General features: G+C 61.8%; 94 protein-coding genes and 3 tRNA genes (1 of these 97 running past the window's edge). 54 read left to right on the top strand and 43 right to left on the bottom strand.

The genetic code is table 11. The annotated features are described in order from the left end of the window. The 5 genes from dnaJ to B5G28_RS02395 form a co-directional block, all read right to left on the bottom strand. Window positions 1-944 carry the 5' portion of a molecular chaperone DnaJ gene (gene dnaJ / locus B5G28_RS02415; protein WP_087246089.1) on the bottom strand. 220 nt of this gene lie to the left of the window's left edge, so only the first 944 of its 1164 coding nucleotides appear in the window; the start codon lies at window positions 942-944; its stop codon lies beyond the left edge, outside the window. Between the two features lie 169 nt (window positions 945-1113). Next, window positions 1114-2946: a molecular chaperone DnaK gene (gene dnaK / locus B5G28_RS02410; RefSeq protein WP_087246087.1), complete on the bottom strand. Its 1833-nt coding sequence runs from the start codon at window positions 2944-2946 to the stop codon at window positions 1114-1116. Between the two features lie 123 nt (window positions 2947-3069). Then, the gene (locus tag B5G28_RS02405; RefSeq protein ID WP_087246085.1) at window positions 3070-3726 is read right to left on the bottom strand and encodes a nucleotide exchange factor GrpE; all 657 of its coding nucleotides are present in this window, start codon (window positions 3724-3726) and stop codon (window positions 3070-3072) included. 12 nt (window positions 3727-3738) lie between these two features. Beyond that, window positions 3739-4794, bottom strand: a complete 1056-nt coding sequence (gene hrcA / locus B5G28_RS02400) for a heat-inducible transcriptional repressor HrcA (RefSeq protein WP_087246083.1) — start codon at window positions 4792-4794, stop codon at window positions 3739-3741. A 191-nt stretch (window positions 4795-4985) separates the two neighbouring features. Next, window positions 4986-5528, bottom strand: coding sequence for a stage V sporulation T C-terminal domain-containing protein (locus tag B5G28_RS02395; protein ID WP_087246081.1), 543 nt, complete (start codon window positions 5526-5528; stop codon window positions 4986-4988). 370 nt (window positions 5529-5898) lie between these two features. On the opposite strand from B5G28_RS02395, the gene B5G28_RS02390 reads away from it, so the two are divergent. After that, complete coding sequence (locus tag B5G28_RS02390) at window positions 5899-6522, top strand: helix-turn-helix transcriptional regulator (RefSeq protein WP_087246079.1); 624 nt, start codon at window positions 5899-5901, stop codon at window positions 6520-6522. Window positions 6523-7024: 502 nt separating this feature from the next. Here B5G28_RS02390 and B5G28_RS02385 read toward each other — a convergent pair. The 4 genes from B5G28_RS02385 to B5G28_RS02370 form a co-directional block, all read right to left on the bottom strand. Beyond that, window positions 7025-8122 (bottom strand): dipeptide epimerase, encoded by a 1098-nt coding sequence (locus B5G28_RS02385; RefSeq protein WP_087246077.1) that lies wholly within the window; start codon window positions 8120-8122, stop codon window positions 7025-7027. Between the two features lie 78 nt (window positions 8123-8200). Further along, on the bottom strand, window positions 8201-8704 hold the full coding sequence (locus tag B5G28_RS02380) for a GNAT family protein (protein ID WP_087246075.1): 504 nt from the start codon (window positions 8702-8704) through the stop codon (window positions 8201-8203). A 228-nt stretch (window positions 8705-8932) separates the two neighbouring features. Next, window positions 8933-9853 carry a SufD family Fe-S cluster assembly protein gene (locus tag B5G28_RS02375; RefSeq protein WP_087246074.1) on the bottom strand — a complete coding sequence of 307 codons (921 nt, stop codon included), beginning with the start codon at window positions 9851-9853 and terminating at the stop codon, window positions 8933-8935. Beyond that, on the bottom strand, window positions 9853-10605 hold the full coding sequence (locus B5G28_RS02370) for an ATP-binding cassette domain-containing protein (RefSeq protein ID WP_087246072.1): 753 nt from the start codon (window positions 10603-10605) through the stop codon (window positions 9853-9855). The genes B5G28_RS02375 and B5G28_RS02370 overlap by 1 nt, the downstream gene beginning before the upstream one ends. Window positions 10606-11237: 632 nt before the next feature. On the opposite strand from B5G28_RS02370, the gene B5G28_RS02365 reads away from it, so the two are divergent. Together B5G28_RS02365 and B5G28_RS02360 are read left to right on the top strand one after the other, a co-directional pair. Then, complete coding sequence (locus tag B5G28_RS02365; RefSeq protein WP_087246070.1) at window positions 11238-11876, top strand: rhomboid family intramembrane serine protease; 639 nt, start codon at window positions 11238-11240, stop codon at window positions 11874-11876. Window positions 11877-11930: 54 nt separating this feature from the next. Next, window positions 11931-12884, top strand: coding sequence for a hypothetical protein (locus B5G28_RS02360; protein WP_087246068.1), 954 nt, complete (start codon window positions 11931-11933; stop codon window positions 12882-12884). A 248-nt stretch (window positions 12885-13132) separates the two neighbouring features. Here the strand turns inward: B5G28_RS02360 and B5G28_RS02355 are convergent, their stop codons facing one another. Continuing rightward, on the bottom strand, window positions 13133-13669 hold the full coding sequence (locus tag B5G28_RS02355; protein WP_087246066.1) for a gamma carbonic anhydrase family protein: 537 nt from the start codon (window positions 13667-13669) through the stop codon (window positions 13133-13135). A 96-nt stretch (window positions 13670-13765) separates the two neighbouring features. On the opposite strand from B5G28_RS02355, the gene B5G28_RS02350 reads away from it, so the two are divergent. After that, a complete protein-coding gene (locus tag B5G28_RS02350; RefSeq protein WP_087246064.1) occupies window positions 13766-15064 on the top strand; it encodes a D-alanyl-D-alanine carboxypeptidase family protein in 1299 nt (432 codons plus the stop codon). A 109-nt stretch (window positions 15065-15173) separates the two neighbouring features. On the opposite strand, the gene B5G28_RS02345 is transcribed toward B5G28_RS02350, so the two are convergent. The 6 genes from B5G28_RS02345 to ricT all read right to left on the bottom strand — a co-directional run bounded on the left by B5G28_RS02345 (window position 15174) and on the right by ricT (window position 19664). Beyond that, complete coding sequence (locus tag B5G28_RS02345; RefSeq protein WP_087246062.1) at window positions 15174-15938, bottom strand: biotin--[acetyl-CoA-carboxylase] ligase; 765 nt, start codon at window positions 15936-15938, stop codon at window positions 15174-15176. Beyond that, the gene (locus tag B5G28_RS02340; RefSeq protein ID WP_087246060.1) at window positions 15935-16423 is read right to left on the bottom strand and encodes a YfcE family phosphodiesterase; all 489 of its coding nucleotides are present in this window, start codon (window positions 16421-16423) and stop codon (window positions 15935-15937) included. The genes B5G28_RS02345 and B5G28_RS02340 overlap by 4 nt, the downstream gene beginning before the upstream one ends. Window positions 16424-16438: 15 nt before the next feature. Further along, the gene (gene rsmI, locus B5G28_RS02335; protein ID WP_087246058.1) at window positions 16439-17296 is read right to left on the bottom strand and encodes a 16S rRNA (cytidine(1402)-2'-O)-methyltransferase; all 858 of its coding nucleotides are present in this window, start codon (window positions 17294-17296) and stop codon (window positions 16439-16441) included. Between the two features lie 131 nt (window positions 17297-17427). After that, window positions 17428-18123: a methyltransferase gene (locus B5G28_RS15170; RefSeq protein ID WP_087246056.1), complete on the bottom strand. Its 696-nt coding sequence runs from the start codon at window positions 18121-18123 to the stop codon at window positions 17428-17430. A gap of 137 nt (window positions 18124-18260) precedes the next feature. Beyond that, complete coding sequence (locus tag B5G28_RS02325) at window positions 18261-18431, bottom strand: 4Fe-4S binding protein (RefSeq protein WP_087246054.1); 171 nt, start codon at window positions 18429-18431, stop codon at window positions 18261-18263. Between the two features lie 312 nt (window positions 18432-18743). Next, window positions 18744-19664, bottom strand: coding sequence for a regulatory iron-sulfur-containing complex subunit RicT (gene ricT / locus B5G28_RS02320; protein WP_087246052.1), 921 nt, complete (start codon window positions 19662-19664; stop codon window positions 18744-18746). 579 nt (window positions 19665-20243) lie between these two features. On the opposite strand from ricT, the gene B5G28_RS02315 reads away from it, so the two are divergent. The 14 genes from B5G28_RS02315 to B5G28_RS02250 all read left to right on the top strand — a co-directional run bounded on the left by B5G28_RS02315 (window position 20244) and on the right by B5G28_RS02250 (window position 39692). Beyond that, on the top strand, window positions 20244-24221 hold the full coding sequence (locus B5G28_RS02315; RefSeq protein WP_087246050.1) for an efflux RND transporter permease subunit: 3978 nt from the start codon (window positions 20244-20246) through the stop codon (window positions 24219-24221). Between the two features lie 308 nt (window positions 24222-24529). After that, window positions 24530-26335 carry a 5'-nucleotidase C-terminal domain-containing protein gene (locus B5G28_RS02310; RefSeq protein WP_242967440.1) on the top strand — a complete coding sequence of 602 codons (1806 nt, stop codon included), beginning with the start codon at window positions 24530-24532 and terminating at the stop codon, window positions 26333-26335. Window positions 26336-27199: 864 nt separating this feature from the next. Beyond that, window positions 27200-28027: an MYG1 family protein gene (locus B5G28_RS02305; protein ID WP_087246048.1), complete on the top strand. Its 828-nt coding sequence runs from the start codon at window positions 27200-27202 to the stop codon at window positions 28025-28027. After that, a complete protein-coding gene (locus B5G28_RS02300; RefSeq protein ID WP_087246046.1) occupies window positions 28014-28889 on the top strand; it encodes a GNAT family N-acetyltransferase in 876 nt (291 codons plus the stop codon). Before B5G28_RS02305 ends, B5G28_RS02300 begins: the two co-directional genes overlap by 14 nt. A gap of 454 nt (window positions 28890-29343) precedes the next feature. Next, window positions 29344-29982, top strand: a complete 639-nt coding sequence (locus B5G28_RS02295; RefSeq protein ID WP_087246044.1) for a hypothetical protein — start codon at window positions 29344-29346, stop codon at window positions 29980-29982. A 79-nt stretch (window positions 29983-30061) separates the two neighbouring features. Continuing rightward, on the top strand, window positions 30062-30667 hold the full coding sequence (locus B5G28_RS02290) for a hypothetical protein (protein WP_087246042.1): 606 nt from the start codon (window positions 30062-30064) through the stop codon (window positions 30665-30667). A 635-nt stretch (window positions 30668-31302) separates the two neighbouring features. Further along, on the top strand, window positions 31303-32535 hold the full coding sequence (locus tag B5G28_RS02285; RefSeq protein ID WP_087246040.1) for an argininosuccinate synthase: 1233 nt from the start codon (window positions 31303-31305) through the stop codon (window positions 32533-32535). Between the two features lie 196 nt (window positions 32536-32731). Further along, window positions 32732-34132: an argininosuccinate lyase gene (argH, locus tag B5G28_RS02280; protein ID WP_087246038.1), complete on the top strand. Its 1401-nt coding sequence runs from the start codon at window positions 32732-32734 to the stop codon at window positions 34130-34132. Then, window positions 34129-35067, top strand: coding sequence for an N-acetyl-gamma-glutamyl-phosphate reductase (argC, locus tag B5G28_RS02275; RefSeq protein WP_087246036.1), 939 nt, complete (start codon window positions 34129-34131; stop codon window positions 35065-35067). The genes argH and argC overlap by 4 nt, the downstream gene beginning before the upstream one ends. A 111-nt stretch (window positions 35068-35178) precedes the next feature. After that, window positions 35179-36405, top strand: coding sequence for a bifunctional glutamate N-acetyltransferase/amino-acid acetyltransferase ArgJ (argJ, locus tag B5G28_RS02270; RefSeq protein WP_087246034.1), 1227 nt, complete (start codon window positions 35179-35181; stop codon window positions 36403-36405). A gap of 18 nt (window positions 36406-36423) precedes the next feature. Then, window positions 36424-37278, top strand: a complete 855-nt coding sequence (argB, locus tag B5G28_RS02265; RefSeq protein ID WP_087246032.1) for an acetylglutamate kinase — start codon at window positions 36424-36426, stop codon at window positions 37276-37278. A 105-nt stretch (window positions 37279-37383) separates the two neighbouring features. Further along, on the top strand, window positions 37384-38577 hold the full coding sequence (locus B5G28_RS02260) for an aspartate aminotransferase family protein (RefSeq protein WP_087246030.1): 1194 nt from the start codon (window positions 37384-37386) through the stop codon (window positions 38575-38577). A 15-nt stretch (window positions 38578-38592) separates the two neighbouring features. Further along, complete coding sequence (gene argF, locus B5G28_RS02255; RefSeq protein WP_087246029.1) at window positions 38593-39507, top strand: ornithine carbamoyltransferase; 915 nt, start codon at window positions 38593-38595, stop codon at window positions 39505-39507. 96 nt (window positions 39508-39603) lie between these two features. Further along, window positions 39604-39692 (top strand) — tRNA-Ser (locus tag B5G28_RS02250). 114 nt (window positions 39693-39806) lie between these two features. Here the strand turns inward: B5G28_RS02250 and B5G28_RS02245 are convergent. The 4 genes from B5G28_RS02245 to B5G28_RS02230 form a co-directional block, all read right to left on the bottom strand. Further along, on the bottom strand, window positions 39807-40502 hold the full coding sequence (locus B5G28_RS02245; RefSeq protein WP_087246027.1) for a VanZ family protein: 696 nt from the start codon (window positions 40500-40502) through the stop codon (window positions 39807-39809). Window positions 40503-40604: 102 nt separating this feature from the next. Then, window positions 40605-42056, bottom strand: a complete 1452-nt coding sequence (locus B5G28_RS02240) for a polysaccharide biosynthesis tyrosine autokinase (protein WP_087246025.1) — start codon at window positions 42054-42056, stop codon at window positions 40605-40607. A gap of 15 nt (window positions 42057-42071) precedes the next feature. Next, the gene (locus tag B5G28_RS02235; protein WP_087246023.1) at window positions 42072-44300 is read right to left on the bottom strand and encodes a SpaA isopeptide-forming pilin-related protein; all 2229 of its coding nucleotides are present in this window, start codon (window positions 44298-44300) and stop codon (window positions 42072-42074) included. Beyond that, a complete protein-coding gene (locus tag B5G28_RS02230) occupies window positions 44297-45856 on the bottom strand; it encodes an EAL domain-containing protein (protein WP_087246021.1) in 1560 nt (519 codons plus the stop codon). Before B5G28_RS02230 ends, B5G28_RS02235 begins: the two co-directional genes overlap by 4 nt. A 499-nt stretch (window positions 45857-46355) precedes the next feature. Between B5G28_RS02230 and B5G28_RS02225 the strand changes: the two genes are divergently transcribed. Next, window positions 46356-48056, top strand: a complete 1701-nt coding sequence (locus B5G28_RS02225) for an ABC transporter ATP-binding protein (RefSeq protein ID WP_087246019.1) — start codon at window positions 46356-46358, stop codon at window positions 48054-48056. 74 nt (window positions 48057-48130) lie between these two features. Here the strand turns inward: B5G28_RS02225 and B5G28_RS02220 are convergent, their stop codons facing one another. From B5G28_RS02220 to B5G28_RS02205, 4 genes are all read right to left on the bottom strand, one after another. Continuing rightward, window positions 48131-48538: an arsenate reductase ArsC gene (locus tag B5G28_RS02220; RefSeq protein WP_087246139.1), complete on the bottom strand. Its 408-nt coding sequence runs from the start codon at window positions 48536-48538 to the stop codon at window positions 48131-48133. Window positions 48539-48543: 5 nt separating this feature from the next. Beyond that, on the bottom strand, window positions 48544-48867 hold the full coding sequence (locus tag B5G28_RS02215) for a thioredoxin family protein (RefSeq protein WP_087246017.1): 324 nt from the start codon (window positions 48865-48867) through the stop codon (window positions 48544-48546). An 18-nt stretch (window positions 48868-48885) separates the two neighbouring features. Continuing rightward, window positions 48886-49887: a permease gene (locus tag B5G28_RS02210; protein ID WP_087246015.1), complete on the bottom strand. Its 1002-nt coding sequence runs from the start codon at window positions 49885-49887 to the stop codon at window positions 48886-48888. Window positions 49888-50010: 123 nt separating this feature from the next. Further along, on the bottom strand, window positions 50011-50337 hold the full coding sequence (locus B5G28_RS02205) for a metalloregulator ArsR/SmtB family transcription factor (protein ID WP_087246013.1): 327 nt from the start codon (window positions 50335-50337) through the stop codon (window positions 50011-50013). A gap of 354 nt (window positions 50338-50691) precedes the next feature. Between B5G28_RS02205 and B5G28_RS02200 the strand changes: the two genes are divergently transcribed. Then, window positions 50692-51168 carry a peptidylprolyl isomerase gene (locus tag B5G28_RS02200; RefSeq protein ID WP_087246011.1) on the top strand — a complete coding sequence of 159 codons (477 nt, stop codon included), beginning with the start codon at window positions 50692-50694 and terminating at the stop codon, window positions 51166-51168. Window positions 51169-51377: 209 nt separating this feature from the next. On the opposite strand, the gene B5G28_RS02195 is transcribed toward B5G28_RS02200, so the two are convergent. From B5G28_RS02195 to B5G28_RS02175, 5 genes are all read right to left on the bottom strand, one after another. Further along, window positions 51378-52802 carry an FAD-dependent protein gene (locus B5G28_RS02195; protein ID WP_087246009.1) on the bottom strand — a complete coding sequence of 475 codons (1425 nt, stop codon included), beginning with the start codon at window positions 52800-52802 and terminating at the stop codon, window positions 51378-51380. A 52-nt stretch (window positions 52803-52854) separates the two neighbouring features. Next, complete coding sequence (locus tag B5G28_RS02190; RefSeq protein WP_087246007.1) at window positions 52855-53547, bottom strand: DUF308 domain-containing protein; 693 nt, start codon at window positions 53545-53547, stop codon at window positions 52855-52857. Window positions 53548-53682: 135 nt separating this feature from the next. Beyond that, a complete protein-coding gene (locus B5G28_RS02185) occupies window positions 53683-54288 on the bottom strand; it encodes a cytidylate kinase-like family protein (protein WP_087246006.1) in 606 nt (201 codons plus the stop codon). A 217-nt stretch (window positions 54289-54505) separates the two neighbouring features. Continuing rightward, window positions 54506-55831, bottom strand: coding sequence for a hypothetical protein (locus B5G28_RS02180; protein ID WP_087246004.1), 1326 nt, complete (start codon window positions 55829-55831; stop codon window positions 54506-54508). Window positions 55832-55856: 25 nt separating this feature from the next. Next, on the bottom strand, window positions 55857-56717 hold the full coding sequence (locus B5G28_RS02175) for a DUF624 domain-containing protein (RefSeq protein WP_087246002.1): 861 nt from the start codon (window positions 56715-56717) through the stop codon (window positions 55857-55859). Between the two features lie 221 nt (window positions 56718-56938). Here B5G28_RS02175 and B5G28_RS02170 point away from each other — a divergent pair, with 221 nt between their 5' ends. The 12 genes from B5G28_RS02170 to B5G28_RS14775 all read left to right on the top strand — a co-directional run bounded on the left by B5G28_RS02170 (window position 56939) and on the right by B5G28_RS14775 (window position 68741). Further along, window positions 56939-57697 carry a lysophospholipid acyltransferase family protein gene (locus tag B5G28_RS02170; RefSeq protein WP_242967439.1) on the top strand — a complete coding sequence of 253 codons (759 nt, stop codon included), beginning with the start codon at window positions 56939-56941 and terminating at the stop codon, window positions 57695-57697. A gap of 31 nt (window positions 57698-57728) precedes the next feature. Further along, the gene (locus B5G28_RS02165) at window positions 57729-58478 is read left to right on the top strand and encodes a hypothetical protein (RefSeq protein ID WP_087245999.1); all 750 of its coding nucleotides are present in this window, start codon (window positions 57729-57731) and stop codon (window positions 58476-58478) included. Further along, window positions 58475-58648 carry a hypothetical protein gene (locus tag B5G28_RS14635; RefSeq protein ID WP_158099573.1) on the top strand — a complete coding sequence of 58 codons (174 nt, stop codon included), beginning with the start codon at window positions 58475-58477 and terminating at the stop codon, window positions 58646-58648. Before B5G28_RS02165 ends, B5G28_RS14635 begins: the two co-directional genes overlap by 4 nt. A gap of 189 nt (window positions 58649-58837) precedes the next feature. Beyond that, on the top strand, window positions 58838-59908 hold the full coding sequence (locus B5G28_RS02160; RefSeq protein ID WP_087245997.1) for a bifunctional chorismate mutase/prephenate dehydratase: 1071 nt from the start codon (window positions 58838-58840) through the stop codon (window positions 59906-59908). After that, entirely contained in the window at window positions 59905-60951 is a 1047-nt protein-coding gene (locus B5G28_RS02155) for a 3-dehydroquinate synthase family protein (RefSeq protein WP_087245995.1), read from the top strand. The genes B5G28_RS02160 and B5G28_RS02155 overlap by 4 nt, the downstream gene beginning before the upstream one ends. A gap of 3 nt (window positions 60952-60954) precedes the next feature. After that, window positions 60955-62100, top strand: coding sequence for a chorismate synthase (aroC, locus tag B5G28_RS02150; protein ID WP_087245993.1), 1146 nt, complete (start codon window positions 60955-60957; stop codon window positions 62098-62100). A 1-nt stretch (window position 62101) separates the two neighbouring features. Continuing rightward, window positions 62102-63361, top strand: coding sequence for a shikimate kinase (locus B5G28_RS02145; protein ID WP_087245991.1), 1260 nt, complete (start codon window positions 62102-62104; stop codon window positions 63359-63361). A 124-nt stretch (window positions 63362-63485) separates the two neighbouring features. Further along, on the top strand, window positions 63486-64502 hold the full coding sequence (gene aroF, locus B5G28_RS02140; protein WP_087245989.1) for a 3-deoxy-7-phosphoheptulonate synthase: 1017 nt from the start codon (window positions 63486-63488) through the stop codon (window positions 64500-64502). A gap of 3 nt (window positions 64503-64505) precedes the next feature. After that, window positions 64506-65774 (top strand): 3-phosphoshikimate 1-carboxyvinyltransferase, encoded by a 1269-nt coding sequence (gene aroA / locus B5G28_RS02135; protein WP_242967438.1) that lies wholly within the window; start codon window positions 64506-64508, stop codon window positions 65772-65774. After that, on the top strand, window positions 65767-66630 hold the full coding sequence (locus tag B5G28_RS02130) for a prephenate dehydrogenase (RefSeq protein ID WP_087245987.1): 864 nt from the start codon (window positions 65767-65769) through the stop codon (window positions 66628-66630). The genes aroA and B5G28_RS02130 overlap by 8 nt, the downstream gene beginning before the upstream one ends. A 22-nt stretch (window positions 66631-66652) precedes the next feature. Next, window positions 66653-67624, top strand: coding sequence for a transcriptional regulator (locus B5G28_RS02125; protein WP_087245986.1), 972 nt, complete (start codon window positions 66653-66655; stop codon window positions 67622-67624). A gap of 544 nt (window positions 67625-68168) precedes the next feature. Beyond that, entirely contained in the window at window positions 68169-68741 is a 573-nt protein-coding gene (locus B5G28_RS14775; RefSeq protein WP_087245984.1) for a hypothetical protein, read from the top strand. A gap of 612 nt (window positions 68742-69353) precedes the next feature. Here B5G28_RS14775 and B5G28_RS02115 read toward each other — a convergent pair. Further along, window positions 69354-70610, bottom strand: a complete 1257-nt coding sequence (locus B5G28_RS02115; RefSeq protein WP_087245982.1) for a DUF6273 domain-containing protein — start codon at window positions 70608-70610, stop codon at window positions 69354-69356. A gap of 17 nt (window positions 70611-70627) precedes the next feature. After that, on the bottom strand, window positions 70628-71863 hold the full coding sequence (locus tag B5G28_RS02110) for a hypothetical protein (protein WP_087245980.1): 1236 nt from the start codon (window positions 71861-71863) through the stop codon (window positions 70628-70630). Window positions 71864-72487: 624 nt separating this feature from the next. Here B5G28_RS02110 and B5G28_RS02105 point away from each other — a divergent pair. From B5G28_RS02105 to B5G28_RS02085, 5 genes are all read left to right on the top strand, one after another. Continuing rightward, on the top strand, window positions 72488-73534 hold the full coding sequence (locus B5G28_RS02105) for a 3D domain-containing protein (protein WP_242967437.1): 1047 nt from the start codon (window positions 72488-72490) through the stop codon (window positions 73532-73534). 358 nt (window positions 73535-73892) lie between these two features. Beyond that, entirely contained in the window at window positions 73893-76112 is a 2220-nt protein-coding gene (gene glgB / locus B5G28_RS02100; protein WP_087246135.1) for a 1,4-alpha-glucan branching protein GlgB, read from the top strand. A 106-nt stretch (window positions 76113-76218) separates the two neighbouring features. After that, entirely contained in the window at window positions 76219-77412 is a 1194-nt protein-coding gene (locus tag B5G28_RS02095; RefSeq protein WP_087245976.1) for a glucose-1-phosphate adenylyltransferase, read from the top strand. Then, entirely contained in the window at window positions 77406-78533 is a 1128-nt protein-coding gene (gene glgD, locus B5G28_RS02090; protein ID WP_087245974.1) for a glucose-1-phosphate adenylyltransferase subunit GlgD, read from the top strand. Before B5G28_RS02095 ends, glgD begins: the two co-directional genes overlap by 7 nt. Before the next feature lie 36 nt (window positions 78534-78569). Beyond that, on the top strand, window positions 78570-79988 hold the full coding sequence (locus tag B5G28_RS02085) for a glycogen synthase (protein WP_087245972.1): 1419 nt from the start codon (window positions 78570-78572) through the stop codon (window positions 79986-79988). 174 nt (window positions 79989-80162) lie between these two features. Here the strand turns inward: B5G28_RS02085 and B5G28_RS02080 are convergent, their stop codons facing one another. Next, on the bottom strand, window positions 80163-80780 hold the full coding sequence (locus tag B5G28_RS02080) for a C39 family peptidase (protein ID WP_087245970.1): 618 nt from the start codon (window positions 80778-80780) through the stop codon (window positions 80163-80165). Between the two features lie 161 nt (window positions 80781-80941). Here B5G28_RS02080 and udk point away from each other — a divergent pair, with 161 nt between their 5' ends. Continuing rightward, window positions 80942-81571 carry a uridine kinase gene (udk, locus tag B5G28_RS02075; RefSeq protein WP_087245968.1) on the top strand — a complete coding sequence of 210 codons (630 nt, stop codon included), beginning with the start codon at window positions 80942-80944 and terminating at the stop codon, window positions 81569-81571. 988 nt (window positions 81572-82559) lie between these two features. Next, a complete protein-coding gene (locus B5G28_RS02065) occupies window positions 82560-86726 on the top strand; it encodes a right-handed parallel beta-helix repeat-containing protein (RefSeq protein ID WP_144265465.1) in 4167 nt (1388 codons plus the stop codon). Window positions 86727-86820: 94 nt separating this feature from the next. Here B5G28_RS02065 and B5G28_RS02060 read toward each other — a convergent pair whose 3' ends face one another. Beyond that, window positions 86821-87090, bottom strand: a complete 270-nt coding sequence (locus tag B5G28_RS02060; RefSeq protein WP_087245962.1) for a hypothetical protein — start codon at window positions 87088-87090, stop codon at window positions 86821-86823. A gap of 215 nt (window positions 87091-87305) precedes the next feature. On the opposite strand from B5G28_RS02060, the gene B5G28_RS02055 reads away from it, so the two are divergent. From B5G28_RS02055 to B5G28_RS02040, 4 genes are all read left to right on the top strand, one after another. After that, window positions 87306-87938, top strand: a complete 633-nt coding sequence (locus B5G28_RS02055; RefSeq protein WP_087245960.1) for an XRE family transcriptional regulator — start codon at window positions 87306-87308, stop codon at window positions 87936-87938. Between the two features lie 26 nt (window positions 87939-87964). Further along, on the top strand, window positions 87965-89323 hold the full coding sequence (locus tag B5G28_RS02050) for a putative DNA modification/repair radical SAM protein (protein WP_087245958.1): 1359 nt from the start codon (window positions 87965-87967) through the stop codon (window positions 89321-89323). Then, window positions 89302-90075 carry a TIGR03915 family putative DNA repair protein gene (locus B5G28_RS02045; RefSeq protein ID WP_087245956.1) on the top strand — a complete coding sequence of 258 codons (774 nt, stop codon included), beginning with the start codon at window positions 89302-89304 and terminating at the stop codon, window positions 90073-90075. Before B5G28_RS02050 ends, B5G28_RS02045 begins: the two co-directional genes overlap by 22 nt. A 65-nt stretch (window positions 90076-90140) precedes the next feature. Further along, on the top strand, window positions 90141-91382 hold the full coding sequence (locus B5G28_RS02040) for an aminoacetone oxidase family FAD-binding enzyme (RefSeq protein WP_087245954.1): 1242 nt from the start codon (window positions 90141-90143) through the stop codon (window positions 91380-91382). A gap of 81 nt (window positions 91383-91463) precedes the next feature. Here B5G28_RS02040 and tatC read toward each other — a convergent pair whose 3' ends face one another. The 4 genes from tatC to B5G28_RS02020 form a co-directional block, all read right to left on the bottom strand. Beyond that, window positions 91464-92264 (bottom strand): twin-arginine translocase subunit TatC, encoded by an 801-nt coding sequence (tatC, locus tag B5G28_RS02035; protein WP_087245952.1) that lies wholly within the window; start codon window positions 92262-92264, stop codon window positions 91464-91466. Window positions 92265-92266: 2 nt separating this feature from the next. Continuing rightward, window positions 92267-92461, bottom strand: coding sequence for a twin-arginine translocase TatA/TatE family subunit (gene tatA / locus B5G28_RS02030; protein WP_087245950.1), 195 nt, complete (start codon window positions 92459-92461; stop codon window positions 92267-92269). A 95-nt stretch (window positions 92462-92556) separates the two neighbouring features. Continuing rightward, window positions 92557-93102: a Sec-independent protein translocase protein TatB gene (tatB, locus tag B5G28_RS02025; protein ID WP_087245948.1), complete on the bottom strand. Its 546-nt coding sequence runs from the start codon at window positions 93100-93102 to the stop codon at window positions 92557-92559. 574 nt (window positions 93103-93676) lie between these two features. After that, a complete protein-coding gene (locus tag B5G28_RS02020; protein WP_087245946.1) occupies window positions 93677-94735 on the bottom strand; it encodes a PTS sugar transporter subunit IIC in 1059 nt (352 codons plus the stop codon). 328 nt (window positions 94736-95063) lie between these two features. Here B5G28_RS02020 and B5G28_RS02015 point away from each other — a divergent pair, with 328 nt between their 5' ends. The 3 genes from B5G28_RS02015 to B5G28_RS02005 all read left to right on the top strand — a co-directional run bounded on the left by B5G28_RS02015 (window position 95064) and on the right by B5G28_RS02005 (window position 98683). Continuing rightward, window positions 95064-96584: a GH25 family lysozyme gene (locus B5G28_RS02015; protein ID WP_087245944.1), complete on the top strand. Its 1521-nt coding sequence runs from the start codon at window positions 95064-95066 to the stop codon at window positions 96582-96584. A 55-nt stretch (window positions 96585-96639) separates the two neighbouring features. Beyond that, the gene (locus tag B5G28_RS02010) at window positions 96640-97479 is read left to right on the top strand and encodes an HAD family hydrolase (protein ID WP_087245942.1); all 840 of its coding nucleotides are present in this window, start codon (window positions 96640-96642) and stop codon (window positions 97477-97479) included. A 550-nt stretch (window positions 97480-98029) separates the two neighbouring features. After that, window positions 98030-98683, top strand: a complete 654-nt coding sequence (locus B5G28_RS02005) for a hypothetical protein (protein WP_087245940.1) — start codon at window positions 98030-98032, stop codon at window positions 98681-98683. A 672-nt stretch (window positions 98684-99355) separates the two neighbouring features. Here B5G28_RS02005 and B5G28_RS02000 read toward each other — a convergent pair. Beyond that, entirely contained in the window at window positions 99356-102154 is a 2799-nt protein-coding gene (locus B5G28_RS02000; RefSeq protein WP_087245938.1) for a glycoside hydrolase family 2 TIM barrel-domain containing protein, read from the bottom strand. Window positions 102155-102400: 246 nt separating this feature from the next. On the opposite strand from B5G28_RS02000, the gene B5G28_RS01995 reads away from it, so the two are divergent. Both B5G28_RS01995 and B5G28_RS01990 read left to right on the top strand, forming a co-directional pair. After that, window positions 102401-102488: transfer RNA gene (locus B5G28_RS01995), tRNA-Ser, on the top strand. A gap of 35 nt (window positions 102489-102523) precedes the next feature. Beyond that, window positions 102524-102614 (top strand) — tRNA-Ser (locus B5G28_RS01990). 57 nt (window positions 102615-102671) lie between these two features. Here the strand turns inward: B5G28_RS01990 and B5G28_RS01985 are convergent. Both B5G28_RS01985 and B5G28_RS01975 read right to left on the bottom strand, forming a co-directional pair. Continuing rightward, entirely contained in the window at window positions 102672-102995 is a 324-nt protein-coding gene (locus B5G28_RS01985) for a cyclophilin-like fold protein (protein WP_158099572.1), read from the bottom strand. A 372-nt stretch (window positions 102996-103367) separates the two neighbouring features. Continuing rightward, window positions 103368-104735 carry an MATE family efflux transporter gene (locus B5G28_RS01975; RefSeq protein ID WP_087245934.1) on the bottom strand — a complete coding sequence of 456 codons (1368 nt, stop codon included), beginning with the start codon at window positions 104733-104735 and terminating at the stop codon, window positions 103368-103370. 357 nt (window positions 104736-105092) lie between these two features. Between B5G28_RS01975 and B5G28_RS01970 the strand changes: the two genes are divergently transcribed. The 4 genes from B5G28_RS01970 (at window position 105093) to B5G28_RS01955 (ending at window position 107211) form a co-directional block, all read left to right on the top strand. Continuing rightward, window positions 105093-105716 (top strand): GH25 family lysozyme, encoded by a 624-nt coding sequence (locus tag B5G28_RS01970; RefSeq protein ID WP_087245932.1) that lies wholly within the window; start codon window positions 105093-105095, stop codon window positions 105714-105716. 4 nt (window positions 105717-105720) lie between these two features. Next, on the top strand, window positions 105721-105948 hold the full coding sequence (locus B5G28_RS01965) for a hypothetical protein (RefSeq protein ID WP_087245931.1): 228 nt from the start codon (window positions 105721-105723) through the stop codon (window positions 105946-105948). 16 nt (window positions 105949-105964) lie between these two features. Next, complete coding sequence (locus tag B5G28_RS01960; protein ID WP_087245929.1) at window positions 105965-106204, top strand: phage holin; 240 nt, start codon at window positions 105965-105967, stop codon at window positions 106202-106204. A gap of 122 nt (window positions 106205-106326) precedes the next feature. Then, entirely contained in the window at window positions 106327-107211 is an 885-nt protein-coding gene (locus tag B5G28_RS01955; RefSeq protein WP_087245927.1) for a LysR family transcriptional regulator, read from the top strand. 57 nt (window positions 107212-107268) lie between these two features. Here B5G28_RS01955 and B5G28_RS01950 read toward each other — a convergent pair whose 3' ends face one another. Beyond that, a complete protein-coding gene (locus B5G28_RS01950; RefSeq protein ID WP_087245925.1) occupies window positions 107269-107922 on the bottom strand; it encodes a YitT family protein in 654 nt (217 codons plus the stop codon). 83 nt (window positions 107923-108005) lie between these two features. Between B5G28_RS01950 and B5G28_RS01945 the strand changes: the two genes are divergently transcribed. Further along, a complete protein-coding gene (locus tag B5G28_RS01945; protein WP_087245923.1) occupies window positions 108006-108842 on the top strand; it encodes a MerR family transcriptional regulator in 837 nt (278 codons plus the stop codon). A gap of 54 nt (window positions 108843-108896) precedes the next feature. Here the strand turns inward: B5G28_RS01945 and B5G28_RS01940 are convergent, their stop codons facing one another. Both B5G28_RS01940 and clpB read right to left on the bottom strand, forming a co-directional pair. Next, a complete protein-coding gene (locus B5G28_RS01940) occupies window positions 108897-110204 on the bottom strand; it encodes a hemolysin family protein (protein WP_087245921.1) in 1308 nt (435 codons plus the stop codon). A 263-nt stretch (window positions 110205-110467) separates the two neighbouring features. Continuing rightward, a complete protein-coding gene (clpB, locus tag B5G28_RS01935; protein ID WP_087245919.1) occupies window positions 110468-113080 on the bottom strand; it encodes an ATP-dependent chaperone ClpB in 2613 nt (870 codons plus the stop codon). A 499-nt stretch (window positions 113081-113579) separates the two neighbouring features. Between clpB and pckA the strand changes: the two genes are divergently transcribed. After that, window positions 113580-115169 (top strand): phosphoenolpyruvate carboxykinase (ATP), encoded by a 1590-nt coding sequence (gene pckA, locus B5G28_RS01930; protein WP_087245917.1) that lies wholly within the window; start codon window positions 113580-113582, stop codon window positions 115167-115169. Window positions 115170-115343: the final 174 nt, after the last annotated feature.

Below are 115343 nucleotides of genomic sequence, written 5' to 3'. Positions count from 1 at the left end.
GTGCCTTCGGGCAGGTTGTACTCCACCTTGCCGTCGATGGTGGGGACGGTGATGTTGTCGCCCAGAACCGCCTGGCTGAAGGTGATGGGGATGGTGACCCAGACGTCGTAGCCGTCCCGCTGGAACAGGTCGTCGGGCCGGACGGTGACCATCACGATGACATCACCGGCGGGGCCGCCGTTGGTGCCGGCATCGCCCATGCCCCGCAGCGCAATGCTCTGATCGTCGTCAATACCCATGGGGATATTGACCTCCAGAGTCTTTTTGGTGGCCACACGGCCGCTGCCATGGCAGACCTTGCAGGGGGTCTTGATGAGCTTGCCCTTGCCGCCGCAGCGGGTGCAGGGCTGCTGGCTCTGCATCACGCCGAAGGGGGTCCGCTGCTGCTGGACGGTGTAGCCGCGGCCGTTGCAGTCGGGGCACACCTCGGGGGTGGTGCCGGGGGCTGCGCCGGAACCGTTGCACTCGGTACAGGTCTGCTGCCGGGTGATGGTGATGTTCTTCTTGCAGCCGTGGACCGCCTCGTCAAAGCTCAGGGTAATCCGCACCCGGATGTCCTGGCCCTTGCGGGGGGCGTTGGGGTTGGAGCGGGCGCCGCCGCCGGCGAAACCGCCGAAGCCGCCGCCGAAAATATCCCCGAAGATGTCGCCCAGGTCCACCCCGCCAAAGCCGCCGAAACCGCCTGCGCCGCCCTGGCTGGCCGCGTAGTTGGGATCGACGCCCGCAAAGCCGAACTGGTCATAGCGCTTGCGCTTGTCGGGGTCGGACAAGACCTCGTGGGCCTCGTTGATCTCTTTGAATTTTTCCTCGGCGGTCTTGTCGCCGGGGTTGTAGTCCGGGTGGTACTTCAGGGCCAGCTTCCGGTAGGCCTTTTTGATTTCCTCGTCCGTGGCCGTCTTGGACACACCCAGGACCTCGTAATAGTCACGTTTCTCCTGTGCCATTTCCACTCACCTCTCGCCTGCCAGCCGCGCTGGCTCTAAAACCGGCAAATGCCGCCCCGGGGAAAACCGGAGCGGCTTTGCCATGTCCAGGGGCTGCGGCCAGAGGCCGCGCCCTCCTTTCAGCCTGTGCACCCCGCCGGTTTGGCCGGGGTGTCAGTGCATTTTATTCTCAGACTTCCTTGAAGTCGGCGTCCACGACGCCGTCATCGTTGGCCTGGTTGCTGCTGTTGCTGCTGCCAGCATCGGGGCCGGGGTTGGCGCCGGCGGCCTGCTGGGCGGCTGCGGCGGACTGATACATCCGCTCGAACACCTGGCTCAGAGCCTCCTGCTTGGCCTTGATGTCGTCGATGCTGCCGGACTGCAGGGTGTTCTTCAGGTCGGCCAGCTTGCTCTCGGCCTCGCTCTTGACGTCGGCGGGCAGCTTGTCGCCGTTCTCCTTCAGCATCTTCTCAGTCTGGAAGACCATCTGGTCGGCGCCGTTGCGGATGTCCACTTCCTCGCGCTTCTTCTTGTCCTCAGCGGCATACTGCTCGGCTTCCTTGACAGCCTTGTCGATGTCGTCCTTGGACATGTTGGTGGAAGCGGTGATGGTGATGTTCTGCTCCTTGCCGGTGCCCAGGTCCTTGGCGCTGACCTTCACGATGCCGTTGGCGTCGATATCGAAGGTGACCTCAATCTGAGGCACGCCGCGGGGAGCCGGTGCAATGCCGTCCAGGTGGAACACACCCAGGCTCTTGTTGTCGCGGGCAAACTCACGCTCGCCCTGCAGGACGTTGACCTCAACCGAGGGCTGGTTGTCAGCGGCGGTGGAGAAGACCTGGCTCTTGTGGGTGGGGATGGTGGTGTTGCGCTCGATGATCTTGGTGCAGACGCCGCCCAGGGTCTCAATGCCCAGGCTCAGCGGAGTGACGTCCAGCAGCAGCAGGCCCTTGACGTCGCCCTGCAGAACGCCGCCCTGGATGGCAGCGCCCACGGCCACGCACTCGTCGGGGTTGATACCCTTGAAGGGTTCGCAGTTCAGTTCCTTCTTGACGGCGTCGTAGACGGCGGGGATACGGGTGGAGCCGCCCACCATCAGGACCTTCTTCAGGTCGGAAGCGCGCAGGCCGGCGTCAGCCAGAGCCTTGCGGACGGGGGCCATGGTGCGGTCAACCAGATCTGCGGTCAGTTCGTTGAACTTGGCGCGGGTCAGGGTCATATCCAGGTGCTTGGGGCCGGTGGCGTCGGCGGTGATGAAGGGCAGGTTGATCTGGCTGGTCATGGCGCTGGACAGCTCGATCTTGGCCTTCTCAGCGGCCTCCTTCAGGCGCTGGGCAGCCATCTTGTCCTTGCGCAGGTCGATGCCGTTCTCGGTCTGGAAAGCGTCTGCCATCCAGTCGATGATGCGCTGGTCGAAGTCGTCGCCGCCCAGGTGGGTGTCGCCGTTGGTGGACAGAACCTCGGTGACGCCGTCGCCCATCTCAATGATGGAGACGTCGAAGGTGCCGCCACCCAGGTCGTAGACCATGATCTTCTGGTCCTCTTCCTTGTCGATGCCGTAGGCCAGAGATGCGGCGGTGGGCTCGTTGATGATGCGGCGGACGTTCAGGCCGGCGATGGTGCCTGCGTCCTTGGTGGCCTGACGCTGGCTGTCGTTGAAGTATGCGGGAACGGTGATGACGGCCTCGGTGACGGTCTCGCCCAGGTAAGCCTCGGCGTCAGCCTTCAGCTTCTGCAGGATCATAGCGCTGACCTGCTGGGGAGTGTACTCCTTGCCGTCCAGGGTGACCTTCTCGTTGGTGCCCATCTTACGCTTGATGGACGAGACGGTGTTGTCGGGGTTGGTGATGGCCTGGCGCTTTGCCACCTGGCCCACCAGGCGGTCGCCGGTCTTGGTGAAGCCCACCACAGACGGGGTGGTGCGTGCACCTTCCGCATTGGGGATGACGACGGGCTCGCCGCCTTCCATCACGGCAACGCAGCTATTCGTAGTACCAAGGTCGATACCAATAATCTTGCTCATAAAAATGGCTCCTCTCTCAAAGCTCAGCTTGAAATGTTTTTTTGTTGTTTGTTTATCAGTGATCGCAATGTGTTACGGGATTGATTCTATCGGGACTCCCGCCGGGGCGGGAGCTGCGGCAGACTATTCGGCCACCACCACGGTGGCGTGACGGACGATCTTGTCGCCCAGCTTGTAGCCCTTCTGGTAGACGGTGACCACCGTGCCGCTCTCCTGGCCCTCCTGGGCGGGAACCTGCTGCACTGCGTTCATGAAGTTGGGATCGAAGGGCTTGCCCAGCACCTCGATTTCCTCCACCCGCAGGGTCTGGAAGGCTTTGGCGGCCTTATCCAGGGTCATGATGACGCCCTTCTTGTAGTTCTCATCGGTACAGGGGGCGTTGGCGGCCATGTCCAGGGTGTCCAGAATCGGGATGATCTGGTTGACGGCGTAGGAGATGCCGTCGTTGAACTTCTGGTCGGCCTCCCGGGTGGAACGCTTGCGGTAGTTGTCGTACTCGGCAGCCACCCGCAGCAGCTGATCCTTGGCCTGGGCGGCTGCCTTCTCGGCGGCGTCCAGCTTGGCCTTCAGGGCCTCGGTGTCCCGGTTCTTTTTGCCGAACCAGCCGTCTTTCTTTTTGGGCTCCTCTTTGGAGCTGTCGGTTTCGGCCGCAGGGGCGGTATCCTCTGCGCCGGGAGCGGCGGCTTCCTGGGCCGCTGCCTCCTCGCCCACCGGCTGCTGATCGGTCTGCTGGGATGCAGAAGTCTCAGCCTCGGGGGCCTTCTTGGTTTCTTCGCTCATCTGCGCGCCTCCTTATGCTTTACGGCCTGCCCGGGGTACGGCGGCCTGGGGTGTATCTTTTCGTTTGCCGGCCATGCCTTCGCCCAGTTCGTCGGCAAAGGCTTCCAGCAGCGGGATGACTTTACTAAAGGGCATCCGGGTGGGGCCGATGAGGGCCACCGAGCCGTACAGGCCGCCGCCCACCAGATACCGGCAGCTGACCACCGACAGACCCGGGATGCGGGGCTCCATGTCCTCGCCCAGCAGGACGCTGGTGCTCTCGGCGGGGGCCGCAATGATGCGGGCCGCCGCGGCCTCGTCGTTCAGGAGGGACAGGACCGTCTGGACCTTGCCCTCCAGCTGGGGCCAGTTGAGCAGGAAGGGCTCGCCGCCCAGGTAAACCCGGGGGGTGGCGGATTCCTGCAGGATGGCCGCCGCGGCGCTGATGACCGGCACCAGAGACGGGCTGATCTGGCTGCAAAGTTCCGCCAGCGCCCGGCGGGACAGGTCCACCGCCGCCACAAAGGTCAGATTGTGATTCAGCAGAGCGGCCAGCTCGGCGGCCTTCTCACGGGTGAGGCCGTCCCGGACCCGGGCCACCCGGGTTCGGACATAGCCGGCGGAAGTGACCGCCAGCACCGCCGCAGCGCTGCGGCCCACCTGCACCACCTCGAAGTGTGCTACGCACAAATCCTCGGCGCAGGGGGTGCTGATGGCGGCGGTGTAGCCGCTCATCTGGGCCAGGGCCTTGACGGCGCCCTGGGCCAGCCGGTCGGGTTCGTGGTCCAGGCTGGCAAAGACGCTGTCCACTCTGGAGCGGGTGACCCGATCCAGGGGCTGGGTGTCGTCCAGCAGATGGTCCAGATAGTACCGGTAGCCCTTGGCACTGGGTACCCGGCCTGCGCTGGTGTGGGGCTGCTCCAGCAGTCCCAGCCGCGTCAGGGCCGCCATCTCGTTGCGCAGTGTCGCGCTGGACACCGCCATATCGAAGTAGTTGGCAAGGACGCTGCTGCCGACTGGCTCGCCTTCTACGCTGTAGAGGGATACGATGGCCTGCAGCACACGCTGCTTGCGCTCATCCATTGCCATGCTGTCCTGCCTCCTTGCTTTTGCTGGTTTGTTTAGCACTCTTTTGTTCTGAGTGCTAAGTTTATTATATGCAAATCCGCGGCGGTGTCAAGGGGGTGGGAAAAAAGTTTTCAATTCTGTCATAAACTCCAGCAAAAAAGGCTGTGCACCCGGCGGACGGGCACACAGCCTGGGGAGGATGGGCGCGCAGCTCACTCCTCCATCTGCTTGGCAAGGAAGGCGGCAGCCACCGAGACGGCCTTCTGGTGGGCGGCGTCGGGTTTTTCGGTGCGGTCGTCGGTGAGAAGGCCCACCGAACCGGTGACATCGCCGGCGGCCACAATGGGCCAGGCGCAGAGGATGGCCCGGTCCGAGCCCTCACAGGGGAGGACGGCCTGTTCGGGCACGCCCTCGCTGAGGTAGGGCTTGCGGCTTTCCATCAGCTTTTCCAGAGGCTGGCTGATGCTGCGGTCGGCGATTTCCCGCTTGCCGGCGCCGCTGACGGCGATGATGTGGTCCCGGTCCGAGACAAAAGCGGTCAGGGCGAAACTCTTGTTCAGCACGTCGGTGTACTGGCTGGCGGTGCTGTGGAGCTCGCCGATGGGCGAATACTTTTTAAAGATGACCTCGCCGTCGCCGGTGGTGAAGATTTCCAGAGGATCGCCGCGGCGGATGCGCTGAGTGCGGCGGATCTCCTTGGGGATGACCACGCGGCCCAGCTCATCAATACGGCGCACAATGCCGGTTGCTTTCATGATCTTTTCCTCGCTTTCCTGTTGGTTGGGTTCTGCTGGATAGTATTTGTCATTGGGTGGGAATTATACAGGCTGGGGCAAACACAGGCAGGATGTCCGGCGGATGAAAGAGGACCCGCTGCCCGGGAGGGGCCGCGTCTCCTCTCCGGCTCTGTTCCGGAAAAGAAAAGGCGCGGGCAGGTGGAAACGCCGCTTTCGCGGTGGTACAATGAAATCGGATGGAAAACGACCGATCGGGGCTTGTATTTTGCGCTTTTTTGCCTGTGAAAGGCCGCGTAACGGCCGGTTGACACATTGCCACGCCGGCGTGGTGGCGATGCAACCGCATATTCTGCTAAAATGATTCCAGAAAAAGAAAGGAGAGACGGCCATGAACCTGGCGGACAGAATCCAATCCTTAAGGAAAGCAAAAGGGATATCCCAGGAAGAGCTGGCGGAACACGTCGGCGTTTCCAGGCAGGCGGTTTCCAAATGGGAGAGCGGACAAAGCACGCCCGATTTGGAAAAAATCATCACCATGAGCGACTTTTTTGAAGTGACGACCGACTATCTTCTGAAAGGCATCCAACCGGCGGCCAACGACAAAGACGAAAAAACCAGAGAGCTGGCAAGCAGAATCCTCTATATTGCATCCACCGCGCTGATTGTCATTGGATTGCTGTGCGCCTTTGGCGGATGGTATGAACTACAGACCATGGAAACCGTCTGGGGCTCCATGATGATTCAGGTGGTCGGGCTGGCCGGCTATTTTATAGGGAGGCTGCTGTCGGCGGCAAAAGCGCCGTTTTATGTGCATTGGCTCAACCTGATGGGCATTGCCTTTATGCCGGTTTCGATGATTACGGGAGCCCTTTCCATCCTTGTTTTCCGGCAAGGGTGGGTTGCCCCCTATCCCAGCGGGATCTTTCACGATTTCCTTTTTGGGGTGGTGTCTTTGGGGCTGGCCGCGGGAAGCTATGTCCTCCTGAAAAAGAGGGAGCGGGATTCCCGGTGACAAAGGGGGATGAAAAGGAATAGCAAAGCCCGACGGGCCAGTCAACGGTCAAGATGAACGGCGCATACGCGCCGCCGTTGACAGGCCCGTCTGCCTTTGCTGGCTGACCCATAAGGGGCGACAGCAAAAACTGCTGTCGCCTCGCATGATGATGAAAGGGTACATGAGGCACAGAACGGACTACGTTTCCTCTGCTGGGGATGCGGGCTGCGGACTATATAAGGTATAATAAAAATCCCCGCCCCAAAGGAGGCGAGGATTTTGTTTTTATAGCAGGCTTGTGCAGGCGAAAGACCTGACCGGGGAATGGGATGGTGTGCGCGTACGGTCTCCCCTGTTCAGGCCAATCAATTCATAGAATAAATTATGGAACCCAGGCTTGATAAAGCGTTGCATCGCACCCGGGCACAGCCCGAACGTAACGAGCGAGCCGGGGCGAAACGGCCCCGCGGAACTGTCGGAGACCCGGAAAGTGTATGGTACACATTGAAAAGCTTTTTGCCTACTTTTTCTCGAAAAAGTAGGAGGGGTCGATGCCGTGGATGCCGAGGCCGGGATCGTCCGAGACGGTGATGAGGCGTTCGTCGAAACGTGCGCCGCCCTGAATGGGATCTACGCTGCACAGGACCGGGCCGTCCAGATCCACCCGGGTGATGATGCTCCGGGCACAGGCCAGCTCTACGGCGGCGTTGACGGCGATTTTCGCCTCCAGCATGCAGCCGATCATGCACTCGACTCCGTAGACTTCCGCCGCTGCAGCAATCCGCAGGGCGTTGGTGATGCCGCCGCATTTCATCAGCTTGATGTTGATGTAGTCTGCTGCGCGGTTCTGGAAAATCTTCATGGCGTCTGCCGGGGAGAATACGCTCTCGTCCGCCATCACCGGCACCCAGCTGTTCCGGGTGACGTAGGCCAGACCTTCCAGGTCGGCTGCCGGCACCGGCTGCTCCACCAGCTCCAGGGCCAGGCCCTTGTCCTGCATCTCGTTCAGGATGCGCACCGCCTGCCGCGGCGTCCAGGCCTGGTTGGCGTCAATGCGGATGCAGACGTCGTCCCCTACCGCCTTCCGGACGGCTGCCAGCCGGGCGGTGTCCAGGGCCGGGTCGGCCCCGACTTTTACTTTCAGACAGTCGTAGCCCCGGGCTACCGCGTCCAGGGCGTCCCGGGCCATCTCCTCAGGCGGGTTGACGCTGATGGTGATGTCGGTCACCAGGGTGCGGCGCGCGCCCCCCAGCAGCTTGTGCACCGGAATGTGATGCAGCTGGCCGTACAGGTCCCACAGGGCCATGTCCACCGCCGCTTTGGCACTGGTGTTGTGGACGCCGGCCTTCTGGACCCGGGCGGTCAGGGCCTCGAAATCGTCCACTTCCTGGTTCAGGATCACCGGGGCGATCAGCTCCCGGATGGCGCCCATGATTCCCCCGGCGGTGTCGCCGGTGATGGGGCCGGTGGGGGGCGCTTCGCCGTAGCCGATGGCTCCGGTGTCGGTGTGGAGCTCCACCACAATGTCCTCGACGCTGTTCACCGTCCGCAGCGCGGTCTTGAAGGGCACCCGCAGGGGTACCGACAGCCGGCCCAGACGTACCTGTGTGATCTTCATAAGGATTCCCCCTCTTTTCACCAAAAAGGGGACGGCAGCCCGCCGTCCCCCGTGTACAAATCCTTTGGTTTGACCCGCTCACTCCCGCAGGGACTGGCGGATGCCCAGTTTCTGGTAGGCAATGCGGGGCGACCCGTCCGCCACATGGATGATGCCGCAGCGGGAGAACCCGTTGGTCTCCAGCACGTGCTGCATGATCTTGTTGTCGGCGTGGGTGTCGGCCCGAAGGCTCTCGCAGTGCTCCAGACACCAGTCGATGACCAGACGGGCGATGCCGCTGCGGTGGCCGGCGGATGCCAGCCGGTGCAGGGTGCCGTAGGGCCCGTTGCTGAGCCACTCTCCGTCCTCGATCACTTTATAAGTAGGGTCTTCGCCCAGAACAAAGGCAAAGACTGCTTCCAGCTCTCCGTTGATGACACAGACGAACAACCGGTTGGACAAGATGTCCTCCTCGATCAGTTCACGCGAGGGGTAATGATCCCCCCACTGGGTCGGGTTCCCGTTCTCGGCCATGAACGCCTGGGCCCGGGCGTAAACCTCCATAATCTGATCCAGCTCAAACCGATTTGCTCCACGAAACATGAATCCTCCACCTTCTCTGTCAAACTTGGGGTTGCGTAAGTCGATTCCCTCTCCTGCCTTGCCGGGGGCCAAACGGATGCCGTGCCCGCCGGCGATAGATTCAGTATACTACATTTTTACTGAAAATTCTATATTTTTATGTCAAAAGTTGGACAGAAGCGAAGGAAAGGCCCAGCATCGCCGTTTTTGGGGCGGCGGTCCCCGCAGAGAAAGTTTCCGGCCCGGACCTTACTTCAGGAAGCCCTGGATGATCTGCTCCTCGGCTTCCTCCTCGGTGAGGCCGAGGGTCAGCAGCTTGGTGATCTGGTCGCCGGCGATCTTGCCGATGGCGGCCTCGTGGATCAGGGCAGCGTCCAGGTCGTTGGCGTCCAGCTGGGGCACGGCCAGGACCCGGGCGTGGTCCATGATGATGGCGTCGCACTCGGAATGGCCCGAGCAGGGTGCGTTGCCGGTGATGAGGGCGTCGAACTTCTGATAGGAGCGGTCCCGGGCCACCGAACGGGACACCACATCGGCGCTGGAACCAGCGCCGTTCAGGGTCACCTCGTAGCCGCTGACCGCCACCTGGCGGCCGTGGGTCATCAGGCGCTCACGGACCACCAGACGGGCGCCGGCGGCCAGATCGGCCACCGTCTTGCGGTTGGTGGAGTCCACGCCCTTGATCTGGACCATCTCCATCTCCATGGAGCCGCCCTCGTCCAGATGCACCTCGGTGACAGGGTTGAGAATCCGCATGCCCAGGCCGTCGCCCTGGCCGTAGTGCTTCTCCACATAGCGGATGTGGGCGTTCTTGCCCACAAAGAACCGGTGGATGCCGTCGTGCTCCGAATCCTGGTTGCCGCAGTTGTCAATGCCGCAGCCCGCCACGATCAGCACGTCGCAGTCGTCCCCGATGAAAAAGTCGTTGTAGACCGTCTCCTTCAGGCCGCTCTCGCTGAGCACCACCGGAATGTGGACGCTCTCGTGCTTGGTGCCCGGCTTGATGTGAATGTCAATGCCGGTGCCGTCGTCCTTGGGGGTGATGTCGATGTTGGCCGTGCAGTTGCGGGCCACGGCCTGGCCGTTGGCGCGGATGTTGTAGGCGCCTTCGGGTATGGTGTGCAGATCGGCCACCTCGGCCAGAATCTGCTTCTGAATGTTGTCCAGCATTATGCGTCTCTGCCTCCCTGTTCCAGTGCGCTGCAGGCGGTGACGGCGGAGGTGGTGCCCAGCAGGCCGGGCAGAATCTCTGCCCGGGGGCCGTGCTGGGTGACCTTGCCGGCCGCCAGCACCACGATTTCATCGGCGATGTTCAGGATGCGTTCCTGGTGCGAGATGACCACGATGGAGCCGTCGGTATTCTTCTGCTGCATCCGCTCAAAGACCTGGATCAGGTTCTGGAAGCTCCACAGATCGATGCCGGCCTCCGGCTCGTCAAACACCGACAGCTTCTGGCCCCGGGCCAGGACGGTGGCGATCTCGATCCGCTTCAGCTCGCCGCCCGACAGGCTGGCGTTGACCTCGCGGTTGACATAATCCTTGGCGCACAGGCCCACCTCGGACAGGTAGGCGCAGGCGTCGCCAATGCTCAGGGGCCGGTCCTTGCCTGCGGCAATCCGCAGCAGGTCCAGCACCTGGATGCCCTTAAACCGGACCGGCTGCTGGAAGGCATAGCTGATGCCCCGGGCGGCGCGGTCGGTGATGCTCATATGGGTGATGTCCTCTCCGTCAAAGAGGATGCGGCCGGACGTGGGCTGCTCGATGCCGGCGATCAGCTTGGCCAGGGTGGACTTGCCGCCGCCGTTGGGGCCGGTGATGGCCACAAATGCCCCGTCGGGAATGGTGAGAGAGATATCCCGGATGATCTCTTTTTGACCTGTTTCGCCCGGGACATCAAAAGATATATGCTCGAGTTCCAGCATGGAATGACACCTCGTTGAAGCTGCGCCTTCTGGGTGCAGAAGGCTCGTGTTGAATTTGGTTTGCTTGGAGGGAGTATGGCCCGCTGGACGGGCCTTTCAACCTCGCAAGGGAATTATACCTGAAAAGGCAGATGGTGTCAATCCTATAATTTAACTAGGAAATAAAAAGTCTGTGTTAAAAAAGGGAAAAGTTTTCCACGGCCTCCCAAAGATTCCTGTTCAGGGGCCCATGTTGAAAAGTGTGATTTTTCCTATTCCGAATCGGAAAACCTGGGAAGAAGATAGGATTTGGCGGATTTTGAATGAAATAGAATTTGACGGTCAAACTTACAAAATTTCAGCAAAAGAAGGGTGAATGATGGGCGCAAAGGGGTGAAAAAGGGGGCTGTGGTTTACCTCATGTATAAACGGATGGAAAGTGGAGTTGTTGAAAACTCCGTTGAAAGAGTGGAAAAGAGGCGGAAAATTCCTCCCGCTGCCAGTAAAAACGGTGGAAAACCCGGTGGAAAGAGTGAAAAACTCCCCGCCCGGTTGAATGGCCCGCCCAAACATGATACAATAAAAGCCAACCGTGGCCCCGGGTCCAAAAGGACGCAGGGCCGCATATCCTACAGGTCAATGGGAGGCGTACTATGAACTGGTTGACCAAGCTTGAGCGGAAATTTGGCCGCTACTGCATTCCGAACCTGATTGCGTTCCTGGTGGGCGGTCAGATTGTCGTCTATGCGGTGGAATTGTTTGTGAACCGCTATATCACCTATTATCTGATGCTGAACCGGTCGGCCCTGTTTGCGGGGGAGATCTGGCGGCTGGTGACCTTTTTGTTTGTGCCCTTCTCCTCGGGCAGCATTTTGAACTTTGTGATTGCGGCCTACTTTTTGTGGTTTGTGGGGTCGGCGCTGGAAGCGGCCTGGGGGGACTTCCGGTTCAATCTGTATATATTGGCGGGGATGCTGGGGGCGATCCTGGCCTGCCTGGTCACCGGCAGCGCCGACACCTACTGTCTGGAGCTGTCGCTGCTGCTGGCCTTTGCCATCCTCTACCCCGACATGCAGGTGCTGCTGTTCTTCTTTATTCCTTTGAAGGTAAAGTACCTGGGCATTTTTGCGGGAGCCATCTGGGTGCTCAGCTTTTTGTCGGTGGGCTGGATGGGCAAGCTCAACTATCTGCTGTCCATGGCGGGCTTTGCGCTGTTCTTTGCGCCGGTGGTGTGGTCCAATATCCGGGCCTGGTATCGCCGGGAGCAGTGGCGGAGAATGAACCGGCGGTAAGCTTTTCACAGGAAGTCAACCAAAACGGAACACAACAAGGAGGCTGTGGAACGGATGCTGGAGCGTCTTGCGGGCAATGAGGCCCTGAAACAGGAAGTGGGCCGGATGCTGGAGAACCGGCGTCTGAGCCACAGCCTGCTGCTGATCGGCGAGGAAGGGCTGGGCACCGGGTTTGCGGCCCGGTGCATCGCCGCGGATTATCTCTACCCGGCGGGAGGCCCCGCCGCCGAGGCCCTTCTGCGGGGGGAGTGCTGTAAGGCGGTGGCCAAGGCCGGCGACCGCTCCAGCGGCCATGTGGAGACCGGCGTGGTCCGGGAAGCCATCTCGGTGGAAGGGATGGGCAGCGGCGGCCGGTACCTGGTGGGTCAGGTCACCGCCATGCGGAGCGAGATTTTCAACACCAGCCTGTCGGCCGAGGGCCGGGCGGTGCTGCTGTACCATACCGAGCGGATGAACGGCGAGTCGGCCAACGCTCTGTTGAAGGTGATGGAGGAGCCTCCCGAGGGGGTGCTGTTCATTTTGACGGCCCAGTCCCTGGCGGGGGTGCTGCCCACCATCCGCAGTCGGTGCGTCAGTTTTGCCCTGGCGCCGGTACCGGTGAAGGAGTGCGCCGCCTTCTGCGCCCAGCGGGGCGTGGACAAAAAAACCGCCGCCCGGCTGTCCGACCTCTTTGAGGGGCGGATCGGCGCGGTGCTGGCGGCGGCACAGGACCCGGCCCGGCGCAAACAGCTGGAGGCCGCCGAGGCCCTGGCCAAAGCGGCGGCCGCCTCGGACAACTACGCCGCCTCGGTGCTGCTGGCGGGCTATGAAAAGGATAAGGCGGGGGCAGCGGCCCTCCTGCGGGATTTCTGCGCCTATGGGGCGGCGGGCCTGCGGGGCAGCAGCCTGACCCCCCTGACAGGACAAAAGGCGGCCCGTGCCATCCAGATGGCGGATGAGGCCATCGGACAGCTGGAACGCCAGGTAAATGTGAAAATTGTGCTGCAGGTCCTGGGGGCGGGGTTCTGACCCGCCCGGCCCGGCAGTTTTTCCCTGAAATGCACAGAACCCCCGAACAGGCGCTTGCGGTACACCTGGACGAGGGTTCTGTGTGGGGTATTACTTTGGGTGTGAGGAGGAATCATGTGCAAGTCAGCGGTTGCGGCCCCGCTGGCTTGTGATTGTAGTATACCCAGTTTTTGCGTGAAAATGGTTACAAAGCTGTGAAGAAACTGTAAAAAGGTCCGAGCCCCTTTTGTGAGGCGCAAAAACCCGCATCATTCCTCATTTTTCGCGTTTTGTAAAAGGATGGCTGCGGCGTGCTGGGCCCCCAGCCGGGCATAGGCTTCGGCGTTGGCCCGGGAGGCGGCCAGCTGCTGGGGGCTGATCTCTTTCACCACCCGGGCGGGCACCCCCACCGCCACCGAGTAGTCGGGGATTTCCTTGCCCTCCGGCACCAGGGCCCCCGCCCCGATGATGCAGCCCTTGCCCACCTTGCAGCCGTTCAACAGGGTAGCATGCATCCCGATGAGGGAGCCCTCCCCCACCTCGGCCCCGTGGACGATGGCCCCGTGGCCCACCGTCACATCCCGGTGGAGATAAATCCGGGTGCCGGAGTCGCAGTGCAGGACGGCGTTGTCCTGCACGTTGGCGTTTTCGCCCACATAGATGGAACCCTCGTCCCCCCGCAGTACGGCGCCGTACCAGACGGTGGAGCCGGGGGCCAGGGTCACATCCCCCACCACCGCGGCGCTGTCGGCCACAAAGGCCGCGCCCTCATCCCGGGGCGTTTTTCCACAGACAGAAGCGAACATTGTCAAAAACCACCTTTCTCTTTTGCTGGTTTTGTGGTATCTTTGTAAGGAAATCAAAAAATGGCGCGTTTGTCCCGCTCCAAAGGAGGCCTGTTCATGAATAAACTTCTCCGCCCGGTGCTGCGCCGGGCTGCCGCCCTGACGGCGGTGCTGGTGCTGGCCGTCTGGCTGGCCCTGCCCGGCATGGCGGCCTACCCCATGCCCATCCAGACCACCTACCCCGACGAGTCGGTCTATCTGTTTGATCTGGACACCGGCAAGACCATCCTGGAGCAGAACGCCGACCAGTCCCGCTATGTGGCCAGCCTCACCAAAATGATGACGGCCCTGCTGTATCTGGAGAGCGGCCTGGACCTGCAGGCGGAAATCACCATTCCCACCTCCCTGACCCAGGAGTTCACCGACATCCAGAACGCCAACGGCACCACCATCGGCCTGCGCACCGGCGAGACGGTGCGGCGGATTGACCTGCTGTACGGGCTGCTGGTGGCCAGCGCCAACGACGCGGCCAGCGTCATTGCCAGCGACGTCTGCAACGGGGACCTGACCGCCTTTGTGGCCAAGATGAACGCCCGGGCGGCGGAGCTGGGCTGCACCAACACCAATTTCACCTGCGTACATGGCCTGTACGACTACGGCAACGTCTCCACGGCCCAGGACCTGGCCAAGATTGCGGCCGCCTGCTACGCCAATGAGACCTACATGGAAATCGCCCAGACGGTGACCTATACCCTCCCCGCCACCAACCTCCACGCCAACGAGCGGGAGATCACCACCACCAACCTGATGCTGGACACGGAATACGCCTATTACCGGGACTACATCCGGGGCATGAAAACCGGCTTCACCACCCTGGCCGGGCGGTGCTATGTGACCTTTGCCCAGAAGGACGGCCACACCTACGGCCTGGTGGTGCTGGGGTCGGATATGGACAATATTTATCGGGAGTGCGCCGAAATCCTGGACTGGACCTTTGCCACCTTCCGGGACCGTCAGCTCACCGACACCCAGACCATGCTGACCACCGTTCCCCTGACCCAGTGCCGGACCCAGCCCGAGGTGGAGCTGTACGCCGCCAACGCGGTGAACGGCTACGGCCATCCCGACGATGAGGTCACCTACACCTTCGACCTGCCCGAGAGCATCCGGGCCACCGTGAAAAACGGTCAGGTGGTGGGCACCGCCACCGTCTGGCTGGACGGCTATGAGGTGGGCACGGTGGATCTGGTGACCCATCAGGAATACGTCTCGGACTTCCGCACCGACGGCATCGCCACCCTCAAGCTGTTGCCGGCCCTGCTGGTGATCCTGCTGGTGCTGGCTCTGCTGAGCGTTCTCACCGGCGGCGGGCCCGGCCTGTTCCGCCGCAGAGGACGCCGGAGACGCCGCCGCTGATCCTGCCCCTGCATCAAACGTCTGCAAATATCTCCGGCCCGGAGGTGCAATGCACGCCGGGCCGGTTGTTTTTTGCTCTTTGGTTTACAAATGGGATAAAATACAGCCCTTATACATGGCCATAGATGCCGCTCACCGAGACTTCCCCGGTGAAAATATGTTCCTGGCCGGCGTCGGTGCGGACGATCAGACGGCCGTCGTCGTCGATGGCCACAGCGGTTCCCTCGCCGGCGCCGCCCGGCTGGTCAAAGGTGACCCGGCGGCCCAGATTGACGCAGGCGGCGGCGTATTCCTCCCGGTAGGGGGCAAAGCCGTCGGGACCGAAGGTGTACAGCTCCCGGTCAAAGCCGAAATCGGTGAGGCCTTCGGCCAGCCAGGATGGATCGTTTTCCAGGTCTACCTTGGCCCCCTGCAGCAGCAGAGAGGTGCCGTAGGGCAGCCCGGCGGCATCAAAATAGCTCTGGGGCTGGGCCAGGTTGATGCCGATGCCGCACAGATAGGCCCGGCCCTCCTGGTTGGTGCCGTAGGGCACCGACTCGCAGAGGATGCCCACCAGCTTTTTGCCTCCCAGCAGCAGGTCGTTGGGCCACTTGATGGCGCAGTCCACGCCATAGCGGAGGGACAGCTGTTTGCGGACGGCCAGGCTGGACAGCAGGGGCAGGGTCTCGGGCTGGACCACCGGTACCTTGATGATGACGGTATAGTAGAGGGCCAGGCCGGCGGCGTTGACCCAGGTATGGCCCCGGCGGCCCCGGCCGGCGGTCTGGCTGGTGGAATACACCGCCGCCACCGGGCCGAATTCCTCGATGTGTTCCTTGGCGTAGCTGTTGGTGCTGTCGCACTCAGGGACAAAGCGGACCTCGTTGATGCTCACCGCTTGGGCACCTCCTTGTGTTCGGCCCGGACCACCTGGCCGTCGGCCAGGGTCATGACGCCGTAGGTGTCGGGACCCACATAACACCGCCCGCAGGACCCCGGATTGAACAGCAGGACGGTGCCCCGCTGCTCGGACAGAGGAATGTGGGTGTGGCCAAAGAGGGCTACTTCGGCGCCGCGAGCTGCGGCGGCCTCGGCCAGAGTGTCCAGGTCGTACTTGACGCCGTACATATGCCCGTGGGTATAGAACAGCACCACGCTGTCAAAGGCGGCCAGGCCGTCCAGGGGCTCCAGCGCGCCGAAATCGCAGTTGCCTGCCACCGAGTATACCCGCATCTTGGGAACGGCGGTCAGGGCCTTTTCCAGGTCGTGGAGGCCGTCCCCCAGAAAGATGACGGCGTCGGCATCGCTTTCCGCGGTGAGAATGCGGCGGACGGCTTCGGGGCTGCCGTGGCTGTCGCTCAGGATCAAAAGCTTTGTCATGAAGATGATGCTCCTTTATTCTGCGCCGCCGTCCTGCTCCTGCAGGGCCAACAGCAGCTTGTAGATCTCGCTTTTCCCATAGGGGGTGTCCTGGGCGGCGGCTTTGGCCGCGGCCGAGGGGGACAAGCCCTCCTCCCGCATCAGGGCCAGGGCATGGGCGGCGGCCTCCTCGGGGGTGGGGACGTCGGCAGAACTGGCCTCGGGGGCGCCCGCCATCACCAGGACGTATTCGCCCCGGGGCTCGGCCTGGGCGTAATGGGCGGCGGCCTCCGCCAGGGTGGTTTTCCAGATTTCCTCGTGGAGCTTGGTCAGCTCCCGGCAGAGGGTGATGCTGCGGTCCCCGCCAAAGGCGGCGGACAGCTCGTCCAGCGTGCCCCGCAGCCGGTGGGGCGCCTCATAAAAGATGATGGTGCGCATTTCCCCGTCCAGAGCGGCCAGGCGCTTGCGGCGCAGACGGCGCTCGGCGGGCAGAAAGCCCTCGAACACCCACCGGGAGGTGTCCTGGCCCGAGACCGCCAGGGCGGTGACGCAGGCCGAGGCCCCCGGCACAGGGGTGACGGTGATGCCCCGGGCCAGCGCGTCCCGGACAATGACCTCTCCCGGGTCCGAGATGCAGGGCATGCCGGCATCGGAGCAGAGGGCACAGGTCTCTCCCGCCTCGATCCGGCGGAGAATCCCCTCGCCCCGGTTCAGGGCGTGCTCGTGATAGCTGACCATGGGCTTTTTCAGGCCCAGATGGTTGAGCAGCCGCATGGTGACGCGGGTGTCCTCGGCGGCCACAAAGTCGGCGGCGCCGAAGGCCGCGGCGGCCCGCGGGGTCATGTCGTCCAGGTTGCCGATGGGGGTGGCAACGATATAGAGTGTTCCGGCCATAGGGTCCTCCCACAAAAGAAAAGGTAAAAACCATAGGTTCCCCGGCGGCTTTGGCCTGGGGCCGGGCATTTTCGGGGGCAAAACCCGTGGTTTTCAAGATAAAATGGCTATGAAGATGAATTCGGTCCCGCTCAGCCCGGGTGGCCGCTGCCGTAGAGGGCGGCCCCGGCGCTGATGAGGACGTCGGGTTCCAGGCGCAGCCCGGTGCGGCGGTTTTTCTGGCCTTCCACCAGGAACAGCCAGGGCTCCGCCCCGGGACGGCTGCGGACAAAGGCCAGGCGCTTGGGCTCCAGCCGGTGTTCCCGCAGGGTGGCCAATACCTCGGCCAGACGTTCCGGCCGGTGGCAAAGGGTCAGCTTGCCCCCGTCCCGCAGCAGCCGAAAGGCGCAGTCGCAGACATCCGCCAGGGTGCAGCTGCCCTCGTGGCGGGCGGCGGCCCGGGCGGGGTCGGGGCTGGCGGGCCCGGCGGTGAAATAGGGCGGGTTGCAGGCGGCCAGATCGTACCGGCCGGCCTCCTCGGGGCCCGGCTGCCAGAGCCGCAGATCGGTGCAGACCGGGCGGATGTGGTCCAGGCCCTGGTCGGCGGCCGCCTGGGCCAGCAGGGCGCTGGCCTCGGGCTGGATCTCCAGGGCCAGACAGGGGCCCCGGTGGCCTTTGTCGTGCCACTCCAGCGCCACCACCCCGCAGCCCGAACACAGATCGGCGGCCCGCTGGTTCCGCCCCGGCAGGGCGAAACGGGCCAGCAGCAGCGCGTCGGTGCCGAACCGGTGGACCGGAGTGCAGTAGATGCTGGTCTTATTATACAAAATTTCCGTTGAATGTTCCATAGTCTGGCGTAGTTTCCTTTGGGGCAAAGCGGCGTCGGGACGGTCAAAAGGGCGCCGGGACGGCCCGGCGGATCAAAACGGAAAAACGGCGGACCCTCTCGGGCCCGCCGCTTTGGTCTGCTTTGTGGCGAAACCGCTTATTCAGCGGTGATAGCGCCGGTGGGGCAAGCGCCCTCGCAAGCGCCGCAGTCGATGCAAGCGCCAGCGTCGACGACAGCCACGCCGTCCTCAACCTTCACAGCGCCAACGGGGCAAGCGCCCTCGCAAGCGCCGCAGCCGATGCATGCGTCAGAAACCTTATGTGCCATAATAGAACTCTCCTTTCGACCCGTGCCTCAAGAACTTATGTGGCGGGGAACCACCCCCAGAGGTTTGCTCCTGCACGGCCGCAGCCAGCCTCTCTCAGGAAACGCCGTCAATCAAGGCGTCTATTCCTGTGCCGATTGTAGCAAAGACAAACCGAAAAGGCAAGACTAACCGTGCGCGTGCAGAACACAAAGATGTGTTTTTGTCTGAATGCACAAAAGCATCCGCTAACTTTCGGGGAGTTTACATCGGGTTTTTCGGTAAAAATCACGATGGTTGGTTAATGATAACTAACCGCCTTTTCTCCAAAACCCTCATTCTTCCGCGTCAAAATCCGCGGGGTCGTCGGCGCTGGCCACCACCGGCGCGGGGTCCCGCATGCCGGAGTAGTCGTCGTCGGGATCGGGGCGGCGGGGAGCCCGCTTGCCGCCCGAAATATACTGGCACTGGCTGGCCTTGTAGTACTTGGGGGCCAGGGCCTCCGACACCAGACGCACCCGCAGATAGCCCGAGATGGGGTTGGTCTCCACCACAGTGCCGGTGCCGTCGGGGGTGCGGACGGTGCTGCCCACCATGGGCAGGATGCTGTTCAGGTACTCATAGGCCGACTGCTCGTACCCCAGACAGCACATCAGACGGCCGCAGCAGCCGCTGATCTTGGTGGGGTTGAGGGACAGGCCCTGTTCCTTGGCCATCCGGATGGACACCGGCTGGAAATCCCGCAGAAAACGGCTGCAGCAGAAGGTCTGGCCGCACAGGCCGATGCCTCCCATCATCTTGCTCTCGTCCCGGACGCCGATCTGGCGCAGTTCGATCCGCATATGGAAGGTGCTGGCCAGGTCTTTCACCAGCTCGCGGAAGTCCACCCGCCCGTCGGCGGTGAAGTAGAAGGTTACCTTGGAGTGGTCGGGGGCATACTCCACCTTGACCAGCTTCATTTCCAGGCCGTGGCGGTCGATGCATTCCCGGCAGATCCGCCAGGCCTTTTTGTCCTCGTTCTGGCGCTGGTGCATCCGGCGGATGTCCACACTGTCCGCCATCCGCAGCAAAGGCCGCAGAGGGTTGGGCAGCAGATAGTCGGGGGTGGGCTGGGGGTCCCGGGCCACCTGGCCGCAGGCCGGGCCGTGCTCGGTGTCGGCCATCACATAATCCCCTGCGTGGGCGTCCAGCCCGGCAGGGTCAAAATAGGTCTCTTTTCCGTTTTCTTCAAAACGGACGGCAATCGCCTGTTTCATCGTATATAAACCTCACTGTGTTGCGCAATGGATCGACAGCCCCAACAGGCTGTCATCTTAACAGTATATCATATTTTTTGGGGGTTTTCCATCGGAAAATAAGGACCCAATGGAAAAAGTGGTAAAGCATCCTCAAAAAAATCACATTTTGGCCCTTGCAAGCTCGGTAGTTTCGTGTATAATTAGGGCAGATATCGACAGCCAAAATAACGACGGGAGATAGTGTAAAATAATGGTTTTGGCGCCGTCCGCGGGGCGGCCGCAGGCCGGTTTTGCACTGGCTCCCGGTTTTCTGGCTCTGACGCCATCTTTCGGGTCGATTCCCGGCGCGGACGGGTCCCTTCGGGAACCCGCATTGCAACGCCGGAAATTTTTTGTTCGGGGCAGAACAGGTCTCTTTTTGCAGATTGTAAAATATGACTGCAATAAACCGGACCGGCTGTCCGTTTTTAAATATGCATGGGGCACAGATGCCCCCTCCGGCAGGGCGTTTGGCCGCCCGTGCCGGCATTCCAGCTACGATCGGCCCACGCTGCCGCGGTATTGCGGCGCTGGGCGCAAGTCAAAAAGGGAAGATTCATGGAAAAGTACAGTGTTAAAAAACCATTCACCGTTCTGGTCGCGGTCCTGATCGTGTTCCTGATGGGCTTTGTGTCGGTGACCAACCTGCGCACCGACCTGCTGCCCGATATCAGCACGCCCTACCTGATGGTGGTGACGGTTTATCCCGGCGCCAGCCCCGAAAAGGTGGAGAGCGAAGTGTCCGAGGTGCTGGAGAGCGCCCTGGGCACCGTTGCGGGCGTGTCCAGCATTTCCTCTACTTCGGCGGAGAACTACAGCATTGTGCAGCTGAGCTTCGGCGCAGATACCGATATGAACAGCGCTCTGGTCAAGGTGTCCAACACCCTGGACCAGAACAAGGACAGTCTGCCCGACATGTGCCTGACCCCCTCCATCTTTGAGCTGAGCATGGACATGAGCTCGATGATGACGGTGGCCGTGGGCCGGGAGGGCACCGATATTTACGAGCTGAGCGATTTCCTGCAGGAGAGCGTCATTCCCGAGCTGGAGCGCCAGTCGGGCGTGTCCAGCATTTCCACCACCGGCCTGGTGAACAAGTACATTCAGGTGGAGCTCAACGAGGACAAGATCGAGGAGCTGAACGTCCTGCTTCTGGAGCAGGTGGACACCCAGCTGGCCCTGGCCAAGGAACAGCTGGACGCCGCCGCCGCCCAGCTGGCGGACGGCAAGGCCCAGCTGCAGGAGGCCATTGACACCTTCGGCAACGTCTTTGCCTCGGGCGTGGTGGACCGGGTGGCCGGCATGGTGTCGGACGCCACTGTGGAAATCCGCAACAAGGTCCAGACCCTGATGAACGCCATCGACAACCTGATCGCCTTCGTCAACGAGCCTGAGATCAAGGCGGCTCTGGTCAGCGTCCGGGAGGGCCTGGCCGAAATCATGGACGAAATTTCCACCACCGGCCTGCGGGATATCGACGACCTGATCGATGTGGTGTCCAAAATCCGCGACCTGACCGATGAGCTGACCATCGCCCTCCAGCAGCTGCAGCAGCGGCTGGACCAGGAGACCGGCGGGGACGGCTCCACCGCCGGCGACCTGATGGATACCCTGCAGATTCAGCAGAGCCTGGACGTGGTGTACAGCACCATGCAGGACGTGCTGGATTCTCTGAACCGTGTGCCCGAGCTGATGGATCAGTTCGAGACGGTGTACGCAGAGATGAGCCAGACCCAGCTGGAGGCCTACCTCCAGATTACCGAGGCCCAGCGCCAGGTGGAAGAGGGCCAGAAGCTCTACGACCAGTACAAGGAAGAGTATGAGGCCGCCAAGGCCAGCGCCTTTGCCAACGCCGACGTCAACAATATGCTGACCATCGACGTGCTGTCCCAGCTGATCTACGCCCAGAACTTCTCGATGCCGGCGGGTTATATCGACGACAAGGACGATAACTCCTGGCTGCTGAAGGTGGGCGAGGAGTACGACAGCATCGAGGACCTGGAGGGCGCTTTGCTGCTCCACATCGACGGCGTTGCCGACATTTATCTGCGGGACGTGGCCGACGTGGCGGTGGTGGACAACGCCGAGGAGTCCTTCACCCGCCTGAACAACGACCGGGCAGTGGTTCTGAACATCTACAAGAGCACTTCCGCCAGCGCCAACGCGGTGTCGGACGCCTGCCTGGCCACCTTTGACGAGCTGGAAGCACGGTATGAGGGTCTGAACTTCAACGTCCTGTCCAACCAGGGCAACTACATCACCATCCTGATTTCCAGCATCCTCACCAGTATGGCTGTGGGCGCCGCCCTGGCCATCCTGATCCTGGCCCTGTTCCTCAAGGACATCAAGCCCACCCTGGTGGTCGGCATCAGCATTCCCCTGTCGGTGCTGTTCGCCATCGTTCTGATGTACTTCACCGGCATCAACCTGAACGTCATGAGCCTGGCCGGCCTGTCCCTGGGCATCGGCATGCTGGTGGACAACTCCATCGTTGTCATTGAGAATATCTACCGCCTGCGGGCCCGCGGCGTCCCTGCCCCCCGTGCAGCCGTCCAGGGTACCCGCCAGGTGCTCGGCTCCATCATCTCCTCCACCCTCACCTCGGTCTGCGTGTTCCTGCCGGTGGTCTTTACCGAGCAGATCACCTATGAGCTGATGCTCCCCATGTGCCTGACCATCGGCTACTGCCTGATGGCTTCCCTGCTGGTGGCTGTGACGGTGGTTCCGGCCTCCGCCTCCACCATTCTGCGGCAGGCAACCATCAAACCCATGCCCTGGTTTGAGCGGGTGCAGGAGAAGTACGCCGCCAGCCTGGAGTGGTGCCTGAACCACAAGGCCGCGCCCATGGGCGTGGTGGTGGTCCTGTTCGCCTTCTGCGTCTGGCGGGTGGCCCTGATGGGCATGGTCATGCTGCCCACCGTCTCCAGCACCGAGATCAGCATGAGCGTCACCACCCCCAGCGATATGACCCGCGAGGAGTCCTATGAGATGGCGGGCCAGATTCTGGAGACCGCCATGGGCCTGGACCAGGTGGCGGAGGTAGGCGTCACCACCGATACCACCATCTACGGCATCGACATCGGCATGCTGGGCAGCACCATCAGCAACCTGCTGTCCACCACTTCCACCGGCTACGGCACCTATGCCTATAACATCAAGCTGGAAGCCGGCGCCAGCGCCTCCGACGCAGAGCGGGTGGGCGCGGCTCTGGAAGAAGCCATGACCCAGTTTGATTGCACCAGCACCGTCACCATCGACGGCATCTCGGAACTGTCCAGCATGCTGGGCAGCGGCCTGTCGGTGACCATCTACGGCAACGACTTCGATACCCTCCAGAGCCTGAGCGAGGAGGTCATCGAGATGGTCAACAACACCAAGGGCTTCGCCAACGCCACCACCGGCATGGGCGCAGGCGACCAGACCATCGAGCTGCACATCGACAAGGACAAGGCCCGCGCCGCCGGCCTGACGGTGGCCCAGGCCTACCAGGCCATTGCAGCCCGCCTCACCACCTCCACCGATTCCACCACCATCAGCATCAACGGCGAGAGCATGACCGTCCGCGTTGTGGACGACACCGATCCCCTGACCGTGGAAAACCTGATGGATATGACCTTCAACACCACCAACTATGCCGCCGACGGCACCCAGGTGTCGGAGGTCCACACCCTGCGTGAGTTCGCCGAGATCACCTACGGCACCACCCCCGACTCCATCAGCCGTCAGGATCAGACCCGCTGCATCACCGTCACCGCCGAGACCCTGGACGGCTACAACACCACCGTTCAGGCCCGCAAGCTCCAGAACACCCTGGACCAGTGGAGCGCCGAGGGCGGCCTGCCCGAGGGCTACAGCGTGGCCCTCAGCGGCGAGACCAGCAACGTCAACGACATCATGGGCCAGATGTTCCGCTGGCTGGCCATGGCGCTGCCCTTCGTCTACCTGGTCATGGTGGCCCAGTTCCAGAGCCTGCTGAGCCCCTTCATCGTTCTGTTCACCATTCCCCTGGCCTTCACCGGCGGCATGGTGGGCCTGCTGGCCCTGGGCGAGCAGCTCAGCCTCATGAGCCTGATGGGCTTCATCGTCCTGATGGGTACCGTCGTCAACAACGGTATTCTGTTCGTTGACTACACCAACCAGCTGCGTCTGGGCGGCATGGACCGCCGTTCCGCCCTGATCGCCACCGGCCGCACCCGTATGCGTCCCATCCTGATGACCGCCCTCACCACCATTCTGGGCATGGTGATGGTGCTGTTCAGCGACGATATGGCCAGCCAGCTTATGAGCAGCATGGCGGTGGTCATCATCGGCGGCCTGGCTTACGCCACCTTCATGACCCTGTACATCGTGCCCATGATGTACGATGTCTTCTTCAAGCGTCCGCCCCGCGTGGTGGATGTGGGCGGCGACGACCTGGACGACGTGCCCGATGACGCCGCCGAGTTCCTGGCCCTCCAGAATGCGGCCAAGGCTCTGCCCGGCGCAGCCCCCAAGGCCCTGCCTGCTGACGGCCCGGCCCCTGACGGCAACGAATAATCCGCCGTTTCGGGTGCCCTGAGCACCCCGCAAAAGCACCCCGAAGCCCCCGCCTTCCCTCACCGGAAGGACGGGGGCTTTTTGGTTGAAAAATAAAGGGTGGAAAGATACCGGACGGTTTGAGAAAAACGGCGGTTTTCTTGCTTTGCTTTTGTAAAGTAAAAAGAAGTCTTGGTAAAGATTTACAAAAAATAGCGCCGCTTTTCTGCATAAAAACCGATTGAAAAGCTGGGTTGTAGGCCGTATACTTAGAGCAGTTCGACTTTTTTAAAAAGTCATTGGTCTGTTCTCCAGGAAGTGAGGAAATTATGAAAGAATATAAGATTTCCCGGCGTACCTTCATGCGCGCAGCGGGCGTCACCGCCACCGCTGCAACGATCACCGGCCTTGCGCCGTCGGCGTCCGCCTGCTTCTGGCCCTTCAATATGGATCTGCAGATCCTGGCCTCCAGCGACACCCACGGCAAATTCGATCCCTGGGACTATGCAGCCAACAAAGCGGAATCCAGCGGCAGCGTGGCCCAGCAGGCCACGGCCATCAAGCAGCTGCGCACCGCGGACACCCTGGTGATCGATGCGGGCGACACCATTCAGGGCAACTCGGCCCAGCTGTTCCTGAACGATGACGTTCACCCCATGATTGCTGCCCAGAACGCCATCGGCTACGACGTATGGGTGCCGGGCAACCACGAGTACAACTACGGCATGGACACCCTCAAAAAGGTCATGAGCCAGCAGAAAGCCAAGGTCCTGACCGGCAACGTGTATGGTCCCGACGGCGCAGCCCTGGCCGACGGCTACACCATCATCCAGAAGAAGGATGTCAAGATCGGCCTGATCGGCATGGTCACCCCCAACATCACCCGCTGGGATGCAGTGAACCTGTCGGGCTGGACCGTCACCAACCCGGTGGACGAGTGCCGCAAGATCGTGGACCAGATCAAGGACAAGGTGGACGTGCTGATCGGCGTCATGCACATGGACACCGAGAACGAGTACGGCGTAGCCGGCTCGGGCGTCACCGACCTGGCCAACGCCTGCCCCGAGTTTGACGTCATCATCGCGGCCCACGGCCACAAGGAAATCCCCGGCCAGGAGATCAACGGCGTCCTGGTGATCGAGAACAAGAGCGCCGGCGCCACCCTGTCGGACATTCACCTGAAACTGCAGCGCCAGTGGGACGGCAGCTGGAAGGTGGTGGGCCGCAGTTCCGAGAGCCTGCAGATCAAGAATTATGAGGCAGACCCCGAGCTGGTGGCCCTGCTGGCCCCCTACGATGAGCGGGCCAAGGCAGACGCAGTCATCCCCATCGGCGAGCTGCGGGGCGGCAATATGGCTCCCGACAACGAGATCGAGAACATCCCCTCCCCCATGGTGATGGATACCGCCCTGCTGGACTTCATCAACGAGGTGCAGATGTACTATACCGGCGCCCAGGTTTCGGCCACGGCCCTCACCTCCATGACCAGCCAGATGAAGGAAGGCACCATCCGCAAGTGCGACCTGACCAGCATTTACACCTACGAGAACACCCTGTACAAGCTGCAGATGAACGGCGCCCAGCTGCGGGATTATATGGAGTGGTCGGCGGCCTTCTTCAAGACCTGGCAGCCGGGCGATGTGACCATCGCCTTTGATCCCTCCACCCGGTATTATCTGTACGATGCCTTTGAGGGCGTCAACTATGAGATTGACATTTCCCAGGAGCCCGGCAACCGGATCAAGAATCTGACCTGGCCCGATGGACGTCCGGTGCAGGACAGCGACAGCTTTGTGATTGCGGTGAACAACTACCGCGCCACCACCCAGCTGCTGATGGCGGCGGACATCTTCGCTCCCGGCGACGCCATGCCGCAGCTGCTGGAGATGGACGTCCGCGGCGACGTGGGCGGCATCCGCGAGCTGCTGGGCGAGTACATCCAGACCGTCAAGGGCGGCGTCATTGAGCCCCATGTGAACAACAACTGGAAGATCCTGGGCAACAACTGGAACGCAGCCAGCCACGACAAGGCAGTCACCCTCCTGCGGGAAGGCAAGCTGACCCTCTCGGAGAACCAGGACACCCGCACCCTGCCCGCCACCGCCATCACCGAAACGGACATCGCCCCCTTCTAACCTACTTTTTCGAGAAAAAGTAGGCAAAAAGCTTTTTACTGTGTACCATACACTTTCCGGGTCTCCGACACTTCCACGGGGCCGTTATGCTCCGGCTCATTCCTGACGTTTGTGCCTGCGGCACGATACGATGCAAGGCACGGCGATAACCGTGTCCAGTGGACGAAGCAGGGAGCTGCAGTTGGCTGCGCAGCCGAGGCAGAGCAGGGGCAGCGGTCTGTCTTTTGCAAGGGCGCGACGACGCCCGAAGCAAAAGCAGGGCACCGCAACCCGGAGCCGCACTCCGGTTTTTGCAAGCGCCCGCCGTGGCGCGCCGCAAAAACCGGCTAAGCGCAAGAGGCACGAACGGCGACCGCATCCAGTGGATGAAACAGGGAGCCGTGAGTGGCGCAGCGGTCTGCATTTTCAAGCATCATCCTTGATGCGCTGAAAATGCAGGGCACCGCAAGAGGAAAGTGTTTCAGCCGCTTTAGGCTGCGCCCCGGTGAGTCCAAGGTTTTGTGAGGCCGAATCTGTCTTTTATTTTGGTGTGCTGCTTTCCGGTAGATAGGAAAGCCCTATAAAATACAAAAATCTCCGCTTCTGCTTACCGCAGGGGCGGGGATTTTAATTTTATGGTTTTTCGGCGGATCGAAAAATCAGGTTTTGAGGTGGTTTGCATCGTACCGTGCCGCAGGCACAAACGCCGGGAACGAGCCTGAGCGTAACGGCCCCGCGGAACTGCCGGAGACCCGGAAACTGTATGGTACCCATTAAAGTTTTTTGCCAAGCTTTTTTTCAAAAAAGCGGGAAAAGCGGGTGCGGAAGGCGGGAAAGTGTGGTATACTGATACGAAAACAGCTTCAGAGATCAAGAGGTGCTCCTATGAAAATTCCAGCCCGCGGTTTCACTCATGCCGGCAAATTCCATGCCGATGATGTGTTTGCCACCGCTCTTTTGCAGATTCTGCGCCCCGATATCAAGGTGACACGGGGCTTTGTGGTGCCGGATGGCTTTGACGGCATCGTCTATGATATCGGAGACGGTATGTTTGACCATCACCGCGAACCCCGGGAAACCCGGGCCAACGGCGTGCCCTATGCGGCATTCGGCCTGCTGTGGCGGATGCTGGGCCCCGGCCTGGTGGGTGAGCGTCAGGCCCGCCTCATCGATGAGAATTTCATTCAGCCCCTCGACCTCAACGATAATACCGGCGAACAGAACAGCCTCTGCGACGCCATCGGCTTCTTTAACCCCACCTGGGATTCCCCCGACAGCTCGGATGACCGGTTCTTTGAGGCGGTGGCAGTGGCCAAACAGATTTTGACCCGCCAGATCGAGTCCGCCAACGCCGTCAATCGGGCCGACGAAAAGGTCCGGGCCGCCTATGCCGCCTCCAAGGATGGCATCGTGGTGCTGCCCTGCTACCTGCCCTGGAAGAATGGCCTGTATAAGACCGACGCTCTGTTTGTGGTCTATCCCAGCCAGCGGGGCGGCTGGAGCGCCCAGTGCGTCACAGATCACCGTACCAAAAAGCCCAAACTGCCCTTCCCCGCCTCCTGGGCCGGCCAGACTCAGGATGTGATTGAGGCCCGCAGCGGCCTGGACGGCATCAGCTTCTGCCATGCCAGCCGGTTCCTGATTACCGCCAAAGACAAGCAGACCGCCGTGGCGGCCTGCCGTCTGGTCCTGAAGAACAATGGCCGCGCGTGAGGTGCTGGCCCCCGCATACGTCTATATGGTCCGATGCGAGGGCGGACAGCTGTACACCGGCTGGACCAATGACCCCGCCGCCCGGCTTCATGCCCATAAAACCGGCCAGGGAGCCAGGGCAACCCGTGCCTTTGGGGCAGAGAGCATGGCATATCTGGAGCGGTGCGCCGATAAATCGGAGGCCCTGCGGCGGGAAGCTGCCCTGAAAAAGCTGACCAAGGCGGAAAAAGAGGCTCTCTGCGCCGCCTGGGCCGAAAACGCCCGTCCACGGCTGTCCATGGCGACCCGGGACGACGCAGCGGAGATTCTGGAAATTTACAACTGGTACGTCTGCAACCGGATCGCCACCCTGCAGATCACCCCGTCCACCCTGCCCGAATATGAGGCCTGGGTGGAGGATACCCTGGCCCGGGCGCCCCTGATTTTGGCCCGGGACGGGTCCGGCCATCTGCTGGGCTATGCCTGTGCCCACCGCTATCACCCCCGGGAGGCCTTTGCCTGGGACGTAGAGAGCACCATCTACTGTGCCCCCGACGCCTGTTCGGCGGGGGTGGGAGCGGCTCTGTACGGCGCTCTGCTGGAGCTGCTCAAACTCCAGGGCTACTGGAATGTTTACGCCCTGCTGGCCGACCCCAACCCCGCCAGCGAGCGGTTCCATGAGAAGTTCGGCTTTGTCTGTGTGGGCCGAAACAAGCACACCGCCTATAAGTTTGGCCATTGGGTGGGCCTGTCCACCTGGTGGCTGCCCCTGCGCAAGGGCAACAGCGCCCCGGAACCGGTGCGCCTCCAGCTGGACCCCGCCGAGGTGGAACAGGTCCTGGACAAATACAATCACCCCGCCCCTTCCCGGCGGGGGAAATAAATGAATTTTCCAATAAAAAGCGTCTGCATGTTGTGTGCAGGCGCTTTTTTGTTTCCCTCAGCCCTGCGGGCTCTCATTTTGTGGTGCCCTGAATTTCGAGGATAACACTTGAAAATTCAGACCGCCGGGGCTCTGGATAGAAAGCCGCTTTTCGACCAAAAAGTATAAACACCCGGGAACGGCCGGAGAAAAAACAGTGAAACATCTGAGAAAACTGCAAAGGAAACCCCGGACCAACCCAGTGAAAATTCCTCCACGCCTCCCGCCTCAAAACGGTTTGTATCCAAGATGGACCTTCCCAAACTATAAAAAATAAAGCAAAAAGGAAAAAATTTGAAATCGGGTCTTGACACCGGGGGGGGTATGTTATTATAGGCACACAAAGGAAAGGACCTTCCTTTGAACCTGTTTTGGGTCTCTATCTTTTATACACCATAAGGAGGAAAAATTCATTATGAAACTCAAGAAGATTGCTTCTCTGGCACTGGCTGGCCTGATGGCTGTCAGCATGCTGGCTGGCTGTGGTGACAACAGCAGCAATGGCAACGGCACTGTTGTGGAGCCCGGCACCTCTTCTTCCATTGTCTCTGCTTTCAATGATGAGCAGAACAGCAACAACGATGTCAAGGTTACCGTTACTGCTGATTCCACTCTGAGCGCTGACCTGGCCAAGGCAGTAAAGCAAGTTGGCTATCGGGGCAACGATACGTCTAATGAAGTTGCAGCACAGCTTTACAACCTCAACGGTGTAGAGCAGGGCGCAGCTTGGAATGTGGCAAACGAGTTTACCAGCAATACTACCGATGGCAAGAGTGTCACCAAGCTCTTTGTCGTTTATGTGGGTCACAATGATGCTTGGACTGAAGAAGCTGCCGTGATGAGCTTTGCTAAGGCTTTTGATCAGTACGTGGCTGCTAAGCTGCCCGAGACCAGCTATAAGAAGGGCACCACCCAGGTTGGTGATAAGTACTACGATTACAGCTACACTGGTACTGTTGCCATGACTTCTGTGAAGAACGGCGCAGGCAACACCGAGTACTATGCAGCATTTACCGTCACTCAGACTGCTGCTGAGAAGAAGCTGGAAGCTTAATTTATTCTGTGCTTCACAAAATAGCGCTTGGATTTAGCCTGGTTTTGATACGATATCCATTAAGGAGGATACATTCACTATGAAACTCAAGAAGATTGCTTCTCTGGTTCTGGCTGGCCTGATGGCAGTCAGCATGCTGGCTGGCTGTGGTGACAATAGCAGCAGCAATAACAACGGTACTGTTGTTGAGCCCAGTAACAGCACCATCATTGTTGACGCTGCCAATGATGCACAGGATCCTGCCAACAAGGTTAAGGTTACTTTTACTTCCGATGCTAAGCTGCTGTCTGCTCTGCAGGATGCAATCGAGCTGAAGGCGGTTGATTTTGACGCCATCCAGAAGCTGACTGGTGCAAAGGTTGTCTCTAGCCTCCCCGCTCTGAATGCATCTGCACCTTCGGCTGCTGATGAAGTTGTCGATACTATGCTGGTGGTTAAAGAGGTTCGCGGTGCTCTGAACGAGACTGCTGCTGCCAAGATGGCTGGCAAGGAAGTAAATGAGATCGTTAAAACTCTGCAGAAGAACACCCTGGGTAACAACGCCACGGCTGGCACTAAGTATTATGCTTGCAGCTATGAAGGCACCATCGTGATGGCTTCTTCCACCGATATTGCTGGCCATGTGACCTACTATGTGGCTGGTACTATCACTCGGACTGCAGCCATGAAGACTCTGGAGCGCTAAGAGCTAAGAGAAAAATTACTTATAACACCCCGGCAGCACCATGGCCGGGAGTGATATAAGGGGCGTTGGGTGTGAGACCGCCTGACTGCCCGGGTATACACCCATCCGATGTGACGACAAAGGGGAATGTCTAACCAATATTCCTTCTGTTGTTGATCGCACCAAAACAAAAGAACTTTTGCGTCACGAAAGATAGGGTCCCTCTGCGAGGGCCGGCTCTCACGAGCTGGCCCTCGCATTGTTTGTTGTGGGGCAAACACATCGACTGCGTCCAGCAGGGAGCTGTGTTTGACGCAGCGGTCTGAATTTTCAAGCGTTATCTTTGACGCGCAGAAAATTCAGGGTACCGCAAGAGGAAAGCCCGCAGGGCGGGTGCCTCCCGCCTCAGGCGGGGCGGGAAAGTTTTAATCTATGATTGCATATAACGATAATTATACAGCAAAAACTGCATAAAAATACAAAATGCCTTAAATCCGCCCCGGAAATGCCAAAAGGTTTGTTATTTTTCTGCATTGACGATAAATGCCCGCGGCGTATAATAATGACAGTAGCGCACGAGGCGCTGGCGCCGCACCAAAGGGCGTGCGGCCGAAAGTGTGAAACTTACAAAACTACGCGAAAAGGAGCGAGGAGTCATGAAGAAAAAGGAAGACATCAAGAAGGTTGTGCTGGCCTACTCGGGCGGCCTGGATACCTCCATCATCATCCCCTGGCTGAAGGAAAACTACAACAACTGTGAGGTCATCGCCGTGTCGGGCGACGTGGGCCAGGGCACCGAGCTGGACGGCCTGGAAGAGAAGGCCAAGAAGACCGGCGCTTCCAAGCTGTACGTCCTGGACCTGAAGAAGGACTTCGTGGAGAACTACATCTTCCCCACCCTGAAGTTCGGCGCAAAGTACGAGGACTACCTGCTGGGCACCTCCTTTGCACGTCCCTGCATCGCCAAGGCTCTGGCCGACATCGCCATCGCCGAGGGCGCTGACGCCATCTGCCACGGCTGCACCGGCAAGGGCAACGACCAGGTCCGTTTCGAGCTGACCCTCAAGGCCTTCTGCCCCGAAATGGCCATCATCGCTCCCTGGCGTGAGTGGGACATCAAGAGCCGTGACGAGGAGATCGACTACGCCGAGGCACACAACATCCCCCTGAAGATCAGCCGTGAGACCAACTACTCCAAGGACAAGAACCTGTGGCACCTGTCCCACGAGGGCATGGATCTGGAGAACCCCGCCAACGAGCCCCAGTACAACAAGGAGGGCTTCCTGGAGCTGGGCGTCAGCCCCGAGCAGGCTCCCGACACCCCGACCTATGTGACCATCCACTTTGAGAAGGGCATCCCCACCGCTGTGGACGGCAAGGAAATGGGCGCTGTGGAACTGGTGGAGTACCTGAACAAGCTGGGCGGCGAGAATGGCATCGGCCTGCTGGACATCGTCGAGAACCGGCTGGTGGGCATGAAGAGCCGCGGCGTCTATGAGACCCCGGGCGGCGCCATCCTGTACAAGGCCATCAACGTCCTGGAGACCATCACCCTGGACAAGGAGAGCGCTCACTTCAAGGCTCAGCTGGCCCAGAAGTACGCCGACATCGTCTACAACGGCCAGTGGTTCACCCCGCTGCGCGAGGCTCTGGACGCCTTCGCCGACAGCCTGGAGAAGACCGTCACCGGCGACGTCAAGCTCAAGCTGTACAAGGGCAACATGATCAACGCCGGCGTCACCTCGCCCTACACTCTGTACGATGAGCAGACTGCTTCCTTCGGCGAGGACGAGGACTACAACCAGGCTGATTCCGCCGGCTTCATCAACCTGTTTGGCCTGTCCATCAAGGAGCGGGCAAAGCTGTCCAAGAGCTGGCCCAAGGACTAATCTGCAAAAGAGATTGCGTTGCTTTCTTCCCCTTTGCCCGTCATTTCACACTTTCCGGGCAAAGGTAACACCTCACCGGCCGTGAGGCCGGCGGCACCGCCGCAGGACGTGTACTTCCTGCGGCGGCTTTGCCGTTTTTCGGCAAATGCCGCTGGGGACAGGCCGGTCTGTGATCTTGTTTTGAAAGGAGCCCCACATGGCTGAACAACTCTGGAAAGGCCGCTTTTCCAAAGCGGTGGACTCCCGCGTGAATGATTTCAATTCTTCCATCCGGTTTGACCAGCGGATGATTGCCCAGGACATGAAGGGCAGCGGCGTGCACGCCGCCATGCTGGCCCGCCAGGGGATTATTTCGGAGGCGGACTGCGAGGCGATTCTGGGCGGCCTGGCCTCCATTGCCGACGATCTGGCCTCGGGCCAGCTGGAGATTGATCCCGCTGCCGAGGATGTCCACACCTTTGTGGAGCAGACCCTGACCGCCCGCATCGGCGATGCCGGCAAGCGCCTGCACACCGGCCGCAGCCGCAACGACCAGGTGGCCCTGGATATCCGCCTCACCCTGCGGGATGAGAGCGTCCGGCTGCAGGGCCTGATCGCCGATCTGATCCGGGTGATCTGCAAGAAGGCCGGCGAAAACACCGACGCGGTGATGCCGGGCTACACCCACCTGCAGCGGGCCCAGCCCGTCACCTTTGGCCACGCGCTGATGGCCTATGCCTGGATGCTCCTGCGGGACCTGGGCCGCTTCGCCGACGCCACCCGCCGGATGGACAGCCAGTGTCCCCTGGGCTCGGGCGCCCTGGCCGGCACCACCTATCCCCTGGACCGGGCCTTTACCGCCGAGAAGCTGGGCTTTGCCGGCCCCTGCCCCAACAGCATGGACGGCGTGTCCGACCGGGATTTCTGCATTGAACTGGCCTCGGCCATGGCGGTCTGCATGATGCACCTGTCCCGCCTGTCGGAGGAAATCATCCTGTGGTGCAGCTGGGAATTCAAGTTCATCGAGCTGGACGACGCATTCACCACCGGTTCCTCCATCATGCCCCAGAAGAAGAACCCCGACGTCACCGAGCTGATCCGCGGCAAGACCGGCCGGGTCTACGGCGACCTGAACACCCTGCTGGTGATGATGAAGGGCATTCCCCTGGCCTACAACAAGGACATGCAGGAGGACAAGGAGGCCATCTTTGACGCGGTGGATACCCTGTCCCTCTGCCTCACCACCATCACCCCCATGCTGGATACCATGCGGACCCTGCCCGCCAATATGCGCCGGGCCGCCGCAGCCGGCTTCATCAATGCCACCGACTGCGCCGACTACCTGACCAAGAAGGGAATGCCCTTCCGGGATGCCTACAAGCTCACCGGCCAGATGGTGGCCGACTGCATCGCCAAGGGCAAGGTCCTGGAGGAGCTGACCATGGAGGAATACCAGAGCTACAGCCCCCTGTTTGAGCAGGACGTGTATGCGGCGGTGGATCTGGTCAACTGCTGCGAGGGCCGCACCAGTTACGGCGGCCCCAGCGCGGCCAGCGTCCGCCGTCAGATTCAGCAGGCCGAGGAGGCCCTGGCCGCCTGGGAGGAGGAAAAGGCATGAGCTACAAGGTATTCATCGACGGCTCCTCCGGCACCACCGGCCTGCGGATTGCGGACCGGCTGGCCGGCCGGCCGGAGCTGGAGCTGCTCCACATTGCCGAAGCCGACCGCAAGGACGTGGAAAAGCGGGCCGCCGTCATCAATTCGGCCGACCTAGCCTTCCTCTGCCTGCCCGATGCGGCATCCAAAGAAGTCATCCCCCTGGTGAAGCCGGAGGTGAAGGTGCTGGACACCTCCACCGCCTTCCGCACCGCACCGGGCTGGGTGTACGGCTTCCCCGAGCTGCGGGGTCAGCGGGAAAAAATCCGCACCGCCAACCGGGTGGCCGTGCCGGGATGCCATGCTTCCGGCTTCATCGTGCTGGCCCGGCCCCTGGTGGAGATGGGACTGGTCCCGGCGGATTATCCCTTCAGCTGCCACAGCCTCACCGGCTATTCCGGCGGCGGCAAGAAGATGATCGCCGAGTATGAGGACGCCGACCGTCCGGCCCTCTACAGCACCCCCCGGGCCTATGGCCTGACCCTCCACCACAAGCACCTGCCGGAAATGACGGCGGTTTCGGGTCTGACCGCTGCCCCGGTGTTCTGCCCCATTGTGGACGACTACTATTCGGGCATGGAGGTCACCGTCCCCCTGCGGATGGACCTGCTGCCCGGCGTCACCCCGGAGGCGGTGAGCAAGGCCCTGGCCGACTACTACGCCGGAGAAAAGCTGTTCACCGTCCATCCCCTGGGCCAGCTGCCCGGGGACGGGATGCTGGCCGCCGGCGCCCTGCAGGGCACCGACCGGATCGAACTGTACACCACCGCCAGCCCCGACGGCAGCCAGATGCTGCTGATCTCCTTGTTTGACAACCTGGGCAAGGGTTCGTCGGGCGCAGCGGTGCAGTGCATGAATATTATGCTGGGTCTGGACGAGACGGCCGGGCTGGAATAAACCCCGCCCGCTCTCAGAGAAATCCCCGCGGCCGCGATGTTGGGAAAGACGCGCCGCGGACGGCCCCAAACGCAAAAGAGGAACTGGAAAGGATATCGAAGGAGGAAAAGCATGAAGTATCAGGAGGTTTCGGGCGGCATCTGTGCCCCCAAAGGTTTCGCGGCAGCGGGCGTCCACTGCGGCATCCGCGCCAACCGCACCAAGTACGATCTGGCCCTCATCAAGGCCGAGGTCCGCTGTGCGGCGGCGGGCGTCTATACCACCAATAAGGTCTGCGGCGCGCCCATCAAGGTGGACCGCGCCCACCTGGCCGACGGCTACGCCCAGGCCATCCTGGTAAACAGCGGCAACGCCAACACCTGCGCCGCCAACGGCGTGGAGCTGGCGGAGGAATGCTGCCGCCTGACCGGTGAGGCCCTGGGCATCCCGGCCAAGGACGTGCTGCCCGCCTCCACCGGCGTGATTGGCCAGCCCATGACCATCGATCTCTTTGCAGCCGGCATCCCGGCGGCGGCTGCCAAGCTGGCCGCCACTGCCGAGGGCAGCGCCGACGCCGCCACCGCCATCATGACCACCGACACCCACAAAAAGGAGTATGCCATCCAGTTTGAGCTGGGCGGCAAGACCTGCACCGTGGGCGCCATCGGCAAGGGCAGCGGCATGATCGCCCCCAACATGGCTACCATGCTGGCCTTCTACACCACCGACGCGGCGGTCAGCCCCGCCATGCTCCAGAAGGCCCTGCGGGAAGTGGTGCCCGGCACCTACAACCAGATGAGCGTGGACCTGGACACCTCCACCAACGATACCTTGATCGTCATGGCCTCGGGCCTGGCGGGCAACCCGGTGGTGGACGCCGAGGGCCCCGACTACGACGCTTTTGTGGAGGCTCTGACCGCTATTGCCGAGCATATGTGCGCCGAGCACGCCGGCGACGGCGAGGGCGCCACCCACCTGATTACCTGCGAGGTGTCGGGTGCGCCCGACCTCAAGACCGCCCGGGCGGTGTCCCGCAGCGTGGTCTGCTCCAACCTGTTCAAGGCGGCAGTCTTTGGCCGGGACGCCAACTGGGGCCGTATCCTCTGCGCCATCGGCTATACGCCGGGGGACTTCTCCATCGATAAGGTCTGCGTCTGGCTGTCCAGCGCCGCCGGCGAGGTGTATGTCTGCGAGAACGCAGCCTATCACCCCTACAGCGAGGAGGAGGCCGCCAAGGTGCTGGCCGAGCACGATATCCTTGTCCGGGTGGAAATGGGCCTGGGCAGCGCCTGCGCCAAGGCCTGGGGCTGCGACCTGACCTATGACTACGTGAAAATCAATGGGGATTACAGAACCTGAGAGCGGGAAAGAAAGCATATGAAAAACGAACAAATGGCCCTCCTCTTTTCGGAGGCAACACCTTACATCCAGAAATACCACGGCAAAACCATGGTCATCAAGTACGGCGGCAACGCGATGATCAATGAAGACCTGAAGAACGCCGTCATGAACGACCTGGTCACCCTGACCCTGCTGGGGGTCCGGGTGGTGCTGGTCCACGGCGGCGGCCCGGCCATCAACGACATGCTGAAAAAGGTGGGGGTCGAGAGCCACTTTGTGGGCGGCCTGCGGGTCACCGACCAGGCCACCATGGAGATCGTCCAGCAGGTGCTGGCCGGCAAGGTCAACAAGGACCTGGTGGCCAAGCTCCGGGGCCGCGGCGTGGGCCTGTGCGGCATGGACGGCCAGATGCTCCGCTGCGCCGAAATGGACAGCCGGCTGGGCTATGTGGGCGAGGTGGTCCATGTGGACACCACCCTGATTTCCAGCCTGCTGGATCGGGGCTATATCCCTGTCATCGCCACCGTGGGCATGGATGACCTGGGCCAGCCCTACAACGTCAACGCCGACACCGCCGCAGCCCAGATCGCCATTGCCCTCAAGGCCGAGAAGCTGGTCTCCATGACCGATATCGCCGGCCTGCTGCGGGACAAGGACGACGAGAGCACCCTGATTCCCGAGGTGGAGGTCAGCGAGATCGAGGGCTACAAGGCGGCCGGCATCATTGCCGGCGGCATGATCCCCAAGATCGGCGGCATGGCCGACGCCATCTATCAGGGCGTCCATGAGGCGGTCATCATCGACGGCCGGGTCCCCCACACCGTTCTGCTGGAACTGTTCTCCAACCGTGGCTCGGGCACCCGGTTCTACCGCCGCAGCCACCGGGAATAAGCCGCCCGCGGCCCGCCGTATGGCAGGCCGGACGGGCTCCCATATCTCCGCCCCTGGCGGGGCGGATGTCCCATCCGATTGTTTCAAGATCAGGGAGGCAACACTATGGATTCCGAAAAAGTCATTGCGCGGGACAACGACTATGTCCTGCATACCTATAACCGCAACCCCATCGTCATCGAGAAGGGCCACGGCCTCCACGCCTACGGCCCCGAGGGCCAGAGCTATCTGGACTTCACCAGCGGCATTGGGGTCAACAGCCTGGGCTACTGCGACCTGAACTGGGCCGAGGCCGTCTCCAAGCAGGCCCACAAGCTGCAGCACACCTCCAACCTGTACTACACTTCCCCCTGCTCCAAGCTGGCCAAGCGGCTGTGCCGCCGCACCGGCATGAGCAAGGTGTTCTTCGGCAACTCGGGCGCCGAGGCCAACGAGGGCGCCATCAAGGCCGCCCGGAAGTACAGCTTTGACCACTACGGCGAAGGCCGGGACCAGATCATCACCCTGGTGAACAGCTTCCACGGCCGCACCATCGCCACCCTGACCGCCACCGGTCAGGATACCTTCCATCACTACTTCGGACCCTTCAACGAGGGCTTCCTCTACACCCCCGCGGGGGACATCGAGGCTCTGACCAAGCTGGTGGACAAGCACACCTGTGCCGTCATGCTGGAGCTGGTCCAGGGCGAGGGCGGCGTGGTGCCCCTGGACCAGGAATTTGTCCAGGCTGTGCGGGCCCTGTGCGACGAAAAGGACCTGGTCCTGATTGTGGACGAAGTCCAGACCGGCGTGGGCCGCACCGGCACCTTCCTGGCCTGTGAGCAGTTCAACCTCCGGCCCGACATCGTCACTCTGGCCAAGGGCCTGGGCGGCGGCCTGCCCATCGGCGCCGTGCTGGTCAGCGAGAAGGTGGCCGCCGGCATGGGTCCCGGCAGCCACGGCTCCACCTTCGGCGGCAACCCGGTGGTCTGCGCCGGCGCCAACGTGGTGCTGGAACGGCTGGACGAGAGCTTCCTGGCCGGTGTGCGGGAGCACGCCGCCCAGCTGCGGGCCGGCCTGGAGCGTCTGCCCCATGTGAAGGGCGTCACCGGCCTGGGCTTGATGCTGGGCATCCAGTTTGAGGATGGCGTCAACGCAGCCGATGTGCTGGCAGCCTGCCGGGAGCGGGGCCTGCTGGTCCTGACCGCCAAGACCCGTCTGCGGCTGCTGCCGCCGCTGGTGGTGACCGCCCACGACATCGAGCGGGCCCTGGTAATTCTGGATGAGGTGCTGTGCGGGTTGGACCCGGTCCAGTCCTGAGCAAGGGAGGACGACATGAAGCATCTGCTGAAAATGAACGACCTGACCCGGGAGGAGCTGTACCACATTCTGGACGTGGCCGACGAGCTGAAGGCCGCCCAGAAGGCCAGCGGTACGCCTCACCTGCTGGAGGGCAAGAGCGTGGCTTTGATGTTCTCCAAGACCTCCACCCGGACCCGCACCAGCTTTGAGGTGGGCGTCTACCAGCTGGGCGGTCTGGGCAGCTATATGAATGCCGCCACCGAGCTGCAGGCCGCCCGGGGCGAGCCCCTGCGGGATACCGCCCGGGTGCTGGGCCGCTATTACGACTGCATCGTCTGGCGGACCTACCGCCAGCGGGACCTGGAAGAGCTGGCGGAATACGCCGGTGTCCCGGTCATCAACGGCCTGACCGACTACGCCCATCCCTGCCAGGTGCTGGCCGACCTGATGACCATTCGGGAGCGGCGGGGTGACCTGGCGGGCCAGAAGCTCTGCTTTGTGGGCGACGGCAACAACATGGCCAACAGCCTGATTGTGGGCGGCCTGCTGGCCGGAATGCAGGTCACCTGCGTCTGTCCCCCGGCCTACCGCCCGGCGGCGGATGTGCTGATGTTCGCCCATAAGTACGGCTCGGCCTTTACCCTGCTCCATGACCCCCGGGAGGGCGTCCGGGACGCCGACGTGGTGGTCACCGCCGTCTGGAACAACACCGTCGGCGAGGAGGAAACCGAGCGCCGGATGCGGGACTTCCAGGGCTATCAGCTGACCAATCAGCTGCTGCAGGGAGCCAAACCCGACGCCATGGTCCTTCACTGCCTGCCCGCCCACCGGGGCGAGGAAATCTCCAACGCGGTCTTTGAGGACCACGCCGACGAGATCTTCACCGAGGCGGAAAACCGCCTCCACGTCCAGAAGGCTGTGCTGTCCATTCTGCTGGCCGGCAAGTAAGAAAATTTGCGCAAAACCCGCCGGGAAGGTTGACGTTCCGGCGGGTTTTTGTTATAATAATAGGGCTGCAGCGGATATCCGCCGCAGCCTGAATAGGGAGACGTATCGAAGTGGTCGTAACGAGCTTGACTCGAAATCAAGTTGTCCGCAAGGGCACGTGGGTTCGAATCCCACCGTCTCCGCCAGAAAAAGAAGGGCATGGCAAATGCCCTTCTTTTTTGTTTGTGCCATAAAAAGAGCGGCGGGAGGTTTGGCCTCCCGCCGCTTTGTGCTTGGATGGAAAGATGGTGCCAGGGGTTTCAGTGCCTGCGGGCCGGCCGGCGCGGAATCAGCAGATTGCACAGCAGAACGCCCACCGCCGCGCCCAGGGCGTTGCTGATGATGTCGTCCAGGTCGCAGGTGCCCAGCTTGGCAGTCAGCTGGACGGTCTCAATGGCGACCGACAGCACCAGGCCCAGCAGAAAGCCGATCTCCACCCGGCGCATCCGGCGGGGGCCCAGGAGGGCCAGCAGGATGCCGGTGGGCAGAAACAGCAGCATATTGAGGATGGAGTGGTTCAGGATGGAGAAGTTGCCGGTGCTGACCGCCAGGATCAGATTTTGAAAGGGGACCATCCGGACTTCACGGCTGTACATGTCGCTGAGGCGGGAACCCAGTGTGATATAGAGGACCATCGCCAGATTGGCGAAAAGAAACAGCAGAGGCTGGCGGCTGATCTCGGCCCGGTCCCGCCAGAGCAGCCGCACCAGATACGCCGCCAGGCCCAGGACGTAACAGACCAGGATCCAGTACAGAACCATCACATCGTCGCCGAAATACTGGTACAGCAGGCCGGAAAAAACCATTGCGCACAGGTACAGAAAGAGGAAGGCGGCCGTCAGGGCCGGCAGCATCCGGCGGCTGGACAGATTGTGCCACACGGCGGCAAAGGTGGCCAGATACCCGAGCAAATAGAGGATGGCCCAGAGGAAAAACAGGTTGAAGTCAAATGCCATAGAAAACTCCTGGTCTGAGATGGATGAATCACCAAGCAGGCCTGCCCCGTGAAGACAAGAGGCAGGCCTGTGACGGTAAAGGATGGGATATCCCGGCCGGCGTCAGTGCCGGCTGGAGGATTTGCCGGAGGAGCTGCCCCGGCCGCGGCGGGAGGCAGAACCTTCGCTCTCGTAATTGTAGTTGTTGTTCAGTTTGTCGCCCAGGGTCTTGACCCGGTTGACGATGCAGCCCAGCGGGTTGATGCCGGACTTATCCAGCCGCTCCAGAGAATCCCGGATGGTATTCATATTGGAATAGTCGAACCGGATGACAAACAGGGCCGACTTGGCGATGCGGTTGAGGCTCAGGGTCTCGGCCACACGGCCCACCGGCGCGGAGTCCATCAGGACGTAGTCGTAGTTCTGGGACAGGTCCTTGATGAGGGTCAGCAGCGCATCGCTCAGGGGGATTTCCTTGGGCTCCAGAATGGAGGGCAGCAGGTCCAGATAGCCGGTCAGGTGGGTGATGACGTCCTCCGGCGAAGCGTCTCCGCGGTAGAGGGCGTTCAGGCTGTGGGCATAGTCCACTTTGTCCAGGAACAGCCCGCCCAGGCTGGGATTGCGGACATCCAGGTCGATCAGCAGCACCTTGTGTTCCAGGTCGGACAGCTGAACCGCCAGGTTGGCGGCGACATGGGTCTTGCCCTCATCCTGCTCGGCAGAGGTGATGTAAATGCACTGGTGCTCCCCCACGCCCAGACGGTTGTGCAGGATATGGGCCGCCGAGACAAAGCTCTCCCGGACTTCGGCCCCTATGGGGTCGTCGTCCTCCACCAGCAGGGACTTTTTGCGGCGGAAATACTCCACGTTTTCGGGGATTTCGCCCAGAACCTCCAGCCCCAGCGTGTTTTCGATGTCCTTGGTGTTGACGACGGTGGGCAGGAGCAGGAACTTCAAGAAGCTGAAGCCGATGCCGACGGCCAGACCCAGCAAAGACATGTACAGCCACATGGAGGCGTTGACGTTGCCGCCGATGCGGTAGGTGGCCTTGGGCTCGTTGATGACCGACACGCTGCCGATTTTGAGGGTTTCGATAAGGATTTCGGGGGCCACCTCGTTGATGGCGTTGAGGATCTCCACCCCCTCCTCAGCGCTGCGCCAGGTGAGGTCCATCTCGATGATCTGGGTCTCTTTGTACCGGGTGAGGTACAGGTTCTTGTAGATATCGGTTTCCACAATGCCCACCAGCTTGATGTTCTGAATGGCGGCCTTGAGGGTGCGGTCGCTCTTGAGAACATAGATCACCGCATCCACCATGTCCTCGGCCAACTGGATGTCGGAGGAGTCGGGGTTGCTGGTGTTGGTGGTGAAGTTGCCGCCCGCGTCCTGGGTGGTGACGGCGATGGAGGAGGTAATGCTGTAGCCTTTGGCCATTTCGCCCCGCATATAGGAGGCAATGGACAGCACCACGCCGATGGCCAGACCGGCAATGGTGGTGGCCGCAATCAGCCCGCGATTTTTGATCAGAGCGTGCAGAAAATCGCTCAGCCGTATGGTGATATATTCATCGTTCATGGCATCTCCCCCTTTTTATTTTGAATCCCGCTTCCACCAGGAGCGGCGCGGCTTGGCATGGCTGCCGCCTTTGGGACGGCGGGTTTCGGTCCGGGCTGCGGGTGTGGATTCGGGCGCAGCCACCGGCCCGGCGGCTGCGGTTTCGGACGCCGTTTCCGTTTGGACCGGTGCGGCCTCGGGAGCCGGCTCCGTCTGGGCAGACTCGGCTTCAGGAGCCGTTTCTGCCGGGGCAGGCTCGGCGGCAGGCTCGGTCGCCGGCTCAGAGGACCCGTCCTCGGGCGCGGTGTCCGGCTCAGCCGGTGGGGCCTCGGGTGCGGTTTCCGTCCCGGCGGGCGCTGTCTCTGCCTGGACCGATGCGGTCACGAGCTGGCTTTCCGGCTGGGCAGGTTCATCCTCCGGCTTGTCGGCCGATTCGGGCACAGGTGCAGCCGTTGTCTCAGCCGATGCTGCTTCGGGTGCGGCCTCCGGCTCAGCGGACGGGCTTTCCGGTTCTGCATCGGGAGTGGCGTCGGGCTGAGGTTCGCTGCCGCTGGCCTCCGGGGCGGTTTCGGCGGCCGCCTGGGCGGCGCCGGCCCGGGATACTGCGGCGATCAGCTCCACCGAGGGCGGCGGCAGGTCGCTGGGACCCCGGCGCTGTCTCCGGCGGATCAGGAAGGCGGCCAGGCCCAGAACCAGGGCCGCCACCAGGCCCAGAATGCCCACGCCCACCGTAGTCCAGACCGGAACGTTGATGATCTGGATTTCGGCGGTGTCCTGAATTTCAATGGCCTGGCGCTTTTCGGTCTTGCCGTTCAGCACCAGATAATAGATGCCGGGCTCCAGGCCCTCCAGGCTGCGGGCCAGGGCGGTGGAATCCCACACGCCCACCAGCTGATCCTGGGAGTCATAAAGGGCCACATTGAAGTCCGAAACATGGCTGCGCAGCACCCGGTCCACCACGCTGATCTCGGCCCGGATGAGCCGGTTGGTGATGACATAGCTCTTCTGCGCTTCTTCCTCCACCCGTCCGTCGGCCGATACGCTGAACACAAAGTCGGCGTCGCTGAAACGGTAGTTGTCTGCGCTTTCCAGCTGGCGCAGGCGGTAGGTGGTGTTCTTTTCCAGATCGGTCAGAATCAGCTGGCCGTTTTCGTCGGTGGAAACCATGGTGGTGCCCACGCCGCCCTGGGTCAGGCGGAAGGTGATGTCGCCCAGCCCTTCGCTGGGATACAGTTCATCCGACACCTGGACGGTGACGGTGGTCTTTTCGCAGGTGATCTTGTGGATGGGGGCCAGAAGGCCGTCCTCCTTTTTCTCCACCGTGAAATTCCGCTCTTCCAGGTCGGAGGCGTAGTACCGGGGCGCGCTGGTCTGGACCAGGGTGTATTCGCCCAGATACAGCTCGATGCTCTCGCCGTAGCCGTTTTCGTTGCACTCAATCCGGTCCACCGTCTGGCCGGCGCTGTAGCGCAGGGTGCCGTCCTTGGTGATGATGTCCTCGGCGGCGATGACGTCATAGACGCCGCCGTCCACCGGCTGGTTGGTGTCGGCGTCGGTCATCTGGATGCGGATGACGTTTTTGGAGGGCATCAGGGGGACCACCACCACAAGAGGTTCGTCCCAGTCCCGGTCCTCATTGGCCCAGAACTCGATGTTGCCGGCCGAATCATAGCCCTCCGGCTCGGTCAGCTCGTGGAAATAATAGTGGCCCTGCAGGATTTTTTCAGGCAGGTAGAACACACCCTCGGTGGTGGTCTCGTACTTGCGGTACTCGATCCGGCGGGGGTAATAGGTGTTGAGGAACTGCATGGCGCCGTCGGTGGTGTACAGCTCGAACTGGATGCCGGCCTCCTTGATGGTGGCATCGGTCTCAGCGTCGGTGACCATGACATAGACGGCGGTCTTTCCGTATCCGCTGGCCAGGCCTGCGCCGCCGCCGGCCACCGGGAACTCGTAGTCGTCCTCGCCGTCTCCCTGGTCGCCGCCGCCACCGCCGCCCCAGCCGCCGCCGTCATCGTCGTCCGGCTCATCGTAGCCGCCCTCCTCGTCACCGCCCCAGCCGCCGTCTTCGTAGCTGGCGGCCTGGCTGGAGGAAGAACCGGGGTACAGGTCGATGTAGTCCTCCTCGGGAATCTGGATGATGTACAGCAGCAACAGCATAATCACCAGCAGAAGGATGAGCAGCAGCGCCGACATCATATCTGCGGTGGATTGCCAGTAATTGAGCGGCTCGCCGCTGTTTTTTGACTTGTTATGTCTCTTCATCGCTTGATCAGCTCTTCAAATTCCTGCAGCGACATGGGCTTATACAGATAGTAGCCCTGGCCCGAAGTGCATCCGGCCCGGCGCAGGATGGTCATTTGTTCGGAGTTTTCGATGCCGGAGGCAATCACCGGCAGACGGAACTTTTTGGCCTGTTCCAGGGCGGCCTGCAGCTTCTCGGCGCCGCGGTGCTGGTCGTCGGAAAAATACCGCAGATCCAGCTTGAGGGCGTCGGTCTTGGCCTCCTTGAGGGCCAGCATGCCCATGAAATCGTCCTGGCAGCCGTCGATCACCAGGCGGAAACCGGCCTGCTGCAGCACGTCGCCGGTGTCCCGGGCGGCCCCTTCGCACTGGAGGTAGGCGCTCTCGGCGATTTCCAGCTCCAGATACCGGGGCGGGATTTTGTATTTGTGGATCAGGGTCTTAAAGAACTGGATCAGGTCAATGGCCATCAGGTCGGTCTTGGAGATGTTGATGGCCAGGGGGACCGGCCGTATGCCGGAATCGATCCAGTGGCGGATGGTCTTGCAGACCTCCTCCCAGATGTACTGGTCCAGCTTGGTGATGTAGCCGTTGCTCTCCACCACCGAGATGAAGTCGTCCAGAGGCACCAGGCCGAAATCGCCGTGTTTCCACCGCATCAGGGCTTCGCCGCCGATGATGGCCCGGGTGTTCAGGTCGCAGATGGGCTGGACGTAGAAGATGAACTCCCCGTTTTTCATGCCCTCCTGGATTTCGGGCATCAGGCGCTGTTCGTTGCCCGGGTTCAGGACGGCGGCCGCAGGCGCTGCCGCCGGCATGTAGCCGTGATTCTTGGGCAGCCGCTCCAGCCGCTCCAGAATCTGCTGCATTTCCTTGTTGCGGCGCAGCCGGGTCTGTTCGGCCGCGCTGGGCATGATGTACATATGGAAGCTCTCGGTGAACAGGCCCAGCTCCCGCACCAGCAGGTTCCACAGCAGCTTGTGGCAGAGGTTGAACAAAATCGAGAAGATAACGCCCACGATGGAGGTGTAGAAAGCCACGTCAATACCCTGCAGCACCGTCTCGATGCTGTTGATGGTGGCGTCCACCGAGCTGAAGCTGATGCTGCTGATGCCCACAATCAGGCCCAGGAAGGTGCCCAGCAGGCCCAGGGCCGTCATGGTGCCGGGGATCTGGTTCACCACGTTCTGCCAGCTGCGCAGGGCCAGGGCTTCCTCGTTGATGACGTCCTCAATGTCGCTGGGGACCTGATCTTCCTTCTGCTGCTCGTTGATTTTGCTGCGGTAGAGGGCGAACAGGCCGTCCAGGGTCTTCTGGTGGAAGAAATATTCCAGCTGCTGCAGCGCCACCCAGGGGGTGTCGGTGCTGATCTCGGACAAATGGACGATGTTGCCCCGTGCGGTCCGCAGTCCGTCGGCATAGAGCATCAAAGGCACCATGCCGGCGCTGAACCCCAGCAGCAGAATCAGACACATGAGACTGATGATCAGCAGGGACAGAATGTCGGGCGTGAAAGCGACGGCCAGCGCACCGGCAATGACCAAAAGCACGCCGACTAGGGCGATCAGTTTTTTCATTCGGGAGCGGCTCCTTCCTGCAAAAATACATGGAATAAAGGATAAACAGCCCGGATGGGGTCCAGGGCTGCAGAGTGCAAAAAACAGGGGCGATGATCTGGTTAAAATATACAAAAAATGCCGGAGGACAAAGAATTTAACGCTTTTATTATATCATTTTTACCTGAGTGTGTAAAGTTTCGTCACCGGCATTTTTATGCTTGACAGTCCTGAGGTTTTATGCTATTTATTAGGTACAAAAAGGGATGAAGCAGTGTAAAAAATGATGCGTTTTTCGTCAAATTTGCGGACAGACGGCGCAGGGATCTTCCGGCGCGGAACCGATCTCTGGTTATGCATGGATTTGCAGGGAGAAAACGGGTGTTTTTTCGCCTTTTAAAGCGGGACCCGCAGCCCGGCGGAAAAGGGCCGGCATGGCGTAGGAAACGAGGAAGCACAGGAGGCAGTCAACAGGTTTGACCGCCTCTTTTTTACACAGGCGGGGCGAGGAGGAACCAGGGTGAGCAAGAGAAAACACGGCAAATATTCAACCCGCCAGCAGCTGCAATGGGTATGGCAGCGGGCCGGGCGGTATAAATACGGCGTTTTCCTGACGGCGGTGCTGCGGATGTGGAGCGCGGCCAATGTGGTGGTGGTTCCGCTGGTATTCCGGGTTCTGGTGGACGCCGCCGTGGCCGGCCGGAAGCGGGAGTTCATGATCGGATTTGTCCTGTATGCCGGACTGTTCGGCCTCCAGACCGCCATCTGGGGCGTGCTGTTCCATCTGAACCAGCGGGTCAGCTTCCAGATGGAGGCCAGCATCAAGGGCCGGCTGTACGAGGGATTGCTCCGCACCGAGTATTCCTCTCTGAAAGAATATGCCATTGGCGAGCTGAACAGCCATTTGAACAGCGACGTCAAGCTGATTGTGTCGGGCCTGCTGACCATTGTGCCGGGCCTTCTGTCCATTGTGGTCCGGGCCGGCGGCGCTGCGCTGGTTCTCTATTGGTGGGAGCCCGCCTTTCTGGGGGTGTACGCCCTGGTGCTGGCCGGGGTGGGGGTGGCCATGGCGGTGCTTCGCCGCCCCATGAAAACCATGCAGCGGGCGGTGCGGCGGGAGTCGGACGGGGTGCAGGCGGTGCAGCAGGACACCCTCAGCAACACCCTGATGGTCCAGACCTTTCTGGCCTACGACAGCGCCACCACCGCATGGAAAGACCGGCTGGACAGCCTGCGCCAGGCGGTCTACCGGCAAAACCGCTTTTCCAATGTGCTCCACACCGGGTACGGGGTGCTGAGCGACCTGGGGTATCTGGGCTGTCTGCTGTGGTTTGGCGCGGGGGTGCTGGATGGACGGGTGTCCTACGGCACCCTGTCGGCGGCGCTGCAGCTGGTGAGCCAGGTGCAGAACCCCTTTGGCGATATGACACAGCAGCTGTCCTCCTGGTTTTCCTTCCAGACCTCGGCCGAACGGCTGATGGATCTGGACGACCTGCCCAAAGAATCCCTGCGCCCCGACGCTCCCCCGCCGGATATGCAGACCATCGAGATCCGGGGTCTGTCCTTTGGCTACGACGGGGACCCCACCCTTGACGATGTGTCGCTGGATATTCATCAGGGGGACTGCATCGGCTTTGTGGGGGTGTCGGGGGCCGGCAAGAGCACCCTGCTGAAAATCCTCCTCTCCCTCTATTCGGTCCAGGCCGGTCAGGTGACGGTGCGGGACAAGGAGGGCGGCGCGGTGCCCCTCTCCCCTGCCACCCGCCAGCTGTTCGCCTATGTGCCCCAGGGCCACAGCGTCATTGCGGGAACCATCGAGCAGGTGGTGTCCTTCCGCTATGACCAGACGGTCTTTTCCCCGGAGGAAAAGGCGCGCATCCAGGCGGCCTGCCGGACCGCCTGCGTGGATGATTTTGTGGACACCCTGTCCAACGGGTACGAAACCCTCGTTGGAGAGGGCGGCGCCGGCGTGTCGGAAGGCCAGCTCCAGCGGCTGGCCATTGCCCGGGCCATCTACTATGGCGCGCCGGTGCTGCTGCTGGATGAGGCCACCAGCGCCCTGGACGAGGCCACCGAGCGCCGGGTGCTGGAAAACATCCGGGCCCTGAAGGACCGCACCGTCCTCACCATCACCCACAACACCCAGGCCCTGTCCATCTGCAACCGCATTGTGCGGGTCAAGGACGGGAAACTGTACGAAGAATGCCCGGCGGCCCTGTGACCCCGGCAAAAAAGCGGAAAAACGCCCCTTCCCAGCGAAGGACCGGTTGGGAGGGGCGTTTTGGGGTTGGGGGATTAGAGTCCGGCTTCCAGCTGGGCTTTCAGATCCAGGATGCGGGCGTGAATCCGGGCGATGACCTCCCGGAACACCTCGTCGCTCTGGCCGGTGGGGTCCTCGAGGCCCCAGTCTTCCCGGCGGCGGCAGGGCAGCGCCGGACACTGGACGTTGCAGCCCATGGTGATGACCACATCCACCGGGGGCAGCTCGGACAGCAGCTTGCTGCGCTGGGTCTGCTCCATGTCGATGCCGTAGATCTCTTTCATCAGCCGGACGGCGTCGGGATTGATCCGGGGCTTGGTCTCGGTGCCCGCCGAATAGCTGTCGAACACGTCGGCGGCCAGATGGCGGCCCAGGGCCTCGGCAATCTGGCTGCGGCAGGAATTGTGGACGCAGACAAAGGCGACTTTGGGCTTGGTCTCCATGGCGATCACCCTCTGGCTTTCTGGATCAGGGCCTTGATCTGGTCCCGGCTGGGAACCTGGCCGTAGGACGCCACCTTCCCGTCCACCACCAGGGCCGGGGTGGACAGAACGCCATAGGCGGCGATCTGGGCGAAATCGGTGACGTGGCCCACCGGCTCGTCCATGCCCAGGTCGGCCAGAGCGGCCCGGGTGGTATCCTCCAGGGCGTGGCACCGGGCGCAGCCCGAGCCCAGCACCAGAATGCGGGCGTTGGTGTCGGCCTGAGGGGCCGGGCAGCTGCAGGAACAGCCGCAGGCGGATGCTTCTTTCTTTTTGTCAAACAGTCCCATACAAGTTTACCTCCTGTGTCAGATGAAAAGAATGGACAGTGCGTTGAAAAGGTAGCCGGCCGTTACAATGCCGGCGGCGCAGACTCCTACAAACAGGGCCAGCAGCCGGGGCTTGACGACCTTGCGCAGCAGAACCAGAGAGGGCAGAGACAGGGTGGTGACCGCCATCATAAAGGAGAGGACGGTGCCCAGCTGAGCGCCCCTGGCCAAGAGTGCCTCGGCCACCGGGATGGTGCCGAAAATATCGGCGTACATGGGGATGCCGGCGGCGGTGGCCAGCAGAACCCCCAGAGGACTGCTGCTGCCCAGCAGGGCCTCCACCCAGCCCTCCGGAATCCAGTTGTGAATCCAGGCGCCGATTCCCACGCCCACCAGAATGTAGGGGAAAACCTTTTTCCAGGTGGAGACCATCTGGCCCCGGGCATAGAGCAGGCGGTCCCGCTGGGTCAGGCTGGGGGCGTCCATCAGGGCGCCCGGCGCCGCCCGGACAAAGGGCTCGATGTCGTCCTCCATGTGGAGATGCTCAATGGCGGTGCCGCCGGCCACCGCAATGGCCAGGCCCAGCAGCACATACAATACCGCTACCCTGGCCCCGAACATGCTCATCAAAAGCAGCAGGCTGGCCAGGTCCACCATGGGGGAAGAAATCAGAAAGGAAAAGGTGACCCCTAGAGGCAGCCCGGCGCTGGTGAAGCCGATGAACAGCGGGATGGAGGAGCAGGAGCAGAAGGGGGTCACGGTGCCCAGCAGGGCGGCGATGAGGTTGGCGCCGATGCCGTGGAACCGGCCCAGAATCTTCCGGCTGCGCTCGGGCGGGAAATAGCTCTGGATGTAGGAGATGCAGAAGATCAGCACACAGAGCAGAATGGTGATTTTCAGCACATCGTAGAGGAAAAACTGGACGCTGGCCCCGAGACGGCTGGACAGGTCCAGCCCCAGAGCCTCCAGGCCCCGGCCGATGGCGGCGTTGAGCCATTTCATGCCCAACACCTGGTCCTGTAAAAATGTCCCGATACCCATAAGAATACCTCGCTTTGCGGATAATTCATCAAAATATTTTGATGTGTAGCCCCGAAACAAGCGCCATTCCATCGAATGGCGCAGGTGCGGACAAGATGCAGAGGGCTGAGTACGCCCGGCGGCTCACTCCCTGCCCCGGCGGCAGGCGCAGCCGGAGCTTGGGGCTTCGGCGTCGGGGGTGGTGAGCTGGCGCAGCAGGTCCAGAGCGGCCTCCCGCCCTTCCCGGCTCAGCCGGTAGTGGGTCCACTTGCCCTCCTGACGGCTCTCCACCAGGCCGGAATCACAGAGAATCTTCATGTGATAGGACAGGCCGGACTGGGTCAGGTCCAGGGGCTGCTGCAGGACGCAGGCGCACTTTTCCCCGGTGCGCAGCTGTTCCAGAATGGCCAGCCGCTTGGGGTCGCACAGGGCCTTGAACACCCGGGCCTGCTGCTGATACAGTGTTTCCATAGCCGTATTCCATCCTCACAACATATCAAAAAGTTTTGATGGATGCAGTATAGCCCAAAACCGGCGGCCTGTCAACAGGGAAAAGAAAATTTTCCTGCGGGCCCGGTCCGGGGACCGGATTTTGGGGACGTTCATAGGGATTTCATGAAGGGTTTACATTTTTCTCTCTTTCCATGAGAACGAAAGTATGGTAAAATGTCGATAGGATGCCCGCGTCCTTTTTTCCTGGCCGGATGGGAGATGGAAAAGCCTGTGTGGTTTTCCCGGCGGGAGACGCGGGCTTTGGTATCTGTGCCCCGGGGCGTCTGGGACGTTGAACGCCGGGGCCTGCGATGAAGGAGTAGGAGAAGCACTATGGTTCGTATTACTATGGAAGACGGCGGTGTCATCGACATCGAGCTGGACAAGAAGGCCGCCCCCATCACCTGCGAGAACTTTGAGAAGCTGGTGAAGTCCGGGTTTTATGACGGCCTGACCTTCCACCGGGTGATCCCCGGCTTTATGATTCAGGGCGGCTGCCCCCTGGGCAACGGCACCGGCGGCCCGGGCTGGAAGATCAAGGGCGAGTTCCTGGCCAACGGCGTGGCCAACCCCATCCGCCACACCCGCGGCGTGGTCAGCATGGCCCGTGCCGCTGACCCCAACAGCGCCGGCAGCCAGTTCTTCATCATGCACCAGGATGCACCCCACCTGGACGGCCAGTACGCAGCCTTTGGCCACGTCACCGCCGGCATGGATGTGGTGGACCGGATTGCTTCGGTCCGCACCGACTGGAACGATAAGCCCGCCACCCCCGTTCGGATGAAGAGCGTGGTCATCATCGGGGAGTAACCTTCCCTGCGGGCCGGAAAACCGGAACAGAAAAAACACAGCGCCCCCGTTCAGGCCCAGCGGCCCGGACGGGGGCGTTTTTGTCTGGATTTCCCGGCGGAGGCCGGACGATGAAAGAAGCGCAGGCCGTTTCACAAAGAAACACCCCCGGGTTTCCGGGGGTGAAAAGCAATTAAAGGCCTATATACAAAGCGTTATATTACAATCTGTTATAGAGGCCGGAGCTCCAGGCCTTCCTTTTCGGCCAGCTTGCGGCCCATCAGGACGCCCATGACGCTGGCCATCATCAGGCCGCGGGTCCAGCCCGAGCTGTCGCCCAGGCAGTGGAGGCCCTGAATGTTGGTGTCCAGGTTCTTGTCCATCTTGACCTTGTTGGAGTAGAACTTCAGCTCAGGGCTGTACAGCAGGGTCTCGTAGGCGGCGAAGCCGGGCACCACCATGTCCAGCATCTTGATGAACTCAATGATGTTGGTCATGGCCCGGTAGGGCATGGCGGCGGTGATGTCGCCGGCCACCGCGTCGGGCAGAGTGGGCCGGACGTTGCTGCGGGCCAGTTCCTCGGGCCAGGTGCGCTTGCCGTCCAGAATGTCGCCGTAGCGCTGGACCAGAATGTGGCCGGCGCCCAGCATGTTGGTCAGCTCGCCCACCTTCTGGGCGTAGGAAATGGGCTGGTTGAAGGGCTCGGTGAAGTTGTGGGACACCAGAATGGCCAGGTTGGTGTTCTCGCTCTTCTTCTCCTTGTAGCTGTGGCCGTTGACCACTGCCAGGTCGTTGTCGTAGTTCTCCTGGGCCACAAAGCCGCCCGGGTTCTGGCAGAAGGTGCGGACCTTGTTCTTCCAGGGGCGGGGGTAGCCGATCAGCTTGGACTCGTACAGCACCCGGTTGACCTTTTCCATCACCTCGTTGCGGCACTCCACACGGACGCCGATGTCCACGGTGCCGGGCTTGTGGGCGATGTGGTGCTCCGCACAGAGCTTTTCCAGCCAGTCGGCGCCCCGGCGGCCGGTGCCGATGACCACCGTGTCGGCGTAGATGGGGCGGGATTCGCCGTTCTTTTCCCGCACCAGGACGCCGCGGCAGACGTCCCCGTCCAGCAGGATGTTCTCACACTCGGTGGAGAACAGCATCTCCACGCCGCCGGCCTGCAGGTGTTTTTCCACCGCCAGGTACAGCTGATGGGCCTTTTCGGTGCCCAGATGGCGGATGGGGCAGTCCACCAGCTTGAGGCCGGCCTTGATGGCGTTTTTGCGGATTTCGCGGATGTCCTCGCCGGTGTAGATGCCCTCCACATGGGGGTCTGCGCCGAAGTCCAGATAAATCTTGTCGGTGTAGTCGATGAGCTGCTGGGCGAAGTTTTCGCCGATGAGGGAGGGCAGGTCGCCGCCCACCTCATAGGACAGGCTCAGTTTGCCGTCCGAGAAGGCGCCGGCGCCCGAAAAGCCGGTGGTGATGGCGCAGGTGGGCCGGCAGTTGACGCAGTAGCCCAGCTCGGCCTTGGGGCAGCGGCGCTGCTCCACCGATTTGCCCTTCTCTACCAGAAGGATCTTCTTTTTGCTGCCGTGGCGCAGCAGCTCGACTGCGGTGAAGATGCCGGCAGGGCCTGCGCCCACAATAATCAGGTCGTATTTTTCCATGGTCGTGTTTCCCTTTCTATGCTACTGCCGCGTCTGCGGCAGAAAAACGGGGTTATTCCTGGTTCACTTCGGCGCTCTCGTCCACCGTGTCCAGCTCTCGGGCGGTGGATATGGTGTCGGTGGAGGCATAGTCGCCCCCCACCACCCCGTCGCCGTTCAGGTCCATGCCGGTGACCGATTCCAGCATGGACTGGGTCTCAGGATGAAGCTTGTTGAACCGGCGGATGGCCAGGGCCGTATAGATGGCGCCGCCCAGGTTGAAGGCGCCCTCGATGAGGAGGATGATGCCGATGCCCATGACCAGGGTTTCCATGGCGCCGAAGGGGTCAAAGATCATGATGCCGCCCAGCACCACGCTGAGCAGGGCCAGCAGGATGAACCATTTCCAGCTGGGATAGCCGCAGCGGCGCAGTTCCAGGGCGTTCTGGATCCGGCCCAGGCTGTCGAACAAAACGAACAGGCCGAACACCACCGGCAGAATCCGCACCACAATGTCGCTGCGCAGGATCAGAAAACCGCCCAGGCCCAGGCAGACCAGGCCCGAAATCAGGGTGAACTGGCTCTGAAAGACCTTGTGTTCCGCGGTGAAATACCGGATCAGCTGGACGGCGGCGCAGGCCAGCACCACGCCTCCCAGGGCGTAGCAGACGATGTTCAGGGCCAGGCCGGGCACGGCCAGCAGAAAGATGCCCAGAGCCAGATACAGCAGGCTCATCAGGATCAGGTTCCATTTGAGATTTTTCATAGTCGGATGCCTCCTTTGGGGCGGGTCCCTTTTTCAGTATTCCACGCGGGAACGTCTTTTGCACACCGCGTCTGTACACAAAAGATGGGCAGAATGCACCCGCACCCTGCCCATTGTGCAGACAGCTTTCCGGCGTCAGCCCAGCTGCTTTTCCTTGGCTTCCACTGCGGCCAGAATCATCTGGACACAGGCGTCCTTGCCCAGGGCAGCGTTGACGCTCAGGTCATAGTTGTGGACGTCGCCCCAGCGGTTCTGGGTGTAGTAGTTGTAGTAGGCGGCGCGCTGACGGTCGGTCTTGTCGATCTCGTCCCGGATGCCTTTTTCAGTGGTGGCCTTGACGATGGGGTTGGTCTTGGCGTAGACGCGGCGCCATTCCACCGGGGCGTGGACAAAGACGTGGAGCACGTCGGTCCGCTCCCGCAGGACGTAGTCGGCGCACCGGCCCAGAATCACGCAGGGGCCTTCATCGGCCAGCTTCTTGATGATCCGGCTCTGCAGGATGAACACCTGGTCGCTCAGGGGCAGGTCGGTGCCCATGGTGTACAGGCTGTACAACAGGCTGTGGGTGTGGCGCTTTTCGCTGGCCGCGACAGCTTCCTCCGACAGGCCGGAGTCCTTGGCTGCCATGGTGATCAGCTCTTTGTCGTAGAGCTTGATGCCCAGCGCGTCGGCGACGTCCTGTGCGATATAGCGCCCGCCCGTGCAGTACTCACGGCTCAAAGTGATGATCGTTTTTGCCATAATTGTTCCTCCCATCTTGTTGGGGCGGACCCGGAAAGCGTCTTTGCGCCTGCCTCTGGGCCGGACAGTCCGGGCCGGGGGCAGACGGGACAGTCTTTTTTGGATTCACCCTGGAACCGCCGCCCTGCCGCAGCCGCAGAGCCGCATGGGAGCAGCGCTTCCGTTAAACAGTCGGGCGCGGGGCCCGGCTGCTGTGTTTCAACGCTTGGCCGGCCGGTCAGCCGGCGGAGGCGGCCGTGTGGGGCGGCAGAACCATCTCGGCTACCCGCATGGTGCCGGTCTGATCCACCGCATAGATGCAGCAGCGCCCCTCGGCGCCGGCCAGATCGGCGGGGAACCGCACCCCGCCCGCTGCCGTCCGCTCCATCCGGTGAAAGGTCTTGTGGGCGGTGGTGGCGTGGGCCACTCCGTCGTAGATGGTGCAGGCGATCCAGCCGCTGAAGGAATCGGGCAGGAGGTCCCGCCCGCCCTTTTGGGTAAAGAACCACTCCCCGTCGCCGCCGGCTTCCAGCCCGCAGCGGATGCGGCGGGGCCGGGTGGTGGCGATGGTGCGGGGCTTGGGCCGCAGAATGATGGCCCGCCCGGTGAAATAACGCTGAAAATCCGCCACCGACATGGTGCGGGCCACGCTGCCGCTGTCGGCGGTGGGGTCGTTGAGCAGGACAAAGTTGGCCATGACGTCGTCGTCATGCCCGAAGCCCCGCAGGGCCATCCACACCCGCACCGGCTCTTTCTGGCCGGCCAGGCGGGTTTCCATCTCGACGCCTACCGAGCAGCCGTCGTGGATCTGGGCCCGCAGGTCTTTCAGGTCCAGCCAGCCCAGCCAGCTGGGATAGCCGCAGCAGGCCGCGGCCGCCACCGCATAGGCGGCGTTGTGGACGCTGGTGGTGGCCCCGTCCAGCATGGTGTAGGCCACTTCCTCGGGCAGAATATCCTCGCCCCACCGGTTCATCAGGGACGCCATCACCAGGGACAGGTCCATCTCCCGGCCAAAGCTGGGGTCGCGGCCTTCCAGGCTGTATTCCGGCAGGTAGAGCCGGTGGTTGGAGACAGCGCCGTCCTGCCGGTCCCAGGCCAGGGGCCGGACGGCGGCAGCCAGCAGGCGGACCGCCGGGGTCACCTTGCTGTCGTTGGAGGAGAGGTTCACCTGGAGCTGGATGCCCACCGCTCCGCCGGGGGCGGCCACCGTGACGGTGTCCCCCATCAGAAAGACCAGGCCGTCCTCGCTCTGGGTGTGAACGCTGCGCCGGGGATAATCGGGAGCCCATTTGCCGAAGCTCATCCAGCTGGTCCAGTCCCCGTTGGCATACACCCGGCAGCGGACCTCCAGCATGGTGTTGTCGGGGGCCAGCGCGTTCCAGCTGACGTTCAGGTTGCAGAAGGCCGGCATGGCCAGCTCCGGGGAGGTATAGCTGCCGTAGGGCAGATACCGGCCGGCCGAGCTGTCCAGCACCAGACAGCCGTTTTCCAGGGCCACGTTGTCCAGCGCGCCCCGGGAAAAGGTCTCGGTCCCCTGCAGAATCAGGTTGTTTTTCTGTTCCATCCTGCGCCCTGCCTCTCTGCGGCGCTCATTCGCCGCTGCCGCTGCCGTCGGACGAAGGGTCCTCGTCCTCTGCATAGTCGGCGGCGAGGGCGGCGGACAGCTCGGCGTCCTTCTTGGCGCGGATCTGCTCCTCCACGTGGAACACCCGCTCCAGATCGCCGCTGACAATCTGGCAGCAGATCTCACAGGTGAACCAGAAGCCAAAGACGATCATCAGCAGCAGGCCCAGAGGCATGCACAGGATCACCAGGCCCCAGAACAAAATCTGGACGATGGATGCCGCCAGAGCATGGGGCAGGAAGGCCAGCATGCAGCGGATGCTGTTGGCCAGGGTCTGGTGGAAAGGCTGGTCCAGCAGGACCACCTGGGGCCACATATAGGCGAACAGCATGTGAAAGACCACCAGGTTCAAAACCGCGGCCACCCACATGCCGGTGCCCACATTGACCCCCTGGGCCAGCATGCTGAAGCAGAAATAGACGATGAAAATCTGCAGGGTAACCACCGCGCAGTAGAGGATGCCGGGCAGGATGCTGGCCTTGAAGTTCTGGCGGAACGCCCGGCGGTAGGTGGTCCACCAGTAGCCCGGCTCATCCCGCAGAGCCCGCAGGACGGTGTCGTACATGCCCGCCAGCACCGGGCCGGCCAGCACGCCGCCCACCACGGCGCTCACCACCATCACCGGCAGGCTGTTCATCAGAAAGCCGATGTACACCAGGCAGATCACCGGGATAAAGCCCAGGCAGGTCAGCAGGTTGGCCAGGAACATGCCGTTCATGTCCCGTCCCACCAGCTCGAAGAAACGGCCCAGACCGGTCTTGCGGGGCGTGTCCTTGTCTACGCCGCGGCCGTCCTTGAAGTCATTTGCGCTCGGAAAAAGTCCCATTTGTCTGTTCCCTCTCTCGGGTCTCTGTGCAAAACGCCCAGTCCCCGAAACATATTTCCTTTATACATCTTACATAATACCCGTATTTGGTGGATTTTGCAAGACCTTGGACCCCGCGCTTTTGTAAAAAAAGTGTTTCGATCTCCCATTTTGCCCCAATCTGTGTTACAATACAAATGAAATCATCAAAAATACAACAAACCAACTGGGAGGGGACCTCGTTGCAGATTCTTTATATTCTGCGAACCATCGCAATGTATGTGTACATGTTTGGCTATATGCTGCTGTTTTACGGCACCCTGCGCCGGGCCGAAAAGGCTGCCGCCGCCGGCGACCGCGAGACGGTGCGCCAGATTGTCAACTACCACATTCCCCGCTGGTGCCGGGGGCTTTTGCGGGTGGCCGGCGTCAAGATGACGGTGGAGGGGGTGGAGAACATCCCCGCCTCGGGCCCGGTGGTCTTTGTGGGCAACCACCGCAGCTATTTTGATATCCCCATCATGCTGGTGGCGCTGGACCATCCCCATGGCATCCTGGCCAAGGAGGAGCTGGCCAACATTCCCCTGCTGAGCCGCTGGATGAACCTGCTGGGCTGCGTCTATGTCAAGCGGGAGGACGTCCGGGGTTCGCTGCAGGCCCTGAAAGACGCCTCCGACGTGGTCAAAAACGGCGAGAGCTTCACCATTTTCCCCGAGGGCACCCGGTATAAAGGGGTGGAAGGCGGCGCAGGCGAGTTCAAGGCCGGCGCCTTCCGCATCGCCATCAAGACCGGCGCCCCGGTGGTGCCGGTGGCCATCAGCGGGGCCCGGGCCCTGTATGAGGACCACGGCTGCATCGTCCGCCCGGGCAGCGTCCGCGTCACCATTCTGCCGGCCATCCGCACCGCCGGCATGAAGAAGGAAGAACAGACCCAGCTGCCCCAGGCGGTGCGCCAGAACATTCTGGCGGCCATGAGCCGGCTGGAACAGACCATTTTGTGACGGCGCCGCGCCGCGAGGGAGAGAAACACCTATGGCAAGCTACCGCTATGAACGCGACATCAAAGAGGAGGATATCCGCCCCCTGAAGGAGCGCCAGTACACCCGCAGGGAGCGGTGGAACAACTGGTGGGACTACAACCTGAAATGGGTGATTCTGGGCGCCATCGTGGTGGGGTTTGTGGGGTACTGCTTCATCGGACAGTACTTCTTCACCGTCCACCCCGACTACAACGTGGCGGTGGTGGCCCCCTACTACCTGCCCGAGGTCACGGTGGAGGCCCTGCAGCGGGAGCTGGCGGCCTTTGGCGAGGACCTGAACGAGGACGGCGAAGTGGTGGTGACGGTGAACGTCTACACCCTGGACTACAGCGAGAACGACGACGCCTATATGACCATGGCGGGCACCACCCGCCTGGCCGCCGACGTGCAGGGGTCTCTCAGCTCCATTTATATCCTGTACGACCCGGCCAATTTTGAGGAGTCCACCGGCGCCCTGCGCTACCTGGACGGCAGCCTGCCCCAGGGAGATTCAGACGATGACTGGTGGAATATGGTCTATCGCTGGACCGACTGCCCGGTTCTCACCGGCCTGGACCTGGGCAGCTACGGCCCCGACGCCACCCAGTCCAACACCGGCGACAGCCAGGAATATATGAGCTCCTTCTATGTGGGCTTCCGTGGCGCGTGGAACAGCGCCTCGGCGGAGAGCATCGCTCCCGGGGAACCCATGTGGGAGCAGCTGACCGCCGGAGCCGTCTCGACGGCGGCGGAGGAGCCGTGAAAGGGGCCCGGCTGCGGGTGGTGCGCCGGTGGAAAAAGCCGGCGGCGCGGCCCGGGACGGCCGCCTGTCCCCCGCCCCGCCCCGCCGACCTGGACAACCCCTACAGCCCCTGCTATACCCGGGCCCGCTCCTTTGCGGAGCTGATGCCCCGGCACAAACCCAAAAGGTGACTAAATGTCCTGTGCGCAGACTGCGCACAGGACATTTTTTCTTGTGGATTTTTCCGTATTTTGACCCGAAAAGAGGCCTGAAAACTGATTCTCCCGCGATTGTGCGCCGGTCCCGTTTATGGTATACTGATGGTGACAAGAAATCAGATGACATTTGAAAAAATTTGATTTGAAAGGGAGTGATCCGCGATGGATCAGCTGGAACAGGCCCGGCGGGAAATCGACGAAGTGGACGCACAGCTGGCGGCGCTGTTTGAGCGGCGGATGCGGGCGGTGGTGCAGGTGGCCCAATATAAAAAGGAACACGGCCTGCCCATCCATGACCCCGCCCGGGAGGAACAGGTGCTGGAGCGGTCGGCCCAGCGGATTGAGGACCCGGCCCTGCGGCCTTATTATCTGGATCATGTCCGGAACCGGATGGCGGTGGCCCGCCAGTATGAGGCGCTGCTGCTGGGGCAGAACCGGGTGGCCTATCAGGGGGTGGAAGGGGCTTTTGCCCACATCGCCCTGAAAAACCTGTTCCCCCACGCCGAAGCAGTGAGCTGCCCCACCTGGGACGAGGTGTTCAGCCGGGTTTCGGAGGGAGACGCCGCCTATGGCGTAGTGCCCTTTGAGAACAGCCATGCCGGGGACGTGTCGGCGGTGCTGGATTTGTGCTACAACCACCCGGAACTGTGGGTGGTGCAGGTGTACGACCTGCCGGTGCGGCAGAACCTGCTGGTGCTGCCGGGGGTGACCCTGCCCGAGATCCGGCACGTCTACAGCCATCAGCAGGCCATCTCCCAGAGCGAGACCTTCCTGAAACAGATGCGGCTCCCCTGCACCGCCGTGGCCAACACCGCCATGGCCGCGAAATACGTGGCCGAGAGCGGCGACCGGACCCTGGCGGCCATCGCCAGCCGGGAGACCGCCGACCTCTACGGCCTGGAGGTGCTGGTGCCCGACATCAACACCGACGGAGACAACACCACCCGCTTTATTGTCATCAGCCGGGAAAAACCCACCCGGGGCAACCGGTTTTCCCTGCTGTTCACGGTGGACAACAAGCCTGGCAAGCTGGCGGCGGTGATCCAGAAGATCGGCGCTTCGGGCTTCAATATGGAGTCCATCAAGAGCCGGCCCATGCCCCGCATGCCCTTTGAATATTATTTTTACGCCGAGCTGGTGGGCGATCCCGCCGGGGCCGAGAGTGAAGCCCTGCTGCGGGACCTCGACAGCACCTGCCGGACCGTACGCATGTTAGGAGTGTATACAAAATGAGTGAAGCGTTTCTCGGCACCAAACTGACCATGAACCTGGGCTCCCGCAGCTATGAGATCATTCTGCGCCGGGGTGCCCTGCAGAACCTCTATCAGTTCGCCAACCTCAACCGCCGGGTGGCGGTGGTCACCGACAGCGGCGTGCCGGAGATCTATGCCCGGCAGGTGGCCGACCAGTGCCGCGAGTCGGTCATCATCACGGTGCCCCAGGGCGAGGCCAGCAAGAGCATGAAAACCCTGGAATCGGTCCTGAACCAGATGCTGGCCTTTGGGATGGGCCGCGGGGACCTGGTGATCGCCGTGGGCGGCGGCGTGGTGGGCGACCTGGCCGGCTTTGCGGCGGCCATCTATATGCGGGGCATCGACTTCATCAACTGCCCCACCACCACCCTGTCCATGATTGATTCCTCCATCGGCGGCAAGACCGCCGTGGACCTGGGGGACACCAAGAACATTGTGGGCGCCTTCTGGCAGCCCAAGCTGGTGATTGTGGACGCCGATACCCTGTCCACCCTGCCCCGCCGCCACTACATCAACGGCCTGGCCGAGGCTGTGAAGGCCGGCCTGCTGGCCGATCCCGAGCTGTTCGGCATCTTTGAAAACGGCGACATCGACGCCGATATCGATACCATCATCTACCGCAGCCTGAAATTCAAGAAGGGCATCGTGGAGCAGGACGAGACCGAGCGGGGCGCCCGCCGGGCCCTGAATTTCGGCCATACCATCGGCCACGGCATCGAGGCGGTGAAGGGCATCAAGGGCCGCCGGACCACCGGCCTGTACCACGGGGAATGCGTGGCTCTGGGCATGCTGCCCATGATCGAGAGCAACGCCCTGCGCAAGCGGACCCGGGCGGTGTACCGGCGTCTGGGCCTGCCCACCCGCGCCGGCTTTGACAAGGAAAAAGTCTACGCCGAAATGCTCCACGACAAGAAGGCCCAGGGCGGCCAGATCACCGTCATCAAGGTGCCGGGTCTGGGCTGCTGGCGGGCCGAGAGCATCCCGGTGGAGGGCCTGCGCGCCCTGCTGGGTCTGGAGGAATAAGGGATGAAAAACACCTTTGGCTCCAGCCTGAGCCTGACCATTTTCGGGGAGAGCCACGGCGCCGCCGTGGGGGCGGTGCTGGACGGCATGGCCGCCGGGGTTCCGGTGGACGAGGCCGCCCTGGCTGCCCTGATGGATAAGCGCCGGGCCCGGGGAGATGGCCTGTCCACCGCCCGGGTGGAGGCGGACGCCGTCCGCATCCTGTCCGGCGTGGTGCAGGGCCACACCACCGGCACCCCCATCACCCTGATGATTGAAAATCAGAACACCCGCAGCGGCGACTATGCCGCCACCGCGGCCCTGCTCCGGCCCGGCCACGCGGATTATACCGCCTACGCCCGGTATCGGGGCTTTCAGGATGCCCGGGGCGGCGGCCACTTCTCGGGCCGGATCACCGCCGGTCTGGTGGCGGGCGGCGGAATCATCCTGGGGGCCCTGGAACGGGCCGGGGTCCGGATTGTGACCCACATTGCCCAGTGCGCCGACATCAGCGACACCCCCTTTGACCGGGACCACCCGGAGGCTCTGGCCGCGCAGGCCGATGCCCTGGCCGGGCGGGGCGCAGGCTTTGCCCTGCTGGACCCGGCGGCGGAAGCTCCCATGCAGGCGGCCATCCGGGCCGCCGGCGCCGAGGGGGACAGCGTGGGCGGCATTCTGGAAACCGCCATTCTGGGCCTGCCCGCCGGGGTGGGCGAACCCTTTTTCGACAGCGTGGAGAGCCAGCTGGCCCATCTGGCCTTTTCGGTGCCCGCCGTCAAGGGGATTGAATTCGGCGAGGGCTTCGGCTTTGCGGCCCTGCGGGGCAGCCAGGCCAACGACCCTCTGCGGATGGAATCGGGCCGTGTGGTCACCGAGACCAACCGCAACGCCGGGATCAACGGCGGTCTGACCAACGGAATGCCGGTGGTGTTCCGCACCGTGGTCAAGCCCACCCCCAGCATCTATAAAGAACAGCACACCGTGGATTATACCGCAGGGGAAAACGCCCTGCTGTCCATCAAGGGCCGCCACGACCCCTGTATTGTGCCCCGGGCGGCGGTGGTGCAGACCTGCGCCGCCGCGGTGGCCATCGGGGACCTGATGACCGCCCGCTATGGGGAAATCTGGATGGTGCGGCCGGAGGATTTCCGGGCTGAGGAGGGCTGCTGAGATGGAATACGGTCTGATCGGCTCCAAGCTGGGCCACTCCTACTCCAAGATCATCCATGAGCGGCTGTGCGGCTACAAATATGAGCTGCATCCCCTGCCCACCGAGGCCGAGGCCCGGGCCTTTCTGGAAGCCCGGCCGTTCCGGGCCATCAACGTCACCATCCCCTACAAGCGGCTGGTGATGGAATACTGCGACCAGATCGACCCCCGTGCCGCCGCCATCGGGGCGGTGAATACGGTGGTCCACCAGGACGGCAAACTGTACGGCTACAACACCGACTATATGGGCTTTGCCTGGCTGTGCAGCAGCCGCGGGGTGGAGTTTCAGGGACGGACGGTGCTGATTCTGGGCACCGGCGGCACCCACAACACCGCCGCCGCCGTGGCCAGGGACCAGGGCGCGGCCCGGGTCCTGACGGTGAGCCGCCATCCCGACCCGGCCAAAGGAGAGCTGTCCTATGAGGAAGCGGTCCGGTCGGGGGCACAAATTGTCATCAACACCACCCCGGCGGGGATGTACCCCGACGTGGGAGTCTGCCCGCTGGACGTGGCCGCCATGACCGGCCTGGAAGCGGTGGTGGACGTGGTGTATAACCCGGCCCGCACCGAGCTGCTGCTCCGGGCGGAGGAGGCCGGGGTCCCGGTGACCGCCTGCGGCCTGGAAATGCTGGTGGCCCAGGCGGTGTACGCCGCGGAATATTTCCTGGACACCCCCTTTGCCGACCGCGCCGGGGAAATCCGCCGGGGTTCGGCGGACCTGCGGGCGGAAATTCTGAATATTTCCCTGGTGGGTATGCCCTCCTGCGGCAAGACCACCCTGGGCCGGGCTCTGGCCCGGAAGCTGGGCCGTACCTTTGTGGACCTGGACGAGGAAATCGTCCGGGCGGCGGGGTGCAGCATCCCGGAGATCTTTGAGGCTCAGGGCGAGGAGGGATTCCGGGCCCTGGAAGCTGAACAGGCCGCCCGCTTTGGCAAAGAGAGCCGCCTGCTGATTTCCTGCGGCGGCGGAGCCGTCAAGCGGGCGGAAAACGTCCGGGCCCTGCGCCAGAACGGCGTGATTCTGTTCATTGACCGGCCGCTGGAGGCGTTGACGGTGGGGGGCGGACGACCCCTGTCCTCCAGCCCCGAGGCCCTGCGGACCATGGAAGCCCAGCGCCGGCCCCTCTATGAGGCGGCAGCGGACGCCGTTGTCCGGAATGACGGCACGGTGGAGCAGGCGGTGAGCCGGGCTCTGGCCGCTCTGGACAACCTGTTTGGATAAATCCTTCCTCTGCGGCGCTGGACCGGGCAGACGGATTCAGTGGGAAAGTAGACGAGGCTGAGAGGGAAGCGCCCCAGCCGCCGCCGGGAAGCGATGAATATGACAAAGAAAGGAACGATTCCCCATGATTATTTCCACCAAAAAAGGCACTCCCCAGGAAGAACTGGACAAGATTGTCGACAAGTTCGAGAAACAGGGCCTGTCGGTGACCCTCATCACCGGTACCGACTACAACGTCTTTGGCCTGGTGGGCGACACCACCAAGCTGGACGAGCGGGATATTCTGGCCAACCCCTGGGTGGATAACGTCACCCGCGTGTCGGCCCCCTATAAGCGGGCCAATCGCCTGTTCCACCCCGCCGACTCGGTCATCGACTGCGGCGGCATCAAGATTGGCGGCCATGAGAAGATCGCCGTCATGGCCGGTCCCTGCAGCATTGAGAGCGAGGAGCAGGCCAAGCGGATCGCCGCCGGCGTCAAGGCAGGCGGTGCCACCCTGTTCCGCGGCGGCGCCTATAAGCCCCGCACCTCTCCCTATGCCTTCCAGGGCCTGGAGACCGAGGGCATTCTGGACATGGTGAAGGCCCGGGAGGCCACCGGCCTGCCCATCGTCTCCGAGCTGATGAGCGAGGACCGGATCCCCGAGTTTGAGGAATACGTGGATGTGGTCCAGATCGGCGCCCGGAATATGCAGAACTTCCAGCTGCTGAAGGCAGTGGGCAAGATGCACAAGCCGGTTCTGCTCAAGCGGGGCCTGTGCAACACCATCGAGGAGTGGATCATGAGCGCCGAGTATATCATGGCCGGCGGCAATGAGAACGTCATCCTCTGCGAGCGCGGCATCCGCACCTTTGAGAAGTACACCCGCAACACCCTGGACCTGTCGGCTGTGCCCATCATCCACGAAAAGACCCACCTGCCTGTGGTGGTGGACCCCAGCCACGCCACCGGCAAGGCCAACCTGGTGGAGCCCATGATGATCGCGGCGGTGGCCGCCGGTGCCGACGGCCTGGAGGTGGAGGTCCACTATGACCCCCGCCACGCCTGGAGCGACGGCGCCCAGTGCCTGACTCCCGATGCCTTTGCCCAGGCCATGGCCAAGTGCCGCCAGGTTGCCTGGGCCATCGGCCGGGATATGTAAGGGGTGCGGGCCCAGATCAGGCCGGGGCCGGCTCCGGCCGGGGTCCTGGCTGCCCCGCCCAGCAAGAGCATGGCCCACCGGGCGGTGCTCTGTGCGGCTCTGGCGGAAGGAACCTCCCGCCTGTCCAACCTGGCCCACAGCCAGGACATTGACGCTACCCTGGCCGCCGCAGCCGCCTTTGGGGCGGCGGTGGAGCCGGGGGACCATCAGGCCCGCATCACCGGCGTGGGTTTTCCGCGCCCGGCGGCGGGCCCGGTGGACTGCTGCGAGAGCGGCAGCACCCTCCGCTTTTTGATTCCGATGGCGGCCCTCACCGGAGCGCCGGTGACCTTCACCGGCCGGGGCCGTCTGATGCAGCGCCCCCAGAGCGTCTATCAGGAGCTGTTTGCCCGGCAGGGCCTCCGCTTTGAACCGGCGGGGGATGCCCTGACGGTGGCAGGCCCCCTGCAGGCCGGCCGGTTTGAGCTGGCGGGGGATGTGTCCAGCCAGTTTGTCAGCGGCCTGCTGTTTGCTCTGCCCCTGCTGGCGGGGGACAGCACCCTCTGCCTGCGCCCGCCGGTGGAAAGCCGCAGCTACATCCAGATGACCCGGGCGGCCCAGGCCGCCTTTGGGGTGGAAAGCCGCTGGCTGGATCAAAACACCCTGCTGGTGCCGGGAAACCAGCGCTATACCGCCCGGGATGCCGCCATTGAGGGCGACTGGAGCCAGGCGGCCTTTCCGGCGGTGCTGGGAGCTCTGGCCGGGGACGTGACCGTCACCGGCCTGGACCCCGACACCCTCCAGGGGGACGCCGTCATCCGGGAGATCCTCCGGGACTGCGGCGCAGAGATTCATCCGGCAGCGGACGGGGTCCGCTTTGTCAAACGTCCCCTGCACGGGGTGGAGATTGACCTGGCCGACTGCCCCGACCTGGGGCCCATCCTGATGGTTCTGGGCCTGTTTTGCGGAGGGAAAACCGTTATCCGCAACGCCGGCCGCCTCCGGCTCAAGGAGAGCGACCGGATTGCGGCCATGGAGCAGGAATTGCGGAAGTTCGGCGGCAAGATCGAGAGCGAGGGGGGCACCATCACGATTTGGGAGAGTGCCCTCCATGCCCCGCAGGAACCTCTGGACGGCCACAATGACCACCGGGTGGTCATGAGCCTGACGGTGCTGGCTGCGGCGGCGGGACTGCCCGCCGTCATCGAGGGGGCCGATGCGGTCCGCAAAAGCTGGCCCGATTTCTTTGCCGCCGTGCGGCAGCTGGGTGTGGAGGTGGAATACCATGCTTGACCGATCCAAACGCTATCTCGTGGTGGGTCTGGGCCTGCTGGGGGGCAAATATGCTCTGGAGCTGACCCGGGCCGGCTTTGTGGTGGATGGCATCAACCGCAGCGAAAAGCATTTGCAGTATGCCCTGGACAAGGGGTACATCCGCAGCGGCAAGACCCGGGACTTCGAGGACCTGGTGTCGGGGGCCGACCACATCATTTTTGGCCTGTACCCCACCACTTTGCTGGAGTGGTTCAAGACCTACGGGCATCTCATCAAGCCCGGCTGCATCTTCACCGATGTGTCGGGCGTCAAGACCGGGCTGGTGGACCGGATTCAGGATATGTGCCCGCCGGGGGTGGAGTTTATTGCCAGCCATCCCATGGCGGGCCGGGAGACCTCCAGCGTGGAGCACGCCGCCGAGGTGAACTTTGCCCCGGCCAACTTCATCATCACCCCCACCGCCCGGAACACCCCCAAAGCCATTGTCTGGGCCACCGAGCTGGCCCAGGTTCTGGGGTTTGAGCACATTTCCACCCTGACGGTGGAGGAGCACGACCGGATGATCGGCTATGTCAGCCAGCTGTGCCATGCCATTGCGGTGAGCCTGATGTGCGCCAACGACAACACCGCCCTGTGCGAGTATACGGGCGATTCCTTCCGGGATCTGACCCGCATCGCCAAAATCAACGAGACCATGTGGTCGGAGCTGTTTTTGTGGAACAAGGACAACCTGATTGCAGAGATCGACCAGTTTGACGCGGCGCTGGCCCAGATGCGGGCCGCGCTGGCGGCCGGGGACCGGGAAGGGCTGGAGGAAATGTTCCGGCTGTCCACCCGGCGGCGGGCCATGTTCGACAAAAAGACACCCGGCTGAACCTGGAAAGGAGGGTCCGCCCGTGGCCAGACAGGAAAAGCAGAAGCACAAGCTGCTTGCCCTCGCGCGCATTTTTGAGACAGAAACCGACGAAAACCATCGTCTGACGGTGCCGCAGCTGGCCCAGATGCTGGAGGCCCAGGGGATTCCCTGTGAGCGCAAGAGCATCTACACCGACATCGACGCCCTGCGGGAGATCGGCTACGACATTGTCCTGCAGCGGGGCCGGGGCGGCGGATACTGGCTGGCCCACCGGGCCTTTGAGCTGGCCGAGCTCAAGCTGCTGGTGGACGCAGTTCAGAGCTGCCGGTTCATTCCCCAGGAAAAGACCGGCGCCCTCATCAGCAAGCTGGAACAGCTGGCCTCCCACCATGAGGCGGCCCAGCTGCAGCGTCAGGTGTATGTGGCGGGGCGGCCTCGCAGCCAGAATCCCCAGGTCCTCTACACCATCGACGCCCTTCACGAGGCCATTAACACCGGACGGCAGGTATCCTTTCACTATGCCAACGGCAAGGACCACACCGTCAGTCCCTGGCAGATGGCCTGGGACGGCGGCAGCTATTATCTGATCGCCTACCAGGATTACAGCCAGCCGGCGGGGATCCGGCATTACCGGGTGGACCGGATGAGCCATGTGAAGGTTCTGCAGGATCAGCCCTGCTGCGGCAAAGCCCTCTACGATCAGTTCAGCCTGCCGGTGTATTTGAAAAAGCACTTTAATATGTATGGGGGCCCGGAATACCGGGTGACCATCCGGTGCGCGCCGGATCTCCGGGAGACCATGATCGACCGGTTTGGCCGGGACGTCATTTACATCGACGAAGCGGACGGATTTTTCCATTTCACCACCCCAGTCTGCGTCAGCGGGCCTTTCCTGGGCTGGGTCTGCGGTTTTGAGGGCAAGGTCACCATCGTGGCCCCCGCCGAAGTCCAGGCCCGCCTGGCCGCCCTGGGCCGCACCCTCTCCTCCACCTACTTTTTCGAGAAAAAGTAGGCAAAAAGCTTTTCACCTGGTACCGCTGACTGCTGTGGTCCTCACAAGGCCCTGCCAGCGACAAGGTTTCAGCCGCTTTATGAGGTTCCCGGGCTGCGCCCCGGTGCGATGCAAACCCCGACATGGCCTGTTTATCCCAAGTTTCAGCGGCGTTCTGCACCGGTATATCCCCAAAATTGATCAAAGGCAAAACCCTCGCTCCATTTGGGGCGGGGATTTTTATTTTCAAGTGCAGTTTTGATTTGGTTTTGGCCGTTTTTCTGCCGCTCGGGATGACATGGATTTTTGCCCGTTCACCGCCCCAAATTTTTGAATCAGAGACCAAAACCGGGGAAATCTCCTCCGCCCCTCCCGTCCTCAAAACGGCTTGTATCCAAGATGGACCTTCCCAAACTATATAAAATTAAGCAAAAATGGAAAATCTTGAAATCGGGTCTTGACACCGGGGGGGGTATGGTATTATAGGCACACAAAGGAAAGGACCTTCCTTTGAACCTGTTTTGGGTCTCTATCTTTTTACACCATCAAGGAGGAAAAATTCATTATGAAACTCAAGAAGATTGTTTCTCTGGCACTGGCCGGCATTCTGGCCGTCAGCATGCTGACCGCTTGTGATAGCAAAGGTGGCTCTTCTTCTGAGCCCACCGAGCCTGTTGATACCTCGATTGCTACTGTTCTGAACGACGCTCAGGCTGACAACGAAGTTAAGGCTGACTTTACTTACAGCAACGATGCAGAGAAGGCTGTCGAAAAGGCACTGGCTGCATATGGCAGCGATGCAGAGGTTAAGGACGTCAAGACTGTTGTTACCGATGCTCTGAATGTTAGCTCGGTGAAGAGCGTTGTTGCTCTGTATGAGTATAATACCACTGAGCGTACCTATGTTTACGTTCTGAAGGATCAGAGCAGCATGACCGACGAAGCTCTGATGAAGAGTGTTGCCAGCAAGATTGATTTTGCAAGCCTGCAGAGCGAGGCCAAGAATGGCGGCATTAAGTATAGCTTTAACAATGAAGGCACTGTTGCAATGGTTAAGAGCGAGACCATCAATGGCAATGTCAACCGCTATGTTGTGGTGACCATTACCTGCACCACTACCTCTGCTGTGGATCAGTAAGAAGCTATTCTATTACTTATAACAAATACAGAGCACCATACTGTATTTGATGTAAGGGGCTGACAGGTGAGAGACCGCCTGACGACCCGGGTAATAACCCATCCGATGTGGCGACAAAGGGGAATGTCTAACCAATATTCCTTCTGTTGTTGATCGCACCAAAACAAAAGAACTTTTGCGTCACGAAAGATAGGGTCCCTCTGCGAGGGCCGGCTCTCACGAGCTGGCCCTCGCATTGTTTGTTGTGGGGCAAACACAGCGACCGCGTCCAGCGGACGAAACAGGGAGCTGTGTTTGGCGCAGCGCTCCAATTTTCACAAGGGCGCGTTGCCGCCCGCTAGGAAAATTGGCTAAGCGCAAGAGGAAAGCACGCAGGGCTGGGGGAAATAAAAATCCCCGCTCCTTTTGCAGGAGCGGGGATTTGTGATTTTATAGAGCTTTTCTGCGGGTCAGAAAATCAGGCTATGAGGTAGTTTGCATCGTACCGGGGCACAGCCCCAAACGCCGGGAGCGAGCCTAAGCGTAAAGGCCCCGCGGAACTGCCGGAGACCCGGAAACTGTATGGTACCCAGTAAAGCTTTTTGCCAAGCTTTTTCTCGAAAAAGCGGGAGGTTATTGGAAGGCGCCGGTGATGCTGCTGATAAAACCGCCGGTGCCGGACGTGCCGCGGGCCACCTGAATGCGGAAATTGAAGGCGGGGCTTTTCTCTGCATCCTTGTTGTCAAACAGGATGTTGTGGCCTTCCCGGACGGCGGCGGTGGCGTCCTGCCAGACAGGTTCGGGGTCCAGGGCGTTGTTGGTGACCTCCACCCTGTAGTCGGCGTCGGCCGGGATGGTTCCGCCCACCGTGAGGGCGGCCACCGAAATGGGCGAGGATGCCACTATGGGCTGGACCATGGTCAGGCTGGCCGAAGTGGCCGCCCGGGTAAACAGCAGGGACAGGGAACTGGAGGCCATCCCGTCGCTGGCGGTGACTTTCAGGGTGTGAGAGCCGTTGGCCAGCTGCAGAAAGGTTTTGCTGTCGTTGACGGCGCCGAAATGCTGCGGCGCGCCGGAAGCCGCCGTCAGGGTGCGGGTGGTCTGGGTGTCCAGCTGTTCGGTCAGGGTGACATCGGCGCCCTCGGGATCGGTGGCGGTGTATTCCAGCACAAAGGGCGCATTCCGGATGCCCAGATTGGTGCCGTTGGTCCCGCTGGGACTGGTGATGGTGGGGGCGGTGTTGGGCTGGAGGTTGCCGCTGTCGTCCACCAGCAGCGAGGAGGGGAGGATAAGGATCGGCCGGATGCCGTAGCTGCTGGATGCTTCACGGTAGGTACAGTCGCCCGAGGTGCTGGAAACAATCCAGACGCTTTTGCTCTCCTCGGCGTAGGGCGAACGGGTCCAGTACCAGGTGGGGGTGCCGTTCAGGCTGGCGATGCGGCGGGTGTCGGCGGTGCTGAACCCCTCGAAGTATTTCAGGCACTTGCCGTCGGCGGTCATGCCGGTTTTGTCCTCGGAGGTCCAGCCCAGCTCGTAGGCCGAGAGCAGAAAAATCCGGGTTTCCAGGCCGTCGGCGGCGCTGTGAAGGACGGCGTCCTCCAGATAGGGGATTTTCACCGTCTTGACCTGGGCCTGGACGGTGCTGTCCAGAAGAGGCAGAAAATTCTCGTTCAGCCAGGTATGGATGCCCGAGGCCCCGTACTTGTTGGAACTGCCCCAGAGCCGTTTGGTGTGCAGGTCTTTCATCATCAGCCAGGTGCCGTCGCAGCTGGCGTCGTAGAGGGTGGAATCAGGGTTGCCCTGGTGCACAATGATAAATTCCTGAGCGGTGCCGTCTACCTTTAAAGAAATGGTGCTGCCCACAGAGAGGGCAGACAGAATGGATGCCATAGCAGAAACTCCTCCTTTCAGAATTCGATGCGGGCTTCATCGGCGTTCCAGATGCCGGTGACCGTCAGGTTGTCCAGGGTGCGCAGATCCGCCGTAAAGGCGTGCTCGGTCACAATGGTGTCATATTTCAGCTCCAGAGTTTCCACCCGCTGGCTCAGGCTCTCCATGCTCTGTTTCAGATCATCCAGGGCGGCGGTGTGGGCGGCGCCCAGGGTGGAGCGGGCCGCGGCGCGGTCCTCGTCGGTCCAGCCGGCCCCCTCCCAGAGGGTGGCCAGGGCCAGCTTGACCGCCAGAGGCACCAGACTGGGAGTCAGGGGCGACCAGCCGTTCTCCATAGCGGCCAGCTGCTGGCTGGTGGCGGGGGTCAGGCGGAGTTCGCCCTGGGCGGTGAGGGTCAGGCCATAGCCGGACCCCAGTTTGATGGGACCGGCCTCCTGGGCGGTGGGCTTGTCGGTACGGCGGACAAAGCTGGTGAGGTCGGATTCGGGGATGGTCTCGGTGGTGACGTCGCCGGTCTCGCTGTCGATGGCCTGGATGCGCAGCAGGCACCCGGCAGCAGGGGCGGCGGGCAGGGGCAGGGCCCCCACGTCGCCGGCGTCCAACTGAACCCGTCCGCCCTTGCCGTTGACGCTGATAACAGAACCCTCCCCGGGGGCGACGGCTTCCGCCCGCTGGGCGGCCGCCTCGGCCCGGTCTGCGCTGGCACTGGCTGCCTGAGCCTGGGCGGCGGCCGCCTCAACCTGTTCACCTGCGGCGGACACAGTGGCCTCGGCCTGCCCGGCGGCATCGTCGGCTTTCTGGGCGCTCTGGGCCGCGGCCTGGGAGAAGTTTTGGGCCTCCTCGGCGCTGGCCATGACCTGGGCCACGAACTGTTCGTACAGGGAGGAAGAAGGCGGCTCGGCGTCGCCGTCAGTGGGGAGGGTTTCCCAGGTGTCGTAGCTGCCGGGCTGGGTGTAGGCGGTGTAGCCTGCGCCGTCGGTGGCGGTGAGCATCCACCGGCCTGACCGGGCCGCCGTCAGCCGCCGGTCCACCTTCACCTGGCCGGAGCCGTCCAGCAGCAGGGGAGCCGGCAGGGCGCCATCGGCCTGTTCGATGTGGAGGGAAACGCTCTTGCCGGCCCATTCCTCCGGCAGGGTGAAGGCCAGGGTATCCACCCCTTCGGCGTTCTGGCTGCCCAGATGGAGCCGCGCGGGGCAGGGGATGAAATCGGTACAGCCCGAGAGCTGCCGGACTGTGATCTCAATGTGCATCATGTTGGGTGTGATCCTTCCTTTCCCGGGGTGCGGCGGGCGCGCCCCGCTTGATGGGTGTTGAGGGGGAGAAGAACCGGCCGGTCCGAAATCGCCGCCCGCTGGTTTCGGAGGAGGAAAAACGGGCGGAATACAGCCGGCCTGCCCCTATTGTAACGGCCCGCCGCCCGGAGGGACAGCGTGTCCTTTTGGCGGGCAAAAGCTGCGCGAAAAAGTGGATTTTTTTGCTGCTGGCAGGGCCTCCCATGGGAAAAATTGCATCCAAATGGAAAAATAAATGTTAAATTTCTGTTACAGTATTGCGGGGGCTTTTCGATCGAAAATCGGAGGATGGAGACGGAAAAACCAAAGTTGTGAGAAAAAGATTGTATAAATTGCACGAAAAAGAACGTCAAAAAACTAACGATTTGCCGATTGCCGATTTGACAAATCGCGGCTCGTCTGCTAAGATAGGACAGCTGCCTTGATGTGTCCAACGCACGATGCAGCGAATAAAACAGACAAAGAGAGATGTTAAGCGCCGTCCTTTTGGCGGCGGCGCCCGGCGGCGTTCCGGGACATTAAACCGGCCAACAGCGGGCGGAGGAAGCAGCCCGCAAACAAAGCCAAACTGTAAAAAGAGAGGAGTTGTTTCGTATCACTTCCGAATGTAAGCGTGAAAAGAGACCGACGGCCCGTCACCGTATGTTTGCCCTGGGCATCCTGAGCCTCGGCCTTGCACTGACGCTGATCCTGACCACGGTCAGCATCCGCGTAACCTATGTAACCGATTCCAATGGGGCCAGCCAGCTGCTTCTGACCAGCGAGAGCGACCCCACCCGTCTAATGAGCCTCTCCGGCATCGAAGCCGCTGAAGGCGACCGCGTCTACTATACCGCTTTCGGCGACAGCCTGGCGACCCTGAATATTGAGCGTGCCTTCACCGTCACCGTGGAGGCCGATGGACAGGAGATCCCTGTCAAAATGGTCTATGGTACCGTGGGCGAGGCCCTGGAAAAGGCCGGCATCACCCTGGGACCCGATGACTACACCGTCCCCGAGCAGGATTCCCTGGTGGGCATTGGCAGCCGCATTGAGGTCCACCGTGTCCGCTATGAGGAGACAGTGGAGTACCAGACCATCCCCTACGAGACCGAGTACGTCTACACCAGCCTGTACTTCCGTGACACCGACCGTGTCACCACCATCCAGGCCGGCTCCAACGGCCAGTGCGCCATCACCACCCGCCATCGCTGGGTGGACGGCGAGCTGGAGAACAGCATCGTCACCGACGTGACCACCACCGTAGAGCCCCAGGACGCCCTGCTCAAGACCTATGGCGCAGGTGCGCCCGTCTCTCCCGTCACCGGTCCTGACGGCACCACCAACCCGCCCTCCAGCTACAGCAAAGTGCTGACCGGCAAGGCCACCGGCTATTATTCCCGCACCGGCAATGGTGCTTCGGGCCTGGGCCTGGGCTACGGCACCGTGGCCGTGGACCCCGATGTGATCCCCTACGGTACCCTGCTGTATATCACTTCCACCGACGGCCGGTTTGTCTACGGCTATGCGGTGGCCACCGACACCGGCATCGCCCTGCAGGACGGCCACGTCCTGGTGGACCTGTTCTATGAGACGTACGCTGAGTCGGTCATCAACGGCGCCATCAATGTCAACGTCTACGTCGTTGGCTGAAGCTTCTGAATAAATATTCTATAAAAACCCTGTTCCTTTTTGTGAAAAGAGGAACGGGGTTTTTCGCGTTTGGGGGAAAGCTATGTCAGGTTTGCATAGAAAAAAAGTCAAAATTTGTGCTATCTGTCTATTTCCGGTTTTTTCAGCGAAAAGATTATGGCGGATTTTATGAAAAAGGCCTTGAAAAATCCCCTTGAATTATTTAATATAGTAATGTAGAGACAACCGGGGCCCTGAACTGCGCCGCAGCAGGGCCTGTGGAGTTTTACAGAAAATGCGGGCTGGCGTCAGTCTGCGCCAGGGAGGAGCTGCACATATTATGAAACAGACCGATGAATTGAAACAGACCACTGAACAGATGATCCAGGCAGCGGAGAAACCGGCGGCAGAAAAGCCGGCCGAGGAGACAGCGCGCAACCCGGAGGACGATCTGCCGGTCTATCTGTATAAGCAAGGCAACAACTACGAGGCCCAGCGCTTCTTTGGCTCGCACCTGACCGAACAGGGCGGCGAAAAGGGCGTTCTTTTCCGCGTGTGGGCGCCCCACGCCACCGCTGTGAGCGTGGTGGGCGACTTCAACAGCTGGAAGCCGGGCAGCCACCCCATGAAAAAGACCGACGGCGCCTCCATCTGGGAGCTGTTTATCCCCGGGATGAAGGAATTCGACGTCTATAAATATTGCGTCACCACCCGGGCCGGGGACCTGGTCTTTAAGGCCGACCCCTACGCCCTCCACGCCGAGACCCGGCCCTCCAACGGCAGCAAGGTCTACGACCTGTCCGGCTTCGGCTGGACCGACAACGAGTGGATGGACGCCCAGAAGGCCAAAGACAGCATCAATGGCCCCATGAACATCTACGAGATGCACGCCGGCAGCTGGAAGATGAAGCAGGATGGGGAGAACTACATCCCCTACAACTACTCCGAGCTGGCCGACCTGCTGATCCCCTACCTGACCGACATGGGCTACACCCATGTGGAGCTGCTGCCCATCATGGAGTACCCCTTCGACGGCAGCTGGGGCTATCAGGTGAGCGGTTATTTCGCACCCACCAGCCGCTACGGCACCCCCAAGGACCTGATGGCCTTTGTGGACAAGATGCACAGAGCCGGCATCGGCGTCATCATGGACTGGGTGCCCGCCCACTTCCCCAAAGACCAGTTCGGTCTGTACATGTTTGACGGCGAGCCCTGCTATGAGGACCCCAACCCCCGCCGCGGCGAGCACAAAGAGTGGGGCACCATGGTCTTCAACTTCGGCATGAAGGAAGTCCAGAGCTTCCTGATCTCCAGCGCCCTGTACTGGCTGGAGCAGTATCATATCGACGGCCTGCGGGTGGACGCGGTGGCGTCCATGCTGTATCTGGACTACAACCGCCGGGACGGCGAGTGGGAGCAGAACGTCAACGGCGGCAAGGAAAACCTGGAAGCCATTGAGTTCCTGCGCAAGCTCAACACCGCCATCCTGACCCGTCACCCCGAAAAATACATGATCGCAGAGGAGTCCACGGCCTGGCCCAACGTCACCAAGCCCGCCGCGGACGGCGGCCTCGGCTTCAACTTCAAGTGGAACATGGGCTGGATGAACGACATGCTCAGCTACATGAAGACCGATCCCCTGTTCCGCTCCTACAACCACAACAAGGTGACCTTCAGCTTCTTCTACGCATTCAGCGAGAACTTTGTGCTGCCCATCAGCCACGACGAGGTGGTCCACGGCAAGTGCAGCCTCATCAACAAGATGCCGGGCGAGTACGACGACAAGTTCGCCAACCTGCGCACCTTCTACGGCTACATGATGGCTCACCCCGGCAAAAAGCTGCTGTTCATGGGCCAGGAGTTCGGCCAGTTCAACGAGTGGTATGAGGCACGGCCTCTGGACTGGATGCTGCTGGACTACGACAAGCACAAGGAGCTGCAGAATTACGTCAAGACCCTCAACCAGTTCTACAAGAACACCCCCGCCTTCTGGCAGGTGGACTACAGCTGGGAGGGCTTCCAGTGGATTGTCCCGGACGACTATCAGCAGAGCATCGTGGCTTTCCTGCGCAAGGACGCCGCGGGCAAGCAGATCCTGATCGTCTGCAACTTCACCCCCATCCTGCGTGAGGGCTACATCATGGGCGCGCCGGTGTCCGGCAGCTACAAGGAGATCCTCAACAGCGACGATGCGGCGTTCGGCGGCTCGGGCCAGCACCACAACAAGAATATCCGCTCCAAGAAGGTTCCGATGCACGGATTTGACCAGAGCATCACCCTCACCCTGCCTCCTCTGAGCACCCTCTACTTCGAGGTGCCCGCCAAGAAGGAGACCAAGCCCAAGACCACCCGCACCACCAAGGCGGCGGCGGAAAAGGGCGAGGAAAAGACCACCGCCAAAAAGACCACTACCCGCAAGACGGCCGCCGCCGGTGAGAAAAAGACCACCGCCCGGCGCACCACCAAGTCCAAGGTAGAGAAGGGCGCGCCCGCCAAGGAAACCAAGGCGGAAAAGGCTGAAAAAGAGGCCAAGGCTGAGAAAAAGCCCGCCGCCAAGCGCACCCGCAAGCCGAAGGCGGAGAAGGCTGCCGAAGAATAAGGCGGCCAGCCCGGCCGCCAGGCTCCGGGCCTGAGAGGCTGGTTCTGAATTGTTGATTTTCGCCCCTGACCGACAGGGGCGCAAAGCAAAAGGGGAGAATAAAGTTATGGCAAAAGAAATCGTGGCAATGATCCTTGCCGGCGGACGTGGCTCGCGTTTGTACGCGCTGACACAGAAAACGGCAAAACCTGCGGTGTCCTTCGGCGGCAAGTACCGCATCGTGGACTTCCCGCTGTCCAACTGCGTCAATTCCCGCATCGATACCGTCGGTATCGCAACTCAGTATCAGCCCCAGAAGCTGAATGAGTACATCGGCAACGGCCAGCCCTGGGACCTGGACCGCCTGTACGGCGGCGTCCACACCCTGCCTCCGTACGAGCAGGCCAAGGGCACCGACTGGTACAAGGGCACCGCCAACGCCATCTACCAGAACATCAGCTTCATCGAGACCTATGATCCCAAGTACGTCATCATCCTGTCCGGCGACCAGATCTGCAAGCAGGATTATGCCGACTTCCTGCGCTTCCACAAGGAAAAGGGCGCCGACTTCTCGGTGGCCGTCATGGAAGTGGACTGGAAGGAAGCTTCCCGCTTCGGCCTGATGGTGGCGGACGAGGACGACCGCATCACCGAGTTCCAGGAGAAGCCCCCCGTACCCAAGTCCAACCTGGCTTCCATGGGCATTTACATCTTCAACTGGGATATCCTGAAGAAGTACCTGGAGGAGGACGAAGCTGACCCCAACTCCAAGAACGACTTCGGCATGAACATCATCCCCGCCCTGCTGCGCGACGGCCGCAAGATGTACGCCTACCACTTCAAGGGTTACTGGCGTGACGTCGGCACCATCGACAGCCTGTGGGAAGCCAACATGGAGGTCCTGGACCCCGAGAACTCCGGCATCGACGTGTTCGATGAGGAGTGGAAGATCTACAGCCGCAACCCCGTCCTGCCCGCCCAGAAGATCGGTCCCCGCGCCGTGGTGCAGGATTCCCTCATCACCGAGGGCTGCCGCATCTATGGCAACGTCACCCACTCTGTGCTGTCGGCCGGCGTCATCGTCGAGGACGGCGCTACCGTTGAGGATGCAGTCCTGATGGACGGCGTCGTAGTCAAGGCTGGCGCTGTGGTCAAGCGCTGCATCCTGGCAGAGGATGTCGTGGTGGGCGCAGGCGCCAAGATTGGCGGCGACGGCCCCATCGCACACGTGGGCACCGGCCTCACCGTCGGCGCCGGCGCAGTCGTCAAAGAGGGCGCCAAAGTATTTGATTCGGTCAAGGAGGGCGAGGAAGTATGCTGAGCCAGAACAACAATGCGTTGGGCATTATTTTCCCCAACAGCTATGATAACACCGTACCCGAGCTGGTGACGGAGCGCACCATGGCGTCCATCCCCTTCGCGGGACGGTACCGCATGGTGGACTTCATGCTCTCCAGTATGTCCAACTGCGGCATCACCAATGTTTCCATCGTGGTGCGCAAGAACTACCACTCCCTGATGGACCATCTGGGCACCGGCCGCGAGTGGGATATGGCCCGCCGTCACGGCGGCCTGAACATCGTGCCTCCCTTCGCTGAGAAGGGCGTCCGGATTTATTCCGGCCGCGTCGAGGCTCTGGCCTCCATCCTGGGCTTCCTGGAGCACCAGAAGGAGCGCTATGTGGTCATGTGCGACGCCAACATCGCCATGAACTTTGACTTCAACGCCCTGCTGGCTGCTCACCAGGCCAGCGGCGCCGACGTCACCGTCGCCTACCAGAAGACCGAGATCCCCGAGGGCCGCAAGGATGACAACTACACCCTGACCATCGACGGCGACGGCCGCGTCACCGAGCTGCTGCTGAACGATTACCGCCCCGGCATCCAGAACCTGGACCTGAACATCTACGTCCTGGAGCGTGAGACCCTGATCCGCCTGGTGAAGGACGCCACCTCCCGCGGCCTGATCTACTTCGAGCGGGACATCCTGGCCCACAACGTCAACATCCTGAACGTCCAGGCCATGGAGTACACCGGCTATGTCGCCCACATCTGCGACATGAAGAGCTACTTCGACGAGAACATGAAGCTGCTGGATGAGAAGAATCTGGACGCTCTGTTCCCCAAGAACAGCCCCGTTTACACCAAGATCCGCGACGACAACCCCACCCGGTATGTCTCCGGCTCCAAGGTGAGCAACTCCCTGCTGGCCGACGGCTGCACCATCGAGGGCACCGTGGAGAACTGTGTTCTGTTCCGCGGCGTCAAGATCAAGAAGGGTGCCGTCGTCCGCAACTGCGTCCTGATGCAGGACACCGTGGTCGAGAAAGACGTGGAGATGGAGTACGTCGTCACCGACAAGAACGTCAAGATCACGGCTGGCAAGAAGCTGTCCGGCACCGGCAGCTTCCCGGTTTACGTTCAGAAGAACCACATGGTCTGAGCGGCCGCCACCCAAAATGAAGGAGGGAACACCCCTATGAGAATTCTGTATGCTTCGTCGGAGGCTACGCCCTTCGCCAAGTCCGGCGGTCTGGCTGACGTGGCGGGCGCCCTGCCCAAAGCCCTTGTCCGGGATGGCGTGGACGCCCGCGTGATTATGCCGCTGTACGGCGATCTGGGCTTCCGCGATCATCTGGAGTACGTCACCAACTATTCTGTTCCTGTGGGCTGGCGCAGCCAGTACTGCGGCCTGTTCAAGGCAGAGTGGGACGGCGTGACCTACTACTTCCTGGACAACGAGTATTATTTCAAGCGCCGCGGCCTGTACGGCTTCTACGATGACGGCGAGCGGTTTGCATTCTTCTCCCGCGCGGTGCTGGAGACCCTGTTCTATCTGGACTTCACCCCCGACATCATCAACTGCAACGACTGGCAGACGGCTCTGGTGCCCGTGTACCTGAACCTGTACTACCGTCACCTGGATAAGTTCAACCGGATCAAGACCATCTTCACCATCCACAACATCGCCTATCAGGGCAAGTATGGTCTGGACATCCTGGAGGACACCTGCGGCATTGGCCGGCGCGACCAGCACATCGTCGAGTACGACGGCTGCGCCAACTTCATGAAGGGCGCCTTCGAGACCGCCGACAAGATCACCACCGTCAGCCCCACCTACGCCCAGGAGATCCTGGACCCCTGGTTCAGCTACGGTCTGGACGCCCTGCTGCGGGAGAAGCAGTATAAGCTGTGCGGCATCCTGAACGGCATCGATCAGGACGCCAACAACCCCGCCACCGATCCCTCCATCCCCTACAACTACAGCACCGCCAACTTCCGCGAGGGTAAGGCGGCCTGTAAGGCAGCCCTGCAGGATCAGTTCGGCCTGCACAAGGACGGCAGCCCCGTCTTTGCCATGGTCAGCCGCCTGGTGGGCATGAAGGGCTTCGACCTGGTCCAGAGCATCGCCGATGGCCTGGTGGATCTGGGCATCGAGCTGGTCATCCTGGGCACCGGCGAGAGCCAGTATGAGGGCTTCTTCTCGGATCTGGCCGCCCGCCGTCCCGGCCGTGTAGGCGTGTACATCGGCTTCAACAGCGCCCTGGCACAGCAGATCTACGCTGGCGCAGACTGCTTCATCATGCCGTCCAAGAGCGAGCCCTGCGGCCTGGCTCAGATGGTGTCCTGCCGTTACGGCACCCCGCCCATCGTCCGCGAGACCGGCGGCCTGCGTGACTCCATCCACGACTCCAGCAAGGGCAGCGGCAACGGCTTCACCTTTGCCGGCTACAGCGCTCATGAGCTGTACGACGCATGCTGCCGCGCCAACGCCGCCTACTATGACAAGGAGAACTGGGAGCACCTGGTGGAGTACGCCATGAACTGCGACTTCAGCTGGAGCGTCTCGGCCAAGAGCTACGAGGGCCTCTACAACGAGACCGCCAACCTCTGGTAATGTCTTTTTGGGCAGACAGAAGGCGGGCCCCTGCATCCTCTCGGAGATCCCTTTTCAGGGAGAGACAGCATGCAGCCGCTGAGAACCCGGCAGGGGAACGCATCTGACCGCGCACCAACATAAAAAGCCCGCCGTTCCAAAAGGAGCGGCGGGTTTTTGCGTGTTCAGAGGGGGTTATTTGCGGCGAATGGCCACGGCGTACATCCCCTGGGCCTGGTGGCAGGCTTCCACCAGGGCTTTGGGCTGGGGGCAGACCCCGTGGTTGTGCCAGGGGTCGTTGAACCAGTAGTTTTCCTCGTCGTAGCCCACCAGCAGCAGGCAGTGTTCGTTCAGCTTCCAGTCAAAGACCTCGCCGTTGGGCAGGCGCCACCGGTCCACGCCGGGCACCGGCTGAAAGTCCAGAGTGGCCCAGAACACCACCGGCAGCCCGGCATCGATGTACCGGGCGCAGAGCTCGGCGGCAGTGCAGCCGGTCTCGTCCACCACTTCCAGGCTGTCCGACGCGCCGGCGGCATCCAGCGCGCTCTGGAGGGCCTGGCAGATGCAGGGGGCGTAGCAGCCGTAGCCGGTGTGGTCGTGGGGGTCGCCGGGATAGACATAGTGGGGGTCGGGACCCCAGAGTTCCCCATCCTGTTCCCAGAAGGGGGCGTGGGGCAGGTCCCGCTGGATGAAGGTGTCGGGGTCTACTGAGACCCCCACAGCCCCCAGGGCCATCACGGCGCTGATGCTCTCGCAGCCGTTGACCCAGCGCTGGGTCTGGTCGATGTAGGGGGCACAGACAATCTTTTTCATGCAAATTCCTCCTGAGGCGTGGGATAGACTGTCAAAACGGAACGTTTTGTGGTATGATTACAAGTAGAATATACAGCGGCTTTACCTTTGGGTAACAAAAGCGCTGGGACCAGTATACTACAAAGCGGTCTGCTGCGCCAGACCACGCAGGGAGGTACATGATGAACAGTCTGATTATCGGCATTGCGGGTGGTTCGGGCAGCGGCAAAACGACCCTGGCCCTTCGCCTGAAAGCACGGTTTGGGGAGGAAGAAGTGCGGCTGATCCCTCATGACAGCTACTACAAGCGCCACGACGAACTGCCCTATGAAAAGCGGTGCCTGCTGAACTACGACCACCCCGACGCCTTCGACAACGACCTTCTGGTTCATCACCTGAAGGAGCTGAAGGCGGGCCGGGCCATCGACTGCCCGGTCTACGACTATTCGATTCACAACCGGTCGGATGAGGTGCGGCACATCGAGCCGGCGCCGGTCCTGATTGTGGAGGGGATTCTGCCCTTCACTGAGCCGGCTCTGCTGGAGCTGTTTGACTACAAGATTTTTGTGGACACCGACGCCGACGAGCGGATTCTCCGCCGCATCCTGCGGGATGTAAAGGAGCGGGGCCGCTCTCTGGACAGCGTCATTACCCAGTACCTCACCACCGTCAAGCCCATGCACGAGGCCTTTGTAGAGCCCAGCAAGCGCACCGCCGACATCATCGTCCCCAACGGCGGCGAGAACGGCCCCGCCCTCGAAATGCTGGTCCACCACATCCGCAGCCTCATCCAGCAGTCCCGCACCCTCTGACCTACTTTTCTGGAAGAAAAGTAGGCAAAAGACTTTTCACTGGGTACCATGCACTCTCCGGGTCTCCGGCAGTTCCGCGGGGCCGTTACGCTCTGGCTCGCTCCCGGCGTTTGGGGCTGCGCCCCGGTGCGATGCAAAGTCCATCATAAACCGATTGGCAAACACAGCAACTGCGTCCAGTGGACGAAACAGGGAGCCGCCGTTGGCAACGTAGGCGAGGTGCTGCCCGCGGCAGAAACAGCCGAGCCGGAGTTGGGGCCGTGGTCTGTCTTTTGCGAGAGCGCGGCGACGCTCGAAGCAAAAGCAGGGCACCACAACCCGGAGCAGCGCTCCGATTTTCACAAGAGCATTCATACCCGCAGAGAAAATTGGCTAAGCGCAAGAGGGTTCACCTGGTACCGTTGACTGCTGTGGTCCTCACAAAGCCCTGCCAGCGGCGAGGTTTCAGCCGCTTTATCAGGTTCCCGGGCTGCGCCCCGGCGAGTCCAAGGTTCTGCCAGGCCCTACAGATGAAACCGCCACAGAAGGACCAAATAAAAACCCAAATCCCTGTTCCTGTGAAAAGGAGCGGGGATTTGATATTTTATGGAGCTTTTCTGGAGTCAGAAAACCAGGTTATGAGGTGGTTTGCATCGTACCGGAGCGCAGTTCCGAACGTAACGAACGAGCCAGAGCGTAACGGCCCCGCGGAACTGCCGGAGACCCGGAAACTGTATGGTACCCAGTGAAGCTTTTTGCAAGGCTTTTTCACGAAAAAGCCGGGAAACCTATTTGTCAAGTGGGATTTTGATTGTGAAAATAGCCAAGAATCTTTGCCGCAAATGTGCTTTTTGCCAATTTTAGGGTTTGGATACAAGTTTTTCTTGCAAAAAGACACAAATGCTGTATGATAAATGTATACAAGTCCTGCTGCGCGTATGCCGAATGAAAGCGGCGGCAGGGAAGATGCAAGGCCTGCATCGGGCAGGCGGCAAGGAGGAATTAAGGAATGAGGAAACAGAGAGCACCGCGCCGTGGGCACGGGCGTCGGCTGGCCGCAGCACTGCTGGCGGCAGCCATGACGGTCAGCGGGATGCCGTCCGCGCTGGCCGCGGCGCCGTCCAGTGCGGAGAACAGCGCGGACAAGAGTTGGACTTTCACCTATTTTGGTCCGTCCACCAGCGACAGCCTGAACACCGTCCAGGCGGACAACGGCATCAACGGCAACATTGTGATGACGTCCTGCACCTACAACGAGGATGGCACCATCAACAAGAAGGGCGGCAAGTTTGTTTCGTCCGACCCTGCCGACGGCATCAGCCTCTATTACACCACCATTGACCCCAGCAAGGAGAATTTCTATCTCCAGGCCGATGTTACCATCGACTACGTCAACCCCACTCCCGACGGCCAGGAGGGCTTTGCCCTGATGATCCGGGACGCCATCGGCAAAACCGGCGAATCCGCCAGCTTTGAGTCCAATCTGGTGTCGGTCACCGGCACCAAGCTGCCCTACGACGCCATGAACGGCTCCAGCGAGACCAAGGACATGGTGGGCGTCCGCAGCTATACCGGCATCAGCGACCCTTCCAGCATCGACAGCGACGCCCTCAAGGTTTACCGTCAGGGCTTTGACCCCAACGGCGCCACCATCAAGCAGGGGGACACCTACCGCGTCAGCCTGGAAAAAACCGACTACGCCTACATCGTGACCCAGTATGCCATCAATGCCGACGGCACCACCGGCAGCGTTCTGGGCCAGCATACCCTCTACATCCCCGCCAAGGACCCCAACGCCGAGAGCGTTTCGGCCTACAGCGAGCTGAATGATCCCATGATGGTGCAGGACAAGACCGCTTATGTGGGCTTTGCAGCAGCCCGGGGTATGAATGTGACCTATTCCAACATCACCTTCACCACCAGCGCCTGGAACGCCAATGGCTGGCATCCCCAGGAGGCGGAGAAGGTTCCCGCCGACTACCAGATCACCAGTCCGGCCACCGCCGCCGAGACCAGCTACACCCTGGTGTTCAAGGCCAACGCCAACGGCACCGCCAACGTGTACCAGGACGGCGTCCTGCTGGAGCAGGGCCTGGCCGTCACCGCCAACACCGATCTGGCCCGGACTTACCCCATCGCCGGGACCACCACCTTCCGGGTGGAGTTTACCCCCGACCCGGCCTATAAGATTTCGGCCTTTGAGGTGCTGGACAGCTACGACACCGCCTCGATTGAAAAGACAGTCAGCGTCCGCACCGTAGGCAACGGCAGCACCATCTACGTCACCCCCGCCGGCCAGAGCACCAACGGCGGCTCCAGCTATGAGGACGCCGTGGACCTGCAGACCGCTCTGGATTACGCCGCCGCAGGCCAGACCATTCTGCTGCAGCCCGGCAGCTACGACCTGAGCGGCAAACTGCTGAAGGTCTCCCGCGGCCGCAATGGATCGGCCGAGCAGCCCATCACCCTGAAGGGCGACAACGGCTACGCCATCCTGGACTTTGGCCGCAGCGGCACCGGCTTTGAGCTGTGGGGCAATTATTGGAACGTCAGCTTTGTGAACGTCACCAACACCGCCGACGGTTCCAAGGGCATGCAGCTGTCCGGCAGCTGGTGCACCCTGGACCGGATGAACTTCTACAACAACGGCAATACCGGCCTGCAGGTGTCGGGCTCCTCGGCCGAGACCATCGCCCAGTGGCCCAGCTACAACACCATCCGCAACTGCTCTTCCATGAACAACGCCGACTCCCAGATGGAGGACGCCGACGGCTTCGCCGCCAAGCTCACCGCCGGCGAGGGCAACGTCTTTGATGGCTGCATCGCCGCCTACAACGCCGACGACGGCTGGGACTTCTTCGCCAAGGTGGCCACCGGCTCCATCGGCGCCACCACCATCCGCAACTGTGTGGCCTACCGCAACGGCTGGATCAAGGTGACCCCCGACAGCACCGAGAAGGACTGGACCTTTGCCTCGGTTTCCTGCGACGCCAACGGCACCCTGACCATTGATTCCAAGGCCCGGCAGATGGATGCCGGCAACGGCAACGGCTTCAAGATGGGCGGCTCCAACATGGCGGGCGCCCACGTCCTGGAGAACTCCATCTCCTATGAGAACAAGGCCAAGGGCATCGACTCCAACTCGGGCCTGGACATCAAGGTCTACAACTCCACCAGCTTCAACAACGGCAGCTACAACGTGGCCCTGTACACCAGCGACAAGAACGCCGTCACCGGTTATGAGGCGGAGGGCGTCCTGTCCTTCCGCACCGACGGCAAGGACATCGGCGAGCAGCTCAGCCCCCAGGGCCAGTCCAGCACAGCTATTTATGGCCGGACCAACTATTATTGGGACACCGAGACCCAGTCCAGCCACAACACCTCTTCCTCCGAGACCAAGGTGTCCCGCTTCTGGTTCTGGAACCTGAACACCCGCTGTGAGCCCACCCGCAACGCCGACGGCTCCATCAATATGCACGGCCTGCTCCTGCTGAACCAGATCGGCAAGACCTTCACCGGCGGCAATGCCGGCGCAGGCGGCGAGGCCTGGGGCCAGTCCGAGCCGGACAAGGCTACCATCTGGGTGGTGGGCGACTCCACCGTCTCAGGTTTTGAGGACGACTACTACCTGCCCCGTGAGGGCTACGGCGAGGAACTGGACAACTACCTCAACGCCAACGTCTACAATCTGGCGGTGTCGGGCGCGTCCAGCAAGGACTTCCTCACCATGGACAGCTACAAGACCCTGCTGGAGGGCAGCGACAAGGTCCCGGCCATGGGCACCGCCGCCGACACCCAGCAGTTCCTGCTGATCGGCTTCGGCCACAACGACGAAAAGACCGAGACCGCCCGCTACACCAACCCCAACGGTGACTACACCACCCCCGGCAGCTTTGCCAACAGCCTGTATGTGAATTACATCCAGCCGGCCCTGGCTGCCGGCGTCACCCCCATTGTCTGCACCCCCATTGTCCGCCTCACCGATGACAACACCACCGAGAGCTACAGCGGTGAATCGGGCCATGTCACCCAGACGGTGGAGGCCTACGGCAACGTCTTTGAGGGCGGCGACTACGCCCAGTCCATCCGCAATATGTGCGCCCAGCTGGGGATTCCCTGCATCGACCTGACCCAGCTCACCCGGGACCTGAACGTCAAAATGGGTGAGGACGCCCAGTGGATGCACGCCTTCACCGGCGCCAAATATGCCGCCGACGGCGTCACCCTGGTTCCCACCGGCCTGGACAAGACCCATACCAACAGCTACGGCGCCAAGATGAACGCCTGGCTCATCGCCAACGCCGACAGCCCCCTGAAGGCCTACAGCCGCAACAAGTCCCAGCCCAGCTACAAGGCCGACTTTGCCGACGCAGCCAACCCCGACTATGAGGTCAGCAGCTACCAGGCCCCCGCCACCACCAGCGCCCTCTGGCCCGCTTACACCGACGCCTCGGGCCGTGTGTGGAACGGCACCGTCTTTGGCGATGTGGGCGGTCAGGACAAGATCAGCGGCGGTGATTTCACCGCCCAGGTCAACGCCGACGGCTCCATCACCCTGGGCGTGGCCAACAACCGCGGCAAGATTGCCGGCAGCTCGGACGGCCTGATGATGTACTATGTCCAGCTCCCCGCCGGCACCACCTTCACCCTGTCGGCCACCGCCACCGTCCACAGCATGGCCGCCAACAACCAGGTGTCCTTCGGCCTGATGGCCCGGGATGACCTGTACATCGACACCTATGTTCCCGAGACCATGGGCGACTATGTGGCCGCCGGCACCCGGAACCAGGGCGCATTCAGCGGCTTTGGCCGCAAGAGCGGCGAACTGTACGACGGTCCCGCCGCCCAGAACGTCTACACCGCAGGGGATACGGTGGACCTGAAGATTGTGGGCACCGCCGACGGCTATACCGTCACCTACGGCGCCAATGCCCCGGCGTCGGCGGGCTTTGACTACCCCCTGACCGCGGTGGATTCCGATTACATCTATGTGGGCTTCTATGTCTCCCGCAACTGCAGCGTGACCTTCAGCAACGTCAGCCTGGAAGTCACCGGCTCGGCTGCGCCCGGCGCAGGCACCGGCACCGATGTGGCCGTCAATGTGCCCCGTCCCCTGACCATCCCCGAGAAGATTCTCCGCACCGTTCAGGGCTGGTTTGGCGTTCAGCCCCTCTGATTCCTGCCATCTCTTCCTGAGATAAACACAAAACACCCCATCCGCCTCCGTGCTCTGTGCGCGGGGCGGATGGGGCGTTTTTATGGGAAAAGGGTCAGGATGCGGCCTGCAAAGTGTCGCGCGGACAGGTTGCCGAAGAACGGTCGGAGGCGCTTCGGGGGACAATGCGCGCTTTGCGGCGGCGGGCGGCCTGACGTTCCGCCCGCTGTTCCATGGCCCAGAACCAGCGCATGGCATACACTGCGCCGAGGATGCAGGCGGCAGTCGCCGCCAGCCCGAGGGTGCCTTCTGCAAGGGCGCCCAGCGCCATCAGGATGCCCAGGGCTGCTGCCAGAATGGAGCACTTCCAAAACATGCACTTCATATCCAAGATACCTCCTCAGCACAGATCCACAACCACGTGGACAACGGTAAGTTGTTCCTGCACTTTTATGATAAACCATAACTTGGTCGTTGTCAAGAGCAAATACAACTTTTATTTGATTTTTTTGGAAGATGCTCTTTACATGGACACTTTTTAGTTGTATAATAAAACCATCAATAACCGGCGCAATGCCGATGAGCAAAGGGGAGTTTTCCATGTCGTTTTCTGAGTTACTGAAACAGTGCCGCAAAAAGCAGGGGCTCAGCCAGGCCGAACTGGCTGCAAAACTGGGGGTGACCCAGCAGGCCGTGGGCAAATGGGAGAGCGGAAAATCTTCTCCCGACCCCTCCACCGTGGCGTGCATTGCCGGGATTCTGGGCACCACCGCCGACTATCTGCTGGGGCTGTACCGGCCCGCTGCCGCCCTCACCGAGACCGAGAGCCGGTTTTTCGGCGGCTACGCCGAGAGCCTCATCCCGGTGATCGGCACCGTCAAGGCCGGGTATGGCGCCCTGGCCTTTGAGGAGGACTACGGCAAAGAGTATGCCCGGGTGAAGGACCCGGCCAACTATTTCTATCTGGTGGTCCGCGGAGACAGCATGGAGCCCCGGATTCAGGACGGCGACCTGGCTCTGGTCCACCGCCAGGACACCCTGGAGAGCGGGGACCTGGGGGTCATCGTCTATGGAGATGAGGGCGAAGGCACCCTCAAGCGCTATATTCAGCGGGGAAACTGTGTGGTGCTGCAGCCCTTCAACCCCAATTACAGCGAGCTGGTGATCAAGGGCGAGGACCTGAACCAGCTGCACATTGCCGGACGGGTGGTGGAAACCAAGACCAAGTGGTGAGCCGCCCCGGTCAGGGGGAGTGAATCATGGAACAGTCGGTGATGGAAAAGCTGACCATCCTGGCGGACAGCGCCAAATACGATGTGGCCTGCACTTCCAGCGGCTCGGGTCGCCGGAGCGGGCCGGGAGGCCTGGGCAGCTGCTATGCGCCCGGATGCTGCCACGCCTTCACCGCCGACGGGCGGTGTGTCAGCCTGTTGAAGGTGCTGATGACCAACTGCTGTTCCTTTGACTGCGCCTACTGCGTCAACCGCCGCAGCAACGATGTGCCCCGGGCCACCTTCACCCCCAGGGAACTGGCCGACTTGACCATCGCCTTTTACCGCCGCAATTACATCGAAGGGTTGTTTTTGTCCAGCGCTGTGCTGGGCAGCGCCGACTATACCACCGAACGGATGATCGAGGTGCTGCGGCTGCTGCGGGAGGAATACGGCTTTCACGGCTATATCCACGCCAAGGCCATCCCCGGCGCCAGCCCGGCCCTGATCCAGCGTCTGGGCTGCCTGGCGGACCGGCTCAGCGTCAACATTGAGCTGCCCAGCGAGGGCAGCCTGAAACGTCTGGCCCCCGACAAGGGCCGCAGTGATATCCTGCGCCCCATGGGCCAGATTGCCGCCTCGGCCGCCGCCAGCCGGGAGGCCATGACCCTTTACCGCCATGCGCCGGCCTTTGCGCCGGCGGGCCAGAGCACCCAAATGATTGTGGGGGCCACCCCCGAGAACGACTACCAGATTCTCCGGCTCACCGAGGGCCTCTACCACAAATACAGCCTCAAGCGGGTCTTTTACTCGGCCTATATCCCGGTGACCGAGGACAGCCGCCTGCCTGCCCTGGACACCAAACCGCCTCTGGTCCGGGAGCACCGGCTGTACCAGGCTGACTGGCTGCTGCGGTTTTACCGGTTCCGGGCGGATGAGATTCTGGATGAGTCCAGCCCCTATTTCAGCCCCTACCTGGACCCCAAGTGCGGGTGGGCCATCCGTCACCTGGAACTGTTCCCGGTGGACGTCAACCGCGCCCCCTACGAAATGCTTCTGCGGGTGCCGGGCATCGGGGTCAAGAGCGCCCAGCGGATCCGCACCGCCCGCCGTCAGGGCTCTTTGGGTCTGGAGGAACTCAAACGGATGGGCGTGGTCCTCAAGCGGGCTCAATATTTCATCACCTGCAGGGGCTTCACCGGGGCTCAGGGAGGCCGCGGCGCCGCCCGGCGGCAGCGGATCGCCCACGCCCTCATTGATCCCGGGGTATTCAACGCGGGCTGTGAACAGCTGAGCCTGTTCAGCGCGCCCGCCGTCCAGCAGCTGGCCGCCCAGGGCACCCCGCCTCAGCTGGCGGGCCGGCTGGTGAAAGAGGAGGCGGTCCGATGCCTGGTCAACGCCCTTTGAGGGAAGCGGATATTATCTACAGCTATGACGGCAGCCTGGCGGGCTTTTTCTGCTGTGTGTTTGAGAGTTTTGCCCGGCGGGAACTGCCCTTCGCCATCTGGGACCCCGAGGCGGAACAGCCCTCGCTCTGCCCGGTGCGGGATATCCCCACCGACCCTGAGCGGGCGGCCCGGGTCCGCCGCGGCATCCGGACCAAACTGGGCCCCGCCGCCGGCGAGAAGGTGGCCGTGGCGTTTTTGTCGGGGCAGGCGGACAAAGAACTGGTGCTGCTCCGGTTCCTGCACCATGCCTTTTCGGTGGGGCCGGGGGCCCTGCGCCAGCTGGGCCGCCCCGAAGTGGCCGCCGTCAATAACCTGGAGCGAAACGTCCAGTGGGAGGCGGAAAAACTCCGCGGCTTTGTCCGGTTTGAGGAGAGCGGCGGGATGCTGGGCGCGGTGATTCACCCCAAAAACCATGTTCTCCCCCTGCTGCGGCCCTTTTTCTGCGCCCGCATCGGCGGGGAGGACTTTTTGATTTACGACGCGTCCCACAGTGAGGTGCTGCTCCATCAGGGGGGCCAGACCCGGCTGGAAAAGCTGTCCGCGCCCCTGACTTTGCCGGAGCCGGACGCCGCCGAGGCCGAGTATCAGCGGCTGTGGAAACAGTTCTATGAGACCCTGGCCATTGCCAGCCGCCGGAACGAACGGGGCCGGATGAACCACTGTCCCAAGCGGTATTGGGCCGACATGACCGAACTGCGGGACCAGGTTTAAGGATTTGTCAACCCCGTCGGGTTGTGTTATACTGAACCCACCAAGACAACGGGAGGGCAGGCGAGATGAAAGAGATTCTGATACTGGGCGCGGGGGCGTCGGGCCTGGCGGCCGCCATCGGGGCGGCCCAGACCGGGGGCAAAGGGGTGCGGGTCACCCTGCTGGACCAGAACCCCGCCCCCGGCAAAAAGCTGCTGGCCACCGGCAACGGCCGCTGCAACCTGGACAACCAGGCCAGCGGCGACCCCCGGCGGTATTTTACCGCCTCGCCCGGGGAGCTGGCGGCCCTGCTGGAAGGCATCGGCCGGGCGGACGTGCTGGGCTGGTTCCAGGAGCTGGGGCTGGTGATCCGGGCCGACGAGGAGGGCCGCCTCTATCCCTATTCCAATCAGGCCGCCGACCTCACCGGGCTGCTGCTGCGGTGGGTGGAGCGGCTGGGAATTTCCTGCCGCACCGGCTGCCGCATTCTGGAGCTGGGGCAGAAGGGCCGCCGCTATGCCGTTCAGGTGGAGGAAGGGGGCGCCAAGCGCCTCCTGACCGCCGACCGGGTCATCTGTGCGCTGGGCGGCAGCGCCGGGCCCCAGTTCGGCACCGGCGGCTTTGGGCCTGCCCTGGCCAAACGGTGCGGCGGGGCCTGTGAGCCCCTTTACCCCTGCCTGACCCCTCTGCGCTGCGGGGACCCGGCCCGGATGCAGAAGCTTTCGGGCCTGCGGGCCCGCGGCGTGGTCACCCTGCTGGACGGGGAAACCTCGCTGGCCCGGGAAGAAGGGGAAATCCAGTTCGCCAACTACGGCCTGTCGGGCATCTGCGTCATGCAGCTGTCGGGGCTTTTGGCGCCGGGACGGGGGCCGGCCCGGCCGGTGCTGTCCCTGGATCTTTTCCCTCAACAGGAGACCGATGCCCTGGCCGGATGGTTTGCCCGCCGCGCCGCCCATCTGCCCGACCCCGGCGCGTTCTGGCAGGGCCTGATGGACCAGCGGCTGGGAGAGGCCCTCTGGGCCGATGCAGGGCTGGCGGCCTCCCCCGACCGGGTTCCGGCGGCGGGCTGGCAGGCATTGGCCCGGGTCTGCAAGGGCTGGCGGTTTGAGCAGCCCACCCTCTGCGGCTGGAAACAGGCCCAGACCACCGGCGGCGGCCTCTCTTTGAAAGAGGTGGAGCCGGATTTCCAGCTCAAGGGATGCAGGGGCCTCTACTTTGTGGGAGAGACCCTGGACTGTGCCGGCAGCTGCGGCGGCTTCAATCTCCACTGGGCCTTTGGGTCCGGACTGGTGGCGGGCCGGTCGGCGGCAAAAAGCGAGACGACATAAAGAAAACCCGGCCAGACCGGCGGTGTGAACCGCTTGTCTGCCGGGTTTTTGCTTGTTCAAGATGGGATGAGGCGCGGGGAATTAGTCCTCGTCGTCCTGGTCTGCCTCTTCTTCCTCGTCGTCGGCAGCCATGGGCTTCTTGTAGAAGATCTTGCACAGGACCGTGCTGATACCATACAGCAGGCACATGGGCAAGGCCACCATGGTCTGGGAGACGATGTCGGGCGGGGTGATGACCGCCGCCACAAAGAAGATCAGAACGATCATCACACCCCGTGCCTTCCGCATGAATTCAGGGCTGACAATGCCCATGCGGGACAGGATGATGACGACCAGGGGCATTTCAAACACTGCACCGAAGATCAAAAAGATGGTGATGCAGAAGCTGACGTAGCTTGCAATACTGGTGGTCTGAACGATGTAATCTGCGCCTTCCAGGGTGCCCATGAAGTTGAGCATGAAGGGCAGCGAAATGAAGTAGGCGAACATGACGCCCACCACGAACAGGCCCAGGCCCATCACCAGAACCAGACCAAAGAAGAAGCTCTCGCTTTTCTTCAGGCCGGGTCTTGCAAAAGCATATACATGATAGGCGATGAAGGGGATGGTGACGACCAGTGCTGCGATCAGAGCCACGCGGAAATACTGGATCAGTTTTTCCTGGGGATCGATGGAGATGAAGTTGTACACTCCATCCGCCATGGCTGTCAGAAAGTTGATCAGCTGATCGGAAATGGTCAGGAAACCGACTGCCGCCACGATGTAGATGACCGCACAGATCACCACGCGATTGCGCAGTTCCTTCAGATGGCCGCTCAGGGTCATATTCCCTTCCGGGTCCACCGCCTTAGTGCCTTTTCTGTGCTTAATGTTCGTGGCCACAATTACTCCTCGTTGTTCTTGCTCTCGGTCTTGGTCTCAGCCTTCTTGGAGGCGTCCTCGTCCTCGTCGTCGATGCCTTCCTTGAAGCCCTTCATGGTCTGGCCGAACATCTTGCCCAGCTTGGGCAGGTTCTTGGGTCCAAAGATGATCAGGACGACAATGAGGATCATAACTATTTCAGTGGTACCGATACGCATAATCTGTTACTCCTTTTTGCTTTCCGGGCTTTGGGCCCGTATCACTACTCTACACAGCCGCATTCTGCGGCCTGCTGCTTGGTTGGTGGACTGCCTCAGACCGGCGCAGCGGTCTTTTCGGGGTCAGCGGGGGCCTTGTCCGGGTCAGCCGGGGTTTCGGCAGCCTGGGCAGGGGCAGCGGCCTCAGCGGGCGCTGCGGCAGGGGCGGCTTCGGCGGCGGGAGCAGCTTCCGCAGTGGCTGCGGCGGCTGTCTCAGGGGCGGCGGGGGCGGCAGCCTCGGCGGGCTCCTCGCTCAGCTCCTCCAGCTCTTCCACCGGCTCCTCGACGGCGGCCTGGGCCTCAGCTTCCGCCTTGCTGGTCTTGCCGATGCCGGCAAAGCTCTTGGTCACGTCCTTGACGCTGTTGTCCAGGTCCTTCTTGATGTCGGTCAGGGGAGACATGGCCTCCTTGATGGGCTGCTGGATCTCGTTGAGGGGCTCGACGATGTTCTCCTGAATATCCTTGGACGCGGTGCTGGTGTACTTGCGCAGGTCGCGGAGCATCTTGCCCAGCTTGCGGGCGTATTCAGGCAGCTGATTCGGCCCGATGAATACGAACGCCACGATCACGATGACCACCAGCTCGGTAAATCCGATCTTCATGTTTTACACGATTCCTTTCCGTCTCCTTGCCGGCCGGAAACCGGCTGCTTTGACTGCGTTGATACGCCCTGCCTGTGCCGGCTGGGAACCCTCCCGGCGCCGGCCGAATTGCGGACAAAGCAAGTATAGCATATTCCGCGTGTCTTGACCAGATGTTTTTCTATGTTTTTCTCGGCTGACAGGTAAAATTTCTGCATAATGGGCGGAAAGCTCTGTTTTTTGCTTTGTATGCAGCTGGCAGGAAGTTCACTAATCTTGTACCAAAAAAATAGAGACGGATTATGAGGCGTGTATGAATTTTTTGTGAATAATAGAAAAAACGTCGTAACGGTGCGAGAAATGCCAAAAATGAGAAAAAACAGCGGAGAAATCTTGTTTTCTCCATATTGGAATATAAACGTTGGTTTATACAGAATCGCGGTAAAAGGGACAGGCCGCCGGGACCCGTCTGTCCGGCGCAAAAAGCCCCCGTCCGGCGGGGAGACCGGGCAGGGGCAGGGAGATATGGTGCAGGGGGTAACCAGCGGGGAAAAACGCTGCCCGCTATTACAAAAAGGAGTGCGTGAGAGACGGCTCAGTTCAGCTTGAGGTCGCCTTCCTTGATCCAGCCCATCTGGCGCTCGATCTCGCAGAACAAAACGCTGAGGACGGCGGGCAGCACGAAGCAGAGCAGAAGCATCCCGATCCAGTCCCAGGAGGTGATAGCCGCCTTGGCTCCCGAGGCCAGATCGCTGACCCAGCCGGTGTACACACCGATGGGGCCCACCAGGCCGCAGGTGCCCATGCCCGAGGAGACGGCTGCGCCGTTCATCTCAAAGTGGAACAGACAGGTGGCCAGAGGTCCGGTGATGGCGCTGGCCAGGGTGGGGGCGATCCAGATGCGGGGATTGCGGACGATGTTGCCCATCTGGAGCATGCTGGTGCCCAGGCCCTGGCTCACCAGGCCGCCGACCCCGTTTTCGCGGTAGCTCATCACCGCAAAGCCCACCATCTGGGCGCAGCAGCCCGCCACCGCGGCGCCGCCGGCCAGACCGGTCAGGCCCAGGGCGGCGCAGATGGCCGCCGAGGAAATGGGCAGGGTCAAGGCCACGCCCACAATCACCGACACCAGAATGCCCATCACCAGGGGGGACTGCTCGGTGGCCCACATGATCAGGGTGCCCACCCGGTTGGCGGCCTCGCCGATGGGGGCCGCAATCAGCAGGGCCAGGGCCACGCCCGAAAAGATGGTCACCAGCGGGGTGACCAGAATGTCGATGCGGGTCTCTTTGCTGACGGCCTTGCCCAGCTCAGCCGCCACAATGGCGATGAGCAGCACCGCCAGAGGGCCGCCGGCGCCGCCCAGAGAGTTGGAGGCCCAGCCCACCGTCACCAGACTGAACAGCACCAGGTTGGGGGCGTGGAGGGCGCAGCCGATGGCGCAGGCCATGGCGGGGCCGCTCATGGCCGAGGCGTATCCGCCAATGGTAATCAGCATCTCCACCCCCAACTGCTGGCCCAGGGTGTTCAGGATGGTGCCCATCAGCAGGCTGGCGAACAGGCCCTGCGCCATGGCGCCCAGCGCCTCAATCAGGTAGCGCTGAGGGGTGATGACAATATCTTTGCGTTTTAAGAAATCTTTCACATTTTCCATCTTCCTACCGCCTTTCCGGTCCAAGGGCCGGCCTCCGGCCCGCAAATGTTCTGCATCAGATGGTCCATAGTATATCATACAGGTGTCAAGACAACAAGACGCCGGGGGAAAATTGGGCGATATGCCAGAAATTGCCGGAAAAACGTGCAATAATTCTGTCTCCGGAAGCGTTTTACTCCCAGTGAGCCTCTGTCTTGTGAAACCCGGCCGGCAGCCGGGACGCTCCCGGGAGCGTCCGGCGGACCCCTTTAAAGATTGACGGCAGAGCGCATTCTGGTGTATACTTAAAACATAATTTTTGGATGTTATGGAGGCTGAGCGAAACGGAATGAGACGAAAGATTTCGACCTTGTTTTCAAGAAAATCAGGAAGGGGCCGCGATCTGGGCCAATGCGTAGCCGCACTGGTCATTGCTCTGACCCTCACTGTGACGGGTGCCGCAGGGTATGCGGCGTCCATTTTTGAGCCGCAGACCCTGCTGGTGGAGCCCGCGGCGGTATATGATGAGGAAAACGACCTTTACACCGTCCCGGAGCAGGACGCCGAAGAACCGGCTGCTGAGGCTGAGGACCAGGTGTCTGAGAGCCAGCAGGCCGCTTCGGAGGCCGCTGAGCCGGTGAAGGAGACTGCCCCCGAGACGGCGGAAGAGCCCGCCGAACCGGCCGTGCAGCCCCAGGAGCCCGCAGCGGAGGAGCCCGCTGCCGCACCCCAGGACAGCGAGCCTGTGACCGATACCAACGCCGCTCCGGCGGAGGATGCGGAAGCCGCCGCCGAGCCGGTGGAGACCGATGTCCCGGCGGCTGAGCCGGTGAATCAGCCGGTGCTGGAAGAAGAAAACGGCCTGACCGAGATGGAAGTGCCGGTGGTTTACGCCACCAACGGCGAGAGCGTCTGGCAGGAGATGGACAGCGCCCTGGCCGCCGAGGACCCCCTCCAGGCCCGGTATGAGGCCACCACCATCACCCCGGACAGCAACGGCCGCATCACCCTGACCCCCGAGGAATTCAACCTGATGCTGGAAAACCAGAGCATCGACTGGGACAAAGAGAACTGCTTCACCTGGTTCTTCAACTGGCTGTTCAACTGGCTGTTCCCCGAGAAGGAGACGCCCTCCTATTCCGGCTGGCGCACCGAGGGCGGCAAGACCTATTATTATGACCCCGTCACCCACGAAAAGGTGACCGGTCTGCAGACCATCGACGACAAGATCTATTACTTCGACGCCAAGGGCGTCCGTCAGGACAACGTGACCTTCGGCATCGACGTGTCCCGCTACCAGCAGAAGGTGGACTGGAAGAAAGTCAAGGCGGCCGGCGCCTCCTTTGTTATCATCCGCATCGGCTACCGCGGCTATGAGACCGGCGCCCTGGTGCTGGACTCCATGTTCGAGAACCATTTCGCCGGAGCCAAGGCCGCAGGCCTGAAGGTGGGCGTGTACATTTTCAGCCAGGCCATCAATGAGGACGAAGCACGGGAAGAGGCATTTGCCTGCGCTTACGTCCTGAATGGCCGCAAGCTGGACTACCCTGTCTACTTCGACAGCGAGTACAGCACCTCCTCCCACACCGGCCGCGCCGACAACCTGTCCAAGGCGCAGCGCACCGCCTGTGCCGTGGCCTTCTGCGAAGAGCTGAAGAAGTACGGCTATGAGCCCGGCGTGTATGCGTCCACCAGCTGGTTCCAGAATCATCTGGACCTGTCGGCCCTGAAGGGCTACCGCATCTGGAACGCCCACTACGGCATCAGCGCCCCTGCCATGGATTGCGACATGTGGCAGGGCAGCTGTACCGGCAAGCTGACCGGCGTGAGCAGCAGCGGCCTGGATCTGAATATCAGCTACATGGGATAATCAGCGCGCTGCAAGCGCGTCACAAAGAGAAAAAGATGGTTTGGGGGCAAACGCTATGGACCGCGACCACATCGGCCTGATCGCCTCAGATATGGATTACACCCTGCTGGATGAAAACGGACAGCTGCCCGAAGGCTTTACCGAGCTGGTACGGGCGCTGAAAGAGGAGGGGATCTACTTTGCCGCGGCCAGCGGCCGGCCCCTCTATACCCTGGAAGCCATGTTCCCCGATCTGCGGGACCGCATGGCCCTGATCGGGGACAATGGCGGAGCCATCCGCTGGCGGGGCCGGGACATCTACCAGTCCCGGATGCCCACCGCCGATTATCGGGAAATGGCCATTGCCACCCGGGAGGCGGGGGACATCGGTGTCCTGTGCGGGCTGGAGAGCGCCTATGTGGAGCGCCAGTACCAGAGCTATGCCCGGGTGCTGGGCCAGTTCTACACCCGCGTGACCTATGTGGACGACCTGACGGTTCTGGACGTCCCGGCGGACAAGTACACCATCTACCTGCCCCGGGGCAATTCTCAGGAGGCCTACGACAAGATCTACGGCGACCTGTACGGAGAGCGGTTTTCGGTGGCGGTAGCCGGGGCCAACTGGGTGGACATCATGAACCGGGGCGTGGACAAAGGCGCCGCCCTGCGGGCGCTGGGACGAAGCCTGAACCTGACTTCGGCCAACCTGATGGCGTTTGGCGATACCTACAACGACGCCGAAATGCTCTGCACCGCCAAATACGGGTTCCTGATGGCCAACGGCAGCCAGGATCTGCGGGCCCGGGTATCTTTCCTGGCCCCGCCCCACTGGGATCAGGGCGTCATCCGCATCATGCGCCAGGTCTTGGACCAGGGCGGCTGGGTCTCACCCACCGACTTCAACCCCGCCCACTGACGTCCTTTTTCTTGAAAGAAAAAGGACGCAAAAAGAACTTTACTGGGTACCATACACTCTGGCCGCTCTTTATAACGTTTGTGAGAGTTGCAGACTGTGCCGCACTCACGTTTCGTCCGGGCTGTGCCCGGGTACGATGCAAAGTCCATCATAGCCTGGTTATCCCGAGTTTCAGCGGTGTTCTGCACCGGTATGTCTCCAAAATCGATCAAAGACAAAATCTTCGCTCCATTTGGGGCGGGGATTTTTTATTTTAAAGTGTGTTTTCTGCCGTTCGGGGTGACATGAATTTTTGCCCGTCCACCGCCACAAATTTTTGAATCAGAGGGCAGAACCGGGGGATTTCCTCCGCCCCTTCCGTCCTCAAAACGGCTTGTATCCAAGACGGGCCTTTCCCAACTATATAAAATAAAGCAAAAATGGGAAAATTTGAAATCGGGTCTTGACACCGGGGGGGGTATGGTATTATAGGCACACAAAGGAAAGGACCTTCCTTTGAACCTGTTTTGGGTCTCTATCTTTTTACACCATTAAGGAGGAAAAATTAACTATGAAGCTCAAGAAAATTGCTTCTCTGATGCTCGCTGGCGTTATGGCTGTCAGCATGCTGGCTGGCTGCTCTGGCAAGGGCGAGACCAAGCCCGAAGAGCCCGCTACCGGTGTGAACGCTACCACCGTGATCGCTGCTCTGGATAAGGATACCACCAAGAATGTTACCTTCACTGCTTCTGCTTCTCTGCAGGCTACCGCTGAGAAGGCTGTGACCTATGTCAATGATGGAGTTGTGAGTAAGTTCGATGTGAGCCTGCTGAAGAAAGTTGATACCAAGCTTTCCGATGTGAGACTGCCTGCTCCTGGTAAGAGCGGTACCTCAGGCACTACTGGCGCACAGGATAGTGTTGCACAGAGCCACACCTTCGTTGTGAATAGCGGTTCTCTGTACGGTGCCAGCGATAAGGCTACCGTTGATGCTCTGGCTAAGGCTATTGCTGCAGCCGGTGTTAGCGATGGTGGCATTGGTATGAGTGCTCTGCCCACCGAGAGCGGTAACTACGCTGTTACAGGTGTTGAGACCTACAAGTTTGATTTTGCCTATACTGCTGATGTGGCTGTGGTTTCTACTGCAAACGACAATGGTCAGGTGACTTATTACGCTGTTGTTACCCTGACTCGCACCCCGACCCGTACTGCTGTCGAGGCCTAATCTTTAAATTCTACTTATAACAAATACAGAGCACCATACTGTATTTGATGTAAGGGGCTGCCAGGTGTGAGACCGCCTGGCGGCCCGGGTAATAACCCATCCGATGTGGCGACAAAGGGGAATAATTAACCACTATTCCTTCTGTTGTTGATCGCACCAAAACAAAAGAACTTTTGCGTCACGAAAGATAGGGTCCCTCTGCGAGGGCCGGCTCCCACGAGCTGGCCCTCGCATTGTTTGTTATAAGGGAAACGTACAGAATAGAGAATGCACCCTGTGTCCAGAGCCCCGCTGGGGCGAGCCCGCAGGGCTGGGGGAAGAGAAACTCCCCGCTCCTTTTGCAGGAACGGGGATTTGTGATTTTATAGAGCTTTTTTCGGGTCAGAAAATTAGGTCTTGAAGCAGTTTGCATCGTACCGTGCCGCAGGCACAAACGCCGGGAATGAGCCGGAGCGTAAAGGCCCTGTAGAACCTTGGGAGACCCGCAAACTGCATGGTACCCAGTGAAGCCCTCTTGCGCTTAGCCAATTTTCTCTGCGGGCATGAATGCCCTTGTGAAAATTGGAGCGCTGCGCCAGCGGCGGCTCCCTGTTTCATCCACTGGATGCGGTCGCCGCCGCTGCCTTTTGCTTCCTTTTTCTTTCAAGAAAAAGGAAGGCAAGAAAAAGAAAGTCAGGAGAAAGAAATGAGGAAGGAAGTGGTGTGATCCTCCTGGCCGCTGATGTGGTAGGCGGGCTCCACGTCGGTGCCCCAGCTGTCGATGCCGCCTACGCCGCGAACGGCGCCCATCACCGTCAGGACGGTGCGGCTCACCGGCGGCAGCTCGTCCCGGTGGGCGGCGTTCTCCAGCTCCTGGGCCGTGTAGGGCAGTGCCGAGAAGGCAAAGGGCTTGCCGTCTGCCATCTGCACCGTCAGAGACGACGTGGTGCGGCGGGCGGTGTCCTGCTGTTCCAGGGTCAGGGTGTGGGTGCCCATGTGGACGCCGCAGTCCTGGGGAACCAGATAGGCCGGGATGTGGGGCTCTTCGGCCCAGCGGCCGAAGGTCGCGCCGCGGAACCGGTCGGGGTAGGTCTCTCCCGACAGGCCGGTCCAGCAGACCCGTGCGGCAGGCCGCAGGGTGGACAGACGAACGCCGAACACCGGCAGCTCGGGAGCGCCCTCGGCGCCGTGATAATGGGCGTCCACCCGCAGGGCGCTGCCCGTTACCGTGTACAGGATGTCGGCAGAGGTGCCCGGCACCGACGGGAATGCAAAAGTATAGCGGATGCGGACGCACGAGGCGGTCTTTTCCTCCACCTTCCAGCCCGTCACCTGGGGGTAGGCGTCGGCGGCCATCCAGGCGGCGCTCCGAATCGGGAATCCGCAGCCCTTGTCGTTTTCGGTGGCGGCACGCCAGAGGGCGGGCCGCGGCGCACGCCAAATCCACTCGTTGCCGTCGGCGGTGCGCAGGGAGGCCAGGCCGCCCTCGGTATAGGAGAACTGCAGCTCAAACCGGTCGCCCCGGACGCCCAGGTTCACGTCGCCCTCGGTGATGGTCAGGGGACCGCCGGCCCGCAGGGCAGGCAGGGTGCAGGTGGCTGCCCGGCGGGCGTTTTCGGCGTCGTGGGCGGCGCGGTGGGCCGGCGTGTCGTACCAGTAGCGGGCTTCCTGCATGGCCGGCTTTTCAGCGCCGTCGGCAAAGACGATGCCGTTGCCGCAGAAGGCGTAGTCGGTGGGACGCTCCCCGAAGTCGCCGCCATAGCCCAGCCGGCGGCCGGCAGGGCCGTCCTGCCACAGGGCCTGGTCCATATAGTCCCAAATGAATCCGCCCTGATACTGGGGGTACTCGTCGATCAGGCGGATATAGCTCTCCATGCCGCCCAGGCTGTTGCCCATGTCGTGCATGTACTCGCAGAGGATGAAGGGCTTGGCGGGTTTGCTTTCCAGATAGGCGCGGATCTCGTCGGGTTTGGCGTACATCCGGCTCTCCATGTCGCTGATCCGGTCAAAGGCCCGGCAGTGGAACACGCCCTCGTAGTGGACCAGACGTCCCGGGTCGTTGGCGTGGAAAAAGTCGCTCATGGCCAGGATGTCCTCGCCGGCATAGGACTCGTTGCCGCAGCTCCAGATCAGGACGGCGGTGTGGTTTTTGTCCCGCTCGAACATGGACCGGGCCCGGTCCACCACGCAGTCCTTCCACTCGGGCAGGCTGCCCGGCACGTTCCAGGAGGGCTCCACCGCCCCCATCTTCTGCCAGGAACCATGGCTTTCCAGGTTGGCCTCGTCGATCATATAGATGCCGTTCTGGTCGCACAGGTGATACCACAGGGTCTGGTTGGGGTAGTGGCAGGTGCGGACGGCGTTGATGTTGTTCCGGCGGAAGGTCTCCATGGCCCGGAACATATCCTCGGGACCGATGGCCCGGCCAGCCTCGGCGCTCCACTCGTGGCGGTTGACGCCGTTGAAGATGATCCGCTGGCCATTCAGCTCCATGACGCCCTGGTTCATCCCGAACCGGCGGAAGCCGGTCTCATAGGGCACCGTCTCCTGGACTTCCCCGGCGGCGTTCCGCAGGGTCAGGGTGACCTGATAGAGGGCGGGGTCGCTGTGATCCCACTTGCGAATCCGGGGCAGGGTCACCGGCTGGCCGTAGAAAAAACCGTCCTCTGCGGCCTGCAGGGGCATGGGGCCATCCCAGATGACGCCGCCGCCCGGCGCGGTCACAGTGCACTGAAGGGTACAGCCCTCCAGCGAGGCCCCCTGGGCGGCGCTGAGCCGCAGGCGGGGGGACAGGGTGCCGGTGGTGTTGTCGGTCTCCAGACCGGCCCGCAGCCACAGATCCTCGATGTGCAGGGCGGGTTTGGCGTAGAGATACACCGGGCGGAAGATGCCGAAGAACCGGAAAAAGTCCTGGTCTTCCAGCCAGCTGCCGCTGCAGTGCTTGTAGACCTCCACGCACAGGCGGTTTTCGCCTTCCTGCAGATAGGGCGTCAGGTCAAAGTCGGCGGGGGTAAAGCTGTCCTCACTGTAGCCCACAAACTGCCCGTTGCACCAGCAGTAGAAGGCCCGCTCCACGCCCTGGAAGGAGACGCAGACCCGCTTGTTCTGCAGGGCCTGGTCCAGGACAAAGGTCTTGACGTAGCTGCCCACAGCGGTGTCCTCCCAGGCAATCTGGGGCGGCCGGATGGCCCGGCGGCCATCCCAGGGGTACATGGTGTTGATGTACTGAATCTGACCATAGCCCTGCAGCTCGATGTGGCCGGGGACGGCGATCTCGCCGAAGCCGTCCAGACAAGCGCCGGCCTGCCAGAAATCAGCCGGCCGCTGATCGGGGCAGGGGCTGTAGGCGAACTGCCAGGGGCCGTCCAGGCTCTGGCGCAGCCCGTCGCCGGCGGCGTCGTACCAGGTGTGATCGGAGTGAGCGTCCAGCCGGTTGACCGCGAAAACCCGCGGATCTTCCAGCCAGCTCAGCTCGGGGCGGGAAGCGTTCATAGGGGGTACCTCCTTGCAAAAACCAGGCGGATGTAACAAAACCATTCTACATATGATTGTACCTTTGGGGCATAGCGCTGTCAACGCGAAAATCGCCCGTGAAAGATAGAGGAATGTTGCGTCCCCGCCGGCAGGCGGCGGGACACGCGGGGGCAAAATGAAACTTTTTGTAATTTCCTCTTGACAATACGGCAGAAAACTGGTATCATAAATGGGCATTCGGTACGGCGTATGGGGTGCCCACGAGGAGAGATGTCCGAGTGGTTTAAGGAAGCAGTCTTGAAAACTGCCGTGCGGCAACGCACCGTGGGTTCGAATCCCACTCTCTCCGCCATTTTTAATTGAATCAGTTTTAGCTGACTTTGCTCTGGAGTAGTACTCAAGAGGCCGAAGAGGCGCCCCTGCTAAGGGCGTAGGTCGGGAAACCGGCGCGAGGGTTCAAATCCCTCCTACTCCGCCAGAAAAGCACCAGGAACCACAGGATGGTTTCTGGTGCTTTTTTCATTGTCCGGGCGTCTTATTCGGCCAGCGAGAAGGTGACGGTCACGTTGCCGCGGCCCAGGGCGTCGGCCCAGCCGGTCAGGTTGTTCACCCGGCCCAGCCGGGTATAGCTCCAGCTGTTGGAGCCGTAGAAAAGGACGATCTGGTCCCCCTGGTACAGGACGATGTCTCCTGCATGGGTGGTGGTCTGGCGGTCGTTGGCGGGCAGGCTCTCGCCCAGGGGGCCTACCTTTTCAAATCCGCCGTAATTTTGCAGCCGCTGGGCCAGGGCCCGGGCGGTGTTGTTTTGTTCCAGCGTGGCCGCAAAGGTGCGGCCGTTTACCTGCAGTTGGATGGTCATGGTTTCTGCCTCCTTGGAAGGAATGGATGAAGCGGCCGCCGTCGGGGCGGGGCTGGACGCCCTGCTGGATGGGGTTTCGGCCGGGAGAGGGGCCGTACAGCTTCCCAGAAGCACCGCGGCCAGAACGCACCCCAGCAGCCGGAAAACAAGCGTATTCATGGACAGGACCGCCTTTCAAAGTAAGATGCGGGGCGGGCTGTGCAGCCGTCCCGTTTTCAGTATAAAACCGGCCGGGAGAAATAGCAAATACCTGTCTCCCATGGGCTGATATAACCTCTGGGCATAACAAAAAGGTCCGGACAGGGCGCGCAGGGCGTCCGGTTCGGACCTTTTGTTATTTAATAGGTATTGCAGCGGGGAGAGGGCCGGGGATTATTCCCAGGCCGGGGCCGCCGGCATCCGGCACAGCCGGTGATAGAAGAAGGAGAAGCAGATCAGATGCACCGTGAAGGTGACCGCCCAGGTGACAGGATAGGACAGGTACAGGACGGTCAGGTTGTGGAAGGATGCAAAGACGGTGTAAATCCAGATGACCCGCAGGACACAGGCGCCGGTCAGGGAGACGATGGTGGGGGTGACGGCAGCGCCCATGCCGCGGACCACGCCGCAGGTCACATCCATCAGGCCGCAGATCAGGTAGGGCAGACAGATGATGCGGATGCGTTCCAGGCCGTAGGGGATGATCTGGGGGTCGGAGGAATAGATGGACAAAAGTTCCCGCCCGAAGAAAACCGCCAGCCCGCCCAGGGCCAGGCCGATCACCGACACAATCAGGAGGCAGTCCCGCAGAATCAGGGGGATGCGCTCCTTTTTGCCGGCGCCGATGTTCTGGCTGGTGAAGTTGAGGGCCGCCTGATAGACCGAGTTCATGGCGGTGTAGACGAAGTTCTCGATGTTGGAGGAGGCGGTGCCGCCGGCCACCGCCAGGGTCCCGAAACTGTTGATGGAGGACTGAATCAGGACGTTGGAGATGGAGAACACCGCGCTCTGGATGCCGGCGGGCAGGCCCACCCGGACAATCTGCACCAGCACCGGCTTGCACAGGCGCATTTCCCGGGGGTGGAGCTGGTAGTGGGTGCCCGGTTCACTCAGGCACTGGATCACCAGGAACGCCGAAAGATACTGGGAGATGGAGGTGGCCAGGGCGACGCCCGCCACGTCCATCTGTAAGAACAGGACGAAGATGACGTTCAGGCCGGCGTTGGTGATGCCGGCGGCGGTCAGGAAAAACAGGGGGCGGCGGGTGTCGCCGGTGGCCCGCAGGATGCCTGCGCCGAAGTCATAGATCATCATGGCGGGCATGCCCACAAAGACGATCCGCATGTAGAGGATGGACTGGTCCAGCAGGTCGGCGGGGGTGTCCATCCAGCGCAGCAGAATGGGCATCAGGGGGACGCCCACCGCCACCAGCACCACGCCGCAGAACAGAGCCAGAAGCAGGGCGGTGTGGACGGTGTCGTGGACCCGCCGCCAGTCCTGGGCGCCGTAGCTGCGGGCCATCACCACGCTGCAGCCGATGGACAGGCCCAGGAACAGGTTGACCATCAGGCTGTTCAGGGAGGAGGTGGCGCCCACCGCCGCCATGGCGCTGCTGCTGGCGAACTGGCCCAGCACGATGATATCCGCCGCGTTGAATAAGAGCTGTAAAATACCCGAAGCCATCAACGGGATGGAAAAGCGCAGCAGATTGCCCACCAGAGGGCCGCTGCACATATCCACATCAGGGGAATGCCGCTTCATTTGTTGTGCCTTCTTTCCGCAATAATCGTGTAAAAACCCAAGATTCTCCGCAAGAGAAACAAACGTCTCCTAGTTTACTCCACTGCCGCCGGAAAAGCAAATATCTATTTTGTATACATGGATGCGCGGATTGTATAACAGAGCCCTCCCTCCCTCCGGCGCCGGGGACAAGGCCCCGGGGCGCAGTTTTCTGCGGGAAAAACGCCGGGAAATCCGGTCCAAAAGGCCACACTGGCCGCCGGTGCGGCGCTGTGGTAGGCTGAGACCGGAGAAAACCGCAGAAAGGAGGGCAGAACCCATGCAGTACAACAGCGGCCCGGACCGTTTCACAGGCGGCTGACGCCGGAAAGGAGGATTATGAAGGATATCATTGACGTGAGCCGCTACCAGGGGGTGATCGACTGGGAGCGGCTGGCGGGGAAGATCGGCGGCGCCATGCTCAAGACCGTGTCCACCAACAAGAGCTTCGGCGGCATCTACATCGACCCCCAGTTTGAGCGCAACTATGCCGAGTGCAGCCGGCTGGGGATTCCGGTGGGGGTGTACTACTACACCTATGCCCAGGACGTCCAGACGGCCGCCGCCGAGCTGGCCATGCTGCGCCAGGCGCTGACCGGCAAAACCCTGACCCTGCCGGTGGCGGTGGACGTGGAGGACAACAAGCTCAAGCCTTTGAGCGCCGACGCCCTCACCGATCTGGTGGCCTATGCCGCCGACACCATCGAGAGCTGGGGCCTGTACGCCATGGTGTACACCTATACCTATTACGCCAACACCGAGCTGGATATGGACCGTCTGGCGGCCTACGATTTGTGGATTGCCGACTATCGCGGCCAGCGCCCCGCCCGCAGCCACGGGATGTGGCAGTACACCAGCACCGGCCAGCTGGAGGGCATCGCCGGAAACGTGGACATCTCCCACGCCTACAAGGACTATCCCTCCATCGTCACCCGGGCGGGCCTGACCGGGCTGCGGGGGTGATGGAATGGAGAGCGTCATCGCGGCCGCCCTGTCGGGGGCGGTGACCCTGGTGGGGGTCCTGATCGCCAACAGCAAAAGCCAGGCCGTCACCGACACCAAGCTGGAGGAGCTGACCCGGGAGGTCCGGCTCCACAACAACTTTGCCCAGCGGGTGCCGGTGCTGGAAGAAAAGATGAAGGTCGCCGACCACCGCATCGGGGACCTGGAAAACAAACTGGAACACCTTACTTAAAAGAAAGGAGTATGCCATGAACGAAATTTCCATTGGCACCATTGCCCGCACCGCCTGCCTGGCCCTGGCTCTGACCAACCAGCTCCTGTCGGCGGCAGGCAAGCCGGTGCTGCCCATCGAGGACAGCCAGCTGGAACAGCTGGTGACTTCGGGCCTCACCGTGGCCGCGTCCCTGGCCGCCTGGTGGAAAAACAACAGCTTTACCCCGGCGGCCATCCGGGCCGACGAGGCTCTCAAGGCCTTCCGCGGGCAGTAAGCTGGTGAAACAAGGGTGATACCGCTTGACAAAGGGCGGGGGAGATAGTACACTCAACACAAGGAACTTCATCACCTTCACATAAAAGATGAAGAAGATTCACAAGTGGGGAAGTGTATCGGATGACTTTGTTTTCGTATGAGATCTTCGACGCGGTGGCGCGGCAGGGCAGCTTCAACAAGGCGGCCCAGCAGCTCCATCTGACTCCCTCCGCCATCAGCCACGCAATCGCCGTGATGGAGGAGGAGCTGGGCTTTGCCCTGTTCACCCGCGGCAAAAGCGGCGTGACCATGACCAGCTACGGCGCATCCCTTTACCCGGCCATTCGGGCGGTGCTGAACAGCGATGAAGCCCTGCAGCAGAGCATTGCCCGCCTCAACGGCCTGGAAAAGGGCAAGGTTCGCCTGGGGACCTTCAGCTCGGTGTGCACCCATCTGCTGCCGGGCATCCTCCAGAGCTTCAAGGCCCAGTATCCGCAGATCGACGTGGAGGTCTATCAGGGCACCTACGACGACGTCAAGGAATGGCTGCGCAGCGGCCAGGTGGACATCGGTTTCCTGGCCTCCAGCTGTCAGGAGGAGTTCACCCTGACCGAGCTGCTGCGGGAGCCGCTGCTGGCCCTGCTGCCGGCCGACTGGCCCGCTCCGCCCGACGGGGTGATGACCCCCGCCATGATGAGCCAGAAAAACTTTGTGGTGCAGGGCGACGCCACCGACGCCGACATGCGCCGGTTTTTGAAGAAGTACAAGATCGGGGTTCAGCGCTGCTGCCATGTCATCGATGATATGGCCAACATCGCCATGGTGGAGGCCGGCGTGGGCATGTCCATCCTGCCCCAGCTGACGGTGAAGGACTGCCAGGCCAATATCCAGATCCTGCCCATCGAGCCCTCGGAGGAGCGCGTGGTGGGTCTGGCTCTGCCCCGACCCTCGGCCATGGCCCCGGCGGTGGAACAGATGTTCCGCCACATCGTGGACTACTGCACCGCCGGCAAGGCGGAAGCCTGAGCGTTCATCGGAAACCGCAAAAAGCGGCAGCTGTGAAAACAGCTGCCGCTTTTGCAGTTATTGGGTCTCCCGCATGGGCCGGCGGAAGGTGAAATTCTGGATGCGGTCAATGAGGTAGGAGGACAGGGTGACGGTAATCAGGGAGAAGGCGATGCGGGTCAGGGGGATGTAGCTGAGGGAGAGGAACAGGACCACCAGGTCGGTGAACAGGTAAGAGCGGGACAGCCGCCACCCGCTGACCCGGGAAATGGTGAGGGCCAGGGCGTCGTCGCCGCCGCTGGACCCGCCCTGCCGCACAATGATGCCCACCCCGACGCCCACAAACAGGGCGCCCGCCAGGGCCGCCATCAGAGGATGGCCGGACAGGTCGGGCAGCATGGGCGGGAACTGTTCCCACAGCTTGTAAAACAGGGACACGCTGAGGGTGGAAATGGCGGAAATCTTGATGAAGCCGCCGCCCAGATACTTGAAGGCCAGCAGATAACAGCTCAGGTCCAGCACCGGGGTGATGAAGGCGGGGGAAACCCCCAGCCAGTGCTCGACGAACAGCATCAGGCCGATGACGCCGCCCTCGGTGATGCCGGTCTGCTGGTGAATGTTGTGGATGCCGAAGGTGGCGATCATGGCGCCCAGAAGGATGAGCCCCACCCGCCGGAAGGTGATTCCCTCTCCCAGACGGCGGAGCCAGACGGATACGGTGCTGCGAGACATACAAACTCCTCTTGCATTGCGGATTGATTTCATTACAATGATAGTATAAAGGATATAGTAACTATAGTGTCAAGGGGGCAGACATGGAAAATCTCTTTTCGATCGGCGAGGTGGCCCGCTATCAGAACATCTCCAAGCAGACCCTGATTTTCTACGACAAAATCGGGCTGTTCCGGCCCACCTGGGTGGACCTGGACAACGGCTACCGCTATTACAGTGCCAGCCAGATCGACTACCTGGACACCATCCTGATTATGAAGAAGATCGGTTTCTCCCTTCAGGAGATCCGGGCCCATATGGAGCACTATGACCTGGACAGCAGCCTGGCCACCCTGCACCGTCAGCTGGATGTCATCGACCAGAAAATCGAGGAGCTGCGGATGCTCCGCAGCCGGGTCCAGAACCGGTGCGGCCAGATGGAGGCCTCGCTGGCCCACTGCCGGCCGGGGCAGAACATCGGCCTGGAATACGCCGGGGAACAGTATCTCCTCTGCCGGCCGGTGGAGCCGCCCTGTACCCTGCGGGAAATCAGTGTGGCCACCAAGCAGTGCTTTGCCGAGGCTTTCCGGGAGAAACTGCCGGTGTTTTTCCAGTGCGGGGTGGTGGTGCCGCGGGAGCGGATTTTGGCGGGGCGGTACACCGAGGCCTCCCTGGCCTTTCTGCCCATCGAAAAGACCGACCAGGCCGGGAACATCCATCGGATGCCGGCGGGACGGCTGGCCTGCATCTACCATGTGGGGGATTATCTGTCGGTGGGCCGGTCCTACCGGCAGCTGCTGGACTATTGCCGGGACAACGGCCTGCGGATCGTGTCCGACGCCTACGAATTCTGCATCAACGACTACCTCACCACCCACGACGAGAGCGAATACATCACCAAAATCGCCTTCTATGTGGAAAACGAGGCCCAGGAAAACTGACAACAAAAACGCCCCGCCGGTTTCAGGACCAGCGGGGCGCTGTGTTATGTGACGTTATGCAGATTCCGAGGAGCGGGAGAAGCGGCGGGGCGCCGGGTTCTCGTTTTCCTCAGGCCGGGGCGGGATGGGGGTCAGGCGGATTTCCGCCACCCGGCGGCGGGCGGTGTGGGTGACCACGCCGCTGTAGTTCCCCAGCCGGAAGCCGTCCCCCACCTTGGGCAGATGGCCGGTCAGGTCCTGCAGCAGGCCGTTGACGGTGTTGGAGTCGGTCTCCTGGGGCGGGATGTCCAGTTTGTCGTACAGGTCATCCACGCTGGCCGAGCCGGACACCAGCCAGCTGCCGTCCGACTGCTGGCGGAAGTCCTCCACCGCCTCGTCGTGTTCGTCCCAGATTTCGCCCACCAGCTCCTCCAGGATGTCCTCCAGGGTGATGATGCCCTCGGTGCCGCCGTATTCGTCCACCACCACCGCCATGTGATGGTGCTCCTCGCGGAAGGTGCGGAGCATGGCGGAGATCTTGGTGGTGCCGGTGGTGAACAGGGCCGGGGTCACCAGGCTCTGTAAGGTGGTCTGCTTGTGGAGGCGGGCCAGATAATAGTCCTTTTCGTGGACCACGCCGATGATGTCGTCGATGGTGCCGTGATAGACCGGCAGACGGGAATAGCCCGATTCGGCAAAGACCTGGGCCAGCTCCTCCAGCGGGGTGGTATCCCGCACGGCCACCACGTCCACGCGGGGGGTCAGGATTTCCTGGACCTCCACGTCGTCGAACTCAATGGCGCTGCGGATCAGCTCGCCCTCCCGGTCGGTCAGCTCGCCTTCGCTCTCGGCCTCCGAGACCATGGTGATCAGCTCGCCCTCGGTGATGGTGTCGGGCTCCTCCTGGGCGCGGAAGAAATGGCCGATCAGCTTTTTCCACTGGGTGAACAGCCAGTTCAGCGGGGTCAGCAGGGTGACAATCACCTGCAGGATGGGGGCCACCGCGGTGGCGAATGCCTCGGGGGATTCCTTGGCCATGCTCTTGGGGGTGACCTCGCCGAAGATCAGCACCACCAGCGTCAGCACAATGGTGGAGAGGGTGGGGCCCTTTTCGGCGCCCACCAGCTGGATAAAGAGAACGGTACCCAACGAGGAGGCCGAGATGTTTACGATGTTGTTGCCGATGAGGATGGAGGACAGGAGCTTGTCATACTGCTCCGCCAGCGCCAGCACCCGCGCGGCCTTTTGGTCGCCGTTTTCGGCCCGGTTTTTCAGCCGGATCTCGTTCAGAGAGGAATAGGCGGTCTCGGAAGCGGAGAAAAAGCCGGAAAGAGCGATCAACACGACCAGCGCCGCAACGATCATCATACTGCCATCGTCCATAATGGATAAATCAACTCAACTTTCTTTGGTCAAAGGGTGAAAAACGGACGGGCCCGCCGGATTCCAACGGCCGGAAACAGGCCCGGGGAAAGGGCCCGGAACGGGGCGGCTTTCCCGCGCATGGGCGGAGCGTCCGCCCAAAAAAATGTGCCTCCCGACGCCGGCTTCCGGCGACGGAAAGCACATTTCAATGCTTATCATAGCATATTTAGCCCATGTATTCAAGGGGCCGGGCCGGATTTGCCCACCCCTTTACAGAGGCTTTACCTGAGGATAAACTGGCTGCCGTCCCAGTCCACCGTCAGGGTTGCACCCTCGGCAAAGTCGCCGCGGATGATGGCCTTGGCCACGATGGTCTCGATGCGGCTCTGGATGAACCGCTTGATGGGACGGGCGCCGTAGACGCTGTCGTAGGCGGCGTCCAGAATGGCGTCGCAGGCGGCGGTGGTGATCTCCAGCTTGAGGTGCTTGCCCTCCTCCATCCGGCGGCGCAGGTCGTTCAGCTGCAGGTCCACAATCTTGCGGGCCTCCTCTTTGGTGAGGCTCTTGTAGTAGACGATCTCGTCCAGACGGTTGAGGAACTCGGGACGGAACTTGCTGCGCAGCAGGGCGTCGATCTGCTGGCGGGCCTCGGCGCTCAGCTCGTTGGAGCCGGAGGCGCGGCTCTGCTCCAGGTCGTTCAGGATGATGTCGCTGCCCAGGTTGGAAGTCAGGATGATGATGGTGTTCTTGAAGTCCACCGTCCGGCCCTGGCTGTCGGTGATGCGGCCATCGTCCAGCACCTGCAGCAGGATGTTGAAGACGTCGGGGTGGGCCTTTTCCACCTCGTCGAACAGCACCACGCTGTAGGGCTTGCGGCGGACGGCCTCGGTCAGCTGGCCGCCCTCCTCATAGCCCACGTATCCCGGAGGCGCGCCGATCAGGCGGCTGACGCTGAATTTCTCCATATATTCGGTCATGTCGATCCGAACCAGGTTCTTTTCGTCGTCGAACAGGCTCTCGGCCAGGGCCTTAGCCAGCTCGGTCTTGCCCACGCCGGTGGGGCCCAGGAACAGGAAGCTGCCGATGGGCCGGTTGGGGTTGGCGATGCCGGCACGGCTGCGCAGGATGGCTTCGCTCACCTTGGTGACGGCCTCGTCCTGGCCGATGACCCGCTTATGCAGCACATCGTCCAGATGGAGCAGTTTCTCCCGCTCGCCCTCCACCAGTTTCTCCACCGGAATGCCGGTCCAGCGGGCCACGATCCGGGCGATCTCCTCGTCGGTGACCCGGTCCCGCAGGAGGCTGGCCTCCTTCTTCTCGGCGGCCAGTTTTTCCTCGGCAGCCAGCTCCTTCTGGAGCTCGGGCAGGCGGCCGTATTTCAGCTCGGCGGCCTTGTTCAGGTCGTACTCCCGCTGGGCTTTCTCGATGGCGGCGTTGGTCTGCTCGATCTGCTCCCGCAGGGTCTGGACCTTGCCGATGGCGTTCTTCTCATTTTCCCACTGGGCCTTCATCTGCTTGAACTTGTCCTGCAGCTCGGCCAGCTCCCGCTCGATGTCCTTCAGCCGGCTCTGGCTCAGGGCGTCGGTCTCCTTTTTCAGGCTGACCTGCTCGATCTGCAGCTGGGTGATCTTGTGGGCCATGTCGTCCATCTCGCTGGGCATGCTGTCCATCTCGGTCTTGATCATGGCGCAGGCTTCGTCCACCAGGTCGATGGCTTTGTCGGGCAGGAAACGGTCGGTGATGTACCGGTCGCTGAGGGTGGCGGCAGCAATCAGGGCGCTGTCGTTGATCTTGACGCCGTGGAACACTTCATACCGCTCTTTCAGGCCCCGCAGGATGGAGATGGTGTCCTCCACGGTGGGTTCGTCCACCTGCACCGGCTGGAACCGGCGCTCCAGGGCGGGGTCCTTCTCGATATACTGGCGGTACTCGTCCAGGGTGGTGGCGCCGATGCAGTGCAGCTCGCCGCGGGCCAGCATGGGCTTCAGCAGGTTGCCGGCGTCCATGGCGCCGTCGGTCTTGCCGGCGCCCACAATGGTGTGCAGCTCATCGATGAAGAGGATGATTTTGCCCTCGCTCTTCTTCACCTCGTTCAGCACGCTCTTGAGACGCTCCTCGAACTCGCCGCGGTACTTGGCGCCGGCCACCAGAGCGCCCATGTCCAGGCTGAAGATGGTCCGGTCTTTCAGGTTCTCGGGCACGTCGCCCCGGACAATCCGCTGGGCCAGGCCCTCGGCGATGGCGGTTTTGCCCACGCCGGGCTCACCGATCAGGCAGGGGTTGTTCTTGGTTTTACGGGACAGGATACGGATGACGTTGCGGATCTCCTGGTCCCGGCCAATGACGGGGTCCAGCTTCTGCTTGCGGGCCAGATCCACCAGATCCTGGCCGTACTTCTGCAGGGCGTTGTAAGTCTCCTCGGGGTTGTCGGTGGTGACGCGCTGGTTGCCGCGCACCGAGCTGAGCACCTTGAGGAAACTGTCCTTGGTGATGCCGAAGGCCCGGAACAGTTCGGCGGTGTTGCTGGTGGTCTCGCTCAGCAGGCCCAGCATCAGATGCTCGACGCTGATGAACTCGTCCTTCATGGCCTTGGCCTCCCGGGCGGCGGCGCTCAGGGCTTTGTCGGCGGCCTGGGAGATATAGATTTTGTCGGGGTCACGGCCCGAGCCGGACACCCGGGGCAGGGCCGACAGCTTTTCGGCCACGGCGGCGGTGAAGCTGCCGGTGTCCACGCTCATTTTCTGGAGCAGCTGGGGGATCAGCCCGTTTTCCTGGCTGGCAATGGCCAGCAGCAGGTGTTCGGGCTCCAGGGCGTTGTGCTGGTACTCCACAGCCAGCTGCTGGGCCGCCTGGATGGCCTCGATGGTTTTCTGGGTGTATTGATTGGTATTCATAAAAGCTTCCCTCCATTCACCGGTGCGCTCGGCGCACGCGGGGGTGCAGTGATGCCGTAAAGTGGATGATTCCGCCGGCGGTGCAGCGTGACTTTGTCACTCTTGCGACGCAGCTGCTAACACGGCGGCGGGAGAAAGAAACCCGACCCCGAAGGGGCGGATGTGCAAACGAATTGAATCATGGAGCGCACCTCCTGAACGGCTTTAGCACTCTATTCTTACGACTGCTAAGAGTATATCCCTTTCCCGCCTTTCTGTCAAGGGGAAAGGGCCGGAAAACCGGATGTTCACAAAAAGTTTACGCCTGCCGGGGAGATGGACAAACATTTGGCAATCTCTGCCCCTTTTGTTGTGGGAGCATCCAAAAAGCGGCTTGTGCCCTTGTAATGTGCGGGAAAAATGTGGTATAATTACACTGACCAGATAGGTATGTGCCGCCTGGCGGGATGCAGGGCGGCGTCTTGTCTATGGATAAACACTAAACGGAGGGACGTAAGCAATGGAAACGTATGGCATTGAGAAATACGGCATCATTGGCCCCAAGGCCGTGTACCGCAACCTGACCCCTGCACAGCTGACTGAGGCTGCACTGCGCCGCGGCGAGGGCAGCCTGAGCAAGACCGGCGCCCTGGTGGTGACCACCGGCAAGTACACCGGCCGCTCGCCCAACGACAAGTTCATTGTGGACACCGAGGGTGTGCACAATGACATCGCCTGGGGCAAGGTCAACCGCCCCATCAGCCGCGAGAAGTTCGACGCCATCAAGGGCAAAGTGGCTGCCTACCTGCAGGGCCGCGAGATCTTCATCTTCGACGGCTACGCCGGCGCAGACCCCAAGTACACCAAGAAGTTCCGCATCATCAATGAGCTGGCCAGCCAGAACCTGTTCATCCACCAGCTGCTGATCCGCCCCACCGCAGAGCAGCTGGCCGAGTACGGCGAGGCTGACTACACCATGCTGGTGGCCCCCGGCTTCAAGTGCGATCCCGCTGTGGACGGCGTCAACAGCGAGGCCGCCATCATGATCGACTATGAGGCTCACCTCATCGTCATCGCCGGCAGCCAGTACAGCGGCGAGATCAAGAAGAGCGTCTTCTCCACCATGAACTACGTCATGACCAAGGAGAACGTCCTGCCCATGCACTGCTCGGCCAACATGGACCCCGAGACCCACGAGACCGCCGTCTTCTTCGGCCTGTCCGGCACCGGCAAGACCACCCTGTCTGCTGACCCCGCCCGCAAGCTGATCGGCGACGACGAGCACGGCTGGAGCCCCGACGGCATCTTCAACTTTGAGGGCGGCTGCTACGCCAAGTGCATCAACCTGAAAGAGGAGAACGAGCCCGACATCTTCCGCGCCATCAAGTTTGGTTCTCTGGTGGAGAACGTGGTCATGGACCCCGAGACCCGCGAGCTGAACTTTGACGATGACAGCCTGACCGAGAACACCCGCGTGGGCTACCCCGTGGACTACATCTCCAACGCGCAGATCCCCGGCGAGGGCGGCATCCCCAAGGTGGTCATCTTCCTGACCGCTGACGCCTTCGGTGTTCTGCCTCCGATCAGCCGCCTGAGCAAGGAAGCCGCCATGTACCACTTCGTCACCGGCTTCACTTCCAAGCTGGCCGGCACCGAGCGCGGCATCACCGAGCCCCAGCCCACCTTCTCCACCCTGTTCGGCGAGCCCTTCATGCCCATGGATCCCCAGGTCTACGCCAAGATGCTGGGCGACAAGCTGGATGCTTACGGCACCAAGGTCTACCTGGTCAACACCGGCTGGGCAGGCGGCAGCGCAGCTGCTGGCGCCAAGCGCATGAAGCTGAGCTACACCCGCGCCATGGTCTCCGCTGCTCTGAACGGCGACTTTGACAACGTGGAGTTCAAGCATCACGACGTCTTCAACGTGGACTATCCCACCAGCTGCCCCGGCGTGCCCGCCGAGATGCTGGATGCCCGCGGCATGTGGGCTGACAAGGCTGCTTACGACGAGCAGGCCAACAAGCTGGCCAAGATGTTCGAGGACAACTTCTCCAAGAAGTATCCCCACATGGCTGCTGAGATTGCCAACGCTGGCCCCAAGGCAAAGTAAGGGATTTTTCCATCCAATCTGAATCATAAAAAGCCCGCCGTCCTGGTTTTCGGGACTGAACCGCCCCATATTGTGCGGACAGTACAAAAAAGAGGCCTGCAAGGGGTAGAACAAGCGAATTAAAGACTGGCCTGGCGAAGCGAGAGCGGAGCCAGGCCAGTCTTTGTCTGGAGC

The organism is Faecalibacterium sp. An77, assembly GCF_002161315.1.
Taxonomy (GTDB): domain Bacteria; phylum Bacillota; class Clostridia; order Oscillospirales; family Ruminococcaceae; genus Faecalibacterium.
Note: the sequence above shows the minus strand (reverse complement) of the source record. Positions and strands in the feature narration are given on the sequence as shown.

What these genes read in the sequence shown, in the direction of transcription:
- dnaK (WP_087246087.1), bottom strand. Translation starts at nt 2,946, where the DNA reads ATGAGCAAGATTATTGGTATCGACCTTGGTACTACGAATAGCTGCGTT.
- B5G28_RS02405 (WP_087246085.1), bottom strand. Translation starts at nt 3,726, where the DNA reads ATGAGCGAAGAAACCAAGAAGGCCCCCGAGGCTGAGACTTCTGCATCC.
- hrcA (WP_087246083.1), bottom strand. Translation starts at nt 4,794, where the DNA reads ATGGCAATGGATGAGCGCAAGCAGCGTGTGCTGCAGGCCATCGTATCC.
- B5G28_RS02395 (WP_087246081.1), bottom strand. Translation starts at nt 5,528, where the DNA reads ATGAAAGCAACCGGCATTGTGCGCCGTATTGATGAGCTGGGCCGCGTG.
- B5G28_RS02390 (WP_087246079.1), top strand. Translation starts at nt 5,899, where the DNA reads ATGAACCTGGCGGACAGAATCCAATCCTTAAGGAAAGCAAAAGGGATA.
- B5G28_RS02385 (WP_087246077.1), bottom strand. Translation starts at nt 8,122, where the DNA reads ATGAAGATCACACAGGTACGTCTGGGCCGGCTGTCGGTACCCCTGCGG.
- B5G28_RS02380 (WP_087246075.1), bottom strand. Translation starts at nt 8,704, where the DNA reads ATGTTTCGTGGAGCAAATCGGTTTGAGCTGGATCAGATTATGGAGGTT.
- B5G28_RS02375 (WP_087246074.1), bottom strand. Translation starts at nt 9,853, where the DNA reads ATGCTGGACAACATTCAGAAGCAGATTCTGGCCGAGGTGGCCGATCTG.
- B5G28_RS02370 (WP_087246072.1), bottom strand. Translation starts at nt 10,605, where the DNA reads ATGCTGGAACTCGAGCATATATCTTTTGATGTCCCGGGCGAAACAGGT.
- B5G28_RS02365 (WP_087246070.1), top strand. Translation starts at nt 11,238, where the DNA reads ATGAACTGGTTGACCAAGCTTGAGCGGAAATTTGGCCGCTACTGCATT.
- B5G28_RS02360 (WP_087246068.1), top strand. Translation starts at nt 11,931, where the DNA reads ATGCTGGAGCGTCTTGCGGGCAATGAGGCCCTGAAACAGGAAGTGGGC.
- B5G28_RS02355 (WP_087246066.1), bottom strand. Translation starts at nt 13,669, where the DNA reads ATGTTCGCTTCTGTCTGTGGAAAAACGCCCCGGGATGAGGGCGCGGCC.
- B5G28_RS02350 (WP_087246064.1), top strand. Translation starts at nt 13,766, where the DNA reads ATGAATAAACTTCTCCGCCCGGTGCTGCGCCGGGCTGCCGCCCTGACG.
- B5G28_RS02340 (WP_087246060.1), bottom strand. Translation starts at nt 16,423, where the DNA reads ATGACAAAGCTTTTGATCCTGAGCGACAGCCACGGCAGCCCCGAAGCC.
- rsmI (WP_087246058.1), bottom strand. Translation starts at nt 17,296, where the DNA reads ATGGCCGGAACACTCTATATCGTTGCCACCCCCATCGGCAACCTGGAC.
- B5G28_RS15170 (WP_087246056.1), bottom strand. Translation starts at nt 18,123, where the DNA reads ATGGAACATTCAACGGAAATTTTGTATAATAAGACCAGCATCTACTGC.
- B5G28_RS02325 (WP_087246054.1), bottom strand. Translation starts at nt 18,431, where the DNA reads ATGGCACATAAGGTTTCTGACGCATGCATCGGCTGCGGCGCTTGCGAG.
- ricT (WP_087246052.1), bottom strand. Translation starts at nt 19,664, where the DNA reads ATGAAACAGGCGATTGCCGTCCGTTTTGAAGAAAACGGAAAAGAGACC.
- B5G28_RS02315 (WP_087246050.1), top strand. Translation starts at nt 20,244, where the DNA reads ATGGAAAAGTACAGTGTTAAAAAACCATTCACCGTTCTGGTCGCGGTC.
- B5G28_RS02310 (WP_242967440.1), top strand. Translation starts at nt 24,530, where the DNA reads ATGAAAGAATATAAGATTTCCCGGCGTACCTTCATGCGCGCAGCGGGC.
- B5G28_RS02305 (WP_087246048.1), top strand. Translation starts at nt 27,200, where the DNA reads ATGAAAATTCCAGCCCGCGGTTTCACTCATGCCGGCAAATTCCATGCC.
- B5G28_RS02300 (WP_087246046.1), top strand. Translation starts at nt 28,014, where the DNA reads ATGGCCGCGCGTGAGGTGCTGGCCCCCGCATACGTCTATATGGTCCGA.
- B5G28_RS02295 (WP_087246044.1), top strand. Translation starts at nt 29,344, where the DNA reads ATGAAACTCAAGAAGATTGCTTCTCTGGCACTGGCTGGCCTGATGGCT.
- B5G28_RS02290 (WP_087246042.1), top strand. Translation starts at nt 30,062, where the DNA reads ATGAAACTCAAGAAGATTGCTTCTCTGGTTCTGGCTGGCCTGATGGCA.
- B5G28_RS02285 (WP_087246040.1), top strand. Translation starts at nt 31,303, where the DNA reads ATGAAGAAAAAGGAAGACATCAAGAAGGTTGTGCTGGCCTACTCGGGC.
- argH (WP_087246038.1), top strand. Translation starts at nt 32,732, where the DNA reads ATGGCTGAACAACTCTGGAAAGGCCGCTTTTCCAAAGCGGTGGACTCC.
- argC (WP_087246036.1), top strand. Translation starts at nt 34,129, where the DNA reads ATGAGCTACAAGGTATTCATCGACGGCTCCTCCGGCACCACCGGCCTG.
- argJ (WP_087246034.1), top strand. Translation starts at nt 35,179, where the DNA reads ATGAAGTATCAGGAGGTTTCGGGCGGCATCTGTGCCCCCAAAGGTTTC.
- argB (WP_087246032.1), top strand. Translation starts at nt 36,424, where the DNA reads ATGAAAAACGAACAAATGGCCCTCCTCTTTTCGGAGGCAACACCTTAC.
- B5G28_RS02260 (WP_087246030.1), top strand. Translation starts at nt 37,384, where the DNA reads ATGGATTCCGAAAAAGTCATTGCGCGGGACAACGACTATGTCCTGCAT.
- argF (WP_087246029.1), top strand. Translation starts at nt 38,593, where the DNA reads ATGAAGCATCTGCTGAAAATGAACGACCTGACCCGGGAGGAGCTGTAC.
- B5G28_RS02245 (WP_087246027.1), bottom strand. Translation starts at nt 40,502, where the DNA reads ATGGCATTTGACTTCAACCTGTTTTTCCTCTGGGCCATCCTCTATTTG.
- B5G28_RS02240 (WP_087246025.1), bottom strand. Translation starts at nt 42,056, where the DNA reads ATGAACGATGAATATATCACCATACGGCTGAGCGATTTTCTGCACGCT.
- B5G28_RS02235 (WP_087246023.1), bottom strand. Translation starts at nt 44,300, where the DNA reads ATGAAGAGACATAACAAGTCAAAAAACAGCGGCGAGCCGCTCAATTAC.
- B5G28_RS02230 (WP_087246021.1), bottom strand. Translation starts at nt 45,856, where the DNA reads ATGAAAAAACTGATCGCCCTAGTCGGCGTGCTTTTGGTCATTGCCGGT.
- B5G28_RS02220 (WP_087246139.1), bottom strand. Translation starts at nt 48,538, where the DNA reads ATGGAGACCAAGCCCAAAGTCGCCTTTGTCTGCGTCCACAATTCCTGC.
- B5G28_RS02215 (WP_087246017.1), bottom strand. Translation starts at nt 48,867, where the DNA reads ATGGGACTGTTTGACAAAAAGAAAGAAGCATCCGCCTGCGGCTGTTCC.
- B5G28_RS02210 (WP_087246015.1), bottom strand. Translation starts at nt 49,887, where the DNA reads ATGGGTATCGGGACATTTTTACAGGACCAGGTGTTGGGCATGAAATGG.
- B5G28_RS02205 (WP_087246013.1), bottom strand. Translation starts at nt 50,337, where the DNA reads ATGGAAACACTGTATCAGCAGCAGGCCCGGGTGTTCAAGGCCCTGTGC.
- B5G28_RS02200 (WP_087246011.1), top strand. Translation starts at nt 50,692, where the DNA reads ATGGTTCGTATTACTATGGAAGACGGCGGTGTCATCGACATCGAGCTG.
- B5G28_RS02195 (WP_087246009.1), bottom strand. Translation starts at nt 52,802, where the DNA reads ATGGAAAAATACGACCTGATTATTGTGGGCGCAGGCCCTGCCGGCATC.
- B5G28_RS02190 (WP_087246007.1), bottom strand. Translation starts at nt 53,547, where the DNA reads ATGAAAAATCTCAAATGGAACCTGATCCTGATGAGCCTGCTGTATCTG.
- B5G28_RS02185 (WP_087246006.1), bottom strand. Translation starts at nt 54,288, where the DNA reads ATGGCAAAAACGATCATCACTTTGAGCCGTGAGTACTGCACGGGCGGG.
- B5G28_RS02180 (WP_087246004.1), bottom strand. Translation starts at nt 55,831, where the DNA reads ATGGAACAGAAAAACAACCTGATTCTGCAGGGGACCGAGACCTTTTCC.
- B5G28_RS02175 (WP_087246002.1), bottom strand. Translation starts at nt 56,717, where the DNA reads ATGGGACTTTTTCCGAGCGCAAATGACTTCAAGGACGGCCGCGGCGTA.
- B5G28_RS02165 (WP_087245999.1), top strand. Translation starts at nt 57,729, where the DNA reads ATGGCAAGCTACCGCTATGAACGCGACATCAAAGAGGAGGATATCCGC.
- B5G28_RS02160 (WP_087245997.1), top strand. Translation starts at nt 58,838, where the DNA reads ATGGATCAGCTGGAACAGGCCCGGCGGGAAATCGACGAAGTGGACGCA.
- B5G28_RS02155 (WP_087245995.1), top strand. Translation starts at nt 59,905, where the DNA reads ATGAGTGAAGCGTTTCTCGGCACCAAACTGACCATGAACCTGGGCTCC.
- aroC (WP_087245993.1), top strand. Translation starts at nt 60,955, where the DNA reads ATGAAAAACACCTTTGGCTCCAGCCTGAGCCTGACCATTTTCGGGGAG.
- B5G28_RS02145 (WP_087245991.1), top strand. Translation starts at nt 62,102, where the DNA reads ATGGAATACGGTCTGATCGGCTCCAAGCTGGGCCACTCCTACTCCAAG.
- aroF (WP_087245989.1), top strand. Translation starts at nt 63,486, where the DNA reads ATGATTATTTCCACCAAAAAAGGCACTCCCCAGGAAGAACTGGACAAG.
- B5G28_RS02130 (WP_087245987.1), top strand. Translation starts at nt 65,767, where the DNA reads ATGCTTGACCGATCCAAACGCTATCTCGTGGTGGGTCTGGGCCTGCTG.
- B5G28_RS14775 (WP_087245984.1), top strand. Translation starts at nt 68,169, where the DNA reads ATGAAACTCAAGAAGATTGTTTCTCTGGCACTGGCCGGCATTCTGGCC.
- B5G28_RS02115 (WP_087245982.1), bottom strand. Translation starts at nt 70,610, where the DNA reads ATGGCATCCATTCTGTCTGCCCTCTCTGTGGGCAGCACCATTTCTTTA.
- B5G28_RS02110 (WP_087245980.1), bottom strand. Translation starts at nt 71,863, where the DNA reads ATGATGCACATTGAGATCACAGTCCGGCAGCTCTCGGGCTGTACCGAT.
- glgB (WP_087246135.1), top strand. Translation starts at nt 73,893, where the DNA reads ATGATCCAGGCAGCGGAGAAACCGGCGGCAGAAAAGCCGGCCGAGGAG.
- B5G28_RS02095 (WP_087245976.1), top strand. Translation starts at nt 76,219, where the DNA reads ATGGCAAAAGAAATCGTGGCAATGATCCTTGCCGGCGGACGTGGCTCG.
- glgD (WP_087245974.1), top strand. Translation starts at nt 77,406, where the DNA reads ATGCTGAGCCAGAACAACAATGCGTTGGGCATTATTTTCCCCAACAGC.
- B5G28_RS02085 (WP_087245972.1), top strand. Translation starts at nt 78,570, where the DNA reads ATGAGAATTCTGTATGCTTCGTCGGAGGCTACGCCCTTCGCCAAGTCC.
- B5G28_RS02080 (WP_087245970.1), bottom strand. Translation starts at nt 80,780, where the DNA reads ATGAAAAAGATTGTCTGTGCCCCCTACATCGACCAGACCCAGCGCTGG.
- udk (WP_087245968.1), top strand. Translation starts at nt 80,942, where the DNA reads ATGAACAGTCTGATTATCGGCATTGCGGGTGGTTCGGGCAGCGGCAAA.
- B5G28_RS02065 (WP_144265465.1), top strand. Translation starts at nt 82,560, where the DNA reads ATGAGGAAACAGAGAGCACCGCGCCGTGGGCACGGGCGTCGGCTGGCC.
- B5G28_RS02060 (WP_087245962.1), bottom strand. Translation starts at nt 87,090, where the DNA reads ATGAAGTGCATGTTTTGGAAGTGCTCCATTCTGGCAGCAGCCCTGGGC.
- B5G28_RS02055 (WP_087245960.1), top strand. Translation starts at nt 87,306, where the DNA reads ATGTCGTTTTCTGAGTTACTGAAACAGTGCCGCAAAAAGCAGGGGCTC.
- B5G28_RS02050 (WP_087245958.1), top strand. Translation starts at nt 87,965, where the DNA reads ATGGAACAGTCGGTGATGGAAAAGCTGACCATCCTGGCGGACAGCGCC.
- B5G28_RS02045 (WP_087245956.1), top strand. Translation starts at nt 89,302, where the DNA reads ATGCCTGGTCAACGCCCTTTGAGGGAAGCGGATATTATCTACAGCTAT.
- B5G28_RS02040 (WP_087245954.1), top strand. Translation starts at nt 90,141, where the DNA reads ATGAAAGAGATTCTGATACTGGGCGCGGGGGCGTCGGGCCTGGCGGCC.
- tatA (WP_087245950.1), bottom strand. Translation starts at nt 92,461, where the DNA reads ATGCGTATCGGTACCACTGAAATAGTTATGATCCTCATTGTCGTCCTG.
- tatB (WP_087245948.1), bottom strand. Translation starts at nt 93,102, where the DNA reads ATGAAGATCGGATTTACCGAGCTGGTGGTCATCGTGATCGTGGCGTTC.
- B5G28_RS02020 (WP_087245946.1), bottom strand. Translation starts at nt 94,735, where the DNA reads ATGGAAAATGTGAAAGATTTCTTAAAACGCAAAGATATTGTCATCACC.
- B5G28_RS02015 (WP_087245944.1), top strand. Translation starts at nt 95,064, where the DNA reads ATGAGACGAAAGATTTCGACCTTGTTTTCAAGAAAATCAGGAAGGGGC.
- B5G28_RS02010 (WP_087245942.1), top strand. Translation starts at nt 96,640, where the DNA reads ATGGACCGCGACCACATCGGCCTGATCGCCTCAGATATGGATTACACC.
- B5G28_RS02005 (WP_087245940.1), top strand. Translation starts at nt 98,030, where the DNA reads ATGAAGCTCAAGAAAATTGCTTCTCTGATGCTCGCTGGCGTTATGGCT.
- B5G28_RS02000 (WP_087245938.1), bottom strand. Translation starts at nt 102,154, where the DNA reads ATGAACGCTTCCCGCCCCGAGCTGAGCTGGCTGGAAGATCCGCGGGTT.
- B5G28_RS01985 (WP_158099572.1), bottom strand. Translation starts at nt 102,995, where the DNA reads ATGACCATCCAACTGCAGGTAAACGGCCGCACCTTTGCGGCCACGCTG.
- B5G28_RS01975 (WP_087245934.1), bottom strand. Translation starts at nt 104,735, where the DNA reads ATGAAGCGGCATTCCCCTGATGTGGATATGTGCAGCGGCCCTCTGGTG.
- B5G28_RS01970 (WP_087245932.1), top strand. Translation starts at nt 105,093, where the DNA reads ATGAAGGATATCATTGACGTGAGCCGCTACCAGGGGGTGATCGACTGG.
- B5G28_RS01965 (WP_087245931.1), top strand. Translation starts at nt 105,721, where the DNA reads ATGGAGAGCGTCATCGCGGCCGCCCTGTCGGGGGCGGTGACCCTGGTG.
- B5G28_RS01960 (WP_087245929.1), top strand. Translation starts at nt 105,965, where the DNA reads ATGAACGAAATTTCCATTGGCACCATTGCCCGCACCGCCTGCCTGGCC.
- B5G28_RS01955 (WP_087245927.1), top strand. Translation starts at nt 106,327, where the DNA reads ATGACTTTGTTTTCGTATGAGATCTTCGACGCGGTGGCGCGGCAGGGC.
- B5G28_RS01950 (WP_087245925.1), bottom strand. Translation starts at nt 107,922, where the DNA reads ATGTCTCGCAGCACCGTATCCGTCTGGCTCCGCCGTCTGGGAGAGGGA.
- B5G28_RS01945 (WP_087245923.1), top strand. Translation starts at nt 108,006, where the DNA reads ATGGAAAATCTCTTTTCGATCGGCGAGGTGGCCCGCTATCAGAACATC.
- B5G28_RS01940 (WP_087245921.1), bottom strand. Translation starts at nt 110,204, where the DNA reads ATGGACGATGGCAGTATGATGATCGTTGCGGCGCTGGTCGTGTTGATC.
- clpB (WP_087245919.1), bottom strand. Translation starts at nt 113,080, where the DNA reads ATGAATACCAATCAATACACCCAGAAAACCATCGAGGCCATCCAGGCG.
- pckA (WP_087245917.1), top strand. Translation starts at nt 113,580, where the DNA reads ATGGAAACGTATGGCATTGAGAAATACGGCATCATTGGCCCCAAGGCC.